General features: G+C 73.2%; 97 protein-coding genes and 3 pseudogenes (2 of these 100 only partly in view). 31 read left to right on the top strand and 69 right to left on the bottom strand.

The genetic code is table 11. The features are described from left to right. On the top strand, nucleotides 1–1,684 hold the 3' portion of the coding sequence (locus O7625_RS15080; RefSeq protein ID WP_282346628.1) for an ABC transporter permease. Its footprint begins 1,058 nt before the window's first position; the window shows 1,684 of its 2,742 coding nt (coding positions 1,059–2,742); its start codon lies off the left edge, out of view; the stop codon is at nucleotides 1,682–1,684. An 85-nt stretch (nucleotides 1,685–1,769) separates the two neighbouring features. After that, nucleotides 1,770–2,249: a nitroreductase family deazaflavin-dependent oxidoreductase gene (locus tag O7625_RS15075; RefSeq protein ID WP_282346626.1), complete on the top strand. Its 480-nt coding sequence runs from the start codon at nucleotides 1,770–1,772 to the stop codon at nucleotides 2,247–2,249. Between the two features lie 27 nt (nucleotides 2,250–2,276). Here O7625_RS15075 and O7625_RS15070 read toward each other — a convergent pair whose 3' ends face one another. Next, nucleotides 2,277–2,993 (bottom strand): VIT1/CCC1 transporter family protein, encoded by a 717-nt coding sequence (locus tag O7625_RS15070; protein ID WP_067304964.1) that lies wholly within the window; start codon nucleotides 2,991–2,993, stop codon nucleotides 2,277–2,279. Further along, complete coding sequence (map, locus tag O7625_RS15065) at nucleotides 2,990–3,847, bottom strand: type I methionyl aminopeptidase (protein WP_282346623.1); 858 nt, start codon at nucleotides 3,845–3,847, stop codon at nucleotides 2,990–2,992. Before map ends, O7625_RS15070 begins: the two co-directional genes overlap by 4 nt. Before the next feature lie 27 nt (nucleotides 3,848–3,874). Here map and O7625_RS15060 point away from each other — a divergent pair, with 27 nt between their 5' ends. Continuing rightward, nucleotides 3,875–4,246 (top strand): STAS domain-containing protein, encoded by a 372-nt coding sequence (locus tag O7625_RS15060; RefSeq protein ID WP_282346621.1) that lies wholly within the window; start codon nucleotides 3,875–3,877, stop codon nucleotides 4,244–4,246. A 17-nt stretch (nucleotides 4,247–4,263) separates the two neighbouring features. Here O7625_RS15060 and O7625_RS15055 read toward each other — a convergent pair whose 3' ends face one another. The 6 genes from O7625_RS15055 to O7625_RS15030 all read right to left on the bottom strand — a co-directional run bounded on the left by O7625_RS15055 (nucleotide 4,264) and on the right by O7625_RS15030 (nucleotide 13,333). Further along, on the bottom strand, nucleotides 4,264–7,815 hold the full coding sequence (locus tag O7625_RS15055) for a SpoIIE family protein phosphatase (RefSeq protein ID WP_282346955.1): 3,552 nt from the start codon (nucleotides 7,813–7,815) through the stop codon (nucleotides 4,264–4,266). A gap of 405 nt (nucleotides 7,816–8,220) precedes the next feature. Continuing rightward, a complete protein-coding gene (locus O7625_RS15050) occupies nucleotides 8,221–8,772 on the bottom strand; it encodes a pyridoxamine 5'-phosphate oxidase family protein (RefSeq protein ID WP_282346620.1) in 552 nt (183 codons plus the stop codon). A gap of 186 nt (nucleotides 8,773–8,958) precedes the next feature. Further along, nucleotides 8,959–9,639, bottom strand: a complete 681-nt coding sequence (locus O7625_RS15045) for a gamma-glutamyl-gamma-aminobutyrate hydrolase family protein (RefSeq protein WP_282346954.1) — start codon at nucleotides 9,637–9,639, stop codon at nucleotides 8,959–8,961. A 95-nt stretch (nucleotides 9,640–9,734) separates the two neighbouring features. Further along, entirely contained in the window at nucleotides 9,735–10,502 is a 768-nt protein-coding gene (locus tag O7625_RS15040; RefSeq protein WP_067304953.1) for a 3-oxoacyl-ACP reductase, read from the bottom strand. Nucleotides 10,503–10,507: 5 nt separating this feature from the next. Next, nucleotides 10,508–11,854, bottom strand: a complete 1,347-nt coding sequence (locus tag O7625_RS15035; RefSeq protein WP_348774005.1) for an aldehyde dehydrogenase family protein — start codon at nucleotides 11,852–11,854, stop codon at nucleotides 10,508–10,510. Between the two features lie 114 nt (nucleotides 11,855–11,968). Then, nucleotides 11,969–13,333 (bottom strand): glutamine synthetase family protein, encoded by a 1,365-nt coding sequence (locus O7625_RS15030; protein WP_282346618.1) that lies wholly within the window; start codon nucleotides 13,331–13,333, stop codon nucleotides 11,969–11,971. Nucleotides 13,334–13,885: 552 nt separating this feature from the next. On the opposite strand from O7625_RS15030, the gene O7625_RS15025 reads away from it, so the two are divergent. Next, complete coding sequence (locus O7625_RS15025; RefSeq protein ID WP_157517491.1) at nucleotides 13,886–14,434, top strand: hypothetical protein; 549 nt, start codon at nucleotides 13,886–13,888, stop codon at nucleotides 14,432–14,434. Between the two features lie 110 nt (nucleotides 14,435–14,544). On the opposite strand, the gene O7625_RS15020 is transcribed toward O7625_RS15025, so the two are convergent. The 6 genes from O7625_RS15020 to pcaF all read right to left on the bottom strand — a co-directional run bounded on the left by O7625_RS15020 (nucleotide 14,545) and on the right by pcaF (nucleotide 22,744). After that, complete coding sequence (locus tag O7625_RS15020; RefSeq protein ID WP_282346617.1) at nucleotides 14,545–16,161, bottom strand: amino acid permease; 1,617 nt, start codon at nucleotides 16,159–16,161, stop codon at nucleotides 14,545–14,547. A gap of 863 nt (nucleotides 16,162–17,024) precedes the next feature. After that, complete coding sequence (locus O7625_RS15015) at nucleotides 17,025–17,225, bottom strand: hypothetical protein (RefSeq protein ID WP_067304942.1); 201 nt, start codon at nucleotides 17,223–17,225, stop codon at nucleotides 17,025–17,027. A gap of 554 nt (nucleotides 17,226–17,779) precedes the next feature. Next, complete coding sequence (locus O7625_RS15010; RefSeq protein WP_282346612.1) at nucleotides 17,780–18,280, bottom strand: DUF456 domain-containing protein; 501 nt, start codon at nucleotides 18,278–18,280, stop codon at nucleotides 17,780–17,782. After that, complete coding sequence (locus O7625_RS15005) at nucleotides 18,277–20,466, bottom strand: EAL domain-containing protein (protein ID WP_282346611.1); 2,190 nt, start codon at nucleotides 20,464–20,466, stop codon at nucleotides 18,277–18,279. The genes O7625_RS15010 and O7625_RS15005 overlap by 4 nt, the downstream gene beginning before the upstream one ends. 7 nt (nucleotides 20,467–20,473) lie before the next feature. Continuing rightward, nucleotides 20,474–21,292, bottom strand: a complete 819-nt coding sequence (locus O7625_RS15000; protein ID WP_282346610.1) for an SAM-dependent methyltransferase — start codon at nucleotides 21,290–21,292, stop codon at nucleotides 20,474–20,476. A 246-nt stretch (nucleotides 21,293–21,538) separates the two neighbouring features. After that, nucleotides 21,539–22,744 carry a 3-oxoadipyl-CoA thiolase gene (gene pcaF / locus O7625_RS14995; protein WP_282346609.1) on the bottom strand — a complete coding sequence of 402 codons (1,206 nt, stop codon included), beginning with the start codon at nucleotides 22,742–22,744 and terminating at the stop codon, nucleotides 21,539–21,541. A gap of 199 nt (nucleotides 22,745–22,943) precedes the next feature. On the opposite strand from pcaF, the gene O7625_RS14990 reads away from it, so the two are divergent. The 3 genes from O7625_RS14990 to O7625_RS14980 all read left to right on the top strand — a co-directional run bounded on the left by O7625_RS14990 (nucleotide 22,944) and on the right by O7625_RS14980 (nucleotide 26,279). Then, complete coding sequence (locus O7625_RS14990; protein ID WP_282346608.1) at nucleotides 22,944–23,627, top strand: DUF998 domain-containing protein; 684 nt, start codon at nucleotides 22,944–22,946, stop codon at nucleotides 23,625–23,627. A gap of 203 nt (nucleotides 23,628–23,830) precedes the next feature. Next, nucleotides 23,831–25,138, top strand: a complete 1,308-nt coding sequence (locus O7625_RS14985; RefSeq protein ID WP_282346953.1) for a dicarboxylate/amino acid:cation symporter — start codon at nucleotides 23,831–23,833, stop codon at nucleotides 25,136–25,138. Nucleotides 25,139–25,211: 73 nt separating this feature from the next. After that, on the top strand, nucleotides 25,212–26,279 hold the full coding sequence (locus tag O7625_RS14980) for an NADH:flavin oxidoreductase/NADH oxidase (RefSeq protein ID WP_282346607.1): 1,068 nt from the start codon (nucleotides 25,212–25,214) through the stop codon (nucleotides 26,277–26,279). A gap of 43 nt (nucleotides 26,280–26,322) precedes the next feature. Here the strand turns inward: O7625_RS14980 and O7625_RS14975 are convergent, their stop codons facing one another. Further along, nucleotides 26,323–29,934, bottom strand: a complete 3,612-nt coding sequence (locus tag O7625_RS14975; RefSeq protein WP_282346605.1) for an ABC transporter ATP-binding protein — start codon at nucleotides 29,932–29,934, stop codon at nucleotides 26,323–26,325. A 274-nt stretch (nucleotides 29,935–30,208) separates the two neighbouring features. Next, the gene (locus O7625_RS14970; protein WP_282346603.1) at nucleotides 30,209–31,048 is read right to left on the bottom strand and encodes a DUF4081 domain-containing GNAT family N-acetyltransferase; all 840 of its coding nucleotides are present in this window, start codon (nucleotides 31,046–31,048) and stop codon (nucleotides 30,209–30,211) included. Between the two features lie 128 nt (nucleotides 31,049–31,176). Here O7625_RS14970 and O7625_RS14965 point away from each other — a divergent pair, with 128 nt between their 5' ends. Then, a complete protein-coding gene (locus tag O7625_RS14965; protein ID WP_282346601.1) occupies nucleotides 31,177–31,776 on the top strand; it encodes a PadR family transcriptional regulator in 600 nt (199 codons plus the stop codon). Between the two features lie 133 nt (nucleotides 31,777–31,909). Here O7625_RS14965 and ispG read toward each other — a convergent pair whose 3' ends face one another. The 6 genes from ispG to O7625_RS14935 all read right to left on the bottom strand — a co-directional run bounded on the left by ispG (nucleotide 31,910) and on the right by O7625_RS14935 (nucleotide 37,899). Next, nucleotides 31,910–33,082 (bottom strand): flavodoxin-dependent (E)-4-hydroxy-3-methylbut-2-enyl-diphosphate synthase, encoded by a 1,173-nt coding sequence (gene ispG, locus O7625_RS14960; RefSeq protein WP_067304906.1) that lies wholly within the window; start codon nucleotides 33,080–33,082, stop codon nucleotides 31,910–31,912. Between the two features lie 8 nt (nucleotides 33,083–33,090). Beyond that, nucleotides 33,091–34,332 carry a site-2 protease family protein gene (locus O7625_RS14955; RefSeq protein WP_282346599.1) on the bottom strand — a complete coding sequence of 414 codons (1,242 nt, stop codon included), beginning with the start codon at nucleotides 34,330–34,332 and terminating at the stop codon, nucleotides 33,091–33,093. Next, nucleotides 34,332–35,543: a 1-deoxy-D-xylulose-5-phosphate reductoisomerase gene (dxr, locus tag O7625_RS14950; protein ID WP_067304900.1), complete on the bottom strand. Its 1,212-nt coding sequence runs from the start codon at nucleotides 35,541–35,543 to the stop codon at nucleotides 34,332–34,334. Before dxr ends, O7625_RS14955 begins: the two co-directional genes overlap by 1 nt. Before the next feature lie 43 nt (nucleotides 35,544–35,586). Next, nucleotides 35,587–36,348 carry a Uma2 family endonuclease gene (locus O7625_RS14945; protein ID WP_282346597.1) on the bottom strand — a complete coding sequence of 254 codons (762 nt, stop codon included), beginning with the start codon at nucleotides 36,346–36,348 and terminating at the stop codon, nucleotides 35,587–35,589. 547 nt (nucleotides 36,349–36,895) lie between these two features. Beyond that, entirely contained in the window at nucleotides 36,896–37,102 is a 207-nt protein-coding gene (locus O7625_RS14940; RefSeq protein ID WP_067304895.1) for a DUF397 domain-containing protein, read from the bottom strand. Then, complete coding sequence (locus O7625_RS14935) at nucleotides 37,093–37,899, bottom strand: helix-turn-helix transcriptional regulator (RefSeq protein WP_157746965.1); 807 nt, start codon at nucleotides 37,897–37,899, stop codon at nucleotides 37,093–37,095. The genes O7625_RS14940 and O7625_RS14935 overlap by 10 nt, the downstream gene beginning before the upstream one ends. A 496-nt stretch (nucleotides 37,900–38,395) precedes the next feature. On the opposite strand from O7625_RS14935, the gene O7625_RS14930 reads away from it, so the two are divergent. Continuing rightward, nucleotides 38,396–38,842 (top strand): hypothetical protein, encoded by a 447-nt coding sequence (locus tag O7625_RS14930; RefSeq protein WP_282346595.1) that lies wholly within the window; start codon nucleotides 38,396–38,398, stop codon nucleotides 38,840–38,842. Between the two features lie 103 nt (nucleotides 38,843–38,945). Here O7625_RS14930 and O7625_RS14925 read toward each other — a convergent pair whose 3' ends face one another. Beyond that, the gene (locus tag O7625_RS14925) at nucleotides 38,946–40,520 is read right to left on the bottom strand and encodes a pectate lyase (protein WP_282346593.1); all 1,575 of its coding nucleotides are present in this window, start codon (nucleotides 40,518–40,520) and stop codon (nucleotides 38,946–38,948) included. A 487-nt stretch (nucleotides 40,521–41,007) separates the two neighbouring features. After that, the gene (locus tag O7625_RS14920; RefSeq protein WP_282346591.1) at nucleotides 41,008–41,556 is read right to left on the bottom strand and encodes a GNAT family N-acetyltransferase; all 549 of its coding nucleotides are present in this window, start codon (nucleotides 41,554–41,556) and stop codon (nucleotides 41,008–41,010) included. A 51-nt stretch (nucleotides 41,557–41,607) separates the two neighbouring features. On the opposite strand from O7625_RS14920, the gene O7625_RS14915 reads away from it, so the two are divergent. Beyond that, complete coding sequence (locus O7625_RS14915; RefSeq protein ID WP_282346952.1) at nucleotides 41,608–42,543, top strand: YhjD/YihY/BrkB family envelope integrity protein; 936 nt, start codon at nucleotides 41,608–41,610, stop codon at nucleotides 42,541–42,543. Nucleotides 42,544–42,575: 32 nt separating this feature from the next. Here O7625_RS14915 and O7625_RS14910 read toward each other — a convergent pair. Beyond that, nucleotides 42,576–44,654, bottom strand: a pseudogene (locus O7625_RS14910) (MMPL family transporter); the annotation flags it as partial. 774 nt (nucleotides 44,655–45,428) lie between these two features. Between O7625_RS14910 and O7625_RS14905 the strand changes: the two are divergent. Then, on the top strand, nucleotides 45,429–47,030 hold the full coding sequence (locus tag O7625_RS14905; protein ID WP_282346590.1) for an NAD(P)/FAD-dependent oxidoreductase: 1,602 nt from the start codon (nucleotides 45,429–45,431) through the stop codon (nucleotides 47,028–47,030). Between the two features lie 121 nt (nucleotides 47,031–47,151). On the opposite strand, the gene O7625_RS14900 is transcribed toward O7625_RS14905, so the two are convergent. Both O7625_RS14900 and O7625_RS14895 read right to left on the bottom strand, forming a co-directional pair. Then, nucleotides 47,152–47,835, bottom strand: coding sequence for a TMEM175 family protein (locus tag O7625_RS14900; RefSeq protein WP_282346951.1), 684 nt, complete (start codon nucleotides 47,833–47,835; stop codon nucleotides 47,152–47,154). A 217-nt stretch (nucleotides 47,836–48,052) separates the two neighbouring features. Further along, nucleotides 48,053–49,609: a Rieske 2Fe-2S domain-containing protein gene (locus O7625_RS14895; RefSeq protein WP_282346588.1), complete on the bottom strand. Its 1,557-nt coding sequence runs from the start codon at nucleotides 49,607–49,609 to the stop codon at nucleotides 48,053–48,055. A gap of 291 nt (nucleotides 49,610–49,900) precedes the next feature. On the opposite strand from O7625_RS14895, the gene O7625_RS14890 reads away from it, so the two are divergent. Continuing rightward, the gene (locus tag O7625_RS14890) at nucleotides 49,901–50,122 is read left to right on the top strand and encodes a DUF2631 domain-containing protein (protein WP_084261577.1); all 222 of its coding nucleotides are present in this window, start codon (nucleotides 49,901–49,903) and stop codon (nucleotides 50,120–50,122) included. Nucleotides 50,123–50,281: 159 nt separating this feature from the next. Here O7625_RS14890 and O7625_RS14885 read toward each other — a convergent pair whose 3' ends face one another. The 8 genes from O7625_RS14885 to O7625_RS14850 form a co-directional block, all read right to left on the bottom strand. Then, entirely contained in the window at nucleotides 50,282–51,544 is a 1,263-nt protein-coding gene (locus O7625_RS14885) for a DivIVA domain-containing protein (RefSeq protein ID WP_282346561.1), read from the bottom strand. Nucleotides 51,545–51,566: 22 nt separating this feature from the next. Continuing rightward, a complete protein-coding gene (gene rlmN, locus O7625_RS14880; protein WP_282346559.1) occupies nucleotides 51,567–52,718 on the bottom strand; it encodes a 23S rRNA (adenine(2503)-C(2))-methyltransferase RlmN in 1,152 nt (383 codons plus the stop codon). Nucleotides 52,719–52,822: 104 nt separating this feature from the next. Then, nucleotides 52,823–54,220: a phosphatidate cytidylyltransferase gene (locus tag O7625_RS14875; RefSeq protein WP_282346557.1), complete on the bottom strand. Its 1,398-nt coding sequence runs from the start codon at nucleotides 54,218–54,220 to the stop codon at nucleotides 52,823–52,825. Nucleotides 54,221–54,545: 325 nt separating this feature from the next. After that, nucleotides 54,546–55,103 (bottom strand): ribosome recycling factor, encoded by a 558-nt coding sequence (frr, locus tag O7625_RS14870; RefSeq protein WP_067314448.1) that lies wholly within the window; start codon nucleotides 55,101–55,103, stop codon nucleotides 54,546–54,548. A gap of 86 nt (nucleotides 55,104–55,189) precedes the next feature. Continuing rightward, nucleotides 55,190–55,957: a UMP kinase gene (gene pyrH, locus O7625_RS14865; RefSeq protein ID WP_067314453.1), complete on the bottom strand. Its 768-nt coding sequence runs from the start codon at nucleotides 55,955–55,957 to the stop codon at nucleotides 55,190–55,192. Between the two features lie 167 nt (nucleotides 55,958–56,124). Then, nucleotides 56,125–56,952, bottom strand: a complete 828-nt coding sequence (gene tsf / locus O7625_RS14860; RefSeq protein ID WP_067314455.1) for a translation elongation factor Ts — start codon at nucleotides 56,950–56,952, stop codon at nucleotides 56,125–56,127. A gap of 130 nt (nucleotides 56,953–57,082) precedes the next feature. After that, nucleotides 57,083–57,964, bottom strand: coding sequence for a 30S ribosomal protein S2 (gene rpsB / locus O7625_RS14855; RefSeq protein ID WP_282346555.1), 882 nt, complete (start codon nucleotides 57,962–57,964; stop codon nucleotides 57,083–57,085). Nucleotides 57,965–58,342: 378 nt separating this feature from the next. After that, entirely contained in the window at nucleotides 58,343–59,560 is a 1,218-nt protein-coding gene (locus tag O7625_RS14850; RefSeq protein ID WP_282346554.1) for a hypothetical protein, read from the bottom strand. A 225-nt stretch (nucleotides 59,561–59,785) separates the two neighbouring features. On the opposite strand from O7625_RS14850, the gene O7625_RS14845 reads away from it, so the two are divergent. The 7 genes from O7625_RS14845 to O7625_RS14815 all read left to right on the top strand — a co-directional run bounded on the left by O7625_RS14845 (nucleotide 59,786) and on the right by O7625_RS14815 (nucleotide 67,008). Beyond that, nucleotides 59,786–60,145 (top strand): YraN family protein, encoded by a 360-nt coding sequence (locus tag O7625_RS14845; RefSeq protein WP_067307371.1) that lies wholly within the window; start codon nucleotides 59,786–59,788, stop codon nucleotides 60,143–60,145. Next, a complete protein-coding gene (locus O7625_RS14840; RefSeq protein ID WP_282346553.1) occupies nucleotides 60,145–60,327 on the top strand; it encodes a hypothetical protein in 183 nt (60 codons plus the stop codon). The genes O7625_RS14845 and O7625_RS14840 overlap by 1 nt, the downstream gene beginning before the upstream one ends. Beyond that, complete coding sequence (locus tag O7625_RS14835) at nucleotides 60,324–61,844, top strand: YifB family Mg chelatase-like AAA ATPase (RefSeq protein WP_067307365.1); 1,521 nt, start codon at nucleotides 60,324–60,326, stop codon at nucleotides 61,842–61,844. Before O7625_RS14840 ends, O7625_RS14835 begins: the two co-directional genes overlap by 4 nt. Next, nucleotides 61,841–63,025: a DNA-protecting protein DprA gene (locus tag O7625_RS14830; protein WP_282346552.1), complete on the top strand. Its 1,185-nt coding sequence runs from the start codon at nucleotides 61,841–61,843 to the stop codon at nucleotides 63,023–63,025. The genes O7625_RS14835 and O7625_RS14830 overlap by 4 nt, the downstream gene beginning before the upstream one ends. Nucleotides 63,026–63,078: 53 nt before the next feature. Then, the gene (locus O7625_RS14825) at nucleotides 63,079–64,410 is read left to right on the top strand and encodes a serine hydrolase domain-containing protein (RefSeq protein ID WP_282346550.1); all 1,332 of its coding nucleotides are present in this window, start codon (nucleotides 63,079–63,081) and stop codon (nucleotides 64,408–64,410) included. Between the two features lie 204 nt (nucleotides 64,411–64,614). Further along, the gene (locus O7625_RS14820; RefSeq protein WP_282346549.1) at nucleotides 64,615–65,613 is read left to right on the top strand and encodes a tyrosine recombinase XerC; all 999 of its coding nucleotides are present in this window, start codon (nucleotides 64,615–64,617) and stop codon (nucleotides 65,611–65,613) included. Between the two features lie 213 nt (nucleotides 65,614–65,826). Continuing rightward, nucleotides 65,827–67,008: an aminotransferase class V-fold PLP-dependent enzyme gene (locus O7625_RS14815; protein ID WP_067307354.1), complete on the top strand. Its 1,182-nt coding sequence runs from the start codon at nucleotides 65,827–65,829 to the stop codon at nucleotides 67,006–67,008. Between the two features lie 94 nt (nucleotides 67,009–67,102). On the opposite strand, the pseudogene O7625_RS14810 reads toward O7625_RS14815, so the two are convergent. After that, a pseudogene (locus O7625_RS14810) lies at nucleotides 67,103–67,663 on the bottom strand (M23 family metallopeptidase); the annotation flags it as partial. 375 nt (nucleotides 67,664–68,038) lie between these two features. Here O7625_RS14810 and O7625_RS14805 point away from each other — a divergent pair. Further along, nucleotides 68,039–69,145 carry a sulfite oxidase gene (locus O7625_RS14805; RefSeq protein ID WP_282346548.1) on the top strand — a complete coding sequence of 369 codons (1,107 nt, stop codon included), beginning with the start codon at nucleotides 68,039–68,041 and terminating at the stop codon, nucleotides 69,143–69,145. Between the two features lie 54 nt (nucleotides 69,146–69,199). Here O7625_RS14805 and O7625_RS14800 read toward each other — a convergent pair whose 3' ends face one another. From O7625_RS14800 to ftsY, 20 genes and pseudogenes are all read right to left on the bottom strand, one after another. Then, nucleotides 69,200–69,523: a DUF2469 domain-containing protein gene (locus tag O7625_RS14800; RefSeq protein WP_011905215.1), complete on the bottom strand. Its 324-nt coding sequence runs from the start codon at nucleotides 69,521–69,523 to the stop codon at nucleotides 69,200–69,202. Next, nucleotides 69,520–70,332 carry a ribonuclease HII gene (locus tag O7625_RS14795; protein ID WP_282346547.1) on the bottom strand — a complete coding sequence of 271 codons (813 nt, stop codon included), beginning with the start codon at nucleotides 70,330–70,332 and terminating at the stop codon, nucleotides 69,520–69,522. Before O7625_RS14795 ends, O7625_RS14800 begins: the two co-directional genes overlap by 4 nt. Continuing rightward, nucleotides 70,326–70,808, bottom strand: a complete 483-nt coding sequence (locus O7625_RS14790; protein WP_282346546.1) for an NUDIX domain-containing protein — start codon at nucleotides 70,806–70,808, stop codon at nucleotides 70,326–70,328. The genes O7625_RS14795 and O7625_RS14790 overlap by 7 nt, the downstream gene beginning before the upstream one ends. Before the next feature lie 58 nt (nucleotides 70,809–70,866). Then, nucleotides 70,867–71,502, bottom strand: coding sequence for a signal peptidase I (gene lepB, locus O7625_RS14785; RefSeq protein WP_067307338.1), 636 nt, complete (start codon nucleotides 71,500–71,502; stop codon nucleotides 70,867–70,869). Between the two features lie 143 nt (nucleotides 71,503–71,645). Beyond that, nucleotides 71,646–72,485, bottom strand: a pseudogene (lepB, locus tag O7625_RS14780) (signal peptidase I); the annotation flags it as partial. A 192-nt stretch (nucleotides 72,486–72,677) separates the two neighbouring features. Beyond that, nucleotides 72,678–73,034 carry a 50S ribosomal protein L19 gene (gene rplS / locus O7625_RS14775; protein WP_030335223.1) on the bottom strand — a complete coding sequence of 119 codons (357 nt, stop codon included), beginning with the start codon at nucleotides 73,032–73,034 and terminating at the stop codon, nucleotides 72,678–72,680. 144 nt (nucleotides 73,035–73,178) lie between these two features. Further along, a complete protein-coding gene (trmD, locus tag O7625_RS14770) occupies nucleotides 73,179–73,967 on the bottom strand; it encodes a tRNA (guanosine(37)-N1)-methyltransferase TrmD (protein WP_282346545.1) in 789 nt (262 codons plus the stop codon). A 16-nt stretch (nucleotides 73,968–73,983) separates the two neighbouring features. Beyond that, nucleotides 73,984–74,565 (bottom strand): ribosome maturation factor RimM, encoded by a 582-nt coding sequence (rimM, locus tag O7625_RS14765; protein ID WP_282346950.1) that lies wholly within the window; start codon nucleotides 74,563–74,565, stop codon nucleotides 73,984–73,986. A gap of 2 nt (nucleotides 74,566–74,567) precedes the next feature. After that, nucleotides 74,568–74,828, bottom strand: coding sequence for an RNA-binding protein (locus O7625_RS14760; RefSeq protein WP_172862164.1), 261 nt, complete (start codon nucleotides 74,826–74,828; stop codon nucleotides 74,568–74,570). Next, nucleotides 74,803–75,279: a 30S ribosomal protein S16 gene (gene rpsP, locus O7625_RS14755; protein ID WP_282346543.1), complete on the bottom strand. Its 477-nt coding sequence runs from the start codon at nucleotides 75,277–75,279 to the stop codon at nucleotides 74,803–74,805. Before rpsP ends, O7625_RS14760 begins: the two co-directional genes overlap by 26 nt. A 240-nt stretch (nucleotides 75,280–75,519) precedes the next feature. Further along, nucleotides 75,520–76,167: a DUF402 domain-containing protein gene (locus O7625_RS14750; RefSeq protein WP_067307386.1), complete on the bottom strand. Its 648-nt coding sequence runs from the start codon at nucleotides 76,165–76,167 to the stop codon at nucleotides 75,520–75,522. 258 nt (nucleotides 76,168–76,425) lie between these two features. Continuing rightward, nucleotides 76,426–77,832: a proline--tRNA ligase gene (gene proS / locus O7625_RS14745; protein WP_282346542.1), complete on the bottom strand. Its 1,407-nt coding sequence runs from the start codon at nucleotides 77,830–77,832 to the stop codon at nucleotides 76,426–76,428. Nucleotides 77,833–78,052: 220 nt separating this feature from the next. Next, the gene (locus tag O7625_RS14740; protein WP_282346541.1) at nucleotides 78,053–79,132 is read right to left on the bottom strand and encodes an amidohydrolase family protein; all 1,080 of its coding nucleotides are present in this window, start codon (nucleotides 79,130–79,132) and stop codon (nucleotides 78,053–78,055) included. An 18-nt stretch (nucleotides 79,133–79,150) separates the two neighbouring features. Beyond that, nucleotides 79,151–79,732: a Uma2 family endonuclease gene (locus tag O7625_RS14735; RefSeq protein ID WP_282346540.1), complete on the bottom strand. Its 582-nt coding sequence runs from the start codon at nucleotides 79,730–79,732 to the stop codon at nucleotides 79,151–79,153. 68 nt (nucleotides 79,733–79,800) lie between these two features. Further along, a complete protein-coding gene (gene ffh, locus O7625_RS14730) occupies nucleotides 79,801–81,351 on the bottom strand; it encodes a signal recognition particle protein (RefSeq protein WP_067307317.1) in 1,551 nt (516 codons plus the stop codon). A 494-nt stretch (nucleotides 81,352–81,845) separates the two neighbouring features. Next, nucleotides 81,846–84,170, bottom strand: a complete 2,325-nt coding sequence (locus O7625_RS14725) for a [protein-PII] uridylyltransferase (protein ID WP_282346539.1) — start codon at nucleotides 84,168–84,170, stop codon at nucleotides 81,846–81,848. Nucleotides 84,171–84,184: 14 nt separating this feature from the next. After that, nucleotides 84,185–84,523: a P-II family nitrogen regulator gene (locus O7625_RS14720; protein ID WP_067307311.1), complete on the bottom strand. Its 339-nt coding sequence runs from the start codon at nucleotides 84,521–84,523 to the stop codon at nucleotides 84,185–84,187. 25 nt (nucleotides 84,524–84,548) lie between these two features. Beyond that, nucleotides 84,549–85,961 carry an ammonium transporter gene (locus O7625_RS14715; RefSeq protein WP_067307307.1) on the bottom strand — a complete coding sequence of 471 codons (1,413 nt, stop codon included), beginning with the start codon at nucleotides 85,959–85,961 and terminating at the stop codon, nucleotides 84,549–84,551. A 283-nt stretch (nucleotides 85,962–86,244) separates the two neighbouring features. Next, the gene (locus tag O7625_RS14710) at nucleotides 86,245–87,108 is read right to left on the bottom strand and encodes an aminoglycoside phosphotransferase family protein (RefSeq protein ID WP_172898393.1); all 864 of its coding nucleotides are present in this window, start codon (nucleotides 87,106–87,108) and stop codon (nucleotides 86,245–86,247) included. Between the two features lie 7 nt (nucleotides 87,109–87,115). Next, nucleotides 87,116–88,297 (bottom strand): signal recognition particle-docking protein FtsY, encoded by a 1,182-nt coding sequence (gene ftsY / locus O7625_RS14705; protein ID WP_282346536.1) that lies wholly within the window; start codon nucleotides 88,295–88,297, stop codon nucleotides 87,116–87,118. A 147-nt stretch (nucleotides 88,298–88,444) separates the two neighbouring features. Between ftsY and O7625_RS14700 the strand changes: the two genes are divergently transcribed. The 5 genes from O7625_RS14700 to O7625_RS14680 all read left to right on the top strand — a co-directional run bounded on the left by O7625_RS14700 (nucleotide 88,445) and on the right by O7625_RS14680 (nucleotide 93,575). Further along, complete coding sequence (locus O7625_RS14700; RefSeq protein WP_282346535.1) at nucleotides 88,445–90,157, top strand: alkaline phosphatase D family protein; 1,713 nt, start codon at nucleotides 88,445–88,447, stop codon at nucleotides 90,155–90,157. Between the two features lie 24 nt (nucleotides 90,158–90,181). Beyond that, entirely contained in the window at nucleotides 90,182–90,619 is a 438-nt protein-coding gene (locus O7625_RS14695) for a MarR family winged helix-turn-helix transcriptional regulator (protein WP_282346534.1), read from the top strand. Between the two features lie 171 nt (nucleotides 90,620–90,790). Next, nucleotides 90,791–92,410 (top strand): MDR family MFS transporter, encoded by a 1,620-nt coding sequence (locus O7625_RS14690; protein WP_067307294.1) that lies wholly within the window; start codon nucleotides 90,791–90,793, stop codon nucleotides 92,408–92,410. Further along, the gene (locus O7625_RS14685) at nucleotides 92,407–92,898 is read left to right on the top strand and encodes a universal stress protein (protein WP_231932751.1); all 492 of its coding nucleotides are present in this window, start codon (nucleotides 92,407–92,409) and stop codon (nucleotides 92,896–92,898) included. Before O7625_RS14690 ends, O7625_RS14685 begins: the two co-directional genes overlap by 4 nt. Nucleotides 92,899–93,053: 155 nt before the next feature. After that, nucleotides 93,054–93,575, top strand: a complete 522-nt coding sequence (locus O7625_RS14680; protein ID WP_282346532.1) for a DinB family protein — start codon at nucleotides 93,054–93,056, stop codon at nucleotides 93,573–93,575. 52 nt (nucleotides 93,576–93,627) lie between these two features. On the opposite strand, the gene O7625_RS14675 is transcribed toward O7625_RS14680, so the two are convergent. The 3 genes from O7625_RS14675 to O7625_RS14665 form a co-directional block, all read right to left on the bottom strand. After that, nucleotides 93,628–94,245, bottom strand: coding sequence for an HAD-IA family hydrolase (locus O7625_RS14675; protein ID WP_282346531.1), 618 nt, complete (start codon nucleotides 94,243–94,245; stop codon nucleotides 93,628–93,630). Continuing rightward, a complete protein-coding gene (gene smc, locus O7625_RS14670; RefSeq protein WP_282346530.1) occupies nucleotides 94,245–97,853 on the bottom strand; it encodes a chromosome segregation protein SMC in 3,609 nt (1,202 codons plus the stop codon). The genes O7625_RS14675 and smc overlap by 1 nt, the downstream gene beginning before the upstream one ends. Nucleotides 97,854–98,144: 291 nt before the next feature. Then, nucleotides 98,145–98,339 carry a hypothetical protein gene (locus tag O7625_RS14665; protein ID WP_067305353.1) on the bottom strand — a complete coding sequence of 65 codons (195 nt, stop codon included), beginning with the start codon at nucleotides 98,337–98,339 and terminating at the stop codon, nucleotides 98,145–98,147. Between the two features lie 374 nt (nucleotides 98,340–98,713). Here O7625_RS14665 and O7625_RS14660 point away from each other — a divergent pair, with 374 nt between their 5' ends. Further along, nucleotides 98,714–100,489 carry a CAP domain-containing protein gene (locus O7625_RS14660; protein ID WP_282346528.1) on the top strand — a complete coding sequence of 592 codons (1,776 nt, stop codon included), beginning with the start codon at nucleotides 98,714–98,716 and terminating at the stop codon, nucleotides 100,487–100,489. A gap of 111 nt (nucleotides 100,490–100,600) precedes the next feature. Further along, a complete protein-coding gene (locus O7625_RS14655) occupies nucleotides 100,601–101,497 on the top strand; it encodes an endo alpha-1,4 polygalactosaminidase (protein WP_282346526.1) in 897 nt (298 codons plus the stop codon). A gap of 120 nt (nucleotides 101,498–101,617) precedes the next feature. Here O7625_RS14655 and O7625_RS14650 read toward each other — a convergent pair whose 3' ends face one another. The 9 genes from O7625_RS14650 to rsmD form a co-directional block, all read right to left on the bottom strand. After that, on the bottom strand, nucleotides 101,618–103,846 hold the full coding sequence (locus O7625_RS14650) for an MMPL family transporter (RefSeq protein ID WP_282346524.1): 2,229 nt from the start codon (nucleotides 103,844–103,846) through the stop codon (nucleotides 101,618–101,620). A gap of 218 nt (nucleotides 103,847–104,064) precedes the next feature. After that, nucleotides 104,065–104,922 carry a bifunctional DNA-formamidopyrimidine glycosylase/DNA-(apurinic or apyrimidinic site) lyase gene (gene mutM, locus O7625_RS14645; protein ID WP_282346522.1) on the bottom strand — a complete coding sequence of 286 codons (858 nt, stop codon included), beginning with the start codon at nucleotides 104,920–104,922 and terminating at the stop codon, nucleotides 104,065–104,067. Then, nucleotides 104,915–105,787: a ribonuclease III gene (gene rnc / locus O7625_RS14640; RefSeq protein ID WP_282346521.1), complete on the bottom strand. Its 873-nt coding sequence runs from the start codon at nucleotides 105,785–105,787 to the stop codon at nucleotides 104,915–104,917. Before rnc ends, mutM begins: the two co-directional genes overlap by 8 nt. A 109-nt stretch (nucleotides 105,788–105,896) precedes the next feature. Further along, complete coding sequence (locus O7625_RS14635; RefSeq protein WP_282346949.1) at nucleotides 105,897–106,937, bottom strand: phosphate acyltransferase PlsX; 1,041 nt, start codon at nucleotides 106,935–106,937, stop codon at nucleotides 105,897–105,899. 135 nt (nucleotides 106,938–107,072) lie between these two features. Next, entirely contained in the window at nucleotides 107,073–107,246 is a 174-nt protein-coding gene (rpmF, locus tag O7625_RS14630; protein ID WP_282346519.1) for a 50S ribosomal protein L32, read from the bottom strand. A gap of 5 nt (nucleotides 107,247–107,251) precedes the next feature. After that, nucleotides 107,252–107,815, bottom strand: coding sequence for a YceD family protein (locus O7625_RS14625; RefSeq protein ID WP_282346517.1), 564 nt, complete (start codon nucleotides 107,813–107,815; stop codon nucleotides 107,252–107,254). A gap of 110 nt (nucleotides 107,816–107,925) precedes the next feature. Next, nucleotides 107,926–108,423 (bottom strand): hypothetical protein, encoded by a 498-nt coding sequence (locus O7625_RS14620; protein WP_067305370.1) that lies wholly within the window; start codon nucleotides 108,421–108,423, stop codon nucleotides 107,926–107,928. 187 nt (nucleotides 108,424–108,610) lie between these two features. Next, nucleotides 108,611–109,096 (bottom strand): pantetheine-phosphate adenylyltransferase, encoded by a 486-nt coding sequence (gene coaD, locus O7625_RS14615; RefSeq protein WP_089004008.1) that lies wholly within the window; start codon nucleotides 109,094–109,096, stop codon nucleotides 108,611–108,613. Continuing rightward, nucleotides 109,093–109,656, bottom strand: coding sequence for a 16S rRNA (guanine(966)-N(2))-methyltransferase RsmD (gene rsmD, locus O7625_RS14610; protein WP_067305376.1), 564 nt, complete (start codon nucleotides 109,654–109,656; stop codon nucleotides 109,093–109,095). Before rsmD ends, coaD begins: the two co-directional genes overlap by 4 nt. Before the next feature lie 307 nt (nucleotides 109,657–109,963). On the opposite strand from rsmD, the gene O7625_RS14605 reads away from it, so the two are divergent. The 4 genes from O7625_RS14605 (at nucleotide 109,964) to O7625_RS14590 (ending at nucleotide 113,791) form a co-directional block, all read left to right on the top strand. Further along, nucleotides 109,964–111,244 carry a hypothetical protein gene (locus tag O7625_RS14605; RefSeq protein WP_282346515.1) on the top strand — a complete coding sequence of 427 codons (1,281 nt, stop codon included), beginning with the start codon at nucleotides 109,964–109,966 and terminating at the stop codon, nucleotides 111,242–111,244. A gap of 103 nt (nucleotides 111,245–111,347) precedes the next feature. Further along, nucleotides 111,348–112,232, top strand: coding sequence for an ABC transporter ATP-binding protein (locus O7625_RS14600; RefSeq protein ID WP_282346514.1), 885 nt, complete (start codon nucleotides 111,348–111,350; stop codon nucleotides 112,230–112,232). Next, nucleotides 112,229–112,990 (top strand): ABC transporter permease, encoded by a 762-nt coding sequence (locus O7625_RS14595; protein ID WP_282346513.1) that lies wholly within the window; start codon nucleotides 112,229–112,231, stop codon nucleotides 112,988–112,990. Before O7625_RS14600 ends, O7625_RS14595 begins: the two co-directional genes overlap by 4 nt. A 30-nt stretch (nucleotides 112,991–113,020) precedes the next feature. Beyond that, nucleotides 113,021–113,791 (top strand): MerR family transcriptional regulator, encoded by a 771-nt coding sequence (locus tag O7625_RS14590; protein WP_282346512.1) that lies wholly within the window; start codon nucleotides 113,021–113,023, stop codon nucleotides 113,789–113,791. A 111-nt stretch (nucleotides 113,792–113,902) separates the two neighbouring features. On the opposite strand, the gene recG is transcribed toward O7625_RS14590, so the two are convergent. Beyond that, nucleotides 113,903–115,343: the 3' portion of an ATP-dependent DNA helicase RecG gene (gene recG / locus O7625_RS14585; RefSeq protein WP_067305393.1), read on the bottom strand. It continues 764 nt past the right edge of the window; the window shows 1,441 of its 2,205 coding nt (coding positions 765–2,205); its start codon lies off the right edge, out of view; it ends in the stop codon at nucleotides 113,903–113,905.

Genomic DNA, 115,343 nt, shown 5'->3' with positions numbered 1-115,343 from the left:
GCTGCTGCTCGGGGTCACCGCCGCGGTCCTCGGCCGGTCGCTGGTCGAGGAGTACGTCATGGGCGAGCGGGGCGGTGGCTACCGGTTCTTCCCGGCGGCGCTCGCCGCGATCACCGGGGTGGCGGTGCTGGCCGGGGTGCTGGCCGCGCTCGCCCCGGCGCTGGCCGCCGCCCGGCAGGACGTGGTGGCCGGGTTGGCGGGCCGCCGGTCGGTGCCACCGCACCGGCGGCGCTGGCTGGTCCTCGGCGTGGCGCTCACCGCGCTGGGGGCCGGGGCCGCCGCGCTCGGTGCCGGCCACGGCGACACCCCGGTGCTGCTCGCCGGCCTGGTCCTGGGCGAGTTGGGCCTGGTCTTCGCCACTCCGACGCTGATCGGGCTGCTCGCCCACCTCGGCCGACTGCTGCCCCCGGCACCCCGGATCGCGTTGCGCGACGCCAGCCGCAACCGTTCCTCGGCCGCGCCGGCCATCTCGGCGGTGATGGCCGCCGTCGCCGGCAGCGTCGCGCTCGGCGTCTACGTGGCCAGTGACGACGCCCGGAACCGGGCCGAGTGGCAGCCGGGCATGCCACCGGGTCGGGTGCTGCTGGTGCGGGCGGACCGCGAGGGCACCGGCCCGCTGCCCCCGCTGCCGCTGGTCACCGAGCGGATCCGGGCCGAGCTGGGCACCGACGCGGTGTTGCCGCTGGCCGTCCCCGAATGCGTCGACCAGACGCCGGACGGGTACTGCTCGGTGACGTCGGTGCTGCCGGCGGAGCGGGTCTGCCCGTACGAGGCGAGGGAGTACCGCTCGGCGGAGATCCGCCGGCAGGCGCTGGCCGACCCGCGCTGCGCCGCGCCGGCCCGGGCGGTGAACGGCTCCTACCTGCCCACCCTGGTCGACGACGGAGCCGCCCTGAGGGTGCTCAGCGGTGCCCCGCCGGAGGAGGTGGCGGCGGCGGGCGCCGTGCTGCGCGCCGGTGGCGTGGTGGTGACCGACCCCCGGTACCTCGTCGAGGGTCGGGTGGTCGTCCGGGTCGACCGTCCGGCGGGTGGTTCCCGGCCGTCGAAGGTGTCCACCGTCACCCTCCCCGGACACCTGCTGCGCGGCGGGCTGCCGGTCGACCGGCTGGTGCTCTCCCCGGCTGCCGCCGGTCAGGCGGGCCTGACCGCCCGGCCCTTCGGCTATGCCGTCGACACCGCCACCGCGCCGTCCGCCGCCCAGCTCGACCGGGTGGTGACCGCCCTGCGGCCGGTGTTGCCGGTGTCGGTGGAGGTAGAGCGGGCCCCACCGGCTTCCGCGCAGCGGCCGCTGCTGCTGTTGCTGGCCGCCGCCGCCGGGGTGATCACGGTCGGTGCCGCCGGGGTGGCCACCGGGCTCGCCGCGGCGGAGGGCCGCCGGGACCTGTCCACGCTGGCCGCGGTGGGGGCCAGTCCCCGGGTACGCCGGGTGCTCTCGCTCTGCCAGGCGGGGGTGATCGCCGGGGTGGGTTCGGTGCTCGGCATCGCCGCCGGGCTCGGCTCCGCGTTGATCATCCTGACCGCGATCAACCGGCAGTACGCCCAGACCTGGCCGGTCGAGTCGCCGTACCCGGTGGTGGTGCCCTGGCAGACCCTCGGCGTGCTGGTGGTGGTGCCGTTGGTGGCCATGCTCGGTGCGGGTCTGTTCACCAGGTCCCGTCTCGCGGTCGAACGCCGACTGGACTGACGGTGCGGCCGGCCTGGTCGGTCCGTCGGTGCCGGGAGGGGATCCGGTGGGTGCGGATACGGGTCCGACCAGGCAGACTGGCCCGGTGCCCGTCATCGGAAGCCTCACCCGTCGGCTCGGTCACCACGAGTGGTTCGGCACCGCCATGCGCCTGCTGGTCCCCGCCGACCGGCTGGTCGGCCGGCTCACCCGCGGCCGGGTGGTCGCGTTGGGGCTGGTCCCGTCGCTGATCATCACCACCACCGGGCACCGGTCCGGGCTGCCGCGCAGCAATCCCCTGCTCTACGTGCCGGACGGCGAGGGTTTCGTGGTGATCGGCTCCAACTGGGGTCAGCGCCAGCAGCCGGGGTGGGCGTTGAACCTGCTCGCCCGGCCGCAGGGGGAGGTGACCGTCAAGGGTCGTCGGCTCGCCGTCCGGGCCGACCGGGCCACCGGGGCGGAGCGGGAACGACTCTGGCAGCTCCTGGTCACCGAGTGGCCGGCCTACCGGACGTACGTGCAGCGGGCCGGCGGCCGGGAGATCCACATCTTCCGGTTGGTCCCGACCGGTCCGGCCCAACCGTGAACGGCCCGGCCGTGACCGCGCCGGCCGTCAGCCGAGGCCGCCCTGGACGCCGATCAGCATGCCGACGAGGTACGTCGCTCCGGCCGCCGCCGCGCCGAGCAGGAGCTGACGCAGCCCGCCGGACCACCACGGGCGACCGGTGAACCGGGCCACCACCGCCCCGGCCGCGAAGAGCCCCACCCCGCCGATGGCGAGCGCCAGCACCAGGCTGGTCGAGCCGAGCAGGTAGCTCAGCAGCGGGATCAGCGCGCCGACGGAGAAGCAGAGGAACGACGAGACGGCCGCCGCCCAGGGGCTGGGCTGTTCGTCGGGGTCGACGCCCAGCTCCTCCCGGACGTGCACCCGCAGCGCCTCCTCCGGGTTGCGGCGTACCGCCTCGGCGACCTGGGTGGCCAGGTCGCGGGGCAGGCCCCGGGCCACCCAGGCGTCGGCCAGCTCGCGGGCCTCCGCCTCCGGGTGGCGTTCCAGCTCCCGGCGTTCCTTGGCCACCTCGGCGGCGACCTGCTCGTTGGCCGAGCGGACGCTGGTGTACTCGCCCAGCCCCATCGAGATGGCGCCGGCGACCAGGCCGGCGGTGCCGGTCAACACGATGCTGTGCGCCGACACCCCGCCGCCGCCGACCCCGGCGATCAGGGCGATGTTGGTGACCAGCCCGTCCATCGCGCCGAATACGGCCGGCCGGAGCCAGCCGCCGGACACGTCCGCGTGGTGCGCCTCGCGCAGCGCCGCCGGGGTCTCGGTCACGGCAGGGTGAGGATCTCGTGGCCGTCGTCGGTGACGACGATGGTGTGTTCGAACTGGGCGGTCCACTTCCGGTCCTTGGTGACGACCGTCCAGCCGTCGTCCCACGTGTCGTACTGGTAGGTGCCGAGGGTGATCATCGGCTCGACGGTGAAGGTCATCCCCGGTTCCATGATGTCGGTGGGGCGGGGGCTGTCGTAGTGCGGCACGTAGAGGCCGCTGTGGAACGCCTCGCCGATGCCGTGGCCGGTGAAGTCGCGGACCACCCCGTAGCCGAAGCGCTTGGCGTACGACTCGATGACCCGGCCGATCACGTTGATCTGCCGGCCGGGGCGGACCGCCCGGATGCCGCGCATCATCGCCTCGTGGGTGCGGTCGACCAGCAGCCGGGCCTCCTCGCTCACCTCGCCCACGCAGAAGGTGGCATCGGTGTCGCCGTGCACCCCGTCGAGGTACGCGGTGACGTCGACGTTGACGATGTCGCCGTCGACGAGCTCGGTGGAGTCGGGGATGCCGTGGCAGATGACCTCGTTGATGCTGGTGCAGCAGGACTTGGGGAAGCCCCGGTAGCCGAGGGTGGAGGGGTAGGCCCCGTGGTCGACGAGGAACTCGTGCACCACCCGGTCGATCTCGTCGGTGGTCACCCCGGGCTTGCAGTGCTCCCCGGCGAGCTGGGTGGCCTGGGCCGCCAGCCGGCCGGCGACCCGCATCTTCGCGATGGTCTCCGCGGTCTGCACGTGGGAGCCGCGCCACTGCTGCGGTTGCTTCCTGCCCACGTACTCCGGTCGGGCGATGTGGCCCGGAACCGCTCGCCACGGGGAGAGCGTGCCGGGGGTGAGCGGGGCACGGACGGTCATGACGACAGCCTATCTCCGGGCACCCGCATGATCCCCGGCACGGCGGTTGTTGCCGGCACCACCGGGCTGTGCCATTGTGGCTGCGTGGATCTAGGGGGCGCACCTCCCGTGTTCTCCGCGTGCGCGGAGGTCGCCGGTGACCACGCCCGCGTCACGGTGACCGGTGAGGTCGACATGGCCACCGCCGACACCATGATCCAGACCGCGCTGCGGGAGCCGGCCCGGCAGCTCACGCTGGACCTGCGCGCCGTCACCTTCTTCGACTCGGCCGCCATCCACGCGGTGGTCCAGCTCGCCCAGCGGTTCCCGGGCACCCTGACCGTGCTCCCGTCCCGTCAGGTCAGACGGGTGTTGGAGATCTCCGGCCTCGGCGAGCAGGGCTGGCTCGACCCGGCCTGACCCCGCGCCGGCCCGGCTCAGTCGGTCAGCCGGCGGCGCAGCGACACCTCCGTGCCCTCCCCGGTGCGCCGTACCGTCAGCTCGCCCAGCGCCTCGATCAGGGCGAGTCCCCGGCCCCGGAAGCCCGCCCCGGTCGACTCCCGCCAGCGGCCGGTGTCGCGCACCGTCGCCACCACCGTGCGGTCGACGATCGACACCTCGACGGCGATGGTCGGCTGGACCGGCGCGACCGGGTGCTCGATGGCGTTGGCGGCGGCCTCGGAGACGGCGACGGTCAGGTCGAACAGGTCGTTCTCGGCCACCCCGTGGGCGACCAGGAAGTCCTCCAGCCGCTTGCGCAGCACGCTGAGCCGGGTCGGGTCGGCGGGCAGCCGCAGCGCGAACCGGTTCGGCTCGGCGGCCTCCAGCGCCAGCACCGCGACGTCGTCGTGCCGGGTGCGCCCGTCGACCCGCGCCACCACGGCGTCCACCAAATCGGCGACGTGCTCGCCGCCGGTGCCGGCGTCCACCCGAAGCTGGGCCAGGGCGGCGTCGATGCCGGCGTGCCGGTCCTCGATCAGCCCGTCGGTGTAGAGCAGCAGCCGGCCACCGGGGGCGAGTTCACCCCCGGCCGTCCGGTAGTCGGTGCCGGCGATCGCGCCGATCGGCGGTCCGAGCGCCCGTTCGTGCAGGAAGGCCACGTCGTCTCCTCGGATCAGCAGGGGGGACGGATGACCGGCGCTGGCGTACCGCAGCCGGCCGGTGTGCGGGGAGAAGGAGAGGCAGAACACGGTGGCGAACGACTGCCGCTCGGTCGAGCCGACCAGCCGGTTCAGCCGGGTCAACGCCTGCCCCGGGTCGTACCCCTCCAGCAGGTACGCCCGCAGGCCGTTGCGGAGCTGGCCCATCGCGGCGGCGGCCCGCACCCCCTTGCCCACCACGTCGCCGATGACGAGCACCACCTCGTCGTCGCCGATGCCGATCACGTCGTACCAGTCGCCGCCGACCTCGACGTCGGTGCTGCCGGGCAGGTAGCGGCTGGCCACCACCGCGCCGGGGAGCTGGGGCAACGAGCGGGGCAGCAGGCTGTGCTGGAGGGTGGTGGCGATCCGGTGCTCGGCCTCGTAGAGCTGGGCGTTCTCCAGCCGTACCCCGACCAGCCGGGCCAGTTCCGCGACGGCGGCCTGGTCGGTGCCGTCGCCCTCGCGCCGCCAGACCCGCAGCTCGCCGAGCTGCGCGCCGGCGGTGCCGGTCAGCGACAGCACCTGGGACGGCTGGTCGGGGGCGGTGCCGCCGCCGTCGGCCTCGTGCCGCGCGCCGGTGGTCGTGGTGACCACCACCCGGGCCGCCTCGGCCAGGTGCAGGGCGTGCCGGGCCGCGACCTGGACCACCTCGGCGGTCGACTTCGCGGTGTTCACCGCCACGGCGGCGTCGGCGAGCGCCCGCAGTCGGCGGATGATCTGCCCACGGAGCTGGCCCAGCTCGACGTTGGCCCGGACCCGGGCGATCAGCTCCGCGCCGGAGAAGGGCTTGGTCAGGTAGTCGTCGGCGCCGACCGCGAGGCCGGCGACCGCCTCGGCGGAACCGGCCCGTGCGGAGAGCAGCACGATCGGCACGTGCCGGGTACGCCGGTCCGCCCGCAGCGCGGTGACCAGGCCGAAGCCGTCCAACCGGGGCATCATCACGTCGGTGAGCACCAGGTCGAACGGGCTCGCGGTGGCCTCCCGGAGGGCCACCGCGCCGTCCGGGACGGCCACCACCTCGTACTCGGGGCCGAGCAGTCGGGTGACGTGTTCGCGCAGGTCGGCGTTGTCGTCGGCGAGCAGGACCCGGCCCGCCCGCCCGGTGCCGCCGCCCGCCGGGGCGGCCGGCCCGCCGTCGGTCCACAGGGCGGTCTCCGCGACATAGAGCGGCGCCTGCGGCGACTCGGCGGTGGGCAGCGGCGTCGCCTCGGCGACCCGGTCGGCGGGCAGGTGCGCGGAGCCGAACGGCACGGTCACCGTGAACCTGGTGCCCTGGTCGACCCGGCTCGCGGCGGCCACCGTGCCGCCGTGCATCTCGACCAGCTCACGGACCAGGGCCAGGCCGATCCCGGTGCCCTCGTGGCTACGCGACCGCGCCCCCGGCACCCGGTGGAACCGCTCGAAGACGTGCGGGAGCTCCTCGGCGACGATGCCCACCCCGGTGTCGGACACCTCCAGCCGGGCCGCGTCGTCCGCCGCGACCAGCCGGACCCGGATCTCACCCTCGAAGGTGAACTTCAGCGCGTTGGAGAGCAGGTTGAGGACGATCTTCTCCCACATGTCCCGGTCCAGGAAGACCGGCGCGGGCAGCGGCGGGCAGTCCACCACCAGCCGCAGCCCGGCCCGCTCGGTCGCGGAGCGGAAGGTGCTGGCCAGCCGGGCGGTGTACGCGGCGAGGTCGGTGGGCTGGTAGTGGGCGGCCAGCCGGCCGGACTCCAGCCGGGAGAAGTCGAGCACCGTGTTGACCAGCTTGAGCAGGCGCAGCGCGTTGCGGTGCATCACGGTCAGCCGGTCGAGGTGCGCCGGCGGCAGCGCCGGATCGGCCAGCATGTCCTCCAGCGGGCCGAGCACCAGGGTCAGCGGGGTCCGGAACTCGTGGCTGACGTTGGCGAAGAAGTTGGTCTTGGCGCGGTCCAGCGCGGCCAGCTCGGCCGCGCGGGCCCGCTCCTGCTCGTAGACCCGCTGCTGGCCGACCACCCGGGAGACCTGGGCGGCGATCAGGCCCACGAAGTCGCGGTACTCGTCGTTGAACGGCAGCCGGGCGGAGAGGCCGACCACCAGCACCCCGGCCGGCTCACTGGTGGCGGTGAGCGGCAGCGCCAGGGCCTGCCCGGCGACGCCCTCGGGCACCTCGCCGCACAGCTCGGCCACGTCGATCCGGGCGGCCACCCCACCGGCGGCGACCCGGGACAGCACGCTCGGCAGCTCGGCCGGCACCCGGTCCGGGTCGACACCGCTGGCTCCGGTCAGCACCGGGCGGCCGGTCTCGTCGGTCAGGTGGACCAGGGCGAAGGGGACGTCGTCCCGGTGCCCGTCCAGCACACCCGCCGTCGCCTGCCCCAGCTCCGCCATGCTGCCCGCCGCGCCGAGCCGGGAGCCGAGTTCGGCCAGCGCCCGCAACCGTCGTTCGCCGAGAACCCGGCCGGTGGTCTCGTTGACGAAGCAGAACACCCCGTTGACGCCGCCGTCAGCGTCCCGGATCGGGTCGTAGGAGATGTCGAAGTAGACCTGCTCGACGAAGCCGTGCCGGTCGAGCAGGAACGGATGGTCCTCGCCCCGGTACGCCTCCCCGGTGCGGCGCACCCCGTCCAGCAGCGGGCCGAGCACGTCCCAGGTCTCCGCCCAGTGCTCGGGGGCCGATCGGCCGAGCGCCTGCGGGTGCTTGTCGCCGATGGTCGGCCGGTAGGCGTCGTTGTAGAAGGCGAGCTGTTCAGGACCCCAGAACATCACGATCTGCGCCCGCGAGGAGAGCATCATGCCGACCGCGTGACACAGCGCCGACGGCCAGGTGTCCGGGGTGCCCAACGGGCTGGTCGACCAGTCGTGCGCGGCCAGCAGGCGGCCCATCTCGCCACCCGCGGCGAAGGACGCCGCCAGGGCCGGCGGCAGCCTCGGCAGGGCGGGCGACGCGGGGTCACCGGGCACGGTGCCCCCGGGCGGCGTCGAACTCCCGGACGGGGTGGCCTTACCGGACGGGGTGGCCCTGCCAGACGGGGGGGCGTCGGCAGCCGACAGGAAGGACGACCCTCGTCCCTCCTCGCCCCCATAGGACGAGCTCATCCGCGCCCCCTGCTCGGCCGGTCGTGCCCCCCAGTACGCCCCGGCTGACGCCGGCCGCGCCACGTGTTCTACCCCGACGGGTCAGAAACGTAACGCGGGGGTTCCGGCGGACGCTGGTAACCCGTGCCTCATCCTGCCGTCACTCTCCCGACGGCGCACGGCGGGAGCCCGTGGAGGGCGGGCGGACCGGCCTCAGAACACCGGCAGACCGTCGATGCTGGCGGCGTTCTTGGTCGCCCGGTAGGTGACCAGGTCGTCGGCGGTACGCCGGGAGTGTGACGTGAGCAACAGGTCCCGGTCGCCCCGGTAGTCCATCAGGGGCACCGCGAAGCCGCAGGAGTCGCTGACCCGCTCCACGGCCACGTCGATCACGGCCCGGACGGCGTGCAGGTCGGGCGGGTCGGGAAAGTCGGCCAGCAGGGCGGCGAAGCCCGGGTCGGTGACCGGGGTGGCGACGCCCCGGCCGTGCAGCCGGAGGATCTTCGGCGGGCCGTCGAAGGCGCAGAACATCAGCGTGATCCGCCCGTTGTCCCGCAGGTGGGCGATCGTCTCCGCCCCGCTGCCGTGGTAGTCCAGCCAGGCCACCCGGTGTGGACCGAGCACGACGAAGGTGCCGCGCATCCCCTTCGGCGAGACGTTGACGTGCCCCTCGGCGCCGCTGGGCGCGGTGGCCACGAAGAACATCGGCTGCGCCTCGACGAACTCCCGCAGTCGCCCGTCCAGCGCCGGATACACGGTCCCCATGCCGCCATCCTGCCGCCACCGACCGCATTCCGGGAACGCGCTTCCCAACAGATAGGAACAGTGTGACGGGGACCGCGCTGTCGTCGCCGACCGGGCGGCCGGACCGGGAACCGCCGGCATCACGGGCCGGGCGGCCGGACCGGGAACCGCCGACGTCGTAGGCCGGCCCGCCGGAACGCTCCGTGGTCAGCCTCCGCGGGCCGCCCGGACCAGGGCGGTCACCGGGCGCGGGTCGTCGTCGTTCTCCGGATGCCACTGCACCCCGAGCAAGAACCGCCGGGCCGGGTCCTCCACCGCCTCCACCACCCCGTCGTCGGCCCAGCCGGTGACGGTGAGGCCGCCCGGGTCGGCCACCCCCTGATGGTGGTACGAGTTGACCCGCTCCACCCCGGCCAGCACGGTCGCCGTCCGGCTCCCCGGGGCGAACCGCACCGGATGCGACCCGTACACCCCGGGGGCGGGGCGGTGCCGGTCGTGGCCCACCACGTCCGGCAGGTGCTGGTGCAGCGTCCCGCCGTACGCGACGGCCAGCAACTGCATGCCCCGGCACACCCCGAGCACCGGCAGGTCGGCGGCGAACGCGGCGGCCAGCAGGGCGGACTCCCCGGCGTCCCGGTCCGGCCGGGGTTCGGTGCGCGGGTCCACCGGCAGGCCGTAACGCTCCGGGCCGACGTCCGCGCCCCCGGCCAGCAGCAGCCCGTCGAGAACGTCGACCACCTCGGCGTCCAGGTCGTCCGGGGGCAGCACCACGGCCCGGCCCCCGGCGGCGGTCACCGAGCGGACGTACGCCTGCGGCACCAGCGACGCCGGGACGTCCCGCCAGACCGCCCAGCTCGCCGGCTCGACGTACCCGGTGATCCCGATCAGCGGACGTGCCCGCCGGCCGGTCCCCGCGGGCCGGAGCGCGCGGGCCGGCGGGTGGCCGGGGTGGTCGCCGACCGGGCCGGGCCGGGCGGAGCCGGTCACAGCGGGGTGACGTACGCGCCGGTGATGCCGCCGTCGACGACGAACTGCGCGGCGGTCATGAACGAGGCGTCGTCGCTGGCCAGGAAGGCCACCGCGGCGGCGATCTCCTCCGGTGCGCCGAACCGGCCCATCGGCACGTGCACCAGCCGGCGGGCGGCCCGCTCCGGGTCGGCGGCGAACAGCTCCATCAGCAGCGGGGTGGCGACCGGGCCGGGGCAGAGCGCGTTGACCCGGATGCCCTCCCGGGCGAACTGCACGCCCAGCTCCCGGGTCATCGCCAGCACCCCGCCCTTGCTCGCGGTGTACGCGATCTGCGAGGTGGCCGCCCCCATCAGCGCCACGAACGAGGCGGTGTTGATGATCGAGCCCTTGCCCTGCCGGCGCATGTGCCCGATCGCGTACTTGCAGCACAGGTAGACGCTGGTGGTGTTGACCCGCAGCACCCGCTCCCAGGCGTCCAGCCCGGTGTCGAGGATGGAGTCGTCGTCGGGCGGGGAGATGCCGGCGTTGTTGAACGCCACGTCGACCCGGCCGTGCCGCTCGACCACCCCGTCGAAGAGGCTCCGCACGGCCGCCTCGTCGGCGACGTCGGTGTGCACGTACTCCCCGCCGACCTCCTCGGCGGCCCGCCCGCCGGCCTCGTCGTCGATGTCGACGCAGACCACCCGGGCCCCCTCGGCGGCGAACCGCCGCACGGTGGCCAACCCGATTCCGCTGCCCGCTCCGGTCACCACGGCGACCCGGTCCTGTAGCCGACCCTGCACTGGCGTCACTCCTCCGTGCTGATGAAGACGTTCTTGACGTCGGTGAAGGCGTGCAGCGCGTCCGGACCCAGCTCACGGCCGAGCCCGGAACGCTTCATCCCACCGAACGGGGTCCAGTAGCGCACCGAGGAGTGCGAGTTGACACTGAGGTTGCCCGCCTCCACCGCGCGGGCCAGCCGTAGCGCCCGGCCGACGTCCCGGGTCCAGATCGAGCCGGACAGGCCGTACTCGGTGTCGTTGGCGAGCCGGACGGCGTCGGCCTCGTCGTCGAAGGGGAGCACCGAGACGACCGGCCCGAAGATCTCCTCCCGCCAGTGCCGGTCGGCCGGGGAGTCGGCGAGCAGCACCGTCGGGGCGTGCCAGAAGCCGGGGCCGTCGGGGCAGGTGCCGGTGAAGGCGACCGTCGCGCCGTCGAGGTAGCCGGCGACCCGGTCGCGGTGGGCGGCGGAGATCAGCGGCCCCATCTCGGCGGTCTCGGCGGCCGGGTCCTCCACCCGCAGCGCCCGGACCGCGGGTTCGAGCAGCTCCAGGAACCGGTCGTACACCGGACGCTGGACCAGGATCCGGGAGCGGGCGCAGCAGTCCTGGCCGGCGTTGTCGAACACGGCGTACGGCGCGGTGGCCGCCGCCTTCTCCAGGTCGGCGTCGGCGAAGACCAGGTTGGCGCTCTTGCCGCCCAGCTCCAGGGTGACCCGCTTCACCTGGGCGGCGCAGCCCGCCATGATCCGGGTGCCGACCTCGGTGGAGCCGGTGAAGCAGACCTTGCGCACGGCCGGGTGGGTGACGAACCGTTCGCCGACCACGTCGCCCCGACCGGGCAGCACGGTGAACACCCCGTCCGGCAGGCCGGCTTCGCGCCCCAGCTCAGCGAGCCGCAGCGCGGTCAGCGGGGTCAGCTCGGCGGGCTTGAGCACGACCGTGTTGCCGGCCGCCAGCGCGGGGGCGAAACCCCAGGCGGCGATGGGCATCGGGAAGTTCCACGGCACGATCACCCCGACCACGCCGAGCGGTTCGTGGAAGGTGACGTCCCAGCCGCCGGGCACCGGGATCTGCTGCCCGGTCAGCCGCTCCGGCGCCCCCGCGTAGTAGTCGAGCACGTCACGGACGTTGCCCGCCTCCCACCGTGCATTACCGATGGTGTGCCCGGAGTTGCGCACCTCCAACCGCGCCAACTCCTCCAGATGCGCGTCCACCAGCCCGGCAAACCGCCGCAGCACCCGCCCCCGCTCCCCCGGCGCAACCCCCCGCCACGACTCGAACGCAACAGCAGCCCGCCCGATCGCCCCATCCACCTCCCCCACCTCGACCCCCGCCACCTCCGCGACCACATCCCCCCTAGCCGGATCAACCACCCGCGTCACACCCCACCCCTTTCCCCGTCGATCATGGAGTTGTGGTGCCCCGCACAAGCCAGATACCGACACATATCACCCACCATAAGTCCAAGATCGACGCGGCAAGGGGGGTTAGAGGCGTTCGAAGCCACGGGTTAGTTCCCAGTCGGTTACGGCGGCGTCGAAGGCGGACAGCTCGACCTTCGCCATGTTGGTGTAGTGGGCGTGGACTTCTTCGCCGAAGGCGGTGCGGGCGATGTCGGAGCTTTCCCAGAGGGTGAGGGCGTCGCGGAGGGTGGGCGGGACGCGCTCGGCGGACGGGTCGTCGTAGGCGTTGCCGGTGCACTCGTCGGCCAGCTCCAGCTCCTGCTCGATGCCGTGCACGGCCCCGGCGACCAGGGCGGCGATCGCCAGGTACGGGTTGACGTCCGCGCCGGGCACCCGGTTCTCCACCCGCATCCCCTGCCCGTGGCCGACCAGCCGCAGCGCGCAGGTGCGGTTGTCGGTGCCCCAGCGCAGCGCGGTCGGCGCGAACGAGCCGGGCTGGTAGCGCTTGTAGGAGTTGATGTTGGGGGCGAACAGCAGGCTCATCTCCCGCATGGTGGCGAGCAGCCCAGCCAGCACCCGCTGCCCGGTGACGCTGAGCTGAGCCGGCCCGTCGCCGAGCATCGCCGAGCGGCCGTCGACGTCCCGCAGCGAGAAGTGGATGTGGCAGGAGTTGCCCTCCCGGGCGTTCGGCTTGGCCATGAAGGTGATCGACATGCCCTCCTGGGCGGCGATCTCCTTCGCCCCGTTCTTGTAGATCACGTGGTGGTCGGCGCAGGCCACCGCCTCGTCGTAGCGGAAGGCGATCTCGTGCTGGCCGAGGTTGCACTCGCCCTTGGCGCTCTCCGGGGTCAGCCCCGCACCGGCCATCTCGGTGCGGATGCGGCGCAGCAGCGGCTCCACCCGGGCGGTGCCGAGCAGCGAGTAGTCCACGTTGTACTGGTTGGCCGGGGTGAGGTCGCGGTAGCCGCGCTGCCAGGCCTCCTCGTACGAGTCGCGGTAGAGGACGAACTCCAGCTCGGTGCCGGCGTACGCGGTCAGCCCGTGGTCGGCCAGCCGGTCGAGCTGCCGGCGCAGGATCTGCCGGGGCGAGGCGACCACCGGGCCGGACCCGTCCAGCCACTCCAGGTCGGCCAGCAGCAGGGCGCTGCCCGGCTGCCACGGCATCCGGCGCAGGGTGGACAGGTCGGGGCGCATGGCGAAGTCGCCGTAGCCGCGTTCCCAGCTCGACATGGCGTACCCGTCGACGGTGTTCATGTCGACGTCCACGGCGAGCAGGTAGTTGCAGCCCTCGCTGCCGTTGGCGACCACCTGGTCGAGGAAGAACGGGGCGTGGAACCGTTTGCCCTGGAGGCGGCCCTGCATGTCGGTCAGGGCGAGCACCACCGTGTCGATCTCGCCGTCGGCGACGGCGACCCGGAGCTGTTCCAGCGTGAGCGGGGCTTTCCTCATCCGTGCGCCTCCATCACCAAGGTCTACCGGCCTAGCGGATCACCGTCAATGCCCCGTCCGGGCGTCCCGGCAAACCCGCTCCCGGGGTACGCCGTCCCGCTCCGGATCCCGTCGCCCGCCACTGCCGCCCGGGGTGTCCGGCGCGGTGGCTCCGGGCGGTCCCCGCGCCCGACGACCCGCCCGGCAGGTGGTGCGCTCCGGTGGCATCGATTACCACTGGGAATTGCCGGGGCGCACAACACCGGAAACAATTATCTCCGACCCGGGAAAGAACTGCGGCGACACGCCGTTCATCCATTCGGACAGACCCTCGGAACGGCTATCGCCAATCACACAGTGACCTTGCGGGAGCGCGGCCGCCTTGCCAGACTCTGACCAACCGGGTTCGGCATACCGCCTTTTCTCGAACGACCCGCCCCACTCCCCCGCCAACCACCTGCGCATGTGCGCGCCATGCGCCGGTGCGGCCTGCGGAGAAACGGCGCGTCCGCCGCACCCGACAGGAGTTCCGACCGCCCGAACCATTCCAGCACGACGCACAAAGGACACGTCATGACGAGAGCAATTCTGCGCGGCACGCCCCGATCCTTCGCCGCCATGGTGGCGACCGCCCTGTCCACCGTGCTGCTCGCGGTGGCCGCCCCGGCCCAGGCCGCACCCGCCGCCGGTGCCGAGTCGACCGGCCCGCTGTCCTCCCTCTCCGCCGGGACCATCGGCCGGCCGGCCGGCTCCGTCGGCACGCTCGCCTCGACCTCGGTGACGGGCACCGTCGGTTCCATCACCGTCACCTGCACGCTGACGCCGAGCACGCCGTTCGTCTACTACGGCGGCCCGTACGGTGGCGGCGAGGAGGGCCTGGCCACGGTGCGGTGCACCTACCCGGTCTACGCGATCCAGGTCGAGGTCGCCCTGTTCCGCTACGGCACCCAGGTCACCTACAACACGCACACCCTCTACAGCACCACCACGGCGAGCGCCGACACCGAGTACCCCCGGTCCACCGGGGAGTACAAGACCGGCGCGGACGCCTTCATCACCTGGAGCTACGGCGGCTCCACCAGCTTCGTCCCGCTGACCTTCAGCAACAGCATCTACCTCTGACGGTGCCCTGATCCGGCGCGGCAGGACACCCGCCGGCCCGACCGGGCGGCCCCTGGCCGAGGCCTCTCTCCGGAGGCCCCACCAGGGGCTGCCCGTGGTGCGGGGGGTCGTCAGGCCGGCTCGTCGGCCCGCGCGGGGTCCACCGCCGCGGGCGACCCCGGCGGGGGCAGGTCGACGGTCCGGCGGGGGCCGGTGAACCACTTCCGGGCCGAGGCGTACCACCAGATGCCCACCCCGAGCAGCACCCCACCGACGGCCAGCGGCGCGTAGTTCACCGCCGACCAGCTGAACTCCGCATTGCCGGGCACCCCGGCCGGCACGATCGGCAACACGAAGTAGACCGAGATGATCACGATCTCGATCACCGCGATCCAGCCGAACAGCTTGTACTTCCGGCCGAGGGTCCACGGCCCCGGCTGGAACCGGTCGCCGAGACGCAGCCGCAGCGCGATCGGGATGACGAAGGACAGGTAGAGGCCGATCACCGCCACCGACACCACCGCGTAGAAGGCGACCGGGACGCCGCCGCTCTGGTAGAGCGCCGGCAGGGTGAGCACCAGACCGGCCAGCGTCGCCCCGATGATCGCGTTGGCCGGGGTGCCGTTGCGGTCGACCTTGGACCACAGCCGCCAGCCCGGCACCGCCCGGTCGCGGCTGAACGCGTACGTCATCCGGCTCATCGAGGTCACGCAGCTCATCCCGCAGAAGAACTGCCCGATGGTGGAGATGATGATGACCGTCTTGAAGAAGAACGGCGTCAACGCGGACTCGAAGATCGCCCCGGAGAACCCGCCGGCCGCGTTGATCGCGTCCACGTCGGTGGCCGCGAACAGGAAGGCCAGCAGCAGGATCCAGCCACCCACCGCCGAATAGAAGATCGACCGCCACAGCCCCTTGGCGGCGGCCTGCGACGCTCCCCGGGTCTCCTCCGAGACGTGCGCGCAGGCGTCGAATCCGGTGATCGTGTACTGGGTGAGCAGGAAGCCCAGCGGCAGCACGTAGAACCAGAAGGTCAGCCCGCCGGTGTCGCCGTCACCGAAGCCCGAGTTGTTGAACCGCTCGGTGAACACGAACTGGAAGCTCTGGTGCTCATCCGGCACCAGCAGCAGGATGGCCACCACGGCGGCCGCGCCGGCCACGTGCCACCAGACCGACACGTTCTGGAGTACGTCGATGATCCGGTGCCCGAAGATGTTGATCAGCCCGTGCAGGGCCAGAATGATCACGAACAGGACGAACGCCTGCCGCAGCGTCCCCTCCCACCCGTCGAAGAGCGCCGACAGGGTGAGGTTGAGGAAGGTGGCACAGCCGTAGTCCACCGACGCGGTGACCGCGACCAGCCCGATCAGGTTGAGCCAGCCGGTGAACCAGCCGTGCACCGGCCGACCCATCTTCGCCGCCCACCAGTAGATCCCCCCGGCCGTCGGGTACGCCGACACCAGCTCGGCCAGGCAGAAACCGATGATCAGGATGAACAGCGAGATCAGCGGCCAGCCCCAGGAGATGGCGACCGGCCCGCCGTTGTTCCACGCCTGGCCGAACGTGGTGAAGCAACCGGCCAGGATCGAGATGATCGAGAACGAGATGGCAAAGTTGGAGAAGCCGCTCCACGTGCGGTGCAGCTCCTGCTGGTAGCCGAGTTCGGCGAGCCGTCGGGCGTCGTCGTCCGGCGGCGCGGTCGGCGGTTGCCCGGCGGTCGATTGTCCGTTGGTCGGCGGGGGCGTCATGGCCACAGCACACCTCCGTGAGGTGGTACCCGGTACCGCCCGGGTGGTCCCGGTACGAGTGCGCCCGAGTCTCGTCCCGCCGATCACCACGGTCAATCCGTCGCCGGTGCCGAACTCGTTACATCGCGCACCCCGGCCCGGCGGTAGCGGCATCCCCAGCCCGGCAATCCGGACGCCCGGCCCGGCAATGGAGACGTTCCCAGCCCAGGCGGGAGCGACGCCAGCCCAGGCGGGAGCGACGCCAGCCCAGGCGGGAGCGACGCCAGCCCAGGCGGGAGGGGCGTCCCAGCGGGGCAGTGGGGCGTCCCCAGCCGGCGGTAATCAGGTTGCCCCGAGCCGCGCACCGACGCATGCTTGAGCCCGTGACCAGGCCCGATCGCGACGGGCCGACGCCGGGCGCTCGGCAGGAGCCCGGCTCACGGCGGCGCGGGGCGTCCACCTCTCTCTCACGTACGGCGTCCCGCCGTACCCAACGGACGTCCCGCACCGCCGTCCCCGGTCGACACCGGGCCGGCCGCCCCTGGCCAATGGGCAACGGCGCGGGGAGTATGCCCAGCAGTCATATTCATGCCTGAGGGGCATAAGGCTGTCGGCGGAATATTGACACGGTGACCCGCTCGGCGTCGGCCGGCAAGAGGCGATCAACATCATGTCCGTCGATACGACGCCCGGCCGCCACGCGACGAGGCCAGCACAATCGACACCACGTCCATCGATACGACGACCCGCCGCCACGCGACGAGGCCAGCGCGATCGACACCACGTCCGCCGATACGACGACCCGCCGTCGCACGACGAGGCCAGCGCGTTCCCGCCGAGCTGACCCCGGCGGGCTGGTGCCGACACGAGGGTGAACCGCCCCGTCAGAGACTCCCACCGGAGCTGCGGAGGTTGCTGCCGTCCGTCGGGTTCCGGTGGTCGTCCAGCCGGCGGCGGGCCTCCGCCGACGCCGCCAGGTCGCGGACCCGGCGGTCCCCGTCGATCGCCGTCCGCCGACTGCGGCGCCACAGCGCCAGGGCCACGACAGCCAACAATACGACGATGAGGATGATGAGCCAGCGCATGATCGCCTCCCGAAGGTGAGGTCCCTGCCGTCCAGGTTGCCCTTTCAGGTCAAGGATGGGAAGTGTCGCAACCCAGGGCGAACTCCAGATCAGATTGCAGTTTTGCAGACGACACGCCGATACGAGTACACGAAATCGCTATTTGATCACTTCGATTCTCAGCATTCCTACCGGCGGCCCAGTAGCAGCGCATCTCCATCACCGAGTGCGGGCGCATGAGGCGGGCTACCAGGCGTTGATCACCTGACCAAACAGATCGCCCCCGCTGCCCGACCTTCCGCCCAGCCACGGCCGCCCACCCCGTCTTGATCGACACACCTGGGTCGATGTTGCGCTGCCCCAGCGACCGGATACCGCATCAACGACCCAACTGAGTCGATCATGCCCCCGGCAGGGGAGAGTCGATCATGCCCGGCCCACGCCCGCACAGGGAGAGTCGATCATGCCCGCGCGGGGAGAGTCGATCATGCTGGCCCACGCCCGCACGCGGAGTGAGTCGATCATGCCGGCCCACGCGGAAAGGGGAGAGTCGATCATGCTGTGTCGTGGGGGGGTCAGGTGAGTAGTAGGCCCGCCACCCAGAGGGCGGCGATGAGCAGCCCGGCCAGGAACTCCACCAGCATGGACAGGCCGGCCGCCTTCAGCGCCTGGACGGTCGCCGGCCAGGCGAGCTGGTTGCTGCCCAGCCGCAGCCGCTCGGCCCCCCACACCCCGCCGACGAAGCCGATCACCAGGCCCACCACCGGGATGACGAAGAACCCGACCAGCCCGAGCAAACCCCCGACGAGCAGGGACGACGTGGGCACCCCGGTGCGCTTCAGGTTGCGCCCCGGCCAGGCGTACTTGACCACGGCACCGGCGGCGGCGACCACCGTGGCCGCGCCGAGCACCGCCCAGCGGCCCGGCCCGGCACCGCCGAAGAGCGCCCAGACCAGCACCCCGCCCCAGCACAGCGGCAGCGCCGGCAGACCGGGCACCACCACCCCGGCCAGGCCGGCGACGATCGCGATCGCCGCGATCACCGAGGCCGCCGCCCCACCGTCGGTCAGGCTCACCCCGTCACCTCTCCCCCGTCCGGTCCCGCCCCGATCCCGCCGCGCAGCCGGGCGGTGATCTGGTCCGCCGGGGTGGGCGGGCCGAACCAGCGGCCCTGCCCGGTGTCGCAGCGCAGCGCCCGCAACCGCTCCGCCTGCTCCCCGGTCTCCACCGCCTCGGCGGTCACCCACAGCTCCAGCGCGTGCGCCAACCGGACCAGGGCGTCGACGATCCGTTCGTCACGGTGGTCGGGCGGGGACTCGTCGCCGGCACCCCGGATGCCCTCGACGAACGGACCGGCCAGCTTCAGGCAGTGGATCGGCAGTCGCCGCAGGTAGACCAGGTTGGAGTAGCCGGTGCCGAAGTCGTCGATCGCCAGTCGTACGCCCAGGTCGGCCAACCGGTACAACGACCGTAACGGCTCCCCGGCGGTGCCCATCACGGCGCTCTCGGTCAGCTCCAGCTGCAACAGCTCCGCCGGCAGGCCCGTCCGGCTCAGCGCACTGGCCACCGTGTCCACGATGGCCGGGTCGTCCGCCTGCCGGGCCGCCAGGTTGACGCTGACCACCAGTTTCGCCTCGGGGAACTCGCGGTGCCAGGCGCGGGCGTCGCGGCACGCCTGCCTCAGCACCCACTCCCCGAGCCGGACGATCAACCCGGTCTCCTCGGCCAGCCCGATGAACCGGTCGGGGCCGACCAGCCCCAGCTCCGGGTGCGCCCAGCGGACCAGCGCCTCCACCGCGATCATCGAGCCGTCCAGCAGGGAGACGATCGGCTGGTAGTGGACCACGAACTCGCCCCGGTCGAGGGCCGCCGGCAGGCCCGCCGCCAGGGCTGACCGGGCGATGTCGGCGGCGCTGCGCTCCGGGTCGTACACCGCCCAGCGGCCCCGGCCCTCCGCCTTCGCCCAGTACAGCGTGGTGTCGGCGGCCTTCATCAGCTCGGAGACGCTGGTCTCGCTGGCCGGGCACTCGACCACCCCGATGCTGGCCGAGACGGCGAGCTGGTGGTCGCCGACGAGCACCGGGGCGGCCACCGCGGCCAGCGCCAACTCGGCGACGCCCACCGCGTCGTCGATCCCCTCCCCGCCGTTGACCAGGATGACGAACTCGTCGCCGCCCATCCGGGCCACCAGGTGCCCCTGGCCGATCACGCAGTCGGAGAGCCGTCGGGCGATGGTGACCAGCAGCCGGTCACCGAGGTCGTGGCCGAGGCTGTCGTTGACCGCCTTGAAGCCGTCCAGGTCGAGGAAGCAGACGCCGATCCGCTGCTCCGGGCCGGCGTCGGCGAAGACCTGACCGAGGGTCTCGAAGAACAGCGTCCGGTTGGGCAGGCCGGTGAGCGGGTCGTGCAGCGCCTGGAAGCGCAGCCGCTGCTGGAGTTCGTACCGCTGGGTGATGTCCTCGATCATCGCGACGGTGAACCGGGGGCGGCCGTCGTCGTGCCGGATCAGCGAGACGGCCAGGTCGGTCCAGACGACGCTGCCGTCCTTGCGGTAGTAGCGCTTCTCCACCCGTACGCTGTCGTGCTTGCCCTCGATCAGCTCCTGGTACAGCTCCCACATGCCGGCCGCGTCCTCGGCGTGGAAGAGCGAGGCGACGTTGGTCTGCCGCAGCTCCTCCGGGGTGTAGCCGAGCATGTCGGCGAAGGACTGATTGACGTCGATGATCTGACCGTCGATGCCGGCGATGCCGATGCCGATGGCCGCGCCGGTGAAGACCGCCCGGAACCGGGCCTCGCTGTCCCGCAGCGCCCGCTCCACCGAATCCCGGGCCTGCCACGCCGACCGGGCGATCCGTTCCTGCTGGCTGAAGGTACGGTCCCGCAGCGCGCGGCCGAACCCGGCGGCCAGTCCACCCTGGAGGGCGGCCACCCGAGCGGTCAGGTCGGACGGCAGGTCGACCGGGGGCAGCACCCGCTGCGGCAACTGCTCGCCGAGCGCCCGCACGGACCAGTCCAGGATCCGCGGCTCGGTCAGGTGCGCCTCCACCAGCGCCCGGCCGACGTCCTCCGCCGGGGTGGTGGAGAAGTCGTCGGCGAGCAGGGCCTGCGCCAGCCGTACGGTGTGCACGAGCAGCAGCCGCTCGGTCTCGTCCGCGCTCATCGGCACGAACCCGAGCCGGCGTACCGCTCGTGCCCATTCGGCGGCGTAGCCCTGGGCACCCGGCCGGGCGTCGGTGCCGCCGGAGTCCGGAACGGCGGACATGGTCGGCTCAGCCGGCTGTGTCGTCGTACCGGGCGACGCCGCCGAACGCCCCGAACCGCTCGGGGTGCTCGTCCACGTCGGACGGGGAGTCGGGCCGCCACAACGGCATGTGCACCACGCCGGGCTCCAGCACCGTCCAGTCACCGAAGAAGCCGGTGACCTCGGCGCGGGACCGTAGCGTGATCTCGGTGTCGGTGCGCGCCGAGAGCCGCTGCGCGTCCAGCATCTCCTGGGGTTGGTCCTCGAACGTGGAGTGCGAGACGACCAGGAAGCTGCCCGGTGCGGCGGCGGCCCGCAGGGTGGCCAGGAGCTCCGCCGGCCGGTCGGCGTCCGGGACGAAGTGCACGACCCCGGCGAGCAGGATGCCGAGCGGCCGGTCGAAGTCGATCAGGCCGCTGGACCGGGCCTCGTCCAGGATCAGCTTCGGCTCGCGCAGGTCGGCGTGGATGGCGACGGCCCGGTCGTTGCCGGCGAGCAGTTCCCGGCTGTGCGCCACGGCCACCGGGTCGATGTCGACGTAGACGATCCGGGCCTGCGGGTTGGCGGCCTGGGCGACCTCGTGGACGTTGCCGACGGTGGGGATGCCCGAGCCGATGTCGAGGAACTGGTCGATGCCGGCGTCGAGCAGCACCCGGACCGCGCGGCGCAGGAACTCCCGGCCGGCGCGCATGGTGTCGGCGAGGTTCGGGGTCATGCTGGCGATCTGTTCGGCGAGCCGCCGGTCGATCTCGAAGTTGTGCGCGCCGCCGAGGAAGTAGTCGTAGACCCGGGCGGCGCTGGGCCGGCTCAGGTCGATCTCGGCGGGAAGTCCGTCCGACGTCTGCATCGCTGCCTGGCCCCCAGTTCGTCGCCGCGGTGCGGGAGGGCACCGGTGTCGGCGGCGTGCGCGGGCACGCGGAGCCGCACCGGCCGACCCGCGGATCGTGTGGTGCTGACCACTCTAGGCCCGTCCGTCCAGGTGCGGGAGATCAGCTCACCCCGATCTGTGGCCGCCCCAGCAGGGAGGACGGCCCGAACGGCCGGCGGTAACCCTAAGCAGCCGGACACCTACCGGACGGTGACGACGACCGGCTCAGTCGGCGGATTCGAGCAGCAGGGAGATGCCCTGGCCCACGCCGACGCACATGGTGGCCAGCGCCCGTCGACCGCCCCGGTGGCGCAGCTCCAGGGCGGCGGTCAACGCCAGCCGGGCTCCGCTGGCCCCGAGCGGGTGCCCCAGGGCGATCGCCCCGCCGTTCGGGTTGACGTGCTCGGCGTCCTCCGGCAGGCCCAGCTCGCGGAGCACCGCGATCCCCTGCGCGGCGAACGCCTCGTTCAGCTCGATCACGTCGACGTCGGCCAGCGCGACGCCGAGCCGGTCCAGCAGCCGGCGGGTGGCCGGGACCGGCCCGATCCCCATGATCCGCGGCGGTACGCCGGCCGCCGCCGCGCCGCGGATCCGGGCCAGCGGGGTGAGTCCGTAGCGGGACACCGCCGCCGCGGAGGCGACCAGCAGGGCGACCGCGCCGTCGTTGACCCCGGAGGAGTTGCCGGCGGTGACCGTACCGCCGTCCCGGAACGGGGTGGGCAGCGCGGCCAGCTTCGCCAGCGACGTCTCCCGGGGGTGCTCGTCGACCTCGACCAGCCTCGTCTCCCGGCGGCCGGCCGGCACGGTCACCGGCACGATCTCCTCGGCGAACCGGCCGTCGGCCTGCGCCTTGGCGGCCCGCTGCTGCGAGCGCAGGGCGAACTCGTCCTGCGCCCGCCGGTCGACGCCGAACTCGGCGGCCACGTTCTCGGCGGTCTCCGGCATCGAGTCGATGCCCCAGCCCGCTTCCATCAGCGGGTTGACCAGCCGCCAGCCGAGGGTGGTGTCGTACACCTCGGCGGCGCGGGAGTAGGGGGTGGCGGCCTTCGGCATGACGAACGGGGCGCGGCTCATGCTCTCGACGCCCCCGGCGAGCACCAGGTCGGCCTCGCCGGCCACCACGGTGCGGGCGGCGGTGGCCAGCGCGTCCAGCCCGGAACCGCAGAGCCGGTTGACGGTGCTGCCGGGCACCTCCTGCGGCAGGCCGGCCAGCAGCGCCGCCATCCGGGCCACGTTGCGGTTGTCCTCGCCGGCCTGGTTGGCGCAGCCCAGCACCACGTCGTCGACCCGGGTCCAGTCCACCGAGGGGTGGCGGGCGACCAGTTCGCGCAGCACGTGGGCGGCCAGGTCGTCGGGGCGCACCCCGGCGAGGGCACCGGCGTACCGGCCGATCGGGGTACGGACTCCGGCCACGAGGTATGCCACGGTCATCGACGCACGTCCTTCGGGGGGTGGGAAGGGGCTGGCGGTCCGGCGTGGCCCGGGTCACGCCGACGCCGGCCGTCAGGATATCCGCGCCCGGTGGGCCGTGCCGGGGGCGGATAGGTTGGAGACATGGCCCCGTTCAACGCAGTGACCCCCACCGGTGGGGCGGTCGTCCGCCGGCCCGGCCGGGTCACCCCGTACCGCCGTGCCTGACGCCGCGTCGGTCCGGGCCGCCGCCGGGTGGGTCGCCGCCGGGTGCGTGCTGGTCGGCGCGGTCGCGGTGACCGTCGCCGTCGCCGCCGGTCCCGGCAGCCCGGCGGGCGGGTACGTCAGTGAGGCCGGTGTCCCCGACAGCGCTCTCGCGTCGACGTACCGGATGGGGGTCTTCACCCTGGCGGCGGCGCTGCTGGCGCTGGCCTCCGCGCTGCCGACGGCGCTGCGGGCCGCGGCCGTCCTGCTCGCGGCGGGCGCGGTCGGCGCGGTGCTCTCCGGCGCGGTCACCTGCAGCGCCGGCTGCCCGCTGCCGCCGTTCGAGGCGGCGACCCCGGCGGATCTGGTGCACGGCGGGGCGAGCATCGCGGCGGTCGGGGTGACGGTGCTCGCGATGCTGGTGATCGGTTTCCTCCGCCCGGCGACGCCGGCCCTGCGGCGGGTGGCCCGGGTGTGCGGGGTGCTGGCGTTGCCGGTGGCCGGGGCGACCGCCCTGGGGCTACTGACGGTGGGTCGCGGCGGCCTGCTGGGCGGGCTGGAACGGCTGCTGCTGGCGATCTGCGTCGGCTGGGGCCTGCTCACCGCGCTGCTGCTGACCCGGCACCGACCTGCGGCGCGGAGCGTGCCGGAGGGTGCCGAACATGACGAACCGGTCGCCGCGTCGAGAACGTCCCTGTAAGGAGCCTCACGCCGAGCGCTCCTTCCACCTGCCGAGCGTCCCGGAGTAGCGTCGGCTGGCGATGACCAATGTCTGGCACCTCACCGTGCGCCTGTACGTCGATCTCCGACGGCAGGCCAGCGGGGTCTGTCCGGCGCAGCCACGCTCCTGACGCTGCCCGCCGACCACCCCCTTCAGACCCGGGACACCCCATGTCTTCCACCCTGCGTAAATTCCCCTTCTCCGCCCAGATCCTGCTCGGCCTCGTCCTCGGCGTGGCCCTGGGCTTCCTCGCCCGCGCCAACGACCTGAGCTGGCTGGCCAGCACCCTCGACACCGTCGGCGGGCTCTTCGTCCAGCTGCTCAAGCTGGCCGTGCCGCCGCTGGTCTTCACCGCCATCGTGGTCAGCGTGGTCAGCCTGCGCGGGGTGGCCAACGCCGCCCGGCTGGCGCTCAAGACGCTGCTCTGGTTCGGGGCCACCGCGCTGATCGCGGTCAGCATCGGCATCGGTCTCGGCCTGGTCACCAACCCGGGCCGGGGGGTCAGCCTGGACGTCGGCGGCGCCACCGCGCCGAAGACCAGCGGCTCCTGGACGGACTTCCTCACCGGCATCGTGCCGACCAACCCGGTCGGCGCGTTCGTCGAGGGCAACGTGCTCCAGATCGTCTTCCTCGCCCTGGTCGTCGGGGCCGCCGCGCTGCTGGTCGGCGCGGCCGCCGAACCCTTCGTCGAGGTCAACCGGGCGGTGCTGGCCATCGTGCAGAAGGCGCTGTGGTGGGTGATCCGGCTCGCCCCGATCGGCACCCTCGGCCTGATCGGCCACGCGGTCGCCGCGTACGGCTGGGACCTGCTGGCCCCGCTGGCGAAGTTCACCACCGCGGTCTACGTCGGCTGCGCGATCGTCCTGTTCGTGGTCTACCCGCTGCTGCTGGTGACGGCCGCCCGGCTCAACCCGCTGCGCTTCTTCGCCGGTGCCTGGCCGGCGATCGAACTGGCCTTCGTCTCCCGTTCCTCGGTGGGCACCATGCCGGTGACCCAGCGCTCCGTCGAGCGGCTCGGCGTCCCCCGCGAGTACGCCTCCTTCGCGGTGCCGTTCGGCGCGACCACCAAGATGGACGGCTGCGCCGCGATCTACCCGGCGCTCGCCGCGATCTTCGTGGCCCAGGTCTTCGGGGTGGACCTCGGCGTCGGCGACTACCTGCTGATCGCCTTCGTCTCGGTGGTCGGCTCGGCCGCCACCGCCGGCCTGACCGGTGCCATCGTGATGCTGACCCTGACCCTGAGCACGCTGGGCCTGCCGCTGGCCGGGGCCGGTCTGCTGCTGGCGATCGACCCGATCCTGGACATGATCCGCACCGCCACCAACGTGGCCGGGCAGGCCGTCGTGCCGACCATCGTGGCCGCCCGCGAGGGCACCCTGGACCGGGACGCCTACGCCGCCGCCGGCCGGCGGGACCTGACCGACGCCGACGAGACCGCCGACGCCGAGCCGCCGGCCCGCCGCGACGAGCTGACGCCGGCACCCGCCTGAGCGCGCCGGGCGCTCCCCCGGACCCGGCGCCCCGCCCCGCACCGCCACCTGCCCGTACCGGAGGATCACCCGCATGAGTTCCCTGTTCACCCCCCTCGCCCTGCGCGGCGTCACCCTGCCGAACCGGATCGCCCTGGCGCCGATGTGCCAGTACAGCTCCGGCCCGGACGGCCTGCCCACCGACTGGCACCGGGTGCACCTCGGCTCCCGGGCCGTCGGCGGTGCCGGCCTGATCGTCACCGAGGCCACCGCGGTCGTCCCCGAGGGACGGATCAGCCCCCAGGACACCGGCATCTGGTCCGACGCGCACGTCGACGCGTGGCGTCCGGTCACCGCGTTCGTCGCCGGGCAGGGGGCGGTGCCCGCCGTGCAACTCGCCCACGCCGGGTTCAAGGCCAGCACCTACCGGCCCTGGGCGCCGCAGCACGGCGGGGTGCCGGACGCCGAGGGCGGCTGGACGCCGGTCGGCCCGGGAGCCGACCCGTTCCTGCCCGACTACCGGCTGCCGACCGCGCTGGACTCCGCCGGGATCGCCGGGGTGGTGTCGGCCTTCGCCACCGCCGCCGGCCGGGCCGTCGACGCCGGCTTCGCCGTGGTGGAGATCCACGCCGCGCACGGCTACCTGCTGCACGAGTTCCTGTCCCCGCTGACCAACCACCGCACCGACGGCTACGGCGGCGACCGGGCCGCCCGGATGCGGCTCACCCTGGAGGTCGCCCGCGCGGTCCGCGCCACCGTCGGCGAGCAGGTGCCGGTGCTCACCCGGATCTCCGCCACCGACTGGGTGGACGGCGGCTGGACGGTGGACGACAGCGTCGCCCTCGCCGCCGAACTCGCCGCGACCGGGGTGGACCTGGTGGACGTCTCCTCCGGAGGGGCGGCGGCCGGGGCCAGCATCCCGGTCGGGCCGGGCTACCAGGTGCCGATGGCCGCGCGGATCCGCCGCGAGGCGGGCGTCCCGACCGGCGCGGTCGGCCTGATCGTCGAACCGGAGCAGGCCGAGCAGATCGTCGCCGCAGGCGAGGCCGACCTGGTGCTGCTCGGCCGGGAGCTGCTCCGCGACCCGTACTGGCCGCGCCGCGCCGCCGCCAAGCTCGGTGCCGCCCCCGACTGGCCCGACCCGTACGCCCGCGCGTTCTGACCTGCCCGCCGACCACCACCGGCCGACCCCGCGCGAGGCGGGGTCAGCCGGCCAGGTGACCCCAGTCGTTCTCCAGGTCCCGCCACGGCCCCTGCGCGGCGACCGTGCCGTCGACCAGGACCACCACGTGGTCGGCGCGGACCAGCGCGGCCCGTTTCGCGGTGGAGCCGACCACTGTCACCCCGTGCTCGCGCAGCGCCGCCCAGAGCGCCAGCTCGGTGGTGACGTCCAGTGCGGACGACACGTCGTCGGCGACCAGCAGTTCGGTACGCGGCGCCAGCGCCCGCGCCAACGCGAGCCGCTGCAACTGCCCGCCGGAGAGCCGGGTGCCCTTGTGCCCGATGAGCAGCCCCAACCCGCCCCCGGCCGCCAGATCGGGGGTGAGCTGGGCGGTGGTCACCGCACCGGCGGCGTCCACGTCGTGCCCGAGGGCGATGTTGTCGGCCACCGTGCCGGAGAGCACCCGGGGGAGCTGGCCGACGTAGCCGACCTGACCGGGGCGTAGGAACAGCTCCGGCTCGGTCACCGGCTGGCCGTTCCAGCGCAGCTCGCCGACGTGGTGCACGATCCCGGCCAGCGCCCGCAGCAGCGACGACTTGCCCGCGCCGACCGGACCGACCACCAGCACGAGCTGGCCCCGGTCCACGGTCAGCTCGACCTCCCGGACGGCCAGGGTGCCGTCGGAGTGCAGCGCCCCGAAGCCGGCCAGTTCCAGCCGGCGCAGCGGCCGACGCGGCGGCGGCTCCGGCGCGGGGGCGGTGCCGGCTGCCAGGTCCACCCCGGGCACCTTCGCCGAGTACGCCCCGACCCCGGTCATCGCCACCGTCCGGCGGGTCCAGACCCGCGCCGACGGGTACTGCGACACCAGTGCCGCGGTGGTCCAGGCGAACCAGCGGGCCGCGCCGAGGGTGGAGACGGCGACCAGGGTGGCACCGGCGGACAGCCCACCGGCCAGGTAGAGCGCCCACGCCGCGATCGGCAGCATTCCGCTCACCACCGACGGGGTGGAGCGGGCCCACACCTGCGCGGCGATCTCCCGCCGCTGCCGGTCGCTGCGGACCAGGTCCAGGGCCGAGAGATGGTCGAGCACCGGCCGGGTCGCACCGGCCAGCTTGACCGTCCGGGCCGCCGACAGCGAGGAGACCAGCGCGGTGGCGAAGGCCGCGCGGGCGGCGACGGTGTCCCGGGCGGACCGTTCCAGCCGGGGCCCGAACAGGGTGGCGGCGAGCCCGGAGACGGCCATCGTGCCGAGGAAGAACAACCCCGGCACGGGGCTGCCCGTCACCGCCGTCATGACCACCATGATGATCACGGCGATGAACTGGTCCATCAGGTTGTCGGCGAGCTGCACCACCCGCTCGGTGTCGCCGCTCTGGGCCACCACCTCGGCCGGGGTGTGCGTGCTGGTCCGGCGGGCACCGGTCTGCCCGTGCACCAGCCGCAGGCTCATCCGCAGCATCTGCCGCACCCACCACTGGGGAAACCACAGGTTGGTCCAGTAGGGCAGCGGCAGCACGACCAGCAGCGCGCCCACGATGCCGATCGCCGGCAGCCACGGGCTGCCGCCGTCGACCACGTCCGCCCAGAGCCAGGGCAGCACCGTGCCGTCCAGGCCCAGCACGGTCATCATCACGAACATCGCGACCGACAGCAGGCCGAAACGCGGGTCGTTGACCGCCAACCGCAGGATCTCCCCCATGGTCCGCGCGGGGGCGGCGGGTGGCAGCGGCGGCGGATCCCCCTTGGGTACGACCACCGCCCTCCCGCCGGCCGCCCCCGCTCCTCCGCCGGTCGCCCCCGCTTCCCCGGTGGCCTGGCCGGCGGATCCCCGCACGGCCTCCCCGGCAGCTCCCCCGGCGGCCGGTCCTTCGGATCCCCGGGCGGCTCCCCCGGCCTTCCACTCCTCGCCGTCGCCGTCCGGGCAGGTCGGAGCCGGGCCGTCGAGCAGGCCCACCCCGCCCCGGGCGGTACCGGCCGGGGTGTACGCGGCGGCGCGGCTGGTGGCGAGCAGCTCCGCGAAGCGGGCCGAGGAGCGCAGCGGCCCCGCCTCCAGGACCGCCCCGTCGGCCATCACCACCACCTCGTCGCAGCGCTGCACCGAGGAGAGCCGGTGCGCGATGATGATGCCGATCCGGTCGGTCAGCAGGCGTTCGGTCGCCTCGCGTACCCGGATCTCGGTGACCGGGTCGAGCCGCGCGGTGGCCTCGTCGAGGATCACCACGTGCGGATCACGGACCAGGATGCGGGCGAACGCCACCAGCTGCTCCTGACCGGCGGAGAGCACGTATCCGCCCTCGCCGAGCCGGGTCCGGATGCCGTCCGGCAGCTCCGCGACCCACCCGGTGAGGCCCAGCTCGGCCAGCGCCCGGGGAGCCGCGTCGAGCAGGTCCGGGTCGAACAGGGCGACGTTCTCGGCGAGGGTGCCGGCCAGGATCTCGGTGCGCTGCGGCACCACGGCGATCCACCGGCGCAGCTCCTCGACATCCAGGTCGCACAGGTCGGTGTCGCCGAGCAGGACGGTGCCGCGCGGCACCTCGACCGCCCGGGTGAGCACCTTGGCCAGGGTGGACTTACCCGAACCGGTCCGGCCGACCAGCGCGTACGACCGGCCCCGGACGAAGCTGAGCCGGACGTCGCGCAGCGCCGGCCCCCGCTCGCCCTGGGCGGCCGGGTAGCGGAAGGTCAGCCCGCGCAGCGTCAGGTCGCCGTCGGTGGGGGTGACCCCGCCGGAGGGTTCCTGCCGGGAGTCGGAGAGCAACAGCACCCGCGCCCAGGCACCGAGCGCGTACTGGAGGTGCGGCACCCAGCGGGCGAGATGTTCGACGGTGGCGCCGAAGCTCAACGCGAGCAGCCAGATCGCCGTCAACCGCGCCCCGTCGACCCGCCCGGTGGTCAACGCCCAGGCCCCGGCCAGCACCACCCCGGCGATCCCGATCCGGATGATGCCGGCGGCGAACGCGGTGACCCGCGCCGACATCAGGAACACCCGGCGACAGCGGGACAGCACCTCGGCGGCCCGCCGGGCGAACAGCCGCAGCACGTACGGCTGGGCGAGGCTGGTGCGTACGTCGTCCTGGCCGTGCACCGCCTCCTCCATCACGGCGGCCAGGTCGGACCAGGCCTCCTCCTCGGCCATCCGGGCCGGCGTGATGGCCGCGGTGGGTCGGCGCAGCAGCACCCCGAGCAGCGCGGTGAGCAGCAGCATGGCGACGCCGGCCGGCCACCAGACGAACAACGCGCTGACCGCGGCGAGCAGACAGAGCACCAGGCCCTGGATCAGCCGTACGCCGGTGTTCCGCAGCTCGGCGGCGACCTGGTAGACATCGTTGTCGATCCGGTCCAGCAACTCGCCGACCGGGGTGCCCTCCAGCGTCGGCAGATCCTGGCCGAGCGCGACCCGACAGAGCCTGCGGCGCACGTCGGCCGACCAGTCGGCGGTGATGCCGGCCATCAGCAACGCGATCACCAACTCGCTGAAGACGGCGACGACCAGCGCCACCACCAGCGCCACGAACCAGCCCGCCGACCGGTGCACCAGCACCGGACCGGCGACCGCCGAAGCGGCGGCCTGACCGGCGGCGCCCAGCACGACGAGGACGATCACCACCGACACGCGACGCGGCGCGGAGGCCCAGATATCACGGAGCAGGCGCATGGAGATTCCCTCCGGACTGGGGTGGCGGTACCCCCAGCCTGACCCTCCCCGAGCCTCCCCTCAACGCATTTACCACCCACCCCGCCCACCCGCCCGCTCACCGGCTCACCCTGTCTTCCCCGGCTCACCCTGTCGCCCCGGTGATCAAGAGATTTAGGTCAGCGACAGCCGCTCAGGGTGGCACAAACTTCTTGATCACCGGGCGAGCCGGGGCTGAGGGCCGGGACCGGGGACCGGGCCGGAGGCCGGGCGGGGCGGGGGGAGGATGGGGTGGTCAGAAGAGGATGGTGGCGAGGGTGCCTACGGGGTGGAAGCCGCAGCGTTCGTAGACCCGGCGGGCGGGGCGGTTGAAGTCGTTGACATAGAGGCTGACGGTGGGGGCGACCCGGAGCAGCGCGTCGCGTACCACGGCGGCCATCGCGGCGGAGGCGATACCGCGTCCGCGCCACTGCGGCGCCACCCAGACGCCCTGGATCTGGGCGGTCCGGCGGGTCACCACGGCCAGTTCGGCTTTGAACACGACCTCCCCGTCGACCAGGCGGGCGTACGCCCGGCCGGCGCGGACCAGGTCCTCGACCCGGCGGCGGTAGGCCCGGCCGCCGTCGTCGGCCAGCGGGGAGACGCCCACCTCCTCGGCGTACATGGCGACGGCGGCCGGGAAGAGCCGGTGCACCTCGCTGGGCCGGACCCGGCGTACCTCCGGGTCGGCCGGGATGGCGGGCAGCGCGTCGGTGGCCAGTAGCGGCTGGTTGGGGCGTACGTCGCGGGCCGGCCCCCAGTGGTCGGCGAGCCGTTCCCAGAGGCCGAGCACCGCGTCGGCCCGCCCGACGATGGAGGAGCAGAGTCGTTCCTCGCCGGAGAGCTGCTCGGCGAACGCGGCGACGGCGGAGTCGGTGGCGAGGATCGGGGTGAGGTTGCCGCCGAGCCAGCAGATCGACTCCAGGTTGCGGCGGGTGCCGTAGCCGAGGATCCGCCCTTCGGCCCGCCACCAGGCCAGACCCCGGGCGGAGACCCGCTCGGCGACCTGCGCTCCGGCGAACGGGTCGAGGTCGAGCAGCCGCTCCACGGCGCGACGTTCCGACTCTCCCAGTTGGCGTACCGGCACCGTCAGCACGGTTACCAGCCTGCCAGATGGGGGCGGTGCTCCGCCGGGCGACCGGCACAGCCAGTGAGGGACTTGTCGACAACACATTGCCGATATATCGTTGATGCATCAGCGACAACACGAGGAAGGACGACACGATGGGATTCCACCGTCGGATCCACGCACTACAGGAGGCACGGCAACGCGGCTTCGGCTTCCCGCCCGTTCCGCCCGGCCCGCACGGTCCCGCGGGTTGGGGCGGCGGTCCCGGGGGCTGGGGCGGCGGGCGGGGCGGTCGCGGGCGGGGCCGGGGTCGCCGGCCGAACGTCCGGGCCGCCGTGCTGGCCCTGCTCACCGAGCGGCCGATGCACGGCTACGAGATGATCCAGGAGATCGACTCCCGCACCGGCGGGGCCTGGCGGCCCAGCCCGGGTTCGATCTACCCGACCCTGCAACTGCTGGAGGACGAGGGCGTCATCGCGGCCAGCACCGATCCGGCCGGCGGTGGGCGCAAGCGGTTCGGCCTGACCGACGCCGGTCAGGAGGAGGCCGCCACGGCCGCGCAGACCCCGCCCTGGGCGGAGTTCGCCGAGAACACGGTCAACAGCTGGCACGACATCCGGGACGCCGGCGCGCAGGCCATGCACGCGCTGCGGCAGGTGATGATGACCGGTACGGACGACCAGCGGGAACGCGCCGCCCAGGTGCTCGACGAGACGCGCCGCAAGCTGTACGCGATCCTCGCCGAATCCGAGTGACCGCCGGGACCACCCCGGCAGGCCCACCACGGCAGGCCCGGCGCTGGCGAGCCCAGCGGCCGGGCGACGACGGACACCGCGTACCGGAAAGGGCGGCTCTCCCACCGGGAGGGCCGCCCTTTCCGACGGTGGCTCAGTGCACGGTGACGGTGGGGCCGGGGACCAGCTCGCGCAGCTCCTCGGGGATCTCCGCGCCCATCTCGTCGGCGATCCGCAGCGCCTCCTCGATGAGCGTCTCGACGATCTGCCCCTCGGGGACGGTCTTGACCACCTGCCCCTTGACGAAGATCTGCCCCTTGCCGTTGCCGGAGGCGACCCCGAGGTCGGCCTCACGGGCCTCGCCCGGCCCGTTCACCACGCAGCCCATCACGGCGACCCGCAGCGGCACCGGCAGCCCTTCCAGGCCGGCGGTGACCTCCTCGGCGAGCTTGTAGACGTCGACCTGGGCCCGGCCGCAGGACGGGCAGGAGACGATCTCCAGACCGCGTTCGCGCAGGCCCAGCGACTCCAGGATCTGGTTGCCGACCTTGATCTCCTCGACCGGCGGGGCCGACAGCGACACCCGGATCGTGTCGCCGATCCCCTCGGCGAGCAGCGCCCCGAAGGCGACCGCCGACTTGATGGTGCCCTGGAACGCCGGCCCGGCCTCGGTCACGCCCAGGTGCAGCGGGTAGTCGCACTGCTCGGCGAGCTGCCGGTACGCCCGGATCATGACCACCGGGTCGTTGTGCTTGACCGAGATCTTGATGTCCCGGAAGCCGTGCTCCTCGAACAGCGAGCACTCCCACAGCGCCGACTCGACCAGCGCCTCGGCGGTGGCCTTGCCGTACTTGGCAAGCAGCCGCTTGTCGAGCGAGCCGGCGTTGACGCCGATCCGGATCGGCGTACCGGCGGCGGAGGCGGCTGCGGCGATCTCCTTGACCTTGTCGTCGAACTGGCGGATGTTGCCCGGGTTGACCCGGACCGCCGCGCAGCCGGCGTCGATCGCGGCGAAGACGTACTTCGGCTGGAAGTGGATGTCGGCGATCACCGGGATCTGCGACTTGCGGGCGATGGCCGGCAGCGCCTCCACGTCGTCCTGGCTGGGCACGGCGACCCGGACGATCTGGCAGCCGGAGGCGGTCAGCTCGGCGATCTGCTGGAGGGTGGCGTTGACGTCGGAGGTGAGGGTGGTTGTCATCGACTGCACCGAGACGGGCGCACCTCCACCGACCGGCACCGAGCCGACCATGATCTGACGGCTGATCCGGCGGGGGGCCAGCGGCGGGGGCGGGACGGCGGGCATACCGAGACTGACAGCGGTCACTTGGGCACTCACCTCGTGAAGAGCGTGATCGGGTTGACGATGTCTGCGGTGGCGGTGAGCAGCGTGAACGCGCCACCGATGAGGATCACCGCGTACGTGATGGGCATCAGCTTGAGGTAGTCGACCCGGCCCGGGTCGCGCCGGCCGATCCGGGCGTAGAGCCAGGAGCGCGCCCGCTCGAACCAGGCGATGGCGATGTGACCACCGTCGAGGGGTAGCAGCGGCAGCAGGTTGAACACGCCGACGAAGAAGTTGAGCGAGATGAACAGCAGGACGAGGAGCTGCCAGACGCCGTTCTCCAGCGCCTCGCCGCCGAGCCGGCTCGCGCCGACCACGCTGATCGGGGTGTCCTTGTCCCGTTCGCCGCCGGTGATGGCGGTCCACAGGGCGGGCACCTTGTCCGGGATGCGCTTGATCGCCTCGTAGGTGCCGACGGCCAGGTCCTTGGTGTAGCCGGCGGTGGCCGGGATCGCCTCGACCGGGCCGTAGGTGACGTTCGCCGGCACGCCGGGCGGGAGCATCGGGCCGGCGACCCCGAGGGCGGAGACGGTGATCGGGGCGCCGTTCGGGTCGTCCAGCGGCTTGCGCTGCACGGCGGCGAGGTCGGCGCGGACCTCACCGGAGACGCCGTCGCGCTCGTAGGTGATCGTCGCCGGCTGGCCCGGGGGCAGGTCGCGGACGGTCTTGACCAGCGCGGTGTAGTCGGCGACCGGAACCCCGTTCACGGCGACGATCTTGTCGTCGTCGCGCAGCCCGGCCTGCTTGGCGGGGCTGACCGGGTCGCCCGGGGCGCACTCGCGGGCCGCGTCGGTGGGGATCACGCAGTCGACGACCTTGACGTGCGCCGGCAGCGGGTTGGGCAGATCCTTGTTGGGCAGGCCCATGAACATGGCGGCCAGCCAGATCGCGACGACGGCCAGCGCGAAGTGGGTGACCGAGCCGGCGGACATCACGATCGTCCGCTTCCAGACCGGGTAGCGCCACATCGCCCGCTTCTCGTCACCCGGCTCGACGTCGTCGTCCTGCGGCGTCATTCCGACGATCTTGCAGAAGCCGCCGAGCGGGATGGCCTTGAGGCCGTACTCCGTCTCACCCCGGCGGAACGACCAGATGGTCGGTCCGAAGCCGACGAAGTAGCGGGTGACCTTCATGCCGAACGCCTTGGCGGTCAGCATGTGACCCGCCTCGTGCAGGCTCACCGAGATGAGGATCGCCAGGGCGATCACCACCACCCCGAGCAGATAGAGCATCAGGCTTCCTTCCCCGACCCCGAGATGATCTCCTGCGCGTGCGCGCGCGCCCATGATTCGGCGGCGAGCACGTCCACGACGGTACCTGGTTCGTCGAAATCGGGGGTGTCCTCCAGGACCCGCTCCAGGGTGTCGACGATGCCGAGGAACGGCAGCCGGCCGGCGACGAACGCCGCCACGCACTCCTCGTTCGCCGCGTTGTAGACCGCCGGGCGGCAGTGGCCGGCCGTACCGGCCGCCTTGGCCAGCGCCACCGCCGGGAACGCCTCGTCGTCCAGCGGGGTGAACTCCCAGGTGTGGGCGGTGGTCCAGTCGACGGCGGCGGCGGCGTCGGGCACCCGGTCGGGCCAGCCGATGCCGAGCGCGATGGGCAGCCGCATGTCCGGCGGGCTCGCCTGGGCGAGGGTGGATCCGTCGACGAACTCGACCATCGAGTGGATCACCGACTGTGGGTGCACCATCACGGCGATGTCGGCGTAGGGCACGTCGAACAGCTCGTGCGCCTCGATCACCTCCAGCGCCTTGTTGACCATCGTGGCCGAGTTGATCGTGACGACCGGCCCCATGTTCCACGTCGGGTGGGCCAACGCCTGCTCCGGGGTGACAGCGGTCAGCTCGTCGCGCCGCCGCCCCCGGAACGGCCCGCCGCTGGCCGTGACCACCAGCCGCCGCACCTCGCCCCGGGTGCCGCCGCGCAGGCACTGGGCCAGCGCCGAATGCTCCGAGTCCACCGGCACGATCTGCCCCGGCCGCGTCACCGCGGCCTTCACCAGCGGGCCGCCGGCCACCAGCGACTCCTTGTTGGCCAGCGCGAGGGTACGACCACAGCGCAGCGCGGCCAGCGTCGGCGCGAGCCCGAGCGACCCGACCACCCCGTTGAGGACCACGTCGCAGGGCCACTGCGCCAGCTCGGTCATCGCGTCCGGGCCGGCGATGATCTTCGGCAGCTTGAAGTCCCCGGTGGCCCAGCCGCGCCGGCTCGCCTCGGCATAGAAGGCGAGCTGGAGATCCTGCGCGGCGGACGCCTTGGCCACCCCGACCGCGTCCACCCCCAGTTCGAGCGCCTGGGTGGCGAGCAGGTCGACGTTGCCGCCGCCCGCACCGAGCGCCACCACCCGGAACCGGTCCGGGTTGCGCCTGACGATGTCGATCGCCTGGGTGCCGATCGAACCGGTGGAGCCGAGCAGTACGAGATCCCGGGGAGTTGTCACGCGGTCATTCTGCCCCGGCCGCGCTGTACTCCCGCTGGGAGCCTCACCGCTCGACGTCGACCTCCCCGGCCGTCCGCTCCCCCTCGCCCGGTTCCCCCTGTTCGGCCGGTGCCTCCTCGCCGAGGGGTGCCGCCTCGTCCAGCAACTCGGCCGGGTCGACGGAGAACGCGAACGGCTGTGTCATCACGAACGTCGTCCCCGCTGCCGCAGCGGCCGTCGGTCGGTACTCTCCGTCGGCCAGTTCGTAGAGCGCCAGGGTGGGCACGCGGTTGCGCAGGTCGACCCGGAGGAAGAAGGGAACCCCGGCGGCGGCGTACTCCCGGGGCCGGTCGATCACGTCCTTGCGCCGGTTGCCGGGTGACACGATCTCCCCCAGCAGCACCGCCTGCCGGATGTCGATCGCCGCCCGCCCACCACCGGAGGAACGGAGCACCGCGATGTCCGGAATGTAGAGGTCCTTGCCGGAGATCAGATTGATCTCGGGGTACACCCAGTAGCCGGCTCGGCGTGCCGCGCGGTGCAACAGGTAGGGCAGTTCCCGCTCGACCGACTGATGGTCGATTCCGGCATGTGGGGTCACGATCACGCTTCCGCTCAGGACTTCAACCTTGGGACCGTTGGTCTCCGGCAACAGGTCGAGGGCGAGCTGGGCGGTCCACGGCTCGTCGTGCCAGCGCAGCACGTCGAACGACGGCCCCGTCGGCCGGCCGGCCGACCCTTGCGGCTGGCCGCTGGACTCGGGCCAGTGGGACGTCGGGTCAGGTGACTGTGGTGCCGGCTCGGGCGCGAATGCGGCCTGGGCCATCCGGGCTCACCCCCTCAGCGGAACATCCTGCTGGTCCCACCCTAATCGCCGCAGCCCCCGAGGCCGCCCGTCGCACCACCGGTGCGCCTCGGTCAGCCCACGACCTCCCCGCCCGTCGACCACCACCACGCACGTGATCAACACATCGGAGCCGATACAGGATGGCCCCTCCCCCGCGGCCCCCACGCCCGCGCCGCCCGACGCCAAGATCGCGCTCGATCCGGGTTGTAGTGGTCTCGAACCAGGAGGGATGCCACTACATCCCGGACAACACCGTTGCGTTAACGCCGTGGGCGGCTGGTCAACCCGGGGCAGGAAATGCCCGATCGGGAAGCGGGTGGGCCCGCTTGGCGATCATGGAGTTGTGGTGCCGATTTTGGGGATTTTACGGGCGTTTTGTTACCCACCGCAACTCCATGATCGGCGAGGCAGTGCTGGTTGACGAACAGCCGTTCCGCCTAACGCAACGGTGTTGACATCCCGGAAGTAGCACGACCTTGGCGCGTGGCGCAGGAACGCAGACGCGGGGCGATGGTGAGTGGAGCCGCTACGGGCGATCGGCGAACGAGCCCGCCCTGGTTGAGGCTACGAAGCTGGACCAGGCGGCGGGCGCGAAGGTCAACGCGGGGCCACGCCGGTCCTTGCTGTCCCGCACCCCGACCACCTGCGACAGGTTCGTCGCCACCTCCACACAGGTGGCACCGCCGTTGTCGCTACGGGTGGACTTGCGCCAGATCGCGCCGGTCAGCTCCATGACTTCGCCAACTCCCGTATCAGCTCCCGGGAGGCCCGCCTGGGCAGTGCCTCGCCTCGCAGATTCTCCCACCTGCGTTGAAGGCTATCAACGTCGTCCGGACGGTCGGTGACCTGCGCTCGCAGCGGAGTGTCCAGGTGCGCCACCTCGCCGCCCTCGGGTGTGCGGGCCAGGATGAACGGACCCGCCAGACCGGCGTGCATACCGGCCTCGGCCGGCACGACGTGCAGGCTGACGTAGGGCCGCTCGGTAGCGCAGAGTAGGTGCTCGAACTGTCCGATCATCACCGCCGGCTCACCGACCGCCCGGTGCAGGACCGCCTCGTCGATCACCGCCACGAACTCCGGTGGATAGTCCCGATCCAGCACGGACTGCCGTTCCAGACGCGCCGCCAGCCGCTGTTCAATCTCCCCCTCGCGCAGCATCCCGCCGCCATGCAGCACGGCCCGGCCATACGCCTCGGTCTGCAACAGACCCGGGATGAGGGACGGCTCGAACCAGCGGATCAATGTGGCCTCCCGCTCCACGCTGATCCACTCCCGAAACCACGGGGGCGCGGAGTCGGCGCGTACCAGGGTCAGCAGCCGCTCGAAGAGGCCGCCGGCCTCCAGGGTGGCGTCCGCGCGGGTGATGAAGTCCTGCGACGGCGTACGGTGGCCGATCTCCACCATGCCCACCAGCGACGACGAGTAGCTGATCTGTTGGGCCAGCTCCTCCTGGCTCAGCCCGCGATCTTTGCGCGCCCGGCGCAACTCCGCCCCGAGGAATTCCAGGGTCGACATCGGTCCGCCGGTCATCACACCTCCACCACACGTCTGCCATCCGCCCCCACCGTCGGCCACCGCACCGACGCCGGTCGGCACACCCGACGCTGAGGTCACGCGCCGCCTTCCGACAGTAGTCGCGTCACCGCAGAGTGTGAACAGGCATACGGAGGGAGTGGTGGATGAGCAAGCGCGACAGACCGGTACCGACAGCGCCACGGCATCGGCGGGACTGGTCGAGGTGGGGGCGGCACTGCACCTGCGGGTTGCGCTGGCCGTGCCCGGACCGGCTGGCCGCCGTACCACTGGGGGAACCGCCACCGCCTCCGCTGCCGGCGCACCGTCACCACCCGTGGAACGGCCCCACCGTCGTGTACCGGGTGGGCGCTGCGGACCCGGTCACCCGGGGCCGGGCCTGCCGGGCGACCGGTCGCCGCCGGTGACCCCGCCGACGGGCGGCACCCGGCGCGGGCGGCCGGCACCGGCGACCTCAGCGGACGGTGACGCACGGCAGGGGTGGCCGCCGCCGGTGACCCTCGGCACGCGGCGCGGGCGGCCGGCCTCGCAGGAGGGTGACGCAGGGCGCGGGCGGGCGGCGGGCGGCCGGTTGGACGGGCCGGGCCGGCACGTCGCCGCGCGGCCCGCCTGGCGGTGCCGGGCCTGCGCCGCGCCGTGGCCGTGCCAGCCGGCCAAGCTGGGCCTCCGGCGGGAGTACGCCCACGACCGGCCGATGCTGGCCATCCTCCTCTGCCTGCTGATGCACGATGCGATCACCGATGCGCTGCGGGTCGGCACCGGCACGGTCGACCCGGCCGCCTACTTCACCCGGTTCCTCGCCTGGACCCGCCACGGCCGGCCACCACTCGACCCGCCACCCGGCCCGCCCTCCAGGCCACCACCGGGCCTGTCGCCCAGCCCACCACCCGGCCCGCCGTCCGGGTCGTCGCCCGCACCCGCACCCGCCGACGCGGGTTGATCGACACAACGGGGCCGATATGGGGGTGTCCACGCCGACCGGACACCCCTACATCGGCCCCACTGAGTTGATCATGGCCCCGGACGCGGCCCGGAGACGACGGTCAGGCGTAGGTCTCGAACTCGGCGATCTTCGGGGTGGCAGCAGAGCTGTTGATCCGGAAGGTGATCTTCTTCAGCGAGGTCCGGGCGAAGGTGATCACGCCGGCCCGGCTGCCGGAGGCCAGCACCGCGCCGGTGTCCCCGTTGAGGACCTGCCAGGAGGTGACGCTGCCGACCGAGCCGGACGCCTCCCGGATGTTGATCGAGGAGATGCTGGTCGCGGAGCCCCACTTGATCGAGATGTCACCGGTCGACCCGGCCGGGGACCAGAAGGTGCTCATGTTGCCGTCCCGCACGTCGCCGTAGCTCGTGCCGCTGGCCTTGCTGGAGCCGTCGGAGCCGGCCCCGATGCTGAGGTTGGTCCCGCCGGGGTTGCCGGTGGGCGGCGGGGTGGTCGGCGGGGGCGTGGTGGGGGCGGGGGTGGTGGGAGCGGGGGTGGTCGGTCCCGGGGTGGTCGGGTTGGGGGTGGTCGGCGTGCAGCTGCCGTTCGACTCCTTGAGACCGGTGTTCGCGCCGGCCGTCTGCCGGACGATGTCCGGCACGCAGCTCGCCCCGTCCAGCCGGTAGGAGTACGGGATGCTGACGCTGGTGTTGGACGGCATGCCCGGGCCGGCGGGGTTGGTCTCGCTGCCGGGGCTGGACCAGGTCACGCTGTCCAGGATGTTGCCGCTGGCCTGCCAGTAACCGGCCTCGCTGGTGTAGAAGGTGCCCAGCACGTCCCGGGAGTTCTTGAAGTAGTTGTTCTCCACCTTGGCCCGCGCGCCGGCCCGGGAGTTGATCCCGGACTCGTTCAGCTGCACGTACGAGTTGTTGTAGATGTGCGCGATCCCGCCCCGCAGCAGCGGCGTACGGGAGTCGATGTTCTGGTAGAGGTTGTGGTGGAAGGTGACGAAGCCGTTGCCCCGGTCGCTCTCGCTGGAGCCGATCAGCCCGCCCCGGCCGGAGTTGCGCAGGATGCTGTAGGACAGCGTGACGTACTGGACGTCGTCCTTCATGTCGAACAGCCCGTCGTAACCCTCCGACTCGCCGCCCGACGCCTCCAGCGTGGCGTGGTCGACCCAGACGTTGCGCACGCTGCTCTCCATGCCGATGGCGTCACCGCCGTTGGAGAGGGGCGAGCCCGACTTCTTCACGTTCCGGACGGTCACGTTCTGGATGATGATGTTGCGGGAGTCGCGGATGTGGATGCCCAGCTGGTCGAAGACCGCACCACTGCCGACCCCGACGATGGTGACGTTGCTGATCTCCTTCAGCTCGATCTTGTCGGCGGCGGTGTTGCAGCTGTTGCCGGAGACCTTCGTGGTGTTGCCATGGTTGATCGTGCCCTGCACCTCGATGACGATCGGGGTGCTGCTGCTGGCCCGGTTGCACAGGGCCGCGTGGATCGCGGTGCCGGTGCTGGCCCGTACCGTCTGGCCGCCCGCGCCGCCGGTGGTGCCGCCGTTCTGGGTGGCGTAGCCGCTGGCACTGCCGGCCGCCGCCGACGCCTGGTGCACCGGCAGGGCCACGCAGATCGCCGCACCGACGGCGGCCGTGGCCAGCCCCGCCTGGACTCGTCGTGCAACTGGTCGTCTCATCCTCGCCTCATCTCCGTTCGGCAAAACCGGGTGGTGGTACTGCGAAACGTGGTGGTGCTGCGAACGTGGTGCCGCGAAACGTGGTGGTGCCGCGATCCGTGGTGGTACTGAGATCCGTGGTGACACTGCGACCCCGGTGCCGCTGCGGACCGCGAGCGCACGGGGAACCGTGGTCGTCCCGGTCAGCCGTCGAGGCCGCCGACGGGTCGACGGTCGTGAGTCCGGCCACGGGTGATCGCGCTCGGGCTCCGGCCCGCTCGGGTCGGATCTGCTCCGCTTACCGTGCTGCCGCGCACGGCGAACTGGCGCCGTCGGCGGCGGCAGAACTCGCCGGGGCACCCGCTCTGACCATCTGGAAAGCGCTTTCCGAAACCGACAATAGAGTGACGTCTATTAACATCGCAAGATGTCGTCCGGATTGCGGGGTAATAACCACTCTGGGGCGGGTCGGCTGCCGCGATGACACCCGCCCCACCGCCGTCGAGGTCTACGGCTCCGCTCGGCGGACGAAGGTCTCCAACTCCTCGCCGCCGTACCAGTCGGTACGCCGGCCCAGGTGGGTCATGCCGAGCCGGCGGGCCACCGCCATCGACGCCGTGTTGCCGGGGGCGACCACCGCGTACACCTGCGGGGTGCCGGTGGCGAGTTCCCGGTCGACCAGCGCGCGGGCCGCCTCGGTGGCGTAGCCGTGGCCCCACGAGTCGGGGTGCAGGTGCCAGCCCACCTCGATGTCGTCGGTGGGCACGCGCTCGTCCCGGCCGGGCAGCGGTTTGAGCAGGATCGTGCCGACCACCAGGCCGGTGTCGCGCGCCTGCGCCGCCCAGGTGCCGTACCGGTCGCCGTGGTCGGCGTGCCGGGCCTGCCAGAGCGCCAGCCGGTCGGCCGCCTGCGCGGGATCGGTCAACGGCAGGCCGGGAGCCGCGCCCAGCCAGCGCACCACCTCGTTGCGGGAGTAGATGTCGAAGATCCGGGCCAGGTCGGCCGGCGAGTCGGTCCAGTTCCGCAGGACCAACCGGGCGGTGGTGAGCACGGTCATGTCGCGGGATCGTAATGCGTGCCCACCACCGTCAGGGGGAAGAACAACGCGATGGGCCACGCATGGCAGCGTACGAAGCGGATCACCAGTGCCGCGTTCCGACCGGTACGGGGTCGGGACCTCTCCCTGCACGCCGCCGCCATCACCTTCTACGGGGCGATCGCCGTGGTGCCGGTGGCCCTGCTGGCGATCTGGCTCACCTCGCTGCTGGCCGGCGCGGACCGGGTACGCCGGCTCACCGCGTACGCCGTGGAGACGCTGCCGGACGCGATCGGTGCGCCCGACGCGGTGGACGCGCTGGTCAACGCCGGGGTGCAGTTGACCCCGCTGCTGGCGCTGGCCTCCCTGCTGCCGGCCTCGCTCTACGGTGAGGGGCTGCGCCGGGCCTTCGTCTCGGTGGCCACCGCGCCCAACCCGGACGAGTCGCTGGTCGGCTGGCGGGGCCGGTTGCTGCTGCTGCCGCTGCTCGCCCCCGCCCCCGCCCTGCTGCTGTCGATCCTCATCGCGCTGCCCACCACCACCCGGCTGATCCGGCAGGGCGGCTGGGTCGCCGCCCTCGGCATCGTGCTGTCGTTCCTGGCGGTGTGGCTGGTGCTCACCCCGGTGCTGATGTGGGTGTTCCGGGTGGTCGGGCCGGCCTCACCGGACTGGCTGTCGACCCTGGCGGTCGGGTCGTTCACCGCCGCCAACCTGTCCGGCTTCCTGCACGGCTTCGTGCTGTTCTGTTCGCTCCCGCTGGACCTCGGTGTCCCGTTCGGCGGCTTCGACCCGGTCGGGGCCGGTGTCGCGGTGCTGCTCTGGCTCTACCTGTTCCACGTGATCGTGCTGGCCGGCTACTCGGCCACCCTCGCGCTGTCCCGGTGGCGGGTCCGCCGCGCCGCCGCCTCCGGACCGGCGTCCGGGGACGGGTCCGGATTTGCGGCCGGGTCCAGGGATACGGCGGGGTCCACGGATACCGCCGGGTCGTCGGTCTCGCGCAGGCCGTAGCGGGTCCAGAGCCGGGCCAGGGGTGCCGGCGCCCACCAGTTCCACCGGCCCAGCAGCCGCATGGTGGCCGGCACGAGCAGCGCCCGGACCAGGGTCGCGTCCACCACGATCGCCACGATCATGCCGACGCCGATCAGCTTGATGTAGGCCATCCCGCCGGTGGTGAAGCCGGCCACCACGATGATCAGCAGCAGCGCGGCGGCGGTGATGATCCGGCCGGTGCGTTGCAGGCCGGTGGCGACCGAGGCGGTGTTGTCGCCGGTGCGGTCCCACTCCTCGCGGACCCGGGAGAGCAGGAACACCTCGTAGTCGGTGGCCAGCCCGAACAGCACCGCGAGCATGAGGATGAGGTTGCTCGGCTCGATGAACCCGGTGGAGGTGAAGCCGAGCGGGCCGGACAGGTGGCCGTCCTGGAAGATCCAGACCACCACGCCGAACGACGCGCCGATCGACAGCAGGTTCATCAGCACCGCCTTGACCGGCAGCACCACCGAGCCGAAGGCCAGGAAGAGCAGCAGCAGGGTCGCACCGGCCATCAGCAGGGCCATCCACGGCAGCCGGTCGCCGAGGCTGTCCAGCAGGTCCACGTCGGCGGCGGGCCGACCGCCGACCAGCACCTCCGACCCGGCCGGGCCGGGCAGGTCCCGCAGCGTCCGGACCAGGTCCCGGGCGTCGTCGCCGGTCGGCTCCCCCGGGTAGCTCACCGACAGCAGGGTGGACTCCCCCTTCGCCGCCGTGACCTGCACCCCGGTCACCCCGGGCAGCGCCGCGACCCGGTCGGCGAACGGGCGCACCGCGTCGGCCGGTGCGCCGGAGACCAGCACCTCGACCGGGGCGATCGTGCCGCCGGGGAAGTCGGCGGCGATCCGCTCGGAGACCACCCGGGGCGCGGCGTCCACCGGCAGCACCCGCTCGTCGACCCCGCCGAAGGTGATCCGCGCGAACGGGGTGGCCAGCACGGCGAGCAGCGCCGCGACCCCCACCAGGTAGAGCACCGGCCGGCGCATCACGCTGCGCGCGATCCGGGCCCAGGCGCCGCCCGCGTCACCCGCCGCCGGCCGCGCACCCGTCGTCCCACGCCGCCACGGCAGCGGTACGCGCACCGCGTCCACCCGATGGCCGAGTACCACCAGCAGGGCCGGCAGCACGGTGAGCGCGGCCAGCATGGCGATCAGCACGGCGGCCATCCCACCGAAGCCCATCGACCGCAGGAACGGCTGCGGGAAGATCAACAAACTGGCCATGGCCAGCGCGACGGTCAGCCCGGAGACGAAGACCGTCCGGCCGGCGGTGAGCATGGTGCGGCGGATCGCCTCGGCGGTGCTCCGGCCGGCGGCCAGCTCCTCCCGGAACCGGCTGACGATGAACAGCGCGTAGTCCACCGCCATCCCGAGCCCGATCAGGGTGATCACGTTGATCGCGAAGATCGACACGTCGGTGACCAGGTTGACCAGGCGCACCGCCACGAACGCGCCGAGGATGGCCAGCCCGCCGACGAGCAACGGCGTGCCGGCGGCGACCAGCCCACCGAAGATCAGCACGAGCAGCACCAACAGCACCGGCATGGACAGCAGCTCGGCCCGGGTGATGTCCTCGGTGCTCTGGGTGGTGGCCGCCGCCTGGAACGCCACCAGCCCCCCGACGTCGGTCCGCAGCCCTGGCACGTCCAATGCCGGGCGCAGCGCCTCGAACTGCGCCGACCGGGCGTCCTCGTCGCCACCGGTCAGCTTGACCACCGCGTAGGTGGCCCGCCGGTCCTCGGCGACCAGCGCGGGAGCGGGGGCGTCGTACCAGGTGGTCACCTCGGCCACCTCGGCCCGCTGGCGCAGCCCGGCCACGGTGACGGTGACCGGGTCGCGGAACTCCGGATCGTCGACGGACGCGGTGTCGCTGGACCAGAGCACGATCACGTCCGCGCCCTGCCGGCCGAGTTCGGCGGTGACCCGCTGCACGGTCCGGCTGGACTCGCTGGAAGGGTCGTCGAACCCTCCCCCGGTCAGCTCCCCGAACACCCCGCTGCCCCAGGTGGCCCCGACGACCACCAGCACCCCGGCGGCGGCCAGCACCGCCCACCGGGCGCGCACCACCACCTGCCCCCACCAGGCGAACATCCACCTCTCCCCTCGTCCACCCACCGAACCATCGACCCGTGGACCCACCGACCCACCGACCCGTCGCGCCACCGACCCGCCACGCCACCGACCCGTCGCGCCACCGACCCGTCGCGCCACCGACCCGCCACGCCTCCGCGCCGCCAACCCGCCGCGCCACCGACCCGCCGAGCCGCCGAGCCGTCAAGCCGCCGCCCGTCGGCTCGCCGCCCGCACCCGGGCCGCCCACCGACGGGGGTCGGCGTCGACCCCACAGCGATCACCGTCAACTATCGCAACAACCGTTCACGTTCAACGGGCCGGCCCGGCCTTCCCCGGCTACCGGAGCTGGGGAGCACACTTCCCGTAGCGACCGGTATGCCTGTGGGGCATAAATATGCCGCACAGGCATACCGCGTTCCGCGCCTGATGGTGCCGGCACCCGGACAACCACGGACCAGCCGACCGAACCGAACCAACCAGTCGAGCCGGCCGACTCCCACCAGCCAGGCGAGCCGGACTAACCGGCTAAACCAGACCAATCAGCTGACCTGGACCAATCGGCTGAACCGCACTAACCGTGCGACCCGGGCTAACCGGCTGACCCGGACCAACCAGTCGAGCCGGACCGCCAGCGTCGAGCCGACCGACCCTGACCACCCGGGCAAGCCGGACCGCCAGCGTCGAGCCGGACGGCCATGGGCCAGCCGAACGGCCACGGGCCGGCCAGTCGAGCCGGATCACCCGGGTCGAGCCGGCAGACGGACGCCGCCCGCCGCACTAGGCTGCGCAGGCATGAGTGATGCGAGTGCGCTGCCGTCCCGCGCCGACGTCGTGATCATCGGAGCGGGGCACAACGGGCTGGTCTCCGCCGTCCTGCTGGCCCGCGCCGGGCTGGACGTGCTGGTGCTGGAGGCGGCGGAGGTGATCGGCGGGGCCACCCGCACCGAGAACCCGTTCCCGAAGGTGCCCGCGCTGCGCCACTCCACCGGGTCGTACCTGCTCGGGTTGATGCCACCGGAGCTGCTCGCCGCGCTCGACGTGCGGATCCCCGTGCTGCGCCGCGACCCGCACTACTTCCTGCCCACCCCGGGCGGACCGGGAGCGCCCTACCTGCTGTTCGGCAGCGACACCGCCGCCACCCGGCGGCAGCTCACCGAGTTCTTCTCCCCCGCCGACGTGGCCGCCGACGACGCTCTCCAGGCCGAACTGGCGCAGCTCCGCGCGGACCTCGCCCCGGCCTGGCTCGCCGAACCGCTGCCGGTGGAGCAGACCGCCGAGCGGTACGTCCGTCCCGGGCTGCGACAGGTCTTCGTCGACCTGGTGCGTGGCTCGGTCGCCGACTACCTGGCCCGCTTCGACTTCCGCTCCGAACTGCTGGTCAGCATGTACGCGGTCACCGACGGGCTGTCCGGCCTCAACGCCGGCCCCGACGACCCCGGCACCGGCCACAACTTCCTGGTGCACAACATGTGCCGACTGCCCGGCTCCGACGGCACCTGGATGATCGCCGAGGGCGGCATGGGCACCGTCTCCCGCACCTTCGCCGAGGCCGCCCGCGCCGCCGGGGCGACCATCCTGACCGGTGCCCGGGTCGAGGCCGTCACCCTGGCCGGGGGCGCGGCGTCGGGGGTCCGGCTCGCCGACGGTCGGGAGGTCGCCGCCGAGGTGGTGCTCGGCGCGTGTGACCCGTACCGGCTGATGGAGCTGGTGCCCGACGGCGCGCTGCCGGCGGAGCTGGGCGCGCGGATGACGGCGGTCCGCCGGCCCGGCACCACGCTCAAGCTGAACCTGGCGCTGACCGGGCTGCCCCGCTTCTCCTGCCTGCCGGCGGACGCGCCCAGCCCGTTCGGGTCCACCATCCACCTGCTGCCCGGGTCGGCGTCGCTGGTCGGGGCCGGCGGCGAGTCGCCGATGGCGGCGCTGCGGGCGATGTGGGCCGACGTCCAGGCCGGGCGGCTGCCCGACGAGCCGACCATCGAGTGGTACCTGCACACCACCGTCGACCCGTCGCTGTCCGACCCGGCCGGGCACCACTCGTCGGCGCTGTTCGTCCAGTCGGTGCCCTACACGCTGGCCGGCACCGACTGGGACACCGCGCTGCCCGGCTACGTCACCCGCCTGGTGGAGATCTGCGAACGGTACGCCCCGGGCACCGGTGACCTGATCGCCGACGCGGTGCCGCTGCCCCCGCCCGGCATCGAGGCGCACTTCGGCATCACCGGCGGACACATCCACCACGTCGACAACACCGTCTCGTTCACCGACCGGATGCCGTACGCCACCGGCATCGACGGCGTGTACGCGGGCAGCGCCGGCTGCCACCCCGCCGGCAGCGTGATCGGCGCGGCCGGCCACAACGCGGCCCAGCGCATCCTCGCCGACCTCGGCCGCTGACCCCGCACCCCGGCCCGCTCGCCTGCCCCGGAAAGGTCCCGCCTACCCACCTCCCCCGGCCGGCTCGCCCGCCCCGGATGGTCCGGCCTGTCGCCTCCCCCGGCCGGCTCGCCGCCCCTGCTCAGGCGCGGGCCGGGCGGGACGACGGCAGGTCGCCCGGGCCACGGATCAGGTAGATCCCGGTCAGCAGGAGGTACGTCACCAGGCTGAGCACCGGGTCGACGAAGGAGACGCCGAACGCCACCACGTAGAGCAGCGGGCCGAGCAGGAAGCGGCGGGCCACCGCGCGGGCCAACCGGGGATCCAGCCCCGGGTCGAGTAGCCGTCGGCGGCGGGCCCACCACCAGCTCAGGTTGAAGAACAGCGCCTCACCGAGCACCGTGCCCACGTAGATCGTGGCGGTCAGCCGCTGGTCGGCGACGGTGCCGCGCAGGTTGTCGGCGAGCAGGATGGCCGCGAACGGAATGGCCGCCACGAACAGCAACAGCAGCAGGTTGAGGACGAGCAGGAGCTGGTCGACCTTGACCACGTACCGCCACATGTTGTGATGGGTCAGCCAGACCTGCCCCACGATCACGAAGGTGATCACGTACGCCAGGTAGGCGGGCCACTCGTGGAACAGCGTCTCGGGCAGCTCCTGCCCCTCGGGCCGCTGCGGGCTGAGTTGGAGCAGCTCCACCGCCATCAGGGTCAGCACGATCGCGATCACCGCGTCGCTGAACGCCTCCACCCGCGACGCGTCCCGCTCCTTCTCCCGCCACCGCCCAAACTCATACCCCTCCCCCGCCCCCGCCCCACTACCCACCCCCACCCCGCCCTCCTCTCCCCCACCCTCCACACCCCCACCCCTCCCTGCCTGTGTCGATCATGGAGTTGTGGTGCCCGGTGTGCACCGGTTCAGGGCCTTTACGGCCCACCACAACTCCATGATCGCCGGAAACGGGGGGTGGGACGGGGGGTGGGACGGGGGTGGGGAGGGGGAGGGGGAGAGGGGGGAGGGGGAGAGGGGGGAGGGGGTGGGGTTAGGGGGTGGGGGTTTGGGTGCGGGCGGCGCGGATCTTGTGGCCGACGCTGGTGAGGCAGCGGCCGGAGGGGAGGTCGAACTTCCAGCCGTGCAGCTGGCAGGTGAGCTGGTCGCCGTCGACGATGCCGAACCGGGTCAGGTCCGCCTTCAGGTGTGGGCAACGGCGCTGCACCACCCAGTCACCCAGGGTGATGTCCTCCGCGTCGGTGCTGCGCTCGTGCTCGTCGTACCAGCCCTCGGCGTACTGGAGGCGCTCGGTGGACAGGCACTTGAAGAAGGCGTACACGAACTCGTTGTACTGGCCGATCCGGGCCGCCGAGAAGCGGCAGGACAGGAAGAGGGAGTTGACCCAGTCGACCTCACCGATGTGCAGCAGGTGCTCGATCAGCGCCCGCTCGGTGCGGAACCGGTACCGGACCTTCTCGTCGGCGTACGGCCGGACCTGCTTGCCCGGGAAGTCCACCACGATGGATTCGACGCTCTCGCCGTCGTAGCCGACCAGGTCGAAGCGGACCGGGCCGCCGACCCCCTTGGCCAGGTAGATCGACTCGTCGAGCAGCGGCTCGATCCGGCTCTTCATCCCGGCCAGGACGTCGATCTCGGGGTGCCGCCAGGACGCCTTCTCCGCCTCGATGACCGGGCGCTTGCGCTCCCGCATCTCCTCCAGATGGGCCTTCTTGTTCGCGAAGAACTCCTCGACCGGCTGCGGGTGGGTGGTGGTCGCCCCGGCGGTGGTCACCTCGGCCACGCTGCCCGGCAGCAGCACGATGCCGTTGGTGCCGCCGACCTTCGCGTACTCGGACAGGAACACCGACTGGTCCGGGAAGATGTTGCCCTCGTCGCCGTGGATGTCGTTGAACTGCCACAGCGCATCGTCGAGGAAGCACGGCGGGCCGGCGATCGGGAAGACGTGGTCGGCCTTCAGGTCGTCGATGTAGCGCCAGGTCCGGTCGAACTGCCGCTCCCGCTTCTGCTTGCCGAACGCGGTCTTCGCCGCCTGCGGCAGCTCGTACACCATCGGGTACCAGATCGCGCCGGAGAACTGGAGCAGGTGCGCGTGCACGTGGCCCAGCTCGGCGAAGACGGTCAGGTCGGTCGGGCGGGCGTCGTTCTGGTTGAGCAGCCGGACCCCGTCGTACTCCACCCAGAGCGACGAGTCGCCGATCGGGCCGTCGGTCGGGCTGGTCAACGCCTGGATCATGATCTTCAGGCCGCCGTCCAGCTCGACCACCTGCTCGTTGGGCGTCCGCAGGAACTTCGTGAAGCCCAGCGCCCGCAGCTCGTCCTCCATCTCCGAGGTGGGGAACTCGGGCAGCAGCACGGTGGCGTCCTTCGAGACGAAGTCGCGCAGGTGCTTGGCGTCGAAGTGGTCCCGGTGCAGGTGCGACACGTACAGGTAGTCGACCTGGCCCAGCGACTCCCAGTCGAGCAGGGAGTTGTCGGGGAACGGGAACCAGGAGGCGAAGTAGGCCGGATTGACCCACGGGTCGCACAGGATGCTGCCCGCAGCCGTGTCGATCCGCATGCTGGCATGTCCCGTACCGGTCACTCGCACCGCAGTCCCCCTCAAACCGACAATCAAGGTGTACGTCCGAACGCTACCGGAGGCAGTGTGGTCGACGGCCCGCGACGCCGGTAGAGCCGATCCGCCCCACCGCGAAGGGGTCCTTCGGCCCGCAGCCCGGGGCCGCCCCGGCCCACCGCGCCCGCCGGATCCGCCGCGCTCACCCCCGGCCCGCCGCACCCGCCCCGGTCAGCCGTGCCCCAGCAGGGCGGACCCCGCACCGGGCGCAGGGCAGGGCGTGCCAGACTAACCGGAGTTCCGATCGCGAGGGAAGGACCGACAGTGGCAGGAAGCGAGCCGGTAACCGCGCCAGATCAGCACAGGCCCGGACACCGCAAGGCCGGACGGATCGGCGCGGTGGTCTCCGCGCTGGCGCTGTTGGCGATGCTGTGCGGCAACCACGAGGGCAAGGTCGAGGACATCTGGCTGGTCGGCCTGGCCGTGCTGCTGCTGGCGATCGTCGTCGGCGACGCCGTGCTGCGCCGCAGCGGGCTGCGCTCCTGACGGACCGCCCCACCGACGTGTGAAGGCCCGCCCCGGACCGGGGCGGGCCTTCGTCGCCCTCGACCCTCGACCCGCACCGGCACCTGCGGCAGCGCCGCGTGGCGGCAGCGGCGGCGCGTGGCGGCAGCGGCGGCGCGTGCCGGCAGCGGCCTGCGGTGGTCAGCGGCCGAAGAGGATGTCCTGCACGTCCTTGAGCGCGGCGTCGACCTCGGCCTCGAAGTAGCCACCGGGCACCAGCCCGAAGCGCAGCGTGTCCAGGTCCTTCGGGTTGACCGGCATCTGGTTGCGACCCTGCATGCCGCCGAGCAGGCTCTCGAAGAACCGGTCCACCTGGTCGGGGTCGTATCCGCTGCCGAAGCGGCGCACCTGGAAGCTGCGACGGATCTGGTCGACCCGGTACAGCTCACTGCCGGGCGGGCCGGCCATCGGCGGACCCACCATCGGCGGGCCGGCCAGCGGCGGCGGACCACCCAGCGGCGGGCCACCCAGCGGCTGCTGCGGCAGCGGCGGTGGCCCGGCCGGGCCACGGCCACGCAGTTCCCGCGGATCCCGCTCGGGCATCCGGTCCCGTTCCGGCATGCGGTCGCGTTCCAGCATCCGGTCCCGCTCGGGCATCCGGTCCCGCTCCAACATGCGGTCGCGCTCGGGCATCCGATCCCGCTCGGGCATCCGATCCCGCTCGGGCATCCGGTCGCGTTCCAGCATCCGGTCCCGCTCGGGCATCCGGATCTCGGCGGTCATGTCCGCACGACCGTGCCGGCCCGCCTCGAAGCCGTCGAAACGCTGCTCGTCCGGAGGACCGTAGCCACTACCCGGCCCGGCCGGCAGGCCACGCGGCGGCGGGCCGCCGTGCCCCATCGGCCCACCCGGGCCAGGACCCATCGGCCCACCATGCCCCATCGGCCCACCCGGGCCAGGACCCATCGGCCCACCGGGCCCCGGCCCCACCTGGCCCCGCGGCGAGTCGTACCCGCCGCGCGGGGCGTCGTACCCACCGGCGAAGGCACCGGTCGGCTCGTCGTATCGGCTGCCGAAGCGGTCCGGCGGCCCGGACTGGGCCGGCATGGCCCGGGGCGGCATCGGCGGTGGCGCGGACGGTACGCCCCGGTGGTCGTCGCGCATCGACGGGGCGAGCCGGTCCACACCGCGCGGGTCGGCGCCCCGGCCAGTCGGGGCGCTGCGCTCCTCCAGCTCGGCCAGCTGCCGCTCCACCCGGTCCAGGTGCAGGTCGACCTGCCACTCGTCGTAACCGTTGAAACGGACCCGGAAGACCACGTCGTGGACCTCCTGGGAGGCCACGGGAGCGCCGACCGGCTGACCGGCGAGGGTCGCCTCCACCCGGTCCAGGAAGGCGTCGACCTCGTCGACCTTGTAGCCCCGGCGGAGCGCCTTACGCCGGAAACGCTGACCCTGACTCGCCACTATGTCTCCTGGTCTCGTACCGCTACGCCCGGTCGCGCCCGCGCGGCGCTTCGATGTCACTGTCCACCGCGGCAGCCAACTGACCGCACGCACCGTCGATCTCGCGACCCCGGGTGTCACGCACCGTGGTGGAGACGCCGGACTCCCGCAATCGTCTGACGAACTCCCGCTCCACCGGCTTGGCGCTGGCGTCCCAGCGGCTACCCGGCGTCGGATTGAGCGGGATGAGGTTGACGTGCGCCGACCTCCCGGCCAGCAGGCGTCCGAGCAGGTCGGCTCGCCACGGCTGATCGTTCACGTCTTTGATCATCGCGTACTCGATCGACACCCGGCGCCCCGTCGTCGCCGCGTAGTCCCACGCTGCGTCCAGCACCTCGGCTACCTTCCAGCGCTGGTTGACCGGCACGAGTTCGTCGCGCAGCTCATCATCGGGCGCGTGCAGCGACAACGCAAGGGTCACCGACAGGTCTTCGCTGGCCAGTCGGCGGATGGCCGGCACCAGACCCACCGTGGAGACGGTGACGTGACGCTGCGACAACCCCAGGCCCTCCGGAGCCGGCGCGACCAGGCGGCGGATCGCCGCGACGACCCGGGAGTAGTTGGCCAACGGCTCGCCCATGCCCATGAACACGACGTGCGACAGTCGGGGCGGCGACCCGGCCACCACCCCCGAGGCGGCGACCCCGGCGAGGTAGACCGCCTGGTCGACGATCTCGGCGGTGGAGAGGTTACGGGTCAGCCCGGCCTGGCCGGTGGCGCAGAACGGGCAGGCCATACCGCAGCCCGCCTGACTGGAGATACAGACGGTGACCCGGTCCGGGTAACCCATCAGCACGCTCTCCACCAGCGAACCGTCGTGCAACCGCCAGAGCGCCTTGCGGGTGGCGCCGTCGTCGCAGGCCAGCTCGCGTACCGGAGTGAGCAGCCGGGGCAGCAGCGCACCCGCCAGCCGGTCCCGGGTGGCCGCCGGCAGGTCGGTCATCCCGGCCGGATCCCGGACCAACCGGCCGAAGTAGTGGTGGGAAACCTGCTTGGCCCGGAAGGCCGGCTCGCCCAGCTCGGCGACGAGCGCCTGCCGACCCGGCAGATCCAGGTCGGCGAGGTGCCGGGGCGGCATCGCCGGACGGCGACCGGGGGCGTCAGGGTCAACGGGGATCACAGGTAGGCTCGTCATGGCTGGTCCAGTCTGTCACGCCGCCCGCCGGACCTGCCCGTCCGGAGGTGCCGAATCGGCTCACACCAGGGAAGACACCCGGGTGGCACGGCGTGGGCCATCCGTCAGCCCACCACCGGCACGAGGACCGCCAACAGCAGGTAGGCGGTGGGTACGGCGAACAGGATCGAGTCCAGCCGGTCCATCAGACCGCCGTGGCCGGGCAGCAGGCTGCTCATGTCCTTCACCCCGAGATCCCGCTTGATCATCGACTCGGCGAGGTCGCCCAGCACCGCCGCGCCGGAGACCGCCACCCCGAACAGCGCGCCCCACCAGGGGGCCACGTCGAAGAGCAGCCAGATCAGCAGGGCGCTGCCCAGGGCCGCGGCGGCGACCGAGCCGGCGAACCCCTCCCAGGACTTCTTCGGGCTGATCCGGGGGGCCATCGGGTGCTTGCCGAACGTCACCCCCGCGGCGTACCCACCGGTGTCGGAGAGCACCACGCCGACCACGGTGACCAGCACCCGCAGGTGCCCGTCGCCCGGGGCCGCCGCGAGCATCGCCGCGAAACCGCCCAGGAACGGCACGTAGACCGCGATCAGGGTGGCCGCGGTGAGGTCCCGCTGGAAACCGGCCGGGCCGTCACCCAGCCGCCAGACCATCGTGCCCAGCACGGTGACCAGCAGACCCAGGCTGAGCGCGTCCGGCCCGGCGAACCAGGCCAACCCGATGGTGAGGACACCCCCGGCGAGCAGCGGCACCAGCGGCGGATGGGCGCCACTGCGCCGGACCGCGCGGGCCATCTCCCAGATGCCCACCCCGATCGCGCCGGCCAGCACGGCCAGGAACCCGGGGAGGAAGAAGAAGAGCGGCACCAGGACCAACGCCCCGAGCCCGAGCCCGACCCCGATGGCGGCCGGGAGGTTACGCCCGGCCCGGCCGGTCGACGGCAGCTGGGTCGCCGGCCGGTCGGGGCCGGCCCGTCGGCGGCCGGGCGTGCGCCGGCCGGGTGCCGGCGGTGCCGCCGGGTCGACGTCGGCGGCCCCGGGGACCGACCGGTCCTCGTCGCGCACCGGGGCGAGGTGCGCGGTCGGCGCGTCGTCGTCGCGCACCGGAGCGAGGTGCCCGGCCGTAGCCGCGTCGTCGCGGACCGCAGTGCGGTGCCAGGTCGGCGCGTCGTCGGCGCGTACCGGGGTCAGCTGCGCGGTCGGCGCGTCGTCGTCGCGTACCGGGGGCGGCGAGTGCGGGGCGGCCCGGCCGGACAGCGGCGGGGCCAGGCCCGCGAGCCGGTCACCGCCGAGCCGGTCGCCGGCCGGTACGTCGTACGGCCCGCCGTTCGGCTCGTCGTGCCGGCGCACGGGCGGGCGGGGCGGGGCCTGCGGTGCGGCGGACAGCTCGGGGCCGGCCGGCCGGGGGGACCACGGCTCGACCTCCCCGCGTTCCGGCCAGGGCAGTGCCGGTGGACGGTCGGGCCGGTCCCAGCCGCGGGGCTCGGCGCTACCGTAGGGGTCGGGGTGGGACATCACGCACCGGACGACGGTACGAGTTCCACCACATGACGCAAGACCACAACCATCCCCTACCCGCGTGACTACTCCGGTACCCGCGTGACTACTCCGGTTGACCGACCCGACGGCCGGTCGATCCCCGCCGTTCACCGGGCGGTGGCCGGGAATCGTGCCGAGCCTACTGCACCGGCCCTCCGGGCACGGCGTACGTCGGCCGTGCCGGCCACGCCGGCTGCCCCGGCCCGTCGGCTGCGGTGCCGTCCGGGCCCCGGCCGACCGGCGACGGCAACGGCGTCGCGCCGCCCGGGGGCGGCGGCACGCCGGTGCCGTGGCAGCCGGGTCAGACCTCGAGCAGCTCCGACTCCTTGTGCTTGAGCAGCTCGTCCACGGTGGCGACGTAACGCTGGGTCAGGTCGTCCAGTTCCTTCTCGGCGCGACGGCCGTCGTCCTCACCGACCTCGCCGTCCTTGACCAGCCGGTCCAGCTCTTCCTTGCCCTTGCGGCGGATGTTGCGGACCGCCACCTTGGCCTCTTCGCCCTTGTTCCGGGCCACCTTGATCATCTCGCGGCGACGCTCCTCGGTCATCTGCGGGAGCAGGATGCGGAGCTGGTTGCCCTCGTTGTTCGGGTTCACCCCGAGGTCGGAGTCGCGGATCGCCCGCTCCATGGCGTTGATCTGCGAGTTGTCGTACGGCTTGATGATGACCATGCGCGGCTCGGGCACCCCGATGGAAGCCATCTGGGGCAGCGGGGTGGGCGTGCCGTAGTAGTCGATGATGACCTTGGAGAACATGGTGGCGTTGGCGCGGCCGGTACGGATCGCGCCGAACTCCTCCTTGGCGTGCTCGACCGCACGCTCCATCTTTTCCTCGGCCTCGAGGAGGGTGTCGTCGATCACCGGTCTCCTCGCCTCCTTCTGTTGCTCGTCGTGGCTGAAGCTGCTGCTCTGGTACGGAGGACCGCAGTGGTGGCCGGCGGAAACGGTCAGGCGGTGATCAGCGTACCGATCTTGTCGCCGCCTACGGCACGGATGATCGTGTCCTCGCCCTGCGCGCCGAAGACCAGCATCGGCAACCCGTTCTCCATGCACAGGCTGAACGCCGCCGCATCGGCCACCCGCAGATTGCGTTGCAGCACCTCGGAGAAGGTGATCGACTCGAACTTGCTGGCGGCCGGGTCGATCCGCGGATCGGCGGTGTAGACGCCGTCCACGCCGTTCTTGCTCATCAGCACCACGTCGGCGCGGATCTCCAGCGCCCGCTGGGCGGCCACCGTGTCGGTGGAGAAGTACGGCATCCCGGCACCCGCGCCGAAGATGACCACCCGCCCCTTCTCCAGGTGCCGGATCGCCCGCAGCGGAATGTACGGCTCGGCGACCTGGGCCATCGTGATCGCGCTCTGCACCCGCGTCTCGATGCCCTCCTTCTCCAGGAAGTCCTGCAGCGCCAGGCAGTTCATCACGGTGCCCAGCATGCCCATGTAGTCGGCGCGGGCCCGGTCCATGCCGCGCTTCTGCAGCTCCGCGCCGCGGAAGAAGTTGCCGCCGCCGACCACCACGGAGACCTGCACGCCGCGACGTACCACGGTGGCGATCTGCCGGGCGATGGCCTGCACGACGTCCGGGTCGACACCGATCGCCCCACCGCCGAAGACCTCGCCGGAGAGCTTCAGCACCACCCGACGGGCCCGGCCGGGCGGCGGTGCCGTCGGGTCGTCCGCCTCCAGGCTCCGGTCGTTCACAACCTGCGTCATCCGCCCCGCCCCTCCCGCGTGCACGTCGACCGCGCCGCGTCACCGCGTACCTGCCCGTTGCCGACCCTATGTGACGAGGAGGCCGCGGTGCCTGTCGCGTACACCGGCGGCCTCCTCGTCGACGTTGCGTGCCGCCCGGCGCGGGTCGCGCGCCGGGCGGTGGCGGCTCAGGCCTGGCCGACCTCGAACCGGACGAAGCGGGTCACCTCGATGCCGGCCTCGGCCAGCGCCTGCTTGACGGTCTTCTTGTTGTCGGAGACCGACGCCTGCTCGATCAGGACGTAGTCCTTGAAGAAGGCGTTCACCCGGCCCTCGACGATCTTCGGCAGCGCCGCCTCGGGCTTGTTCTCCTCGCGGGCGGTCTGCTCGGCGATCCGCCGCTCGGACTCGACGACCTCGGCCGGCACCTCGTCGCGGGTGACGTACTTCGGCCGCATCGCGGCGATCTGCATGGCGGTGCCCCGGGCGTCGGCGTCGGCGGCCTCGTCGGACTTACCGGTGTACTCCACCAGCACGCCGACGGCCGGCGGCAGGTCCTGGCTCTTGCGGTGCAGGTAGACCGCGACGGTGCCGTCGAGCTTGGCGAACCGGTTGAGCACCAGCTTCTCGCCGATCTTGGCGGACTGCTCCTGGACCACGTCGGCGACGGTCTTGCCGTCCAGCTCGGTGGCGAGCAGCTCCTCGGCGGTGCCGACGCCGCTGCGCTCACCGTGCTCGACGAGCTGCTGGGCCAGCGCGATGAACGCGTCGGTCTTGGCCACGAAGTCGGTCTCGCAGTTGAGTTCCAGCAGCGCCTTGCCGGAGTGCGCGACGAGGCCGTTGGCGGCGGTCCGGCCGGCCCGCTTGCCGACGTCCTTGGCGCCCTTGACGCGCAGGATCTCGACGGCCTTGTCGAAGTCGCCCTCAGCCTCGGTGAGCGCCTTCTTGCAGTCCATCATGCCGGCGCCGGTGAGGTCGCGGAGCTTCTTGACGTCCGCGGCGGTGAAGTTGGACATGACTCTCTCTTCGGTGTTGAGACTGCGGTGGGTGGTCTGAGGTGCCGGACCCCCGGCCCGGGGCCGGAGCTGCCCGGCAGTGACCGCCGCATCCCGCCGCCCGAACCGGCGGCGGGATGCGGCGGCGCGGTCACTCGGCGGCGGCGGCGGCCGGCTGCTCGGTGGTGGTGGCGGCGGGCTGCTCGGCGGCGGCGGCCGGCGTCTCGGCGGCAGCCGGCTCCTCGGCCTTCTTCGGCTCGAGCAGCTCGCGCTCCCACTCGGTCAGCGGCTCGTCGGTGCCGACCTGGCCCTCCGGCTTCTCGTCGCCACCACGACGCCGGCCGGACCGGGCGATCAGACCGTCGGCCACGGCGGCGGCCACGACCTTGGTCAGCAGCTCGGCGGAGCGGATCGCGTCGTCGTTGCCCGGGATCGGGAAGTCGACCTCGTCGGGGTCGCAGTTGGTGTCCAGCACCGCGATCACCGGGATGCCCAGCTTGCGGGCCTCGTCGACGGCGATGTGCTCCTTCTTGGTGTCGACGATCCAGACCGCGGCCGGGAGCTTCTGCATGTCCCGCAGACCACCGAGGGTCTTGGTGAGCTTGGTCTTCTCGCGGAACAGCTGAAGGGTCTCCTTCTTGGTGTAGCCGGCGGCGGTGCCGGTCAGGTCACCCAGCGCCTCCAGCTCCTTCATCCGCTGCAGCCGCTTGTACACCGTCTGGAAGTTGGTCAGCATGCCACCGAGCCAGCGGTGGTTGACGTACGGCTGACCGACCCGGGTGGCCTGCTCGGAGATGGCCTCCTGAGCCTGCTTCTTGGTGCCGACGAACAGGATGCTGCCGCCCTCGGCCACCGTGTTGCGCACGAAGTCGTACGCCTTCTCGATGTAGTCGAGGGTCTGGCGCAGGTCGATGATGTAGATGCCGTTGCGCTCGGTCATGATGAAGCGCTTCATCTTCGGGTTCCAGCGCCGGGTCTGGTGCCCGAAGTGGACACCGCTCTCCAGCAGCTGACGCATGGTCACGACGGCCATGGTGGGGTACTCCTCAAGATCCCTGGTTGTCACGCCCGGCCGGTGGCCGGGCGTCCTGGCGCCTGGTCGCCGGCCATGGTGGGCCCGAAGGAGATCGGGACCAGGGAGGCCGTCGCCCCACGACGAAACGTGGAGAAGGCACGCGAGGTCGACCGCGCAAGGCGGTCGCCAAGAGAACAGTGTACGCCTCCACCCCTCCACCCCACCTCGGGGTACGCGCCCGCATCCCGCCCCGCCGGTCGACGCGGCGTTCTCCCCGTCGGGACGGACGCTCGCTCCCCCCGTCGGCGCGGGTGCTCGCTCCCCGGTCCGCGTTCCCCGCCCGGGCGGGTGCCCTCCCGGGCGGGACCGGTGGGCCGGGGTGGACGCGGCGGCGGGTCAGCGGGCCGCGAGGGCGGCGGCGAGGAAGAGCACCAGCCCCACGGTGAGGTAGGCGGTCGGCGGGCGCAGCCAGCCCCGGTCGCCGTCGGTCATGGCCAGACCGCCGGCCCGCAGCCCGTACAGGCCGCCGGCGAAGATCGGCAGCCCGACCACCAGCAAGGTCCCCACGACGACGTGCGACACCGGGACCGGGTCGCCGGTGAGGCCGTGCAGCAGCACCCGCAGCGCCGGGATCTCGAAGACCAGGACCAGCAGTCCCAGCAGCACCGCCAGCACCGGCCGCCGGGTCCGGTAGACGCCGTCGGAGGCCGGTCCACCCGTCCGGTACGCCCCGTCGGTGCCGGTCGCTGCGTCCCGCCGGGGCGTGACCGGGGCCATCGGGCCGGTCGGCACCTCCAACGGGGAGGGCTCCGCCGGCCGGTGGGGCTCGATGATCGGATAGCCGCCCAACGCCGCCGGCCGGACCGGATCGGCGGGCTCGGAGGCACCCCCGGTCAACGGGCCGACACCGCTGACGCCCAGGACGCCGGAGTCGGCGGTGAACCGACCGGTGCCGCTGTCGCCCCCGGCGAGGCGACCGGTGCCGGTGCTGCCCAGCCTTCCCGTGCCGGTGTCACCGACACCCCGTCCCGTGCCGGTGCCGCCCAGCCGACCCGTACCGGTGTCACCGACACCGCGCCCCACGGCACCGCCCAGCGGACCCACCCCGCTGTCACCGACACCGCGCCCCACGGCACCGCCGAGCAGACCCACCCCGCTGTCACCGACACCGCGCCCCACGGCACCGCCGAGCGGACCCACCCCGCTGTCACCGACACCCCGGCCGGGGGTGCCCGTACCGCCGTCACCCAGGGGGCCGACGCCGCTGGTGGCGGCCTCCCGGGCGGCGCGACGACCCACCCGGTCGGTGGGCAGCTCGCCGGAGACCTCCGGGTCTTCCCGGCGGGAGCGGGTCGGCCGGTATCCGGTGCTGTCGCCGCCACCGTCACCCAACGGGTCGGCTGTGTCGAAACGTCCCGAGTCGAAGCGGTTCGCCTCGGCGTACCGGCCCTCCTCGGCGGCGCGCTGGTCCGGAGTGCGCAGCCCGTCGTCCCGTCGGCGTACGCCGCTCGCCGTCCGCCAGTCCGAGTCGTCGTATGCGCGTTCCCCGCCGGCCGGGTACCAGCGTGACTCCTGATCTTCGGGGTAGCTCCGTCGTGCGTCCACGTCCGGCACCGTATGCGACCGACCCGCCGCGCGCCATTCGCAGGTCGGACCAGCCGACAGCACCGATCGGACGGATCCCGGACGGGTGTTCACCAACCCGGGGACCAGGGGTTTTCCCGATTCCCTTAGCACACCGGCATCGTGATCGTCCGGTCGTCCACAGGGCGTCGCGTCGTCCACAGCCGTGCCGGCGGGTGTCGCGCTGCCCCCTGCCCCGCCGGCAGCCTGACGGGCATGACGAAGCGGAACCAGGCGGTTGGCGCGTACGGCGAACGGTGCGCCGTGCAGCACCTGATCGGGGCCGGGCTGCGCCCGGTGGCCCGCAACTGGCGCTGCCGGGAGGGGGAGATCGACGTCATCGCCTGGGACGGTCCGGTACTCGCCTTCTGCGAGGTGAAGACCCGTCGGGGTGACGCCTACGGCAGCCCCGCCGAGGCGGTCGTCCCGGCCAAGGCCCGACGGTTGCGCGGGCTCGCCGCCCGCTGGCTGGCCGAGACCGGGACCACCGCCGACGAGGTGCGCTTCGACGTCCTGTCGGTCCGGTTGCCGCAGGCCGGGCCGGCCCGGGTCGAGCACGTCAAGGGAGCCTTCTGATGACTGCCGACCTGTCGCCCGGCGACCCGGCGATCCACACCCTCACGACCACCGACACCCTGCCGGCCACCGATACCCTGCCGGCCACCCTCCCGGCCACCGACGCCCTGCCGGTGGCCGACAGCCTGCCGACCACCGACGCCCGGCCGGTCCGGGGCCTGCCGGAGGGGGCATCGCGGTGAGCTACGCCAAGGTGCTCGCGGTCGGTCTGGTCGGGGTCACCGGCCACCTGGTCGAGGTCGAGGCGGACCTCTCCCCCGGGTTGCCGGCGGTGATCATCTCGGGCCTGCCGGACACCGCGCTGCACGAGGCGCGGGACCGGGTCCGCGCCGCCGTGGTCAACTCCGGCCAGCGCTGGCCGAACCGCCGGATCACCCTCAACCTGCTGCCGGCCACGCTTCCCAAGCGCGGTTCGGCGTTCGACCTGGCCATTGCGGTCGCCCTGCTCGGGGCCGCCGGTGAGTTGCCGTTGCTACCGGTGGAGGGGGTGGTGGTACTGGGCGAGTTGGGGCTCGACGGCACGGTCCGGCCGATCCGGGGGGTGCTGCCGATGGTGGCCGCCGCCGCCCGCGCCGGCCTGGGCCGGGTGGTGGTGCCGGCGGGCAACGCCGCGGAGGCGGCGGTGGTCCCCGGGGTACGGGTTCGCGCCGTGGACACCCTGCACCGGCTCGTCGCCTTCGTCCGGGACGGGACTCCCCTGCTGGAGCCGCCGCCGGCCCTGCCCGTCGAGGCGTCGTCCGGGCCGGATCTCGCCGACATCGCCGGGCAGGCACTGGGCCGGCGGGCGTTGGAGGTGGCGGCAGCCGGTGGGCACCACCTCTCGCTGCTGGGGCCGCCCGGGGCCGGCAAGACCATGCTCGCCGAACGGTTGCCGTCGATCCTGCCGGAACTCGACGACGAGGACGCGTTGGAGGTCACCGCGCTGCACTCGATCGCCGGCACGCTGCCGCCGGACGGTCGGCTGCTGCGCCGGCCGCCGTTCCAGGCCCCGCACCACTCGGCCACCGTGCCGGCACTGGTCGGTGGCGGCTCAGGGCTGGCCCGACCGGGCGCGTTGTCGCTGGCCCATCGGGGGGTGCTCTTTCTCGACGAGGCCGCCGAGTTCAGCAAGGGCGCCCTGGAGGCGCTACGGCAGCCGCTGGAGAGCGGTTACGTCCACCTGGCCCGAGCCAGGGGCGGCACCCGCTACCCCGCCCGTGTGCAGCTGGTGCTGGCCGCCAACCCCTGCCCCTGTGCCCGGCCCGGCGGCGACACGCTCTGCGAGTGCAGTCCGCTGGCGCGGCGACGCTATCTCGGCCGGCTCTCCGGTCCGCTGCTGGACCGGATCGACGTGCAGATCAGGGTGCTGCCGGTACGGGCGGCCGAGTTGATGGGCACCGACCCGGACGGCGAGCCGTCGGCGACGGTCGCCGCCCGGGTGGCGCTGGCCCGCCGGGCCGCCGCCGAGCGGTGGGCACCGGTCGGTTACCGGCTCAACGCGGAGGTGTCCGGCCCGCTGCTCCGCCGGCCACCGTGGCGGCTCGCCGCCCAGACCACCGCCGAACTGCGGGGACGGCTCGACCGGGGTTCGCTGTCGGCCCGGGGCTTCGATCGGATCATTCGGCTCGCCTGGACGATCGCCGATCTCGACGGCCGGACCAGGCCCGATCGGGAGGACGTCCGGGAGGCCACCGGACTCAGGACAGGGGAGGAAGCGTGACCGGCACCGAGGACCTGCACGCCCGGGTGGCGCTGACCTGGCTCGCCGAGCCGGGCACCCGGTCGGTGCACCGACTGGTGGACCGGCTGGGGCCGGTCGCCACACTGCAGCTCCTGCTCGACGGCGGTGCCCCGGACGAGACGCTGCGGGCGGCGGTGGCGGCCCGGTTACCCGCGGGTGACCCGCGGGCGGTGGCCGCCGAGGCGGTGGCGCTCACCGACCGGCTCGGCGCGCGGATCGTCTCCCCGGCGGACGACGAGTGGCCCGTCGCGCTGGGCGACCTGGCCCGGCTGGTGTTGCCCGGAGCGAGCCGGAAGGTCGACCGGGAGACCGCCCCACCGCTCTGCCTCTGGGTCCGCGGCGGGTGGCCGTTGGCCGAGGTGCTGGACCGTTCGGTCGCCGTGGTCGGGGCACGGGCCGCCACCGGGTACGGCGTGCACGTCGCCACCGAGCTCGGGTACGGCCTGGCCGACCGCGAGTGGACGGTGGTCTCCGGGGGCGCGTTCGGCATCGACGCCGCCGCCCACCGGGGCGCGTTGAACGCCGGTGGCGTGACGGTGGCGGTGCTCGCCTGTGGCGTGGACCGCCCCTACCCGATGGGCAACTCCGCCCTCTTCGACCGGATCGCCGAGACGGGGTTGCTGATCAGCGAGTGGTTGCCGGGGGCCGAGCCGCTACGTCCCCGCTTCCTGATCCGTAACCGGGTGATCGCCGCCGGCACCCGGGGCAGCGTGCTGGTGGAGGCGGCGGCGCGCAGCGGCGCGGCCCAGACCATGCACCGGGCGGTGGCCCTGCGCCGACCGGCGATGATGGTGCCCGGTCCGGTCACCTCGGCGCTGTCCGTCGGCGCACACGAGTTGCTACGGGAATACCGTGACGCCCGGCTCGTCACCGGGCTCGCGCACGTCCTCGAGGAGGTGGGTCGGATCGGGTCCGATCTGGCCCCGCCCGCCCGGGGCGAGGAGCGCCCGACGGACGTCCTCGACGACGACGCGGCCCTGCTGCGCGAGTCGATGCCCCGCCGGGGCGTGATCAGCGCGGACGCGCTGGCCGCTCGGGCCGGGGTGCCGGTCCGGACGGCGTTGCGCAAACTCGCCCTGCTGGAGGAGTTGGGCCTGGTGACCCGCCGGGACGACGGCTACACCCTCACCCGTCCGCAGCCGTCCCACGGTCACGCCTGAGCGCGGGCGGGCCGATGACCTCCAGGGCAGATCCGGATGCGATGATCACTGCCGTGTCGATTCCCCGGCGTTCCGTCCTCGGTCTCGGGTTCGCTACCGCCCTCGGGGTGGCCGGCTGCGCCGCGAGCCCGCCCGCCGGGTCGACCGGCTCCTGGGCCACCGCCGCAGCGGGCGACGGTGCACCGGGCGGCCAGGGCGCCGCCGCGGCTGGTCGGCCGGGGGCGGCGGTCCGGGGCACCGCCCCCACCGCTGCCGCGAAGCCGCGCACCCTCACCGTGGCGCTCCAGCGCTACCTCCAGCCGACCACCGAGAACCCGAAGCACCCGACGTACGCCGGGGCGGTGGTGCTGGCGACGACCGACGGCGAGCCGACCGACCACCTGGCGGTCGGTGAGGCGCTGCGCTACGACGCCGGTCCGGTCCTGCTGCCTGCCGCGAAGCGGGTCGCCATGCGCCCCGACTCGATCTTCGACCTGGCCTCGCTCACCAAGGTCTACACCGCGATCCTCACCCTGCAACAGGTCGACGCGGGCCGGATCGACCTGGACGCGCCGGTGGTCCGCTACCTTCCCGAGTTCACCGGCACCGGCAAGTCCGCCGTCACCGTCGCGATGCTGCTGGCCCACACCAGCGGCCTGCCGGTCGGGGCCAAGGTGACCGGCTACCCGACGATGGCGGAGCGCTGGCGTGCGGTGCTGACCACACCGCTGGTCAGCGGCGCCGTCCCGGGCACCGTGTTCCGCTACTCCAGCGTCGGCCTGATGGTGGCCGGGAAGATCGTCGAGAAGGTCACCGGGCTCGGCCTCGACCGGGCGCTGAAGACCCACCTGACCACCCCGCTGGGGTTGCGCTACACCGGGTTCAACCCCAACACCTGGCTCGGTGCGACCGACCGGGCCAACCGGCTGGTCGCCACCGACGCCCGCTCCTCCCGGGGTCTGCTCCGGGGTGTGGTGCACGACGACGTCGCCAACCACCTGGGCGGCGTCGCCGGCCACGCCGGGATCTTCGCCCCCGCCGAGGAGGTGGCGGTGATCGGGCAACTGCTGCTCGACGGTGGCAGCTACGGCGGGAAGCGGATCCTCGCCCAGAGCACCGTCGCCCGGATGCTGCGCAATGCCAACACCGGCTTACCCGCGGTCGACCCGGACCGGCCGGGGCGCACCTCCGACCACGGCCTCGGAGTGGTGCTCCACCAGCCCTGGTTCATGGGCCGGCACTCCCGGCCCACCACGTTCGGGCACACCGGGTTCACCGGCACCTCGTTCCTGGTCCAACCCGACCGACGCCGGGTGCTGGTCCTGCTCACCAACCGCGCGCATCCGAACTGGAGCTGGGCCGACCCCGATCCGGCCCGGGTAGCCGTGGCCGACACCTTCGCCTGACCCGCCCGACGGCGGGTGCCAGGCCAGATGCCCCTGTCGGCGCTGCGGCCGGCACGCGACGGTGCCGCCGACGCGGCAGACAACACCTGCCCGTCGGCGTCCGTAAACTGGGCCGGTGCCCCCGGACGACCGCTCGACCCCCCTTCGGTTACCGCCGACCCGCCGGGGATGCCGTCGCCGGCCGGCCGTGGCGGGGGCGGGACGATGAGTCGACGCGGTACGGGCACCCGGGTCACCCACCAGGCGTTGCCGCCGGCCATGCGGGACGCGGTGGACGAGTTCGCCAGCCACCTCGCCCAGGTACGCAACCGGTCCGCGCACACCGTCCGGGCGTACGTCGCCGACCTGGTCTCGCTGCTCGACCACGCCGTGCGGATGGGCTGCACGGAGCCCGCCGACCTGGAGCTGGGCATCCTGCGCAGCTGGCTGGCGAAGCAACGGACGACCGGCGCGGCGCACAGCTCGTCGGCACGTCGGGCCGCCGCGGCGCGGACGTTCAGCGGATGGGCACACCGGTCCGGTCTGCTGGCCACCGACGTCGCCGCCCCGCTGGCCACCCCGAAGACGCGTCGGGAGCTGCCGGTGGTGCTCCGCGCCGACCAGGCCGCCGCCCTCGTCGAGGCACCCGGCGGCGGAACTCCCGCACCAGACGATGCCGGACTCCCGGTGCCACGGCCGGAGGCGGACGCGGTGACCGGGGCGGTCCTGTTACGGGACCGGGCGTTGCTCGAAATCCTCTACGCGACCGGCGCGCGGATCAGTGAGGTGTGTGGACTGGACGTCCCGGACGTCGACCACGAACGCCGGGTGATCCGGGTCCTCGGTAAGGGCAACCGGGAGCGGACGGTCCCGTACGGGCTGCCGGCCCAGCGGGCGATCGACCGGTGGCTGGCGGTGGGTCGGCCCGAGTTGGCCGGGTCGGCCTCCGACCGGGCGCTGTTCCTCGGTGCCCGGGGTGGCCGGCTGCATCCCACGATGGGCCGGCGGATCGTCGCCGGTTACGCCCGGACCGCCGGGCTGCCCCCGACCAGCCCGCACGGGCTGCGTCACTCGGCAGCCACCCACCTGCTCGACGGCGGTGCGGACCTGCGGGCGGTGCAGGAGCTGCTGGGGCACGCGTCTCTGGCGAGCACCCAGATCTACACCCACGTGTCGATGGAGCGGCTGCGCGCCGCCTACCGTCAGGCCCACCCCCGCACCTGACCTGCCGGGACGGGCCGGGCCTCCACCGGCCACTCCACCAACCGGCCACCCCACCGACCGACCGCCACCGCCGACCGGCCACCACACCCACCGACCGCCACCGCCGACCGAGCTTGGTCGTGCGACACAGCCGTGCAACACGGCCGCCGACCGGCCACGGCCGCCTACGGACGACCGGGTGGGCCGGCGATCATTGCCGGCTACCATCACCGCATGAGCGTCCCGCCGCCACCCGAGCCGATTCCCGGGGCACGACTGCTCTTCACCCTCGACCCCTCGGTCAGCTATCTCAACCACGGGGCGTTCGGCGCGGTGCCGCTCGGGGTGCAGCGGACCCAGCAACGGCTGCGCGACGAGATGGAGGCGAACCCGCAGCGCTTCTTCGGCCAGGCGCTGATCGACCGGCTCGCCCACACCCGGCGGCACCTGGCCGCCTTCCTCGGCGCCGACCCGGAGGGCACCGCCCTGGTCGGGAACACCACCACGGGGGTGGCCGTGGCCCTCCAGTCACTCGGTCTGCGCCCCGACGACGAGGTGCTCGGCACCGACCACGGGTATGGCGCGGTGAACCTCTCGGTGGCACGGGAGTGCCGGCGGACCGGCGCCACGACCCGTTCCCTGCACCTGCCCCGGGCAGCCAGCGACGCGCAGATCGTGGAGATCGTCCGGGCCGGGATCCGCCCGGGGCGGACCCGACTGCTCCTGGTCGACCAGCTCACCTCGGCCACCGCCCGGGTGCTGCCGGTCGCCGCGCTGGTGGCCGTGGCCCGGGAGCACGGTGTTCCCGTCCTGGTGGACGCCGCACACGTGCCCGGGATGCTGCCGGTCCAGGTGGACGCGATCGGGGCCGACTTCTGGGTGGGCAACCTGCACAAGTGGGGGTTCGCCCCACGCGGCACCGCAGTGCTGGTGGTCGCCCCGCCGTGGCGGGAGCGGATCGAGCCGTTGGTGGTGTCCTGGCAGCAGGCGAGCGGTTTCCCGGGCAACGTCGAGTGGCAGGCCACCCTCGACTACACCGGCTGGCTGAGCGCCCCGGCCGGCCTCTACACGCTCCGCAGCCTCGGCGTGGAGCGGGTCCGCGCGCACAATGCCGCGCTCGCGGCGTACGGGCAGCGGGTGGTCGGGGCGGCCCTCGGGGTGCCGCCGGCCGACCTGCCCGACCCGGGCGGGCCGGGGGTGGCGATGCGGATCGTGCCGCTGCCACCGGGGATCGCCGGCACCCTGGAGGAGGCGGGTGCCCTACGCACCCGGATCGCCGATCGGCTCGCCACCGAGGTGTCGGTGATGGCCTGGCACGGCCTGGGGTGGCTACGGCTCTGCGGCCAGGTATACAACACCGCCGACGAGTACGAACGGCTGGCGGCCCGACTGCCGGCGCTGCTGGCTGAGCGCTGACCGGGGCTGGCCGGATGCTGGTTGCAGACCGGCCAAGGCTGGCCGAGGGCCGATCGGGGCTGACCGAAGGCTGATCGGGGCTGACCGGCCACCCCACCGGGAGCAGGCGGACCGGGCCGAGGCCGAGCAGGGCCAGTGGATCCAGGTAGTCCGGACCCCGCCGCACCCCCCAGTGCAGGCAGCTTCCGGTCGGGACGGGGGTTCCCAGCGGGGGGCAGCCCGGATGCCCGGTCAACAGGGCTCCCAGCGGTGCGCCGGCCGCCACCACGTCACCCGGACGCGCCACGGGGCGGACCGGCTCGTAGGTGGTCCGCAGGCCGCCGGGGTGGCCGACGGTGACCACCGGTCGGCCGGCGACCATACCGGCGAAGAGCACGGTGCCGGCACCGGCCGACCGGACGGTGGCACCGGACGCGGCGGCGAGGTCCACGCCCCGGTGACCGGCGAGCCACGGTCGCGGTGGCGGGTCGAACCGGCGCACCGGCCGAGGTGGGCCGTCGAGCGGCCACCGGAACACCGGTGCCCGGGCGGACGGTGGTGGGGTGACCCGCCCGGCAGGCGGGGGCGGGGCAGACACGATCCCGGCGGGCCAGGGCGAACCGAACACGATCCCGGCGGCCCCGAGCGCCACCGCCCGCCGCAGTCCTGTACGCATCACCGCAGCATGGCGGGACCGCCGGGCCGACGCCACGGACCGGTCGTCCGCTGTGGACGACGGGGCCGGTTGGGGAAAACCCCCGCCCGGCCCGTCGATCTGCTATACCGCCCCGGTCCTGACCCGGCGCTCGACGGCCACGAAAACCCGGCCGGAGCGACCGGCAGGCGGACGACCACGAATCCCGGCCGGAGCGGCCGGCAGGCGGAGGGCCACGAACCCCCGGCCGGAGCGACCGGCAGGTCGAGGGCCACGAATCCCCGGCCCGGACGATCCGACGGAGGGGCGGCCACGGCCCGGCGGACGACCGGCGGGTCACCCGGCAGCGGTCTAGGCTGGCGGCAGCGCAGCCGGGCGCGGAGCGGGAGGGCACCGATGACCACCATGGACGAGGTGAGCCGACCGTCGCGGGTCGCCGGGGCGGACGAGGCGATCAGTCCCGAGGAGCTCCAGCTGGCCGCCCGTAACCACGGCATCCCGCTCGAAGCGCTGCGCTACGACGTCACCCCGGCCGGTCTGCACTACCTGCTCATCCACTACGACATCCCGGATCTCGACCCGGCCGCCCACACACTGACCGTGGACGGCGCGGTGGGTCGGCCGCTCCGGCTCGACCTGGCCGAGCTGCACGAGCGCCCCCGGGTGACCCACCGGGTCACGATGGAGTGCGCCGGCAACGGGCGGGCGTTGCTGCACCCGCGCCCGGTCAGCCAGCCGTGGCTGGTGGAGGCGGTGGGCAACGCCGAGTGGGCCGGCACCCCGTTGGCGCCGTTGCTGCGCGAGGCGGGGATCGCGCCCGACGCGGTGGACGTGGTGTTCACCGGTGCCGACCATGGCGTGGAACGCGGGGTGGAGCAGGACTACCAGCGGGCACTGCCGGTCGCCGACGCGCTGCGCGACGAGGTGTTGCTGGCGTACGAGATGAACGGCGCTCCCCTGCTGCCGCAGCACGGCGCACCGCTGCGGTTGATCGTCCCCGGCTGGTACGGCATGGCGCACGTCAAGTGGCTGCGCACGATCAGCGTGCTGACCGGGGAGTTCGACGGCTACCAGAACGCGGTGGCCTACCGGCTGCGGCGCGACGCCGACGACCCGGGTGTGCCGGTGACCCGGATCGAGCCCCGCGCACTGGTCCGGCCGCCGGGTTTCCCGGATTTCATGTCCCGCAGCAGGGTACTGCGGCCGGGACCGTGCACGGTGGACGGACGGGCCTGGTCGGGGCACGCCCCGGTGGTGTCCGTGGAGGTGACCACGGACGGCGGGGCGAGCTGGGAGCCGGCCACCCTGGACCGGCCGGGCGGCGGCGAGTGGTCCTGGCGGCGCTGGCGGTACGACTGGACCCCGCGGCCCGGCCGCTATTCGCTGGGGGCGCGGGCGACCGACGCGTCGGGGCGCACCCAGCCGGTGGAGCAGCCGTGGAACCGGGGTGGTTTCGCCAACAACCTCGTCCAGCGGGTGGACGTGCTCGTCGTCGCGGAGTGAGGCGGCCCGGTCCCGGCCCGGCGTCGACGGTGGGCGGCCGACGCCGGGCGGGGATCAGCTACCGAAGCCCGAGTCGGCGGGCAGCGAGATGTCGGGCTTCTCCAGCTCCTCGACGTTGACGTCCTTGAACGTCATCACCCGGACGTTCTTGACGAAGCGCGCCGGACGGTACATGTCCCAGACCCAGGCGTCGTGCATCTCGACCTCGAAGTAGACCTCGCCGTCGGAGTTGCGCACGTGCAGGTCGACCTGGTTGGCCAGGTAGAAGCGGCGTTCCGTCTCCACCACGTAGGAGAACTGACGGACGATGTCGCGGTACTCCCGGTAGAGCTGCAGCTCCATCTCGGTCTCGTACTTCTCGAGATCTTCCGCGCTCATCGCACTCCGCCTTCCATGACCACATCTTCCCCCACCGGTGCCGGAGGCCGAGGCTGCTCGCCCAACGCCACGCCGACGGTACCCCCTGGCGGGCCTGAGCGCTCCATCGGCTCCGGAGCGGCCGTGCCGAGCGGCCGGCGGGCCCGGGGCGGGGCGCCCTCCCGACCGGATACGGCAGCCACATTGACGTACGAGAACCGGTGCTCCACGCAGGGGCCACGGTCCCGCAGCGCCTCGGTGTGCTCGGCGGTGACGTACCCCTTGTGCTCGGCGAAGCCGTAGCCCGGGTGCCGGCCGTCCAGCTCCACCATGATCCGGTCCCGGGTGACCTTGGCCAGTACGCTGGCCGCCGCCACGCAGGCCGCCACCCGGTCACCCTTCCAGACCGCCAGCCCCGGCACGCCCAGCCCGTCGACCCCGAAGCCGTCGGTGAGCACGTACTCGGGCCTGGTGGTCAGCGAGGCCAGGGCGCGGCGCATCGCGGCCAGGTTGCACACGTGCAGCCCCCGGGCGTCGACCTCCTCGGCCGGAATGACCACCACCGCCCACGCCAGGGCACGGGCGACGACCTCGGCGTACACCCGCTCCCGGCTGGCCGGGGTGAGCAGCTTGGAGTCGGCCAGTCCCTCGATCTCGCCGCGTCGTCCCTCGGGGAGCACCGCGGCGGCGGCCACCAGCGGGCCGGCACAGGCTCCCCGGCCGGCCTCGTCCGCGCCCGCGACGTGCCGGAAACCGCGACGTTGCAGGGCCCGCTCCAGCGCGTAGAGCCCACCGTCGCGGCGGACCACGGTGCGCGGCGGGGTCAGCACGACGCCTCCGACGTGGGGGTCGTCGCCAGCACCCGGGTGAGCAGGGCCGCCAGGTCCACCGGGTAGCACCGCTCGTCGGTGTCGGCCAGCTCGGCCACCGACCACCAGTGGTGCCCGGTGACGCTGGCCCGTTCGATGTCGTCGAACCCGGCCGTGTCCACCTGCCAGGTGGGCACCCGGACCACGAAGAACTCCTGTTCCTGGCGGTACCACACGCCGTTGAAGGGGAACTCGATCGTCTCGGAGTGCACCGGCGCGCCCAGTTCGGCGGGGGTCAGTCGCAGGCCGGTCTCCTCGGCCAGCTCGCGGGCCGCCCCGGCGGCCGGGGACTCACCGCCCGGTTCCAGCCCGCCGCCGGGGGTGAACCAGTACCGGTGGCCCGGCCGGGCCGGGTCGAAGCCCGCGAAGAGGAGCACCCGACCGGACGCGTCGACGAGCAGCACGCGGGCCGCGCGGCGGGGGTGGAAGTCGGTCACCGTACCAGCCTGCCAGACGGTGCCGGCGGTCGGCCACGCCCCGGCGGCCAGAACCGGTTCAGGGGTTGGGGATGCCGTCGAACGACTTGGGCACGGTCAGCCAGGTGGCCCGGTCGAACGGCCAGAAGACGGTGAAGGCCCGACCCACCACCTCACCCTCGGGGATGGTGGCGCTGTCGATGTTGCGACCGGACTGCTGCCAGTGCTCCAGGGAGTCGCCGGAGGCCGACCGGTGGTCGCCCATCACCCAGAGCCGCCCCGCCGGGACGGTGATGTCGAACTCCTGGTCGGCGGGCTTGTCCTGCTGCCCGTTGGCGGAGTAGATGTACGGCTCGTCGAGGGACTTGCCGTTGATCGTCAGCCGTTCCTGCGCGTCGCAGCAGACCACGTGGTCGCCGCCGACCCCGATCACCCGCTTGATGAAGTCCTCGCCGTCGGGGTTGCCGCTCCACTCGGTCGGCGCCTTGAAGACCACCACCTCGCCGCGGTGCGGTGAGCGGAAGTCGTAGACCAGTTTGTTGACCAGCACCCGATCGTCGATCTTGAGAGTGTTCTCCATGGACGGCGACGGGATGAAGAAGGTCTGCAGCACGAATGCGCGGACCAGCACCGCCACCAGGATCGCGACGCCCAGGAGGATGGGCAGCTCCTTCCAGAAGGAGCTGCGCGGCTTTTCGGTCTGCTCGTCAATCACGGGTGGAGCCTACGTCGCCGGAGCCGAACGGGCCGCCCGGAACGCCGGAGGTGTTCCGGCCACCGGGAACGTCGTGGCCGGCCCGGGTGCCGCCGTGGTCGCCCGCCGGCACCGCCCGACCGGGCCGCCCGCCCGGACCGTCCGGACCGGGCGACCATGGCCAGCACGGCGGTGATCGGGAGGAGCAGGGCCACGTCCCCGGACGGGGTCGGCCGGACCGGCGACGGCGCGGTGGGCGCGGCGGCGGAGTCGGACAGCCGGGCGAAGGTGTCCGGGACCGGCAGCGACGTCCAGCGGGAGGACGGCCACACCACCATGAACGCCCGGCCGATCACGTTGTCGATCGGCACCGGACCCTGGCAGCGGGCGTCCTGGGAGACCAGCCGGTGGTCGCCCATCACGAAGATCTGACCCGGGGGTACGACCACCTCGTCGAACCGGCGGGACCGGCACTCCTTCGGGTTCGGCGGTACGTCCAGGGGCGAGTCGCGCACCACGTACGGCTCGTCCAGCGGGATGCCGTTGACCAGCACCCGACCCTGGTCGTCGCAGCACTTGACCCGGTCACCGGGCACCCCGATGACCCGCTTGATGAAGTCCTTCTCGCCGGGACGGCCCACCCCGACCAGGTCACCGAGGGTGCGACCGATCTTGCCGACGGCCCCGGTCGGCGGGACCGGGCTCTCCAGGGCGACCCACTTGTCGGTGCCCCGGAAGACCACCACCTCGCCGCGCAGCGGGTCACGGACGTCGTAGACGACCTTGTTGACCAGGACCCGGTCGCCGATGAGGAGGGTGTCCTCCATCGAGCTGGAGGGGATGAAGAAGGCCTGGAGCAGGAAGGTGCGGATCAGCACCGCGAGACAGAAGGCCACGATCAGCAGCAGCGGCAGCTCCTGCCAGAGGGGCATCTGCCGACGGGTGGGTCGGCTCCGCCGACGCCACGGGTCGGCCGTGTCGTTCGAGTCAAGCACCTGCACCACGCCACTCCCCGGTCCGCAGAAACGACACTACCGCCCGGGAGCCTCGTCGAGGCCCCACGGGCGGCAGTGGACGATCGGAGCGCCGCGACCCGCGTCGCGGCGCCACCTGCCGGTCTGCGCCCGTACCGATCAGCGTAGTGCGCTCTGCTCGATACGACATCCGCGCAGGTCAGGCGGCGTGGCGGAGGGAAGTCAGCTGGGCTGCTTCTCCCGCTTCTCCTTGATCTTGGCCTTCTTGCCGCGCAGCTCACGCAGGTAGTAGAGCTTGGCCCGGCGGACGTCACCGCGGGTCACGACCTCGATCCGGTCGATGCCCGGGCCGTTGAGCGGGTACGTCCGCTCCACGCCCACACCGAAGCTGACCTTGCGGACCGAGAAGGTCTCGCGCAGACCGTCACCCTGGCGGCGGATGACGACGCCCTGGAAGATCTGGACCCGGGACCGGTTGCCCTCGACGACCCGCGCGTGCACCTTGACGGTGTCACCGGCACGGAAGTCGGGGAGGTCGGTGCGCTTCGACTGGGCGTCAAGGGCGTCCAGGATGTTCATCGCTGCGTCCTCGTGATGCTCACGGCGCACCGTCACTCGGTGCGCGGATGGGTGATTCTGATCCCCGGGTGGCGGCCGGACGCGCCGGTGCCGGTCGGGGATCCTCGCAGCCGCCCACGGGCGTGGGCGGATGCGGCAACCCCCCTACTTTGCCACATCTCCCGGGGGCAGCGGAAACCCACCCCGCTCCAGCGTGGCCACGTCCCGTTTGTCCAGGCTCTCCGGGGGCAGCGCGGCGATCAGGTCGGCCCGTCGGGTGGCCGTCCGGGTCAGCGCCTCGTCCCGTCGCCAGCGGGCGATCCGGCCGTGGTCGCCCGAGCGGAGCACCTCGGGCACCTCGTGCCCCCGCCAGCTCGCCGGCTTGGTGTACATCGGGGCTTCCAGCAGGCCGTGGGCGTGCGACTCGTCGTCCAGCGAACCGGCGTTGCCGAGCACCCCGGGCAGCAGCCGGGTGACCGCCTCCAGGATCACCAGCACCGCGACCTCGCCCCCGAAGAGCACGTAGTCGCCGAGCGAGACCTCGGTGACCCGCAGCCGGGTCGCCGCGTGGTCGAGCACCCGCTGGTCGATGCCCTCGTACCGGCCGCAGGCGAAGAGCAGGTGCGACTCGGCCGCCAGCTCGTGCGCCATCGCCTGACTGAACGGCACCCCGGCCGGGGAGGGGACCAGCAGCCGGGGCAGGGTCAGGCCGTCCGGGGCCAGCTCGTCGGGGGCCAGCGCGTCCAGCGCCGCACCCCACGGCTCCGGCCGCATCACCATGCCCGGACCGCCGCCGTACGGCGTGTCGTCGACCGTGCGGTGCACGTCGTGGGTCCAGCTCCGCAGGTCGTGTACGGCCAGCCGGAGCAGGCCCTGCTCCCGGGCCCGCCCGATCAGCGACAGGTCCAGCGGGGCGAAGTACTCCGGGAAGATCGACACGATGTCGACGCGCATGTGGGTGGCTTCCGGTCTAGAGGTCGAGCAGACCGGCCGGCGGGTCGACGACGACGCGTCCGCCGACGAGATCGACCTCCGGGACGATCGCCTTGACGAACGGGATCAGCGCACTGCCCCCCTGCGGGCGGCGCAGGACGAGCAGGTCGGACGCGGGCGCGTGGTCGATCTTGGCCACCTCGCCGAGATGCTCACCGGCCGGGGTCACCACGGCCAGACCGACCAACTGGTGGTCGTGGAACTCCTCCGGGTCCTCCGGCGGGGCGACGGTGGAGCTGTCCACCCCGACCAGGGTGCCGCGCAGCGCCTCGGCGGTCTCCCGGTCGAGGACCCCCTCGAAGGCCACCAGCATCCGGCCCTGGTGCATCCGGGCCGACTCGATGGTCAGTTCACCGGGGACCTGGTACACCACCCCCGGCTCGCCGCCGGTCGGGGCCGGCTCGGCGGCCCGCCCCCCGGCGCCCCGGGGCGTCGCCCCCGGCTCGGTGCGCAGCACCGCGCCGGGGGCGAAACGCGCTTCGGGCTCGTCGGTCCGCACCTCCACGGTGACCTCACCGCGGATCCCGTGCGGCTTGCCGATCCTGCCGACGATGAGCAGCATCAGTACGAGTCGACGATGTCGACGCGTACCCCGCGTCCACCGATGGAGCCGATCACCTGACGCAGTGCCTTCGCGGTCCGGCCGGACCGTCCGATCACCGTGCCGAGATCCTCCGGGTGCACGCGGACTTCCAGCCGCTTGCCCCGACGGGAGTCGACCATCCGGACGCGCACGTCGTCCGGGTGGTCGACAATTCCCTTGACCAGGTGCTCCAGGGCGGGACGCAGCGGCATGTCAGGCCTGCTCACCGGCGTCGGCAGCAGCGGCCGGGGCCTCGGCCGGAGCCTCGGTCTTCGGTGCGCCGGTCTCGGCCGGAGCCTCCGCCTTGGCGGCCTTGCGGGCCGGCTTGGCCGGGGTCTCCGGGGCCAGGCCGGCAGCGGCCTTCGCCTCGGCCTCGTACGCCGCCTTGCGGTCGGCCCGCTCGGCGGCGACCTTCAGCGGCGGCGGGGCCGGCAGGCCCTTGTACTTCTGCCAGTCGCCGGTCAGCTCCAGCAGACGCTGGACGGCCTCGCTCGGCTGCGCGCCGACCGAGAGCCAGTACTGGACCCGCTCCGACTTGACCTCGATGATCGAAGGATCTTCCTTCGGCTGGTACACGCCCACGAACTCGATCGCGCGACCGTCACGCTTGGTGCGCGAGTCGGCGACGACGATGCGGTACTGCGGGTTGCGGATCTTGCCCATCCGCAGGAGCCGGATCTTTACGGCCACAGTTGTTTCGCTCCTGTTGCGATTTCACCGGCCCGGCTACGGGCGGTGCACGGGTGAGCGTCGACCGGCGCAGTGGGGTTGCGCCGGAGGCTGCTCGGTGGACTGGCGACGCGCCCGGGTTAGAGGGCGCCGAACGCGCGCCGGATACCAGCGGCCCATTGTGCCAGATCGCCCGCCGGACGCTCACATCGGCCCGACCGGCGAAGGGGTCGACGTCCGCCCGTGTGAGCGACGACACACTCAGCGTACGGGCGGGCGGTCCCAGCCGGGCGGCAGCTCCGTCGGAGCCGTCCAGTCGGCCGGCGGGACGAAGTCGCACCAGGTGCCGTCGAACGGGAACTCCCCCGCCTCGGCGAGGGCGATCACCCGCTGACCCTCGGCGCGGACCGCCTTCTCGTCGGCCACCCAGTAGTGGTCGGGGAAGGCCAGCCGCTCGGTGAACTCGTCCTCGTCCTTCCACCGCCAACTGCGGTCGGGGCTGACCACCACGTCCAGGTCCTGGTCGACCACGTCCACCCCGGCCACCGACCCGTCGTCCCACCGGACTCCGGGCTCCTCCAGGTTGACGTACCAGGTGGCGAAGCGGTCCTGCTGGTCGCGGAAGAACCACACCGAGTGGGCCGCCCCGGCGGGCAGGAACTCCAGCAGCGGCGGGCCGTTCCACCGCCCCCGGGCCAGCCGGTACGACGAGGCGATCCACTCGGTGAACGGCATCGCCCGCATGCCCAGGCCCGCCTCGGAGACCTCGTGCGCCACCGGCGTGTCCCGGGCCACCCAGAGCAGCAGCCCCCGGTCGTCGTCGAGAACCACCCGGGCCGCCCGGACCCAACCGATGCGGCCGTTTCGTACGTTCCGGTGCATGATCAGCTGACCTGGCGCGAAACGCACCACACCTCCACAGGTCTAGACGGGCTGGCGGCGCACCGGCCCCGGGCGGCGCGTCCGGGTCGCGCCGCACCCCTGGCACCCGCCGCCCGGCGGCGGCACCGGACGGATGCGGCACCGGGCGACGGTAGCCCCGGACGACGGCGGCACCGGGCGGATGCGGCACCGCACGGCGGCGATCCCGGGCGGGATGCGGGACCACGGTGCCGCGTCCACGGAGCCGACCCCGTGGTCCGCCGCAGGTGCCCGGGTGGGCGGGGCTCAGTAGGCGCGGGCCAGGATCGCGGTGAGGTCCGGCTCGTCCTCGTGGTCCGGGACGGAGCCGTCGGCCCGCAGCAGGCAGCGGACGGTGACGCCCTGGCCGTTCGCCTCGGCCTCACCCGGGAGGCCGACGGCCGACCACGGCACCATCGCCCAGCCGGTGGCCGCCGCCTCGATCGCCTCGGCGAGGGTGGACACCTCGACGGTGCGGGACCGCCGGTGGGCGAGCGCCTCGTCGTGCAGCGCCTGCTGGTCGGCCTCCAGGGCCGCCAGGACAGCGCCGACCACGTCCGCGACCGGGGTGGGCGCCTTCGAGCCGTTCGTCCGCCGGACCACGACCGCGTTACCGGCGGCCAGGTCGCGGGGGCCGACCTCGACACGTACCGGATAGCCCCGCAGCTCGGCGTCGACGGCCCGGCGGCCGAACGCGGTGTCGACGCGGTCGTCGAGCGCGACCCGGACCCCGGCGTCGCGCAGCGCGTCGCGTAGCTTGGCCGCCGCCTCGCCGACCCCCTCGCCGTCCTTGACGATCATGACGTACGCCTGCACCGGAGCCAGCCGTGGCGGCACCCGCAGGCCGTTGTCGTCACCGTGCGCCATGATCAACCCGCCGAGCATCCGGGTCGAGGTGCCCCAGGAGGTCGTCCAGGCGTGCTCCCGGCCCCCCTCGGCCGAGGAGTAGCTGATGTCGAACGCCTTGGCGAAGTTCTGCCCCAGCTCGTGACTGGTGCCGAGCTGGAGCGCCTTGCCGTCGCCCATCATGCCTTCGCAGGTGTAGGTGGCGGTCGCCCCGGCGAAGCGCTCCCGGGCGGTCTTCAGCCCGACCACCACCGGGATGCCCAGCACGTTGACCATCAGGTCCTCGTACGCCTCGTGCAGGATCCGGCGCGCGTAGGCGCGGGCGTCGGACCGCGTCGCGTGCGCGGTGTGCCCCTCCTGCCAGAGGAACTCGCTGGTGCGCAGGAAGACCCGGGGGCGCAGCTCCCAGCGGACCACGTTCGCCCACTGGTTGAGCAGCAGCGGGAGGTCCCGGTAGGAGTCGATCCACTTGGCCATGAACTCGCCGATCACCGTCTCGCTGGTGGGGCGCACCACCACCGGCTCGGCGAGCTGCTTGCCGCCGCCGTGGGTCACCACCGCCAGCTCCGGCGAGAAGCCCTCGACGTGCTCGGCCTCGCGCTTGAGGTAGCTCTCCGGGATGAACAGCGGGAAGTACGCGTTCTCCGCGCCGGCCGCCTTGATCCGGGCGTCCATCTCGGCCTGCATCCGCTCCCAGATGGCGTAGCCGGCCGGACGGATGACCATGGTCCCCCGGACCGGGCCGTTGTCGGCCAGCTTCGCCTTGGCGATCAGGTCCTGGTACCAGCGGGGAAAATCCTCCGCACGGGGAGTGAGCACGCGAGCCATGACCGCACATCCTATGCGCCCGTCTCCGGGCCGGCGCGATCGGGCGCGGCCCCACCCGGATCCCACCCACCAAAAACCCACGCCCCACGCCAAGATCGTGCTACTTCCGGGATGTAGTGGCATCCCCGTACCGTGAGGCCCCTACAACCTGGATCGAGCGCGATCTTGCCAGCGGGCGGCACGGGGAAGGACGGCACGGGGAGGCGGGGGCCGGCGGGGGTCAGCGGACCAGCCGGCCGCGCAGGACGATCCGGGAGGGGGTGCGTACCACGGTCAGGTCGCGGCGCGGATCCTCGGGGTAGACGACCAGGTCGGCCAGGCCACCCTCGACGAGGCCGGGGAAGCCGAGCCACTCCCGGGAGCGCCAGGAGGCGGCGGCGAGCACGTCCACCGCCGACATGCCGGCCTGCTCGTGCAGCAGCAGCATCTCCTCGGCGGCCAGTCCGTGGTCGATACCGCCACCCGCGTCGGTGCCCACGTAGATCGGCACTCCCGCCTCGTACGCCGCGCGCACCACCTCGGGGAACCGGTCGCGCAGCGCGAGCATGTGATCGGCGTACCCGGGGAACTTGGCCCGGGCCGCGTCGGCGATGCCGCCGAAGGTCCGAATGTTGATCATCGTGGGGACCAGCGCGGTGCCCTGCCGGGCCATCAGGTCGATCAGGTCGAGGCTCAGTCCGGTGCCGTGCTCCACCGAGTCCACCCCGGCCCGCACCATGATCTCCACGGCCGACTCGCTGAAGGTGTGCACCGCGGCGCGGACCCCGCCGGCGTGCGCGGCGGCCACCGCGGCGGTCATCGTGTCGGCGTCCCAGGCCGGCGCGAGGTCGCCGATCCCCCGGTCGATCCAGTCGCCGACCAGCTTGACCCAGCCGTTGCCGGCGGCGGCCTGCGCCGCCACGGCCGCGGTCACCCCGGCCGCGTCGACCTCCAGGCCGATGTCGCGCAGGTAGCGCTTCGGCGGGGCGACGTGCCGGCCCGCGCGGGCCAGCCGCGGCAGCTCCGGCTCGTCGTCGAGTTCGGGGTACGGGAACGGCGAGCCGGCGTCGCGCAGCGCGAGCACCCCGGCGTCCCGGTCGGTACGGGCCAGCGCGCGGGCCTGGTCGAGGGAGGTGACCGGCGTACCGCCCCGGGCGATGCCGAGGTGACAGTGGGCGTCGACCAGGCCGGGCAGCACGAATCCCCCGTCGGCGACGGTCTGGGCACCGGGCACCGGGTCGAAGGTGACCCGGTCGCCGTCGAGCCAGAGATCCCGTACCTCGTCGTCGGGCAGGAGTACACCGCGCACATGCAGAGCCATGTGCACAGTCCTACCCGATCACTGCCCGTCGGGGGCGACCAGGTCGTTCCTCCGGGCGGTCAGTGCCGGCAGGTCGACCGAGACCTTCCACGGCGACTCGGTGACGAACAGGTCCTCGGTGTGGGTGATCTGCTCGTAGTCGCGGCCACCGGGGCCGAGCGCGTACTCGGTCAGCGTGATCCGCTCCTGGAGCGGGTCGACCACCCAGTACGAGTGGACCCCGGCGTGCGCGTAGACCTTCGCCTTGTCGTACATGTCGCGGAAGGTGGAGGTCGGTGACACCACCTCCACGGCGAGCAGGGCGTCCTCGACGGGGACGGGCGACCGACCGGCGTGCCGGCGGTGGATCGCCACCACGTCGGGCCGTGGCTCGTTGCGGCGGTCGACCCGCATCGACAGGTCGAAGCTCACCAGGTGATCCGACGGGCAGTTGACTTCGAGGGCGAGCAACAGACGGACGCACAGGTCCTGATGCAGGGCAGTGGGCGACGGCACGATCAACCTTCCGTTGATCAGTTCGTACGGAAGGTCCTTCGGCAGCTCGCCGAGGTCGTCGACCGTCCACTCGTGCCGTTCGGGCAGGATCGGGGCCGCGGTCATGACATCTCCTTCCAGGGGGCGGAACCACCCTAGGCGCCCACCTCGTCGCCCACCGTAACCCACACGCGTCAACGGGGGCGGTTGTCGCCCTTGCCGAGCTTGTTGAAGTCGATCTTCGGCAGCTTGAAGCCCGGCGGCAGGCCCTGACCACCGGCCAGGTCGCCCGGGTCCATCCCCGGCGGGAGCTGCGGCATGCCGCCCGGGAAGCCGCCCGGCAGCCCGGCACCGCTACGCGGCCGGTTGCCACCCTTGGTGCCCTTGCGCTTGTTCTTCGGCGACTTGGTGGCCTTGCGCCGCCCACCGCCGGGCAGGCCCATCATGCCGCCCATCTGCTTCATCATCTTCTGCGCGTCGGCGAAGCGGTTGAGCAGCTGGTTGACGTCCATCACGGTGACCCCGGAGCCACCGGCGATGCGGGCCCGCCGGGAGCCGTTGATGATCTTCGGGTTGGTCCGCTCGGCCGGGGTCATCGACCGGATGATCGCGGTGACCCGGTCGAAGTGCTTGTCGTCCAGCTCGGCGAGCTGGTCCTTCATCTGCCCCATGCCGGGCATCATGGCCAGCACGTTGGCGATCGGACCCATCCGCCGCACCGCGATGAGCTGGTCGAGGAAGTCCTCCAGGGTGAACTGCTCACCGCCCATCAGCTTGGCGGTCATCTTCTCCTTCTGATCGGTGTCGAAGGCCTGCTCGGCCTGCTCGATCAGAGTGAGGACGTCGCCCATGCCGAGGATCCGGCTGGCCATCCGGTCGGGGTGGAAGACGTCGAAGTCCTCCAGCTTCTCGCCGGTCGAGGCGAACAGGATCGGCTGGCCGGTGACCTGCCGCACCGACAGCGCGGCACCACCCCGGGCGTCGCCGTCCAGCTTGGACAGCACCACGCCGGTGATGCCGACGCCGTCGCGGAACGCCTCGGCGGTGCGGACCGCGTCCTGGCCCACCATCGCGTCGATGACGAAGATGACCTCGTCCGGGTCGACCGCGTCACGGATGTCGGCGGCCTGCCGCATCATGTCGGCGTCGATGCCGAGCCGGCCGGCGGTGTCGACGATGACGATGTCCCGGGCGGCCCGCTTCGCGTGCTCGATCGAGGCGCGGGCGACCTGCACCGGGTCGCCGGTGCCGTTGCCGGGCTCCGGGGCGTACACCTCGACGCCGGCGCGGCCACCGAGCACCTGGAGCTGCCCGACGGCGTTGGGACGCTGGAGGTCGGCGGCGACCAGCAGCGGCTGGTGCCCCTGGGCCTTGAGCCAGCGGGCCAGCTTGCCGGCGAGGGTGGTCTTGCCGGAGCCCTGGAGACCGGCCAGCATGATCACCGTGGGTGGCTGCTTGGCGAACTGGAGCCGTCGCCCCTCGCCGCCGAGCACGTTGACCAGCTCTTCGTTGACGATCTTGACGATCTGCTGGGCCGGGTTGAGCGCCTGGGAGACCTCCGCGCCGCGGGCCCGCTCCTTGACGTTGGCGATGAAGCCCTTGACCACCGGCAGCGCGACGTCCGCCTCCAGCAGCGCCAGACGGATCTCGCGCGCGGTGGCGTCGATGTCGGCGTCGGTGAGCCGACCCTTGCCGCGGAGCTTGGTGAAAATTCCGGACAGGCGGTCACTCAAGGTGTCAAACACGCGAACATCCCGTTTGTCGTTTTCCGGCGGGCACAACGCGGCCGGGCAGGAGTCCAGCCACCGTTAGGGTAGCCCGCCGGCCGTGCTCCCGCTCCGGCCCCACTCGCCCCGTCCCGCGCCGCGCCGAAGACGACGGACGCACGTCGGTCACCCGGCCGGCACCACCCGGGCCAACCGCCGACCCAACCAGCCTCACACCCCACCCCACTCAGTGAGCCGGGGGCCGGTGATCAAGAGGTTCAGGTCACCAACCGGCGCGAAGCCGACGCAAACCTCTTGATCACCAGCGTCCGACACACCACCTCGCCCCACCGGTGATCAAGAGGTTCAGGCGACCAACCGGCGCAAAGCTGACGCAAACCTCTTGATCACCGGGGGGATGCGGTGAATCTCGGCCCGGCGGCGGATGACCCGGCGTACGTCGACGGGCGTCGCCCGCGACCCGGAGGCCGCCCGGGACGTGTCGGCGCGGCTGGAGCGCGGGCGGCGCGGTCCTACACGGCGGCGAGGACGGCCGCCTCGATGTGGGCCCGCTGCTCGTCCGACGGCCAGCCACCGACCAGGTAGAACGCGTCCACCACGTCACCGCCGAGGGTGGAGATGCGGGCAGCGCGCACCTGCGCCCCGGCCTCGTCCAACGCGCAGGTGACCCGGTAGAGCAGACCCGCCGCGTCGGCGGCGCGCAGCTCCAGCAGGACCGCGTCGGTGGCCGCCTCCCGGTGCCAGACCACCCTCGGCGCGGCACCCTGGCTGCGCGCGGCGAGCGCCCGGCCGCGCAGCCGCTGGGTGACCGAGACGTCGCCGGTGACCGCGCGACGCAGGTCGGCGCTGAGCGCGATCGGGTCCGGGGCCAGCCCGTAGCGCGGCTGCACCCGGCACTCGACCAGTGCCCGGTCGTCGACAGTGGCGGCGTCCGCCGAGATCACGTCCAACCGGTGCAGGGCCAGGCAGCCGGCCACCGTGGCGAGCAGTCCCCGCCGGTCGGCCGCGGCCACCGACACCCGGTCGTCGGTCAGGTGGACCACCGGCAGCGGCCCGGCGACCAGTGCCGGGTCGGGGTCCGGTGGGGCGGGTACCACGCCGGTGTCCAGGGTGGTCCGCACCCGGGCGACCAGCTCGGCGATCAGCCGACCCTTCCAGCCGGACCAGGCGGCCGGGCCGGTGGCGGCGGCGTCGGCCAGCACCAGGGCGTGCAGCAGCTCCAGGGTGGTGGTGTCGCCGACCCGCTCGGCCACCCCGGCGATCGTCTTCGGGTCGGACAGGTCACGGCGGGTGGCCACGTCGGGCAGGAGCAGGTGCAGCCGGACCAGCGTGCCGATCAGCGCCGCCTCCTCGACGGGCAGGCCGATCCGGGTGGCCACCGCCTCGGCCAGTGGCGCGCCGACGGTCGAGTGGTCGCCGTCCAGCCCCTTGCCGATGTCGTGCAGGAACGCGCCGATCAGTAGCAGGTCCGGGCGTTCGACGTCGCGGGTGTGCCGGCTCGCCTCGTACGCGGCCTGCACGAGGTGGCGGTCGAGGGTGAACCGGTGCACCGGGTTGTGCTGGGGCAGGCTGCGCAGCCGGGTCCACTCGGGCAGCCAGCCGTCGACCAGGCCGTACCGGTCGCAGGTCTCCCAGGCCGGCACCAGCCCGGGGCCGGCACCCAGCAGGGTGACGAACGCGCTCCGGGCGGCCGGCGGCCAGGGCGCGGGCAGCGGCGGGCAGTACGCGGCCAGCCACTCGCAGGTGGCGCGGGCGATCGGCAGCCGGGTGATGGCCGCCGCGGCGGCGATCCGCAGCGACAGGCTCGGGTCGGGGCGGGCCCCGATGGCGGTCCGGGCGAGCACCAGCTCCCCGTCGTGCTCGACCACGTCCCGGGCCACCGGGCGGCGCAGCGGCCGACCGTCGGCGCCCCGGCGGCGGCCGGAGCGGAGCCGGTCGGCGGCCCGCCAGGCGTCGTCGAGGGCGTGGCTGACGGTGCGCGCGTCGCCGGCCACCCGGCGCAGCAGGGCGTCACCGTCGCCGGCCTCCGCCCGCGCCCCGGTCTCGGTGGCCTCGGCCACCGACGGGCGCAGGCCGAGCAGCGCGGCCACTCCGGCGCGTTCCTGGGCGACCAGCCGGTCGACCCGGCGGCCCACCTGCTGGTGCAGGGCGTCGCGGGTGTCTAGCAGCCGCAGGTGGGCGGCGCGGACGGCGGGGCGCAGCGCGTCGGTGATCCCGGCGGTGGCGATGGCCCGCAGGATGCCCACGTCCCGCAGCCCGCCGGCGGCCTCCTTGAGGTCGCCTTCGAGCAGGAAGGCCAGCTCGCCGTGGGTGCGCCAGCGCACCTCGGTGATCTCCCGCAGGGCGGGTAGCTGGCGGACGGCGGTCCGCCGCCAGTGGTCGGTGGCGGTGCGGGTGAGGGTGTCGGCGAGCGCCCGGTCACCGGCGACGAAGCGGGCGTCGAGCAGGGCGAGGGCGACCTTGACGTCGTCCTGGGCCACCGACAGCGCCTCGGCGAGGGTACGCACGGAGTGGTCGAGCCGGACCCCGGCGTCCCAGATCGGGTACCACAGCGAAGCGGCCAACTCGTCCACCCCGGCCACCCCGGCGTGCAGCAGCACCAGGTCGAGGTCGCCGCACGGGGAGCACTGCCGACGGCCGAGTCCACCGACGGCGACCAGGGCGATGCCCTCCCGCTCCGGCAGCAACCCACGCAGCCACGTGTCGAAGGCCCCGGCCCGTCGCACCCGGGCCGGATCCCCGATCCCGCCGGGAATCCGGACGACCCCGTCGACCAAGAGGTTTCCGTCTCCGTCGCCGGTGTCGCCCGACGCATTCCTCTTGGTCGACGAGGTCATCTGGTGTGGTCCTCCTACAGGGCGTCGAGGCCGCGTTCGCCGGTACGGACCCGGACGACCTCTTCCACGCCGGTCACCCAGACCTTGCCGTCACCGATCTTGCCGGTCCGGGCGGCGGCCACGATCGCGTCGACCACCTTGTCGACGTCCATCTCGTCGGTGAGCACCTCGACCCGGATCTTGGGCAGGAACTCGACCGTGTACTCGGCACCCCGGTAGACCTCGGTGTGCCCCTTCTGACGCCCGTACCCCTGGACCTCGCTGACGGTCAGGCCGGCGACGCCGAGGGCGTGCAGGGCCTCCTTCACCGCGTCCAGTTGGTACGGCTTGATGACCGCGGTCACCAGCTTCATGTCCAAGCCCTCCATTCTCCGAACGTTATCCGGCGACCTTCTCGTCCACCGGCGCGGCGGCCGGCTCGGGGGCCTCCGGGGAGGCCGGCTTCGCGCCGCCCGGGGTGATCCCGGCCATCGCGAACGCCCCACCACCGGCGCCGCCGGTGCTCGGGGACAGGTCGTAGCCGCTCTCCGCGTGCTCGCTGATGTCGATGCCCTCGACCTCGTCGTCGGCCTTGACCCGGAAGCCGAGGGTCTTGTCGATGACGAACGCGAGCACCCAGGCGACCCCGAACGACCAGGCGGTGACGATCAGACCGGCGAGGGCCTGGCGACCGAACTGGGTGACGCCGCCGCCGTAGAACAGGCCGTCGGAGGCCCCGACCACGTCGCTGATCGCGGCGTTGACCGAGTTGGTGGCGAACAGGCCGAGCCAGAGCGACCCGATCCAGCCGCCGACGAAGTGCACGCCGACCACGTCGAGCGAGTCGTCGTAGCCGAGCTTGTACTTCAGGCTGATGGCCAGCGCGCAGACCACACCGGCGACGATGCCGAGCAGGACTGCCGCCCAGGGGGCGATGAAACCACAGGCGGGGGTGATGGCGACCAGACCCGCAACGGCACCGGACGAGGCACCGACCATGGTCGGCTTCTTGTCCTTGATCCACTCCACCGCGATCCAGCCGAGCACCGCCGCGGCGGTGGCGAGCTGGGTGTTGATGAAGGCCAACCCGGCGACCGAGTCGACGGTCAGCTCCGACCCGGCGTTGAAGCCGAACCAGCCGAACCACAGCAGGCCGGCGCCGAGCGCGACCAGCGGGATGTTGTGCGGCTTCATGCCCTCACGCGGCCAGCCCAGCCGCTTGCCGAGCACCAGGGCGACGGCGAGGGCCGCCGCACCGGCGTTGATGTGCACCGCGGTACCACCGGCGAAGTCGAGCGCGTGGATCTTGGCACCGATGATGCCGCCGCCCCACACCCAGTGGGCCACCGGGAAGTAGACCAGGGTGGCCCAGCCGAAGGCGAACAGCAGCCAGCCGCCGAACTTGGCCCGGTCGGAGATCGCGCCGCTGATCAGCGCGACGGTGATCACCGCGAAGACCATCTGGAACGCCATGAACACGTACAGCGGGACGCCGATGCCGCTGGGGTTCTCCGCCGTGGCGCCCCACAGGTCGGTCTCGGCGAGGAAGGTCTTGGTGCCCAGGTACGCACCGGGGTCGCCCCAGAAACCGTTGACGTCGGTCCCGAAGGCGATGCTGAAACCGTAGAACCACCACAGAACAGAGATGAGCCCGATGGCGGAGAAGCTCATCATCATCATGTTGAGCACGCCCTTGGCCCGGTTGAGGCCGCCGTAGAACAGCGCCAGTCCCGGGGTCATGAGCAGCACGAGAGCGGTCGAAACCAGCAGCCAAACGGTGTTGCCGCCGTCGATCGTCGGTGCTTCAGGCACGCTGGCCTCCTAAAGGTGAAGTTCCCTCCTTCGCGGCTTCCGGGGCAGCGTCGCCCGTACGCCGGTTGCGCGGAAGCTTGGTCGGCCGCTGTTTCCGGACCGACACCCCTCGATTTCCGACACGTGACGGGTTGTTTCCGGCGTGTGAAGAAGCGCGATCATGAAATTCGGGAAACGAAAGAGTGGCCGTTCCGGTGACGAACGGCCACTCTTTCCCCGATGACGACCCGTCGCCGGGGCGTTCCCGGGCGGTCGACGCGTGGGGACCGGTGTGCGCCCACGCTCAGCGCAGGGCGTGCTCCAGGGCGTGCCGCTCGTAGTCGAGCAGGCGCAGGTCGCGCATCGGACGACGAAGGTGACCCTTGTGCACGATCCGGACGAACGCCGGCTCACCGGCGGCGGCCATCCGCCGGATGCCCTCCACGTGGTCCACGATCCGCTTACGGATGGTCCGGATCAGCCGGTGCCGGTCCCGGGGGATCAACCCGTACGCGTCGGCGAAGAGGCGTAGCCGGCGGGGCCGGTCCGGGTGCTTCCAGCCGAGCGTGATCGAGTCCCGGTCGGCGAAGATCGGCACCCAGGTCCAGGCCGCGTACGCCACGTCGTAGATCCGGGCACCGGGCGAGGCGAGGTCGAAGTCGATCAGGCCGAGGGTGCCGTCCGGCCGCCAGATCACGTTGTGCGGGGCGGCGTCGTGGTGACAGATCACCTCGGTGTCCGGCGGCGGCGGCCCGAACGAGCGCCAGACCGCACCGGGCGGCGGGGCGAAACCGTACTGGGCGTCGTGGAACATCCGCAGCATGGTGGCCACCGTCACCAGCGCCTCGTCGGTGACCCAGTGCGGGGCCAGCGGGTACTCCCCGCACTCCCCTTCGAGGTAGGACAGCACCTCACGGTTGCGCTCGTCCATCCCCAGCGCCCGGGGTGCGCCGGTGAACCCGACGTACTCCAGGTGGCGCAGGAGGGCGTGCACCGAGGGCGTCCACGGGCCGGCGTTGCGCCGGACGGTGTCGCCGACCCGGACCACGGTGCTCACGTTCCCGCCGTGCAGCGGGATCTCCTGCGAGGTCACGTACGGTCTCCCCAGGCCCGGCGCCGCATGGCGGGGGTCACGCCACCCGGCGTACGCGCGATCGTCGTTGCTCACCGCGAGGTTACGCGTCCCGGGCGAGCGGCTCGACGCCGAGCAGCGCGTCGACGAACTGCGCCGGATCGAACGGGGCCAGGTCGTCCGCGCCCTCGCCGAGACCGACCAGCTTGACCGGGATGCCCAGCTTGCGCTGCACGGCGATCACGATGCCACCCTTGGCCGTGCCGTCCAGCTTGGTCAGCACCACCCCTGTCACGTTCACCACCTCGGTGAAGACCCTGGCCTGCTCCAGCCCGTTCTGCCCGGTGGTGGCGTCCAGGATCAGCAGCGTCTCGTCGATCGGGCCGTGCTTCTCCACCACCCGCTTGACCTTGCCCAGCTCGTCCATCAGGCCGATCTTGTTCTGCAGCCGGCCGGCGGTGTCGATGAGCACGGTGTCGGTGCCGGCGTCGATGCCCCGCCGCACCGCGTCGAAGGCCACGCTGGCCGGGTCGGCCCCCTCGGCCCCGCGGACCGTCTCGGCGCCCACCCGGCCGCCCCAGGTCTCCAGCTGGTCGGCGGCGGCGGCCCGGAAGGTGTCGGCCGCCCCGAGGGTGACCGAACGTCCGTCGGCGACCAGCACCCGGGCGATCTTGCCGCAGGTGGTGGTCTTGCCGGCCCCGTTGACCCCGACCACCAGCAGCACCGCCGGCACCCCGTCGCGGCCGGTGGTGTGCAGCGACCGGTCCAGGGTCGGGTCGAGGGCGTTGACCAGCTCGGCGGCGAGCAGGTCGCGCAGCTCACCGGCGGAGCGGGTGCCGAGCACCCGGGTCCGCTCGCGGAGCCGGTCGACGATGTCCCGGGTGGCGTCGATGCCGACGTCGGCGGTGATCAGGCTGTCCTCGATCTCCTCCCAGGCGTCCTCGTCCAGGTGGTCCCGGGCGAGCAGGCCGAGCAGGCCCTTGCCGAAGGAGTTCTGCGAGCGGGCCAGCCGGGACCGCAGCCGGACCAGCCGGCCGGCGGTCGGCTCGGGGACCTCCAGCGGCGGGGCCACCACCACCGGCGGCTCGACCAGGACCCCGGTGGACAGGTCGGACTCGGCCGCCTCGACGGGGGGCCCGGCCAGGTCCTCCTCCGCCCGGGTGTCGACCTCGGTCTGCGGCAACGGGGGTTGCGCCCGCCGCCGCAGCCGGGGCACGACCAGGCCGAGGCCGCCGAGGATCAGCACGCCGAGCAGGGCCAGTGCGACGAGGAGGTAGTCCGTCATGCCGAAATCCTGTCAGATGCCGGCGACGGCGTCCCACTCACCGCCTCCGGAGCTGAGCGAGCTGCGGGTACGCTCGCCGCTGCCGGGGGTGACCCACCGCCCACGGGGTAGAAAAGATGAACCGTCTTCTCCTCGGAGGTGCCACCCATGCCCGAGCCGCGCCTGCTCATCGGCCCGCTGCTGCGCCGGGTCGTCGGCACCCGGGCGACGGTCTGGGTGGAGACCAGCGGGTCCGCGGTGGTCACCGTCCGCACGGCCGACGGCGCCACCGGCTCCGCGCCGACCTTCTCCGCGTACGACCACCACTACGCGCTGGTGGTGGTGGAGGGGCTCACCCCGGACCACGCCACCAGCTACGAGGTGCTGGTCGACGACGAGCTGGTCTGGCCGGTGGCCCGCGACGGGTTCCCGCCCAGCGTGATCCGGACCAGGGCGGCCGACGACCGGGACCAGCCGGTCAGCCTGATCTTCGGGTCGTGCCGGGAGACCACCCAGCACAACACCACCCGCAAGCTGCCCCCGGACGCGCTGGACGCGTACGCCCGGCGGCTGATGGCCGCGCCCGACCCGGCCGAGCTGCCCGACCTGCTGGTGCTGCTCGGCGACCAGGTCTACGCCGACGTCACCTCGCCCACCGTCAGGCGGCTGCTCAAGCGGCGTCGGCGGCGGCCGAAGGACGCCCCGGCCGACCAGGTGGTGAGCTTCGACGAGTACACCAAGCTCTATCTGGAGTCGTGGCGTGACCCGGAGATCCGCTGGCTGCTCTCCACCGTGCCGAACGTGATGATCTTCGACGACCACGAGGTGATCGACGACTGGAACACCTCCCAGGCGTGGCGGACCGACATGCGCCAGCAGGCCTGGTGGGCCGAGCGGATCCGCAGCGGCCTGGCCTCCTACTGGGTCTACCAGCACCTGGGCAACCTGGCCCCGGACGAGATCGCCGCCGACCCGCTCTACGCCAAGGTGGTCGCCGCCGGGGACGCCACCGACGTGCTGCGGGAGTTCGGTGAGCGGGTCGACCGGGAGGCCGACGAGGCGCACGACACCGAGCGCTGGCGGGCCGTGCAGTACCAGTGGAGCTACGCGCTGGACCTGGGCCGGACCCGGCTGGTCATGCTGGACAACCGGTGCAGCCGGGTGCTCGAACCGGGCGCCCGGGCGATGCTGCCGGCCGGCGAGTGGTCCTGGTTCCTGGACCGGGCGCACGGGGTCTACGACCACCTGGTGATCGGGGCGTCGCTGCCCTGGCTGCTGCCGCCGGGCATCCACCACGTGGAGGCGTGGAACGAGAAGCTGGCCGACTCCGGCCGGCCGTGGGTGGCCGGGCTGGCCGAGAAGCTGCGCCGGGCGCTCGACCTGGAGCACTGGGCCGCGTTCCGCCGCTCGTTCGACGCCCTCGGGGCGCTCTTCGCCCGGCTGGGCAGCGGCACGCCGGCCACGGCCGGCGACCGGGTCGGCGCCGGCCCCGCGTACCCCGCGCCGGCGTCGATCAGCGTGCTCTCCGGCGACGTGCACCACTCGTACGTGGCCCGCGCCCGGTTCGACGATCCGGCGGTGCGTACCCCGGTGCACCAGCTCACCTGCTCGCCGATCCACAACCAGGTGCCGGCGGCGATGCGCCCGCTGATGAAGCTGGGCTGGAGCGCCGGGCCGGCGGCGGCCACCCGGGCGCTGGCCCGCTCGGCGGGGGTGCGCCGGCCGACGGTGCGCTGGAAGAAGCTCGCCGGCCCGTACTTCGGCAACGCGGTGAGCACGCTGCGCCACCGGGGGCGGGAGGCCGAGGTGTTGATCGAGGGAACCACCAGCGACGGGCACCTCCGAGAAGTTGCCAGGCAGCAACTTTCCTCGGCGAAGTGACTTCTGACACGTACCCTCGGTGCCGTGGACGATCATCTGCCCGAGACCCTGCGCGTGCTGGAACACGAACTGGCGGCACTGCTCCGCCGCGGTCGGGCGTTGTCCTGGGAGATCGCCGGGGAGGTGCATCCCCACCTGGAGCCGAACGCGTACGGGCTGCTGCTCTGGCTGCGGCGCTCCGGCCCGACCCGGCTCACCGACCTGGCCGCTCTGCTGGGCATCGGTAAGGGCACGCTGAGCCGGCAGATCCAGGGGTTGGAGACGTTGGGCCTGGTACGCCGCGATCCCGACCCGGACGACCGGCGCGCGGCGCAGCTCCGGCTGACCGGGGAGGGCACCCGGCGGTTCGACACCGCGCGGGCGGCCCGGATGGAGCAGATCAACCGGTCTCTGGAGACCTGGCCGAAGCGGGACGTCGAGGAGTTCGCGCGGCTCATGCACCGGTTCAACGAGACCTTCTGACGCCCGGTCCCGGGGCGTCAGGTGGTGGTGGCGACGCCGCCCACGTCGCCACCCTGCCGCAACGGTCACCACCCTGCCGGAATAGCGGTCCGTCACGTCCGGTTGTTGCTTGAGGCAACAAAAGCTTACGGTTGCCTGAGGCACTCTTTTTCACCACCGGAGGCAGCGACGATGACCCAGCCGACAGCGCCCGCCAGGGCGACCGGCGTCGAGATGACCCACCGGCAGATCCTGGAGGCCCTCTCCGGACTGCTGCTGGGCATGTTCGTCGCGATCCTCTCCTCCACGGTCGTCTCCAACGCGCTGCCGCGGATCATCACCGAGCTGAAGGGCGGCCAGTCCGCCTACACCTGGGTGGTCACCTCGACCCTGCTGGCGACCACCGCGACCACCCCGATCTGGGGCAAGCTCGCCGACCTGACCAGCAAGAAGATCCTGGTCCAGCTCTCCCTGGCGATCTTCGTGCTGGGTTCCGTGCTGGCCGGGCTCTCCCAGTCGACCGAGCAGCTCATCGCCTGCCGGGTGCTTCAGGGCGTCGGCGCGGGCGGCCTCACCGCCCTGGCCCAGGTGATCATGGCGACGATGATCGCCCCCCGCGAGCGCGGCCGGTACAGCGGCTACCTCGGCGCGGTGATGGCCGCCGGCACCATCGGCGGCCCGCTGATCGGCGGCGTCATCGTGGACACCTCCTGGCTCGGCTGGCGCTGGTGCTTCTACGTCGGCGTGCCGTTCGCCATCGCCGCCCTGGTGGTCCTCCAGAAGACCCTGCACCTGCCGGTGGTCAGGCGGCAGGTGAAGATCGACTGGTGGGGTGCCACGCTGATCACCGCCGCCGTGTCGCTGCTGCTGATCTGGGTCACCCTGGCCGGCGACAGGTACGACTGGCTCTCCTGGCAGAGCGCCGTCATGGTGACCGGCGCGGTCGGGCTCGGCGTGCTCGCCGTCCGGGTGGAGAACCGGGCCAGCGAGCCGATGATCCCGCCCCGGCTGTTCCGCAACCGCACCATCACCCTCGCCGTCGTGGCCAGCATCGCGGTCGGCGTCGGCATGTTCGGCGCGTCGGTCTTCCTCGGCCAGTACTTCCAGATCAGCCGGGGCGAGAGCCCGACCATGTCCGGTCTGATGACCATGCCGATGATCCTCGGCCTGCTGGTCTCCTCCGTCGTCGTCGGCCGGATCATCACCCGGACCGGCCGCTGGAAGCGCTACCTGGTCGCCGGCTCGGCGCTGCTCACCGCCGGGTTCGCGCTGATGGGCACGATCCGCTACGACACCCCGTACTGGCACCTCGCCGGGTTCATGGCGCTGATCGGGCTCGGGCTCGGCATGACCATGCAGAACCTCGTGCTCGCCGTGCAGAACACCGTCGCCGCCCACGAACTCGGCGCGGCCAGCTCGGTGGTGGCGTTCTTCCGCAGCCTCGGCGGCGCGGTCGGCGTCTCCGTGCTCGGCGCGGTCCTCGGCCACCGGGTCAAGGACTACATCGCCGACGGCCTGGCCGGGCTCGGCCTGCCCGGCGCCGGCTCGGGCAGCGGCGGCGTGCTGCCCGACGTGCACACCCTGCCCGGGCCGGTCCGGATCGTGGTGGAGAGCGCCTACGGTCACGGCGCGGGCGACATCTTCCTGGTCGCCGCCCCGTTCGGGCTGATCGCCCTGATCGCGGTGATCTTCATCAAGGAGATCCCGCTGCGCCAGCACACCGGGGACGCCCCGACCGGCACCGTCGCGCAGGAGTCCACCGTCGCGGCGGGTGCCGGGGCGGCGGTGGTCCGGACCGGGACCGACCGGTGAGCATCCCCGTCGAGCGTGAGCAGTACGGCCCGCAGGCCCGCGCACTGGAGTTCGAGCGGGGCACCGACGGCCCCCGGGTGGTCCTGGTCGGGGTCGACGGCAGCCGGACCTCGCTGCGGGCCGCCTCGTACGCCGCGGGGCTGGCCCGTCGACAGGGTGCCGGGCTGGTGGTGGTCTTCGTCAGCGCCACGGCCGGCTACGCCGGCATGCTGCCCGGGGTGGTGGCCGGGGCGGTCCAGCGGACCCACGACGAGCTGGCCGACGAGCTGCGCCAGGAGTGCCGCCGGGGCGCCGAGGAGCTGGGCCTGCCGGTGACGTTCCTGTGCCGGCGCGGCGACGCGTACGCCGAGCTGCGGACGGCGGCCGACGAGTCCCGGGCGGACCTGGTGGTGGTCGGCTCCTCCGAGCAGGCCGGGCACCGGCTGGTGGGTTCCGTCGCCACCCGCCTGGTCCGCACCGGCCGCTGGCCGGTCCTCGTCGTCCCCTGACCGGGGACCGGGTCGGCGACCGTACCGCGGGGCAGCCCGGCCGGGTGGGGCAGCCGGCCGCCCGCCACCGCACCGCGCCGAGCGCGCCGGGGCAGCGCAGCGGCGCGCGGAATCTCGGTCGCGGAATGTCGGACCGGGCGACGAGGATGCCGGGCATGACCTGGAGAGCGCCGGAGATCACCCGGACCCCTGAACTCCCCGTCGGCGACGAGCGGGCCATGCTGGAGAGCTGGCTCGACTACCACCGGCAGACCCTGCTGCTCAAGTGTGCCGGGCTGACCGACGAGCAGTTACGCACCCCGAGCGTGCAGCCGTCGACACTGACCCTGCTCGGCCTGGTCCGGCACCTGGGCGAGGTGGAGTCCTGGTGGTTCCGGGAGAACTTCGCCGGGCAGCAGGTCGACTATCCGTACGGTTCCGTGGACGACCCGGACGCTGACCTCGACGTGACCCACGCCGACGCCGAGGCCGACTTCGCCACCTACCACGAGCAGGTCACCCTGGCCCGGGCGGTCACCGTCGGCCGCTCGCTCGACGAGACGTTCACCGAGGTGGGCCGCAAGAAACGGACGTTCAGCCTGCGCTGGGTCTACCTGCACCTGATCGAGGAGTACGCCCGGCACAACGGTCACGCCGACCTGCTCCGGGAACGCCTCGACGGGGTCACCGGCGAGTGACCCCGTCGCCGGGTCGGCACGGCCCACCCGGCCGCCGCCGACCCGTCCGGGGTCAGCACCCCAGCGCCGCCCGCAGGTAACGCAGCCCCTCCGGCCCGCTCCACCGGTACGCCGACAGCCCGGCCGCCCGCGCCCCCCGCACCGCCCAGTCCTCGTCGTCGACGAAGAGCACCCGGGCGGGCGGGGTCGCCAGGGCGGCGCAGGCGGCCTGGAAGTACTCCTTCGCCGGCTTGTGCACCCCGACGACCGAGGAGTTGACCACCACGTCCAGCTCGTCGGTCAGACCCAGCTCGGCGAGGTCGGTGTCGAGCAGGTCGGTGGCGTTGGTGCCCAGCCCGACCCGGATCCCGGCGGCCCGCGCCGCGCGGACGAGGGCCAGCACGTCGGCGTCGACCTCGCCCCGGTAGCGCTGCCACTGCTCGACCGCCGCCCGCGCCCGCTCCGGGCCGACCGACTCGGTCAGCGCGTCGGCCACGCTGGACACCCAGTCGGCGTGACTGACCTGGCCGGTCAGCACCGGCTGGAGCCGCCCCCAGTGCATGGCGATCTCGCCGAGCACCCCGGCGGAGAGGCCGTACTCCCGCTCGATCCCGGCGGCCACCGCCGGATCCCGGTGCCGCAGCACGCCGTCGAAGTCGAGCAGGAGTGCCGTCGGCCGTTCCCGTGCCACTACTGGTTCTCCTCAGTTCGGTCGGACCGCTCGTCGTCGGTCCGGTTGAGCCGTTGGCTGATCACCTGGGTGACGCCGCTGCGCATGGTGACGCCGTAGAGCGCGTCGGCGATCTCCATGGTCCGTTTCTGGTGGGTGATGACGATCAACTGGCTCTTCTCCCGCAACTGGGCCAGCAGGGTGATCAGGCGGCCCAGGTTCACGTCGTCGAGGGCCGCCTCCACCTCGTCCATGATGTAGAACGGGCTGGGCCGGGCCCGGAAGATCGCCACCAGCATCGCCACGGCGGTCAGCGACCGCTCGCCACCGGAGAGCAGCGACAGCCGTTTGATCTTCTTGCCGGGCGGCCGGGCCTCCACCTCCACACCGGTGGTGAGCAGATCGTCGGGTTCGGTGAGGATCAGCCGGCCCTCACCGCCGGGGAAGAGCACGGTGAAGACCTGCTCGAACTCGCGGGCGGTGTCGGCGAACGCGCTGGCGAAGACCTCCAGGATCCGCTCGTCCACGTCCTTGACCACGGTGAGCAGGTCACGCCGGGTCGCCTTGAGATCCTCCAACTGCTCGGAGAGGAACTTGAAGCGCTCCTCCAGGGCGGCGAACTCCTCCAGCGCCAGCGGGTTGACCTTGCCGAGCAGGGCCAGCTCCCGTTCCGCCTTGGCGGCCCGCTTCTCCTGCACCGGCCGCTCGTAGCGGACCGGCCCGGGCACCGGCAGCCCGTCACGCTCGGCCGTCGCGACGTCCACCGGGGTCGGCGGGACGGGCTGCGTCGGGCCGTACTCGGCGACCAGGGTCTCCACGTCCAGGCCGAAGTCCTCGGCGGCCTTGGCCTCCAGCTGCTCGATGCGCAGCCGTTGCTCGGCACGGGCCACCTCGTCCCGGTGCACCTGGCTGGTCAACCGCTCCAGCTCCGCGCCGAGCCGCTTGGCCGCGCCGCGTACCTCCTGGAGCTCGGCCTCCCGGGCGGCGCGTTCCCGGGCGACCGCGTCGCGGTGCTCCTCGGCCCGCGCGATGGAGGTGCCGAGCCGGGTCAGCGCCTCGCCGGTGCCGCCGACCACGGCGCGGGCGATCGCCGCGCCCCGGGTCCGCGCCGCCCGGCGGGCCGCCGCCCGCTCCCGGGCCGCGCGCTCGGCGGTGGCCTGCCGGGCCAGCGAGTCGGCCCGACCGGCGATCGACGCGACCCGCTCCTCGGCGGTACGCACCGCGAGCCGGACCTCCATCTCGTTCTGCCGGGCGCGGGGCACCAGCGCGGCGAGCTGGTCCCGCTCCTCGGTGGAGGGTTCCGCGTCGATCGGGGTGTCCTCGGCGAGCCGCAGCCGTTCCGCCAGCTCGGCGAGGGCGGCCAGGTCCCGTTCCCGGGCCGCCTCGGCACGGGACCGGCTCTCGCCGAGCCGGTCGGTCTCCGCCTTCGCCGACCGGGCCGCCGCGCCCAGTTCGGCCAGCCGGCGGGCGGCGGCGTTGCGGTGGCTCTCCGCCTCCCGTTTCGCGGCGGCGGCGTGCTGCACCGCCTCCTTCGCGGCGGCCACCTCGGCCCGCGCGTCGACGAGCTGTTCCCGCAGTTCGGCACCGGTCCGCTCGGCGGTGTGCCGGTTGGTGCGGGCCTCCTCCACGGCGGCCTGCACCTCGATGAAGCTGGCCGCCTTGGCCGACCCGCCGGCCGCCGCGTACGCCCCGACCACGTCGCCGTCCGGGGTGACCGCGCGCAGCTCGGGGTTGCCGGCGACCAGCTCGGCGGCGGCGGCGAGGTCGTCGACGAGCGCCACGTCCCGCAGCGCCCGGTGTACGGCGGGACGCAGCTCGGCAGCGCACTCCACCAGGTCCGGTGCCCACCGGGCGGACTCCGGCAGCCGGGGGCGCAGGGCGTCGGCGGAGCCGGTCATACCCGGCCCGGCGGGGCTGCCGACCAGCAGACCGGCCCGCCCGGCGTCGGTGATCTTCAGCAGTCGCATCGCCTCGACGGCCTCGTCGACCCCGCTGACCGCTACCGCGTCGGCGAGCCCACCGAGCGCGGCGGCGAGCGCCGCCTCGTGGCCGGGGGCGACGGTGAGCAGCCCGGCCAGGCTGCCCAGCAGGCCGGGCACCTCGTCGGCGCGGGCGAGCAGCGCCCCGGCGCCGTCCTTGCGACGCAGGCCGAGGGCAAGCGCCTCCTCGCGGGCCTTCCAGGTCGCGGCGTCCTTCTCGGCGGCCCGTTCGGCGTCGGTCAACGCCCGCACGACGGCCTGCGCCCGCTCGTGGGCGGCCACCGCCTCGGCGTGCCGGTCGTCGAGTTCGGCGTTGTCCCGGTCGGCCTCGGTGGACTGTTCGGCGACCGCGTCCAGCTCGGCCTGGGCCTGGTCGGCGCGGGCCAGGGCGTCGGCGTGCGCGGCGGCGAGCCGGTCGATCTCCTCACCGGCACTGGTGGTCCGGGCCTGCGCGGAGTTCACCTGACCGGTCAGCCGGGCCAGCCCCTCCCGCCGGTCGGCGATCGCCTTGGCTGCGGCGACCAGTTCCCGCTCGGCGGCGGCGAGCTGGCGTTCCAGCTCCTGCCGGTGCTCGACCGCCTCGGCGAGCCGGATCTGGTCGTCGGTGAGCGCCCCCCGCAGCTCCTCCTCCTGCTCGCGGACCCGCTGCGACTCGGCCTCCAGCTGGTCGGGATCCCGGCCGGGGCGTTCGTCGTCGCCGGTGGTGCTGAGGTGGCGCAGCCGCTCCCGGGCCAGCTGCTCCACCGAGCGGAACCGCTCGGAGAGCGCGGAGAGCCTGTACCAGGTGTCCTGCGCGGTGGCGAGCAGCGGCGCGTCCTCGGCGAGCGCCGCCTCCAGCTCACCGAGACGGGCCTGCACCTCGACGTGCTCGCCCTCGATCTGCTCGCGCCGGCCCCGCAGCGCCGTCTCGTCGGCGATCTCCTTGTCCAGGGTGGCCCGCAGGGTGTAGAGGTCGTCGGCGAGCAGCCGGAGCCGGGCGTCCCGCAGGTTGGCCTGGATGGCGGCGGCCCGGCGGGCCACCTCGGCCTGCCGGCCCAGCGGCTTGAGCTGACGGCGCAGCTCGGCGGTGAGGTCGGTCAGCCGGTTGAGGTTCACCTGCATCGCGTCGAGCTTCCGCAGCGCCTTCTCCTTGCGCTTGCGGTGCTTGAGGACGCCGGCCGCCTCCTCGATGAACGAGCGGCGGTCCTCCGGTTTGGCGTGCAGCATGCCGTCGAGCCGGCCCTGGCCGACGATGATGTGCATCTCCCGCCCGATGCCGGAGTCGCTGAGCAGCTCCTGGATGTCGAGCAGGCGGCACGAGTCGCCGTTGATCTCGTACTCGCTCTCGCCGGAGCGGAACATCCGGCGGGTGATGGAGACCTCGGTGTACTCGATCGGCAGCGCGCCGTCGGTGTTGTCGATGGTGAGGGTGACCTCGGCCCGGCCCAGCGGTGCCCGCCCGGCGGTGCCGGCGAAGATGACGTCCTCCATCTTGCCGCCGCGCAGCGCCTTGGCGCCCTGCTCGCCCAACACCCAGGCGATGGCGTCGACGACGTTGGACTTGCCGGAGCCGTTCGGGCCGACCACACAGGTGATCCCGGGCTCCAGCTTCAACGTCGTGGCGGAGGCGAAGGATTTGAACCCCTTCACCGTCAGGCTCTTGAGATGCACCTTCTCGATCCTCGTCCGGTGGCCGCCGCAGGCGTCGCGGGCTGCGCGGACCTGGTGAACCCGCAGACTAACCCGTCGGTACGGGGTGACCGGCACGCGACCCGCCCCGGCCCGGGACGCCGACGCCCGGCCCGGTCGGCAGGAATGGTCGAGTGTGTTACGCCACATCGGGCGTCAAGATCGCGAATTGGTGATCGGCGAAATGCGCCGGAGACAGCACTGCGCGCCGGCACAATAGTGTCGGCGCGCTTTTTCGCGGTGGTGCTGTTCAGTTTTCTGCGGACCCGAAGATCAGGTGAGCGCCGGCTCGGCCAGCCGGAGGAGATCGTCGACCTCCGCCGCAGCCGCCGCGAGCCGATCGTTGTCGGCACGCAGGCGCGTGATCTCGAACTCCAGGGCCTGCACCCTGGAACGCAGTCGGGTGACCTCGTCGAGCAGACGCCGGTCGGGCGCTGCACCTACGTGGCCGTAGAGGGCCTTCGCCATGCTGACTCCTTGATATGCGCTGCCGGAAAAGCCGGCCAACGCGCGCCCATTTCGTGTTCGCGACTACTACCAGGCCACCGAAATCCGGGCGTGGCTGGGCGCGACTGGCGACACCTATATATTGAGCGACAATCCGCCGTTCGTCAAGTTCTCGCAGGCCGTAGATCATCTACACGCCTACCCTGACCACTGCGCCGGGGGCCGCAAGGCTCGGACACTCTCTGTCCGGACTTCTTGACTCTACGCCTTCACGGCCCGGTACGGTCACCCTGTGCGGCTGTCCCGCCTTAACTCTTCCTTAGCCGCATTGCTGCTGTCCTCGCCGCCGCCGTAGCGTCACCCCGGCCCGCAACCGACCCGTGGAGGCGACAGGCGTGTACGGCTGGACCGACCCGAACGACCCGGACGCCGCATACCGACGGCCGCAGCCGTCGGCGGACGACCCGGCCTGGCTGACCGACCGCCCCGAGCCCCGCTCGGCGTACCTCTTCGGTGACGACCCGGCACCCGACACCCCGGGACACCACACCCCGACGCACGGGGCACCGGGACACACGGCACCGGGACACGACAGGCCGGCGCACCCCCACTCGGGCGGGCACACCGGGGGCGCACCGGACCGGTGGGCCGACCACGGCGGGCCGGCACACTCCGCGCCCTCCGGCGACGCCTGGGCCGACTCCGCACCCTCCGCAGACGCCTGGGCCGACTCCGCACCCGGCCGTCAGCTTACGGAGCCGACCGCACCATGGCGGGACCAGCAGGTCGGCCAGGGGCAGGCCGGTCCGACCGACCAGTGGCGGGACGAGCCGACCGGGCCATGGCCGGGCGAGCAGGCCGAGCCGTGGCGGAGCGAGCAGACCGGACGGTGGCACGGAGAACAGAACGGGCCGTGGCCAGTCGGACAGGCCGAGCCCTGGCGGGACGAACAGACCGGGCAGTGGCACGGAGAACGGGACGGCGCGCAGGCCGGGCGGTGGCACGGCGAACAGACCGGACAGTGGGCCGACGAACAGACCGGGCAGTGGCACGGAGAACAGGACGGCGCGCAGGCCGGGCGGTGGGTCGGCGAGCACGCCGGACCGGGGCAGGCTGAGTGGGCCGGCGAACAGGCCGGGCGGTGGCAGGGTGAGCCGACCGGGCAGTGGGACGCAGAGCCGACCGGGCAGTGGGACGCAGAGCCGACCGGGCAGTGGGACGCAGAGCCGGCCGGGCAGTGGGACGACGGGACGGTCGGGGTCGCCGGGCAGCCCGGTCCCTGGGGGAACGAGGCGGACGGGCGGTCGGCGGACCGGGCCGGGGCCGCGCCGTGGTCCGCCGATACCGAGCGGGACGCCGCGCCCGCCCCGGCGGTCGTAGCGCTCGGTGGGCGTCCGTCGACGGCCGAACCCGCCCGGCCGCGCCGCCGGGTGAAGCGCCCGCTGCTCATCGGCGGGGCCGCCGCCGCGGCCACCCTGGCGGTGAGCCTCGGAGTCGGCGCGCTGATGCTGCCCGACGACGAGCCCACCGACCGGGCCGCCCTCGACGGGCCGGTGGCCACCGCGCCGGTCATCCCGGACACCGGCCCGGGCACCACCGCCCCGGCCTCCCCCTCCCCCAGCGTGTCGCCGAGCCCGTCCACCGCGTCGCCGAGCCCGTCGCCGAGCCGGACCGCCAAGCCGACCCCCGCCCCGAGCCGCACCGAGCCGGCTTCCCGGCGGACCACCCGGGGTGGTGACATTCCCACCGCCGCCCCCACCACCCGGGCCGCGGTCAGCGGTGGCGGCGGGGGCAGCCAGACCCAGCAGGTCGTCGACCTGGTCAACGCCGAGCGGGCCAAGGCCGGCTGCGCCGCCGTCACCGTCGACGAGAAGCTGACCCTCGCCGCCCAGCGGCACAGCCAGGACCAGGCCGACCACAAGACCATGACGCACACCGGCAGCGACGGCAGCGACGCCGGGCAGCGGCTGGACCGGGCCGGCTACTCCTGGCGCACCTACGGCGAGAACGTCGCCTGGAACCAGCCGACCCCGGCGGCGGTGATGGACGCCTGGATGAACAGCTCCGGCCACCGGGCCAACATCCTCAACTGCGCGTTCACCGAGATCGGCGTCGGCGTGGCCAACAGCAACGGGCCGTACTGGACGCAGGACTTCGCCGCCCCGCGCTGACCGGTGGCGACCGCGCCCCCCGGTGACGACGTGCCCGCGTCGTCACCGGGGGGCGTTCGTTTCACCGGGTGAGGGGTGCGGCGGGCACCGCACCGGACCCGGGAGCTGCCGATGCGCGTCCGGCTGCCAGCGTCCGCGACGCGCGGCGGGAGGTCCGCCGCGTCCGCCCGGCCCCGGGGCCGCCGGGCGCTACCGGCCGCCGTGGCGCTGGCCCTGCTGACCCCGGTGTACGCCTGCCGGCCCGACCTCGGGCCACCCGGCGCACCGACCCCCTGGCCGCCCGCCGCCGCCCGGCAGTGGCGGTGGCAGTGGCAGCTCACCGGACCGCTCGACACCACCGTCGAGGCCGACGTGTTCCTCCTCGACCCGGTGAGGGTGAGCACCGCCGAGACCGGGGAGCTGCGTCGGCGGGACCGGCGGCTGATCTGTCACGTGCCGGTCGGCACGTACGCCGGGACCGACCCGGACGCCTCGCGCTACCCGGCGGCGGTCCGCGGCGGTGCGGCCGGGCGGCCCGGGAGCCGCTGGGTGGACGTCCGGCGCTGGGAGCTGCTGCGTCCCGTGCTGGCCGACCGGTTCCGGCTCTGCCGGGGCAAGGGGTTCGGCGCGGTGGCCCTCGTCGACGCGGACGGGTACGCCCACCGGTCGGGCTTCCCGCTCGACTTCGACGACCAGTTGGCGTTCAACCGGCGGTCCGCCGGGCTGGCCCGGACCCTGGGCCTCTCCCCCGGCCTGGTCGGCGACGTCGCGCAGGTGGCCGCGCTGGCGCCGGACTTCGACTTCGCGGTCGACGAGGAGTGCGTCCGGCTGCGCCGCTGCGCCAGGCTGCTCCCGTTCGCCGACGCGGCCAAGCCGGTGTTCCAGGTCGAGTACGTCGGTGACCCGGCGCGGTTCTGCGTGACGACCGTCGGCTACGGCTTCGCCTCGATCCGCAAGAACCGCACCCTGGACGCCTGGCGCGCACCCTGCCCCACCCCGCCGGCGCCGGTGCCCGGCGCACCTGGCTGACCCGGACCGCAGGTCGCGGTCCGGGTCACCCGTCGCCGCCGGCCACGGCGCTGCACCACCCGGGCGGGCGGCCACGGCGCTACACCACCCGGGGCGGGCGGCCGGCGGCGGGTGGGCCGGTCAGTGCGCCCCGACCAGCTCCGGCGTCGGCTCGGCCGGCGGGGTGGCCGGCGGGGTGGCGGGCCGGCCGCGCCCGCGCAGGAAGCGGGGCGCCCACCAGTTGGCCTCGCCGAGCAGGGTCATCACCGACGGCAGCACCACCGCCCGGATGATCGTGGCGTCCAGCAGGATCGCCGCGGCCAGCCCGATGCCGAGCTGCTTCATGTCGATCGTGCTGAGCGAGGCGAAGATCGCGAACACCCCGACCATGACGATCGCCGCGCTGGTCACCACCCCCGCCGAGGAGGTGATGCCGTACGCCACCGCGTCGGCGTTGGACCGGCCGGCGCGGACCGCCTCCCGGATCCGGCTGACCACGAAGACGTGGTAGTCCATGGAGAGCCCGAACAGCACCACGAAGAGGAACAGCGGCAGCCAGGAGACGATCGCCCCCATCGAGGTGAAGCCGAGCAGGTCCTGCGCCCAGCTGCCCTGGAAGACCAGCACCAGCAGGCCGTAGGCGGCCCCGGCGGAGAGCAGGTTGAGCAGGATCGAGGTGAGGGCCACCACCACCGACCGGAACGTCCAGGTCATCACCAGGAAGGTCAGCGCCAGCACGAACGCCATCACCAGCGGCAGCTTCTCCCGGATGTGCCGGGCGTAGTCCTCGCTGGCGGCCACCCCGCCGCCGACGGCGTACTCGACGCCCGGGACGCCGCGCAGCGCGGCCGGCAGCAGGTCGTCGCGGAGTTCGTGCAGCGAGCGCACCGACCGGTCGTCCCGACTGGCGTACGGGGTGGCCACCTGCAGCACCGACACCCGGCGGTCCGCCGACACCTCGATCTTCGGGCCGTCCGCCTCGACCGGGGCGAACAGCGGGTCGGCGGCGGCGCTGCGGGCCAGCCCGGTCAGCGCGGCGCGCACCTGGTCGGCCTGGTCGGCCGGGGCCCGGACGGCGACCGTGTGGGTGGTGCCGGCGCTCGGGAAGGCGGCGGTCAACCGGTCGTACGCCTGCATCGCCGGGGTGGTCCGGGGCAGGTCCTCCATGCCGGGGAACTTCAGCTTCATGCCGAGCGCCGGGGCGGCCAGGGCGAGCAGCAGCCCCACCGAGACGATGAGGGTGGCCCGGGGAGCGCGCAGCGCGGGCCGCAGCACCGCCGGCCAGAACCGGGGTCGGGCGGGCTGCCCGTGCCGGCCGGTGCGGGGCGCGGTGAGCCGCCACAGCAGCGGCACCCTCGGCCGGTCCACCCAGCGGCCCAGCTTGGCCAGCAGCGCCGGCAGCACGGTCAGCGAGCCGGTCACCGCGACGGCGACCACCAGGATCGAGCCGACGGCGAGGGAGGAGAAGACCACGTCGTCGGCGAGCAGCAGCCCGGCCATCGAGATGATCACCGCGAAGCCGGAGACGACCACGGCGTGCCCGGACGTCTCGGCGGCGATCTCCACCGCGTCCAGCCCGGACCGGCCCTTGGCCCGTTCCTCCCGTTCCCGACGGACGTAGAACAGCGAGTAGTCCACCCCGACGGCCATCCCGATCAGCAGGATCACACTGGCCGTGGTGTCCGTGGCGGGCACCAGGTGGGAGGCGAGGGTGGACAGCCCCATCGCGGCGGCCACCGAGGAGAGCGCCAGCAGCACCGGCACCCCGGCGGCGATCAGCGCGCCGAAGGCGACGATCAGGATGGCCAGGGTGACCGGCAGGCTGAGCAGCTCGGCCCGCTTGAAGTCCCGGCCCAGGGTGTCGTCCAGCGCCTGATTGATCGACGGGCCGCCGACCTGCTCGATCCGCAGCTGCGGGTGGGCGGCCTGGGCGGCGGCGGTGGCGTCGCGCAACGGCTGCACCCGGTCGGCGGCGGTCTCCGGATCGCCGGCCATGGTGATCGGCACCAGCAGCGCGGCCCCGTCGCGCGACGGCACCGGCTCGCCCACCGACGCCACCCCGGTGACCTGCCGCAGCCGCTCGGTCGCGTCGGTCGCCGCCGCCTGCGCCGCGGCCCGGTCGAGGGTGCCGGTACGCGGGGTGATGAGGACGTTCTCCACCGCCGGGTCGGTGAACCTGCCCTCCGTGACGATCACGTCGGCCCGGCCGGACTCACCGATCGCCTGGTCGGCACCGGTGGCCTCGTTGAGGCCGGCGGCGTTGCCGCCGACGAAGCACACCGCCACGAAGACCACCCAGAGCGCGATCGCGCGCCACGGGTGCTCGGCGCTCCACCGCGCCAACCGCACCGTCACCGGTCTGCCGCCCATCGTCGTCCCCCTCCCGCCGACACCCTGCCGACCGTGCTGACGCTAGGGACCGCGGCGGTGGGGCACATCGGGGAACGTCCCCGGCCCACCCCCGACGGCGCGGGAACGGTCGGGGACGGGCCGCCCGGGGGACAGATCGGCGGGATCGGGGAAAAACCGGCGGCGGTACGCCGTGGCCTCGGCGCGACACACCGGCGCAACCCCGAACCGGCTCGGGGTCACCCCCTGAGGACACCCCGGGGGCGGGGCTGACAGCGGGGGCAGCTGTACGACGACCGGTTCATGAACGCCTCCCGGCGGATCGGCGCACCGCAGCGCCGGCAGGGCTCGCCCTCCCGCCCGTAGACGTTCAGCGACCGGTCGAAGTAGCCGCTCTCCCCGTTGACGTCGACGTACAGGTCGTCGAAGCTGGTGCCGCCCTGCTTGATCGCCTCGCCGAGGACGTCCCGCACGTGCCCCAGCAGCCGACCGGCGGCGGGGGCGGTCAGCGCGTCGGTCGGGCGGGCACCGTGCAGCCCGGCCCGCCACAGCGCCTCGTCGGCATAGATGTTGCCCACCCCGGAGAGCAGGGTCTGGTCCAGCAGGGCACGCTTGACCTCGGTACGCCGGCGGCGCAGCGCGGTGACGAACCCGGCGTCGGAGAACTCCGGGTCCATCGGGTCGCGGGCGATGTGCGCGATCTCGGCGGGCAGCTCGGCACCACCCTCGCTGACCGCGAGCCCGCCGAAGGTGCGCTGGTCGACGAAGCGGAGCTGCGGCCCGTCGTCGGCGAACCGGAACCGGACCCGCAGGTGCAGCTCGTCGGCCGCCTCGGCCGGTTGGAGCAGCAGCTGCCCCGACATGCCCAGGTGGCCGACGAGCGCGTCACCGCTGTCCAGTGGCAGCCAGAGGTACTTGCCGCGCCGCCGCACGTCGGTCACCGTCCGGCCGGCCAGCACGTCGGCGAAGTGCGCCGCGCCGGGGACGTGTCGCCGGACGGCCCGGGGGTGGCGCACCTCCACCGTGGCGATCCGCCGGCCGGTGACCCACTGGGCCAGCCCCTGCCGGACCGTCTCGACCTCGGGCAGTTCAGGCACGACCCAGCCCCGCCTCGGCGGGCTGCTCGGCGGCGACGGCCGCGTCGGCGGCAGCCGGGTCGGTCGCGGCAGCTGGAGCCGCCGCGTCGGTCGCGGCAGCTGGAGCGGCCGGGTCGGCCGGGTCGGGCTGTTCGGCGGCGGCCCGGTCCCGCTCGGCCTGTTCGGTGAGTTCCCGCCAGGCCGCCTCGGCCGCCCGCTGCTCGGCCTCCTTCTTGCTGCGCCCCTCGGACCCGCCGTAGCGGTTGCCGGCCACCACCACCCAGGCGGTGAAGGTCTTCAGGTGGTCCGGCCCGGTGCCCTCGATCCGGTACTCGGGCACGCCCAGGCCCAGCGCGGCGGTCAGCTCTTGGAGGCTGGTCTTCCAGTCCAGCGCGGCGCCCCGGCCCGCCGACTCGGCCATCAACGGGTCGAACAGCCGGTGGATGACGATCGCCGCGGTGTCCAGCCCGTACTGGAGGTAGATCGCGCCGAGCAGCGCCTCCAGGGTGTCGGCGAGGATGCTCGCCTTGTCCCGCCCGCCGGTGCTCTCCTCCCCCTTGCCGAGCAGCAGGTAGGCGCCGAGACCGTCCGGGCCGAGGCCCCGGGCCACGTCGGCCAGGGCACGCATGTTGACCACGCTGGCCCGGAGTTTCGCCAGTTGCCCCTCGGGCAGGTCCGGGTGGTTGCGGAACAGCGCCGTGGTGATCACCACGCCGAGCACCGAGTCGCCGAGGAACTCCAGCCGCTCATTGGTCGGCAGCCCGCCGTTCTCGTACGCGTACGACCGGTGGGTCAGCGCCCGCTCCAGCAGTTCGGCGTCGAGTGTCAGCCCGAACGCCGCCTCCAGGTGGCCGACGGGCGCGCGCCGCCGCTTGTCGTTGGTCATGTCCCTACCTCTGCTTCGTTCCCGACTCCGGGGCACGCGGACTCACCGGCCGCGCGCCGGGCAACCTGTTCGATCACGACCGCGGCACCGACCGCCGCACGGCCGCGGCTCATGGCCGCCGCTCCGGCTCGCGGTGCTCCGCCGCGGGATGGGCGGCGGACCGGGCCGGTGGGTCCATGGCGGGAAGGCCGGCGGAGCGGGCCGGTGGGTCCACGCCGTCCTGGTCGGTGTTGTCGCCGCCGGGTAGCAGCGGGATCTGTTCCCGGACCCGGTCGGTGGCCCGGCGACGCCAGAGGTGGGCGGCCAGGGCGATCCCGGAGGCGACGTCGTCCGGGGTCGCCGCGCCGTGGCAGACCACCACGGTGCCGGCCACCCCGAGCAGGGCCGCCGCCCGTGGTGCGCCACCGCTGGCGGGCGGCCCCCCGGCCATGGCGTACGCCCCCTCGATGGCCTTGAGCAGCACGTTGCCGGTGAAGCCGTCGGTGACCACCACGTCGGCCCGGACGCCGAGCGTCACGTCGTACCCCTCGACCAGGCCGACGTAGCGGGCCCCGCAGGGCAGCGGCGCGGCGGCGAGCAACGGATCGGCGGTCCGGCGCGGGCGGTCCCCCTTGCCGGCCTCGGTGCCCACCGACAACAGGCCGACCCGGGGCGCGGCGACGGCGTGCGCGACGGCGGCGTAGGCCGCGCCGAGCACGGCGTGCCCGACCAGGGTGGCCGGCCGGGGTTCCAGCGAACCGCCGACGTCGAGCAGGACCACCGGGCCGGAGACGGCGGGCAGGGTGGCCACCAGGGCGGGGCGGCGCACGTCGGCCCAGCGGCCGAAGCCGAGGGCGGCGGCGGAGACGGTGGCGCCGGTGGAGCCGGCGGAGACGAGCGCGTCGGCGGCCCCGTCGCGGACGGCGGAGACCGCCGCGCGGACGGTGCTGTCGGCGCGCGGGGCATGGTCGGCCGGACCGGCGGCGGTGCGGGTCGCCCGGACCGTGATCCTGGTCCGCTGGGCCGGGGTCAGGGCGTCGATCACCCCGGCCGCGGCCTCGACCGGGCCGACGAGCAGCAGGTGTAGGTCCGGGTCGGCACGCACGGCCCGCAGAGCGCCGTCAACCACGACGGCGGGAGCATCGTCCCCGCCGAGGAGGTCAACGGCGATCCGCGCGGTGCCCGGCTCCGCCGGGACGCCGGCCGGGGCGGGCCGGCCAGCGTGGGACGGAGCCGGGGCACCGGGCGATCGCCTGGGTGCGCGCACCACCCGACCCGTAGTCGGGGGCGTCACTCGGCGTCCAGGTCAGACCTCGAGAACCTGGCGGCCGTTGTACGTGCCGCAGACGGAGCACGCCGCGTGCGGCAGCTTGGGGGACTTGCACTGCGGGCAGGCCACGGTCGCGACCACGGCCACCTTCCAGTTCGCCCGGCGGGACCGGGTGTTGCTGCGCGACATCTTGCGCTTCGGGACGGCCACGGTTCCTACTCCTCTGTACGGTTCAGTTGCGACAGGCTCGCCCAACGCGGGTCGATCTGCTGGTGGCTGTGATCGGCCGGCAGATCGTCCCAGTGCACCCCACACTCGGGGCACAGCCCTGGGCAGTCCTCCCGGCAGAGCGGGTTGGTCGGCAGCGTGAGCACCACCGCGTCCCGCAGCGCCGGCTCCAGGTCGATCAGATCGTCCTGCATCCGGCCCACCTCGTCCTCGTCGGTCGTGATGTCCGTGGTGCTGTTCTCGTACGCGTACAGCTCCTGGACGTTCACGGTCAACGAGTAGTCGATCGTACGCAGGCAACGGCCGCACTCGCCCTGGACGGGACCGGTGACGGTCCCGGAGACGAGTACGCCCTCGGACACCGACTCCAACCTCAGATCGAGGTTGAGGTTCGCGCCCGCCGGCACGCCGATCAACTCCACGCCGAGGTCCACCGGTGCCGGCACGACCCGCCGAAGCGTACGCAACGCACCAGGGCGACGCGGCAGGTCCCTCGTGTCGAGGACCAGCGGCGCCCTGGGGTTGAGTGATGAAGGCGAGTGTTTGGGCATAGTCAGACTCCGGCCGGTGAGAGGCCGACAAAAAAGGTTACCTGGGCGACCACCGGGTCGTCGAACCGGGGGCGGCGCCCGACCCGTCCGTCGGTGGGATGAGGTGCCGCTCAGAAGGGTAACGGGCGTTCCGCCTCGTCCCCACCGAAGGTGCCGATCTCCCGCAGGGCGTGCATCTTGTCCCGCCCGCGCTCGATCGACGCCAGCGCCCGGGTGAGGAACTGCTCGAAGTTGGCCAGCGCGGTGTCGACGTAGTCGTCGACCTCCTCCCGCAGCCGCTGCGCCTCGGCACGGGCCTCGGCGATGATCCGCGCCCCCTCGTGCTCGGCGGAGACGGTGATCTCGTTCACCGACACCAGCCGGGCGTGTTCCGCCTCACCCTCGCTGATGATCCGGTCGGCCTCCCGCTTGCCGGCCTCCATGATCTTGTCCCGCTCCTCCAGCAGGGCGGCGGCGCGGCGCAGGTCGGCGGGGAGGTCGGCCCGCATCTCGTCGAGGGCGGCGATCATCTCTCCCCGGTCGACCATGCAGTTGTTGCGCGACATCGGGACGGAGCGCGCCTGCTCCACCATGGTGATCAGTTCGTCGATGCGGTCGAGCGGGTCCACCGGTACCTCACTCCTGTCGTTCGTCGGCCGACCTACATCATGCGGCCTGCGCCCGGCTTCGGCGCTGCACCACATGATGTCGTGCCCCGGCCACCACCGCCGTCACCACCCCGGCCCGACGCGCCGCCGGACCCGTCACCACCCCGGCCCGACGCGCCGCCGGACCCGACGGCACCCGGGCGGACGGTCAGGGGCGGGGGGCGTGGAGCCGGGCCGCGAGCGCCCGGCGGACCGTGTCGGGGACGTGCGAGGAGATGTCGCCACCCCACTTGGCCACGTCCTTGACCAGGCTGGACGAGAGGAACGAGTAGAGCGGGTTGGTCGGCATGAACAGGGTCTCCACGCCGGCCAGCCCGATGTTCATCTGGGCCATCTGCAACTCGTAGTCGAAGTCGCTGACCGCCCGCAGGCCCTTGATCAGCACACTCGCCTCCTGCGCCCGGCAGAAGTCGACCAGCAGGCCCCGGAAGGACTCGACCCGCACGTTGCCGTACGAGGAGGTCACCTCGCGGAGCATGTCGATCCGCTCCTCGACGGTGAACAGGCCGCTCTTGGACTGGTTCACCAGCACACCGACGATCACCTCGTCGAAGAGCCGGCTGGCCCGTCCGACGATGTCCAGGTGTCCGTTGGTGACCGGGTCGAAGGAGCCGGGGCACACCGCACGTCTCATGATCGGCGACCGTACCAAAGAGTGGTCTCGCCGTAACGCCGGCTGCGCCCGGCGGTGATGCCCCGCACCCAGTCGACCGGGCCGCTGCGGGTGGACCGTTCGACCACCACCAGCGCGTCGGGGGCCAGCCAGCCGTGCTCCACCAGCGCGGCCAGCAGGGCGGTGACCTCGGCGTCCGGCACCGCGTAGGGCGGATCGGCGAAGATCACGTCGTACGGCCCACCGTCGGGGCCGGCCGCGAGCACGCCGGCCACCCTGCCGGTGACCAGCCGGGCCGTCGGGGCGGCCCGGAGCACGGCGACGTTCTCCCGGATCACCCGGGCGGCCCGGGGGTCGGATTCGACCAGCAGCACGTGCCCGGCCCCCCGGGACAGCGCCTCCAGCCCGACCGCGCCGGAGCCGGCGTACAGGTCGGCGAACCGGCTGCCCACCAGGTCCACCTCGGCGGCGACGGCGCTGAACAGCGCCTCCCGTACCCGGTCGGAGGTGGGTCGGGTGCCGGCCCCGGCGGGTGCGGCGATCCGCCGACCGCCGAGCGTGCCGGCCACGATCCGGGTCACCGTCTCCCCCTGTCCATGCCTGCGACGCTACGCGAAGCCCGGAACGGGCGTACGGCACGGTGGACACCCCAGCCGTGTCCACTCAGTCACCGAACGTGCATCAATGATCTCAAATGCATAACAACGTGTACGGGTCATCCTGTGCGCTGTGCCCGCCTCCACCGGCCCACTAAGGTCTGCCCGGTGCCGGTGCCGCTCCGCCGGCCGGGGCGCCGGAAGGCGCCGTCGCGGCGCTCCGCACGCGCACCGCGACCAGGCGACGCCACCCCCGCCGCGCCCCTGACGCATCCTCACCCCGGGAGTACGCGTGATCCGTCCCCAGCTGTCGCTCCGGCGACCGCTCGCCGTGACCGCCGCCGCCCTGGCCGGCCTGGCCACGGTCCTCGCCTGCACCGCTGCGGCGAACGCCGCTCCGGCCTCGCCGACGCCGACGGCCACCCCCACGGCGACCGCCACACCGAGCCCGACGGCCACCGTCGGGTCGGACGACCCGTCCTGCGTCGCCGCCGCCGACGCGCGCTACACGCACACCTTCGACGGCCCGGCGGGCAAGGCCTCGATCACCCTGACCAACGGCCCGCTCTGCCGCGGCCAGGAGCAGGAGCTGGCCCTGGTGTCGTACGTGACGCCGTCGGCCAAGTTCGCCGTCCCGCAGTACGTGCTCGACAAGTCGATCAAGAAGTTCACCGGGGTCGCCCCGGGCGAGCTGGGGGTGGCCACCCTCGACTTCGCCGTCGAGGTGCCGAACTGCTACACCCAGGTCGACTTCGTCTTCGGCAGCAAGCTGATCGACCCGCTGACCGACACCAGCGACCGGTACGGCGACCGCAAGGTCGGCAGCCCCACCGGCATCGGCGCCCGCTCCACCGGCCCGCGCGCCTGGTTCAACGGCGGCTCGGGCACCTGCTCGGCCGCGCCCGAGGTGATCGCCGAGTCCGACTGCGACGGCAACGTCGAGCTGACCCTGGTCAACCGCAGCGGCAACGCCGACGCGACGTTCACCATCACCGGCAGCGGCGGCTTCACCGACAAGGTGACCGTCCCGCTGCGCAAGATCGAGAAGCGGAAGCTCAGCGCCGGGGAGGCGCAGGAGATCACCGTGGCCGCCACCGGCATGAAGGACTTCACCGGCGGCTGGCAGAAGCCCGAGGACTGCCAGCAGCCCGAGGTCGGCACGCCGGACGCCAGCTACGAGTCCAGCTGCGACAAGATGGTCTTCCGGATCAGCAACCCGGAGGACGGCACCCCGCTGACCTCGGTCTTCACCCCCAACAAGGGTGAGCCCAAGAAGCTGACCGTCGAGCCCGGCCGAACCGGCACGGTCAGCTTCCCGGCCAGCAAGGGCCTCACCGTCACCGTCACCGGCGACCTCGACTCCGGCGGCCCGCTGAAGTGGGAGCAGCCGAAGGACTGCCCGTCCACCGGTGGTGGTGGTGGTGGTGGTGCCGGCGGCGGCGACCAGGACGGCGGCCTCCCGGTGACCGGCGCGGCGGCCGGCGCCATCGCGGCCGGCGCCGCCGCGCTCCTGACGGCCGGCGCGGCGCTCTTCGTCATCGCCCGACGCCGCCGGATCCGCTTCACCGCCTGACCCCCGGCAACGCCGCACAGGGCGCGTCGACCGACCGGTCGACGCGCCCTGTGTGCGTCGGGGACTTGACCCTGACGCAGCGTCAACCTCGGATGCTGACGCGGTGTCCACGACAGAGACGATCGAACCGCCGGCCTCCGGGCCCGCCATCCGGATCCGGGGCCTCCAGAAGTCCTACCGCGAGCTGCACGTGCTGCGCGGGGTGGACCTCGACGTGGCCCGGGGAAGCATCTTCGCCCTGCTCGGCTCCAACGGGGCCGGCAAGACCACCATGATCCGCATCCTGGCCACCCTGCTCACACCGGACGCCGGGACGGCCCACGTGCACGGCCTCGACGTCGCCACCCAGGCGGCCCGGGTGCGCGAGGCCATCAGCCTCACCGGGCAGTTCGCCGCCGTCGACGAGATCCTCACCGGCCGGGAGAACCTGGTGCTGGTCGCCCGGCTCCGCCACCTGAGGAACCCCGGGCGGATCGCCGACGACCTGCTCGACCGCTTCGCGCTGACCGACGCCGCCGGCCGCCGGGTGTCGACGTACTCCGGGGGCATGCGCCGTCGCCTCGACATCGCGATGAGCCTGGTCGGCGAACCACCGGTGGTCTTCCTCGACGAGCCGACCACCGGGCTCGACCCGCAGGGCCGGCTGGAGGTCTGGGAGGCCGTCCGGGAACTCGCCCGGCAGGGCACCACCGTGCTGCTCACCACGCAGTACCTCGACGAGGCCGAGCAGCTCGCCGACCGGATCGCCGTCCTGCACGACGGGCGCATCATCGCCGACGGCACCCTGGCCGAGCTGCGCCGACTGCTCCCGCCCGCCACCGTCGAGTACGTCGAGAAGCAACCGACGCTCGAGGACGTCTTCCTCGCCATCGTCGGCGGGAACGGCACAGGCACCGGCACCGGCACCGGCACCGGCACTGGCACTGGCACTGGCACCACCGTGGACACCGCCGCCCCGACGGCACGAGCGACTGAGGACCCCCGATGACCAGACACTTCCTCGGTGACACCGTCGCCCTGCTGGGGCGGTCGCTGCGGCATATCAGCCGCAGCCCGGACACCATCATCACCACCTCGATCATGCCGATCGCGTTCCTGCTGCTCTTCGTCTACGTGTTCGGTGGCGCGATCGAGACCGGCTCCGACCGCTACGTCGACTACCTGCTGCCCGGCATCCTGCTGATCACGGTCGTCTCCGGCATCTCCTACACCGCGTACCGGCTGTTCCTGGATCTCAAGAGCGGCATCTTCGAGCGGTTCCTGTCCATGCCGGTCGCCCGGTCGGCCGTACTCTGGGCGCACGTGCTGACCTCGCTGGTCGCCAACCTGATCTCGCTGGTGCTGGTGGTGCTGGTGGCCCTCGCCATGGGCTTCCGCTCCGGGGCCGGCGTACTGGCCTGGCTGGCCGTCGCCGGCATCATGCTGCTGTTCACCCTGGCGCTGACCTGGCTCGCGGTCATCCCGGGCCTGACCGCCACGTCCGTCGACGGCGCGAGCGCGTTCTCCTACCCGCTCATCCTGCTGCCGTTCGTCAGCTCGGCCTTCGTGCCCACCGAGAGCATGCCCGGCCCGGTGCGGGCCTTCGCCGAGCACCAACCGGTGACGTCCATCGTGAACACGATCCGCGCCCTCTTCGCCGGGCAGCAGGTCGGTGGCGAGGTGTGGACCGCGCTCGCCTGGTGCGCCGGCATCCTCGTCGTCGCGTGGGGCGCCGCGATGGCCGTCCACCGCCGCAAGGTCGGTTGACAGTGACCCGGCGTCAGGCAGGCTGAGACCATGTTGACGATCGGACGGCTGGCGTCCTACGCCGGGGTGACCATCCGCGCCGTCCGGCACTACCACCAGATCGGGCTGCTGCCGGAGCCGGAACGCGACGCCTCCGGCTACCGCACCTACGACGCGACCGCGGTGGTACGACTGATCCGGATCCGGACCCTCGCCGAGGCCGGCGTCCCGCTGAGCCGGGTCCGCGAGCTGCTCGACGCCGACCCGGCGACGTTCGCCGCCGCCACCACCGAGATCGACCACCAGTTACGTGCCCAGATCCGGGCGCTCCAGGAGCACCGACGGCGGATCGCCCGGCTCCGCGACGGTGACACCCTCGCCGTCCCCGCCGAGGTGGTCGACTATCTGGACCGGCTCCGCGCCGCCGGGGTGCCACCGGTCGCCGTCGAGGGCGAACGCGACGGGTGGATCCTGATGGCGGCGCGGTGGCCGGAAGCGATCCCGATGATGATGGCCGACAAGGTGGCCCAGCTCGACAACCCCCAGGTCGTCCAGTTCTACCGACTGATCGGACGGATCGCCGAGAACTGGCAGGACGAGGAGTTGCTGCACGAGACGGCGGACCTGATGGCCGAGATGTTCGCGCAGGCGGAAGCCGCCGGGGAGCTGCAGATGCAGAAGGAGGTCACCCCCGATCCCGCGTTCGTCAGGTTGATGGACTCGTTCGCCGACGCCGCCCATCCCGTCGTCGGGCGGCTGCGCAGGCTCGTCGCCGACCGGGGGTGGACCGGCTGGACCGTCATCGAGAAACGCCGGCCCTGAGCCGCCCGTCGGGCGGTGACCCACGGGGTCGCGGGGGGCGTCGCCCGACCGCCGGCCGACCACAGCCCCCGACACCTGATCGCAGCCCCCGCCGCCGCCCGGGGGCTGCGGTCAGCCCTTCTCCAGGTACTCCGCGCGCTCCTCGTCGACCAGGGCGGCGACCGAGGCGGCCAGCGCCGGATGCCGGGCCAGCTCCGGATCCTCCTCGGCCAGGGCGAGCGCCTCGACCCGGGCGTCCCGGATCAGGTCGGCGTCGCGCAGCAGGGACAGCAGCCGCAGGTGCGAGCGGTGACCGGACTGGCTCGCCCCGAGCACGTCACCCTCCCGGCGCTGCTCCAGATCCAGCTCGGCCAGCTTGAAGCCGTCGGTGGTGGAGGCGACCGCGTCCAGCCGTTCCCGCGCCGACGAGCCCTCGGCCGCCTCGCTGACCAGCAGGCAGAGCCCGGGAGCCGAACCCCGGCCGACCCGGCCCCGGAGCTGGTGCAGCTGCGAGACCCCGAACCGGTCGGCGTCCAGCACGATCATCACGGTGGCGTTGGGCACGTTCACCCCGACCTCGACCACCGTGGTGGCGACCAGCACGTCGAGGTCACCGTCGGCGAAGGAGCGCATCACCGCGTCCTTCTCGTCGGCGGGCAGCCGGCCGTGCAGGACACCGATCCGCAGCCCGTGCAGCGGCCCGTCGGCGAGCAGCGGCGCCACCTCGGTCACCGCCAGCGGTGGGCGTCGCCCGTTGTCGTCCTCCGGGGGCGGCTCGTCCTCGGCCGCCGGCCCCTCACCGATCCGCGGGCACACCACGTACGCCTGGTGGCCGGCGGTGACCTCCTCGCGGACCCGCCGCCAGGCGCGGTCCAGGAAGGCCGGTTTCTCCGCCGCCGGCACCACGTGCGAGGCGATCGGGGACCGGCCCTGCGGCAGCTGGGACAGGGTGGAGGTCTCCAGGTCGCCGTAGACGGTCATCGCCACCGTGCGCGGGATCGGGGTGGCCGTCATCACCAGCACATGCGGCGGCTGGTCGGCCTTGGAACGCAGCGCGTCGCGCTGCTCCACGCCGAAGCGGTGCTGTTCGTCGACCACCACCAGGCCGAGGTCGGCGAAGTCGACCCCCTCGTAGAGCAGGGCGTGGGTGCCGAGCACGATGCCGGCCCGCCCCCCGGCGACCTCCGCGAGCGCCCGGCGGCGGGCCGCCGCGCCCAGCGAACCGGTGACCAGCTCGACCCGGGTCGCGTCGTCGGCCGCACCCAGCTCACCGGCCTGCGCCAGCGGGCCGAGCAGGTCGAGCATGCCCCGGTGGTGCTGGGCGGCGAGCACCTCGGTCGGGGCGAGCAGGGCCGCCTGCCCGCCCGCGTCGACCACCTGGAGCATCGCCCGCAACGCCACCACCGTCTTGCCGGACCCGACCTCGCCCTGTAACAGCCGGTGCATCGGGTGCGGGGTGGCCAGGTCGGCGGCGATCTCGACGCCGACGTCCCGCTGCCCGGGGGTCAGCTCGTAGGGCAGCCGGGCGTCGAACGCGTCGAGCAGGCCGCCCGCCTTCGCCGGGCGCGGGGTG

The sequence above is a fragment of the Micromonospora sp. WMMD714 genome (assembly GCF_029581315.1).
Taxonomy (GTDB): domain Bacteria; phylum Actinomycetota; class Actinomycetes; order Mycobacteriales; family Micromonosporaceae; genus Micromonospora; species Micromonospora rifamycinica.
This window is presented reverse-complemented; position numbering and strand designations above follow the sequence as displayed.

Excerpts from the sequence above, each read along its gene's own strand:
- map (WP_282346623.1), bottom strand. The coding sequence starts at position 3,847 with ATGACCGTCCGTGCCCCGCTCACCCCCGGCACGCTCTCCCCGTGGCGA.
- O7625_RS15060 (WP_282346621.1), top strand. The coding sequence starts at position 3,875 with ATGATCCCCGGCACGGCGGTTGTTGCCGGCACCACCGGGCTGTGCCAT.
- O7625_RS15055 (WP_282346955.1), bottom strand. The coding sequence starts at position 7,815 with ATGGGCCGCCTGCTGGCCGCGCACGACTGGTCGACCAGCCCGTTGGGC.
- O7625_RS15050 (WP_282346620.1), bottom strand. The coding sequence starts at position 8,772 with ATGGGGACCGTGTATCCGGCGCTGGACGGGCGACTGCGGGAGTTCGTC.
- O7625_RS15030 (WP_282346618.1), bottom strand. The coding sequence starts at position 13,333 with ATGAGGAAAGCCCCGCTCACGCTGGAACAGCTCCGGGTCGCCGTCGCC.
- O7625_RS15025 (WP_157517491.1), top strand. The coding sequence starts at position 13,886 with ATGACGAGAGCAATTCTGCGCGGCACGCCCCGATCCTTCGCCGCCATG.
- O7625_RS15020 (WP_282346617.1), bottom strand. The coding sequence starts at position 16,161 with ATGACGCCCCCGCCGACCAACGGACAATCGACCGCCGGGCAACCGCCG.
- O7625_RS15015 (WP_067304942.1), bottom strand. The coding sequence starts at position 17,225 with ATGCGCTGGCTCATCATCCTCATCGTCGTATTGTTGGCTGTCGTGGCC.
- O7625_RS15005 (WP_282346611.1), bottom strand. The coding sequence starts at position 20,466 with ATGTCCGCCGTTCCGGACTCCGGCGGCACCGACGCCCGGCCGGGTGCC.
- O7625_RS15000 (WP_282346610.1), bottom strand. The coding sequence starts at position 21,292 with ATGCAGACGTCGGACGGACTTCCCGCCGAGATCGACCTGAGCCGGCCC.
- pcaF (WP_282346609.1), bottom strand. The coding sequence starts at position 22,744 with ATGACCGTGGCATACCTCGTGGCCGGAGTCCGTACCCCGATCGGCCGG.
- O7625_RS14980 (WP_282346607.1), top strand. The coding sequence starts at position 25,212 with ATGAGTTCCCTGTTCACCCCCCTCGCCCTGCGCGGCGTCACCCTGCCG.
- O7625_RS14975 (WP_282346605.1), bottom strand. The coding sequence starts at position 29,934 with ATGCGCCTGCTCCGTGATATCTGGGCCTCCGCGCCGCGTCGCGTGTCG.
- O7625_RS14965 (WP_282346601.1), top strand. The coding sequence starts at position 31,177 with ATGGGATTCCACCGTCGGATCCACGCACTACAGGAGGCACGGCAACGC.
- O7625_RS14955 (WP_282346599.1), bottom strand. The coding sequence starts at position 34,332 with ATGCTCTATCTGCTCGGGGTGGTGGTGATCGCCCTGGCGATCCTCATC.
- O7625_RS14945 (WP_282346597.1), bottom strand. The coding sequence starts at position 36,348 with ATGGCCCAGGCCGCATTCGCGCCCGAGCCGGCACCACAGTCACCTGAC.
- O7625_RS14940 (WP_067304895.1), bottom strand. The coding sequence starts at position 37,102 with ATGGAGCTGACCGGCGCGATCTGGCGCAAGTCCACCCGTAGCGACAAC.
- O7625_RS14935 (WP_157746965.1), bottom strand. The coding sequence starts at position 37,899 with ATGACCGGCGGACCGATGTCGACCCTGGAATTCCTCGGGGCGGAGTTG.
- O7625_RS14925 (WP_282346593.1), bottom strand. The coding sequence starts at position 40,520 with ATGAGACGACCAGTTGCACGACGAGTCCAGGCGGGGCTGGCCACGGCC.
- O7625_RS14920 (WP_282346591.1), bottom strand. The coding sequence starts at position 41,556 with ATGACCGTGCTCACCACCGCCCGGTTGGTCCTGCGGAACTGGACCGAC.
- O7625_RS14915 (WP_282346952.1), top strand. The coding sequence starts at position 41,608 with ATGGGCCACGCATGGCAGCGTACGAAGCGGATCACCAGTGCCGCGTTC.
- O7625_RS14905 (WP_282346590.1), top strand. The coding sequence starts at position 45,429 with ATGAGTGATGCGAGTGCGCTGCCGTCCCGCGCCGACGTCGTGATCATC.
- rlmN (WP_282346559.1), bottom strand. The coding sequence starts at position 52,718 with ATGACGAGCCTACCTGTGATCCCCGTTGACCCTGACGCCCCCGGTCGC.
- O7625_RS14875 (WP_282346557.1), bottom strand. The coding sequence starts at position 54,220 with ATGTCCCACCCCGACCCCTACGGTAGCGCCGAGCCCCGCGGCTGGGAC.
- pyrH (WP_067314453.1), bottom strand. The coding sequence starts at position 55,957 with ATGACGCAGGTTGTGAACGACCGGAGCCTGGAGGCGGACGACCCGACG.
- tsf (WP_067314455.1), bottom strand. The coding sequence starts at position 56,952 with ATGTCCAACTTCACCGCCGCGGACGTCAAGAAGCTCCGCGACCTCACC.
- rpsB (WP_282346555.1), bottom strand. The coding sequence starts at position 57,964 with ATGGCCGTCGTGACCATGCGTCAGCTGCTGGAGAGCGGTGTCCACTTC.
- O7625_RS14845 (WP_067307371.1), top strand. The coding sequence starts at position 59,786 with ATGACGAAGCGGAACCAGGCGGTTGGCGCGTACGGCGAACGGTGCGCC.
- O7625_RS14840 (WP_282346553.1), top strand. The coding sequence starts at position 60,145 with ATGACTGCCGACCTGTCGCCCGGCGACCCGGCGATCCACACCCTCACG.
- O7625_RS14820 (WP_282346549.1), top strand. The coding sequence starts at position 64,615 with ATGAGTCGACGCGGTACGGGCACCCGGGTCACCCACCAGGCGTTGCCG.
- O7625_RS14815 (WP_067307354.1), top strand. The coding sequence starts at position 65,827 with ATGAGCGTCCCGCCGCCACCCGAGCCGATTCCCGGGGCACGACTGCTC.
- O7625_RS14805 (WP_282346548.1), top strand. The coding sequence starts at position 68,039 with ATGACCACCATGGACGAGGTGAGCCGACCGTCGCGGGTCGCCGGGGCG.
- O7625_RS14800 (WP_011905215.1), bottom strand. The coding sequence starts at position 69,523 with ATGAGCGCGGAAGATCTCGAGAAGTACGAGACCGAGATGGAGCTGCAG.
- rplS (WP_030335223.1), bottom strand. The coding sequence starts at position 73,034 with ATGAACATCCTGGACGCCCTTGACGCCCAGTCGAAGCGCACCGACCTC.
- trmD (WP_282346545.1), bottom strand. The coding sequence starts at position 73,967 with ATGCGCGTCGACATCGTGTCGATCTTCCCGGAGTACTTCGCCCCGCTG.
- proS (WP_282346542.1), bottom strand. The coding sequence starts at position 77,832 with ATGGCTCGCGTGCTCACTCCCCGTGCGGAGGATTTTCCCCGCTGGTAC.
- O7625_RS14740 (WP_282346541.1), bottom strand. The coding sequence starts at position 79,132 with ATGGCTCTGCATGTGCGCGGTGTACTCCTGCCCGACGACGAGGTACGG.
- O7625_RS14735 (WP_282346540.1), bottom strand. The coding sequence starts at position 79,732 with ATGACCGCGGCCCCGATCCTGCCCGAACGGCACGAGTGGACGGTCGAC.
- O7625_RS14725 (WP_282346539.1), bottom strand. The coding sequence starts at position 84,170 with ATGACCTCGTCGACCAAGAGGAATGCGTCGGGCGACACCGGCGACGGA.
- O7625_RS14720 (WP_067307311.1), bottom strand. The coding sequence starts at position 84,523 with ATGAAGCTGGTGACCGCGGTCATCAAGCCGTACCAACTGGACGCGGTG.
- ftsY (WP_282346536.1), bottom strand. The coding sequence starts at position 88,297 with ATGACGGACTACCTCCTCGTCGCACTGGCCCTGCTCGGCGTGCTGATC.
- O7625_RS14700 (WP_282346535.1), top strand. The coding sequence starts at position 88,445 with ATGCCCGAGCCGCGCCTGCTCATCGGCCCGCTGCTGCGCCGGGTCGTC.
- O7625_RS14690 (WP_067307294.1), top strand. The coding sequence starts at position 90,791 with ATGACCCAGCCGACAGCGCCCGCCAGGGCGACCGGCGTCGAGATGACC.
- O7625_RS14680 (WP_282346532.1), top strand. The coding sequence starts at position 93,054 with ATGACCTGGAGAGCGCCGGAGATCACCCGGACCCCTGAACTCCCCGTC.
- O7625_RS14665 (WP_067305353.1), bottom strand. The coding sequence starts at position 98,339 with ATGGCGAAGGCCCTCTACGGCCACGTAGGTGCAGCGCCCGACCGGCGT.
- O7625_RS14655 (WP_282346526.1), top strand. The coding sequence starts at position 100,601 with ATGCGCGTCCGGCTGCCAGCGTCCGCGACGCGCGGCGGGAGGTCCGCC.
- O7625_RS14650 (WP_282346524.1), bottom strand. The coding sequence starts at position 103,846 with ATGGGCGGCAGACCGGTGACGGTGCGGTTGGCGCGGTGGAGCGCCGAG.
- rnc (WP_282346521.1), bottom strand. The coding sequence starts at position 105,787 with ATGACCAACGACAAGCGGCGGCGCGCGCCCGTCGGCCACCTGGAGGCG.
- O7625_RS14625 (WP_282346517.1), bottom strand. The coding sequence starts at position 107,815 with ATGCCCAAACACTCGCCTTCATCACTCAACCCCAGGGCGCCGCTGGTC.
- coaD (WP_089004008.1), bottom strand. The coding sequence starts at position 109,096 with ATGAGACGTGCGGTGTGCCCCGGCTCCTTCGACCCGGTCACCAACGGA.
- O7625_RS14595 (WP_282346513.1), top strand. The coding sequence starts at position 112,229 with ATGACCAGACACTTCCTCGGTGACACCGTCGCCCTGCTGGGGCGGTCG.
- O7625_RS14590 (WP_282346512.1), top strand. The coding sequence starts at position 113,021 with ATGTTGACGATCGGACGGCTGGCGTCCTACGCCGGGGTGACCATCCGC.